The organism is Pleurocapsa sp. FMAR1, assembly GCF_963665995.1.
In the GTDB taxonomy this organism is placed as follows: Bacteria; Cyanobacteriota; Cyanobacteriia; order Cyanobacteriales; family Xenococcaceae; genus Waterburya.
The window spans coordinates 1,324,822-1,440,164 of record NZ_OY762512.1; the positions used below are offsets into that span (position 1 = coordinate 1,324,822).

Annotated in this window: 104 protein-coding genes and 3 pseudogenes (2 of these 107 only partly in view); 48 read left to right on the forward strand and 59 right to left on the reverse strand. The window is 39.9% G+C overall.

The annotated features are described in order from the left end of the window. Nucleotides 1-4,024: the 3' portion of a translocation/assembly module TamB domain-containing protein gene (locus SLP02_RS06470; protein ID WP_319419837.1), read on the forward strand. Its footprint begins 1,760 nt before the window's first position; 4,024 of the gene's 5,784 nt are visible here — the last part of the coding sequence; its start codon lies beyond the left edge, outside the window; its stop codon occupies nt 4,022-4,024. 136 nt (nt 4,025-4,160) lie between these two features. Continuing rightward, a complete protein-coding gene (locus SLP02_RS06475) occupies nt 4,161-4,865 on the forward strand; it encodes a hypothetical protein (RefSeq protein ID WP_319419838.1) in 705 nt (234 codons plus the stop codon). Between the two features lie 85 nt (nt 4,866-4,950). Here SLP02_RS06475 and SLP02_RS06480 read toward each other — a convergent pair. Further along, a pseudogene (locus SLP02_RS06480) lies at nt 4,951-5,094 on the reverse strand (transposase family protein); the annotation flags it as partial. 8 nt (nt 5,095-5,102) lie between these two features. Next, nucleotides 5,103-5,243: a hypothetical protein gene (locus tag SLP02_RS06485; RefSeq protein WP_319419839.1), complete on the reverse strand. Its 141-nt coding sequence runs from the start codon at nt 5,241-5,243 to the stop codon at nt 5,103-5,105. Nucleotides 5,244-5,349: 106 nt separating this feature from the next. Here SLP02_RS06485 and SLP02_RS06490 point away from each other — a divergent pair, with 106 nt between their 5' ends. Beyond that, nucleotides 5,350-6,933, forward strand: coding sequence for a DVUA0089 family protein (locus tag SLP02_RS06490; protein WP_319419840.1), 1,584 nt, complete (start codon nt 5,350-5,352; stop codon nt 6,931-6,933). 316 nt (nt 6,934-7,249) lie between these two features. Here SLP02_RS06490 and SLP02_RS06495 read toward each other — a convergent pair whose 3' ends face one another. The 4 genes from SLP02_RS06495 to SLP02_RS06510 all read right to left on the reverse strand — a co-directional run bounded on the left by SLP02_RS06495 (nt 7,250) and on the right by SLP02_RS06510 (nt 11,281). Then, nucleotides 7,250-8,593, reverse strand: coding sequence for a cytochrome P450 (locus SLP02_RS06495; RefSeq protein WP_319419841.1), 1,344 nt, complete (start codon nt 8,591-8,593; stop codon nt 7,250-7,252). Between the two features lie 152 nt (nt 8,594-8,745). Further along, complete coding sequence (locus SLP02_RS06500; RefSeq protein WP_319419842.1) at nt 8,746-9,807, reverse strand: methyltransferase; 1,062 nt, start codon at nt 9,805-9,807, stop codon at nt 8,746-8,748. Nucleotides 9,808-9,876: 69 nt separating this feature from the next. Further along, a complete protein-coding gene (locus tag SLP02_RS06505; RefSeq protein WP_319419843.1) occupies nt 9,877-10,935 on the reverse strand; it encodes a methyltransferase in 1,059 nt (352 codons plus the stop codon). A 1-nt stretch (nt 10,936) separates the two neighbouring features. Then, the gene (locus SLP02_RS06510; RefSeq protein WP_319419844.1) at nt 10,937-11,281 is read right to left on the reverse strand and encodes an antibiotic biosynthesis monooxygenase family protein; all 345 of its coding nucleotides are present in this window, start codon (nt 11,279-11,281) and stop codon (nt 10,937-10,939) included. Between the two features lie 891 nt (nt 11,282-12,172). Between SLP02_RS06510 and SLP02_RS06515 the strand changes: the two genes are divergently transcribed. Next, nucleotides 12,173-14,701 carry an NACHT domain-containing protein gene (locus SLP02_RS06515; RefSeq protein ID WP_319419845.1) on the forward strand — a complete coding sequence of 843 codons (2,529 nt, stop codon included), beginning with the start codon at nt 12,173-12,175 and terminating at the stop codon, nt 14,699-14,701. A 22-nt stretch (nt 14,702-14,723) separates the two neighbouring features. Next, entirely contained in the window at nt 14,724-15,122 is a 399-nt protein-coding gene (locus tag SLP02_RS06520) for a holo-ACP synthase (RefSeq protein ID WP_319419846.1), read from the forward strand. Between the two features lie 465 nt (nt 15,123-15,587). Here the strand turns inward: SLP02_RS06520 and SLP02_RS06525 are convergent, their stop codons facing one another. The 3 genes from SLP02_RS06525 to SLP02_RS06535 all read right to left on the reverse strand — a co-directional run bounded on the left by SLP02_RS06525 (nt 15,588) and on the right by SLP02_RS06535 (nt 18,475). Further along, on the reverse strand, nt 15,588-16,613 hold the full coding sequence (locus SLP02_RS06525; RefSeq protein ID WP_319419847.1) for a Rieske 2Fe-2S domain-containing protein: 1,026 nt from the start codon (nt 16,611-16,613) through the stop codon (nt 15,588-15,590). A 150-nt stretch (nt 16,614-16,763) separates the two neighbouring features. Continuing rightward, the gene (locus tag SLP02_RS06530; RefSeq protein ID WP_319419848.1) at nt 16,764-17,837 is read right to left on the reverse strand and encodes a methyltransferase; all 1,074 of its coding nucleotides are present in this window, start codon (nt 17,835-17,837) and stop codon (nt 16,764-16,766) included. Nucleotides 17,838-18,259: 422 nt separating this feature from the next. Next, entirely contained in the window at nt 18,260-18,475 is a 216-nt protein-coding gene (locus SLP02_RS06535) for a hypothetical protein (RefSeq protein WP_319419849.1), read from the reverse strand. Here SLP02_RS06535 and SLP02_RS06540 point away from each other — a divergent pair. From SLP02_RS06540 to SLP02_RS06570, 7 genes are all read left to right on the forward strand, one after another. After that, a complete protein-coding gene (locus SLP02_RS06540) occupies nt 18,474-20,060 on the forward strand; it encodes a calcium-binding protein (protein WP_319419850.1) in 1,587 nt (528 codons plus the stop codon). The genes SLP02_RS06535 and SLP02_RS06540 overlap by 2 nt on opposite strands. A 341-nt stretch (nt 20,061-20,401) precedes the next feature. Continuing rightward, on the forward strand, nt 20,402-21,583 hold the full coding sequence (locus SLP02_RS06545; RefSeq protein ID WP_319419851.1) for an MFS transporter: 1,182 nt from the start codon (nt 20,402-20,404) through the stop codon (nt 21,581-21,583). A gap of 10 nt (nt 21,584-21,593) precedes the next feature. Further along, nucleotides 21,594-22,007: a YjdF family protein gene (locus SLP02_RS06550; protein WP_319419852.1), complete on the forward strand. Its 414-nt coding sequence runs from the start codon at nt 21,594-21,596 to the stop codon at nt 22,005-22,007. 396 nt (nt 22,008-22,403) lie between these two features. Further along, on the forward strand, nt 22,404-23,591 hold the full coding sequence (locus tag SLP02_RS06555; RefSeq protein ID WP_319419853.1) for an ABC exporter membrane fusion protein: 1,188 nt from the start codon (nt 22,404-22,406) through the stop codon (nt 23,589-23,591). Between the two features lie 29 nt (nt 23,592-23,620). Continuing rightward, nucleotides 23,621-24,781, forward strand: a complete 1,161-nt coding sequence (devC, locus tag SLP02_RS06560; RefSeq protein ID WP_319419854.1) for an ABC transporter permease DevC — start codon at nt 23,621-23,623, stop codon at nt 24,779-24,781. A 4-nt stretch (nt 24,782-24,785) separates the two neighbouring features. Then, a complete protein-coding gene (locus SLP02_RS06565; RefSeq protein WP_319419855.1) occupies nt 24,786-25,472 on the forward strand; it encodes an ATP-binding cassette domain-containing protein in 687 nt (228 codons plus the stop codon). Between the two features lie 54 nt (nt 25,473-25,526). Continuing rightward, complete coding sequence (locus SLP02_RS06570) at nt 25,527-27,566, forward strand: TolC family protein (RefSeq protein ID WP_319419856.1); 2,040 nt, start codon at nt 25,527-25,529, stop codon at nt 27,564-27,566. 340 nt (nt 27,567-27,906) lie between these two features. On the opposite strand, the gene SLP02_RS06575 is transcribed toward SLP02_RS06570, so the two are convergent. Beyond that, nucleotides 27,907-28,155, reverse strand: coding sequence for a DUF2164 domain-containing protein (locus SLP02_RS06575; protein WP_319419857.1), 249 nt, complete (start codon nt 28,153-28,155; stop codon nt 27,907-27,909). 358 nt (nt 28,156-28,513) lie between these two features. Between SLP02_RS06575 and SLP02_RS06580 the strand changes: the two genes are divergently transcribed. Next, on the forward strand, nt 28,514-29,020 hold the full coding sequence (locus SLP02_RS06580; RefSeq protein ID WP_319419858.1) for a DUF4405 domain-containing protein: 507 nt from the start codon (nt 28,514-28,516) through the stop codon (nt 29,018-29,020). Beyond that, on the forward strand, nt 29,020-29,286 hold the full coding sequence (locus SLP02_RS06585; protein WP_319419859.1) for a hypothetical protein: 267 nt from the start codon (nt 29,020-29,022) through the stop codon (nt 29,284-29,286). The genes SLP02_RS06580 and SLP02_RS06585 overlap by 1 nt, the downstream gene beginning before the upstream one ends. Here the strand turns inward: SLP02_RS06585 and SLP02_RS06590 are convergent. The 17 genes from SLP02_RS06590 to SLP02_RS06670 all read right to left on the reverse strand — a co-directional run bounded on the left by SLP02_RS06590 (nt 29,283) and on the right by SLP02_RS06670 (nt 47,166). Beyond that, nucleotides 29,283-30,521, reverse strand: a complete 1,239-nt coding sequence (locus SLP02_RS06590) for an MFS transporter (RefSeq protein ID WP_319419860.1) — start codon at nt 30,519-30,521, stop codon at nt 29,283-29,285. The genes SLP02_RS06585 and SLP02_RS06590 overlap by 4 nt on opposite strands. Before the next feature lie 52 nt (nt 30,522-30,573). Further along, on the reverse strand, nt 30,574-31,473 hold the full coding sequence (locus tag SLP02_RS06595; RefSeq protein WP_319419861.1) for a tetratricopeptide repeat protein: 900 nt from the start codon (nt 31,471-31,473) through the stop codon (nt 30,574-30,576). A gap of 27 nt (nt 31,474-31,500) precedes the next feature. Further along, entirely contained in the window at nt 31,501-32,841 is a 1,341-nt protein-coding gene (locus SLP02_RS06600) for an AGE family epimerase/isomerase (RefSeq protein WP_319419862.1), read from the reverse strand. 298 nt (nt 32,842-33,139) lie between these two features. Beyond that, on the reverse strand, nt 33,140-35,314 hold the full coding sequence (locus SLP02_RS06605; protein ID WP_319419863.1) for a glycosyltransferase family 2 protein: 2,175 nt from the start codon (nt 35,312-35,314) through the stop codon (nt 33,140-33,142). After that, on the reverse strand, nt 35,304-36,653 hold the full coding sequence (locus SLP02_RS06610; RefSeq protein ID WP_319419864.1) for an HlyD family secretion protein: 1,350 nt from the start codon (nt 36,651-36,653) through the stop codon (nt 35,304-35,306). The genes SLP02_RS06605 and SLP02_RS06610 overlap by 11 nt, the downstream gene beginning before the upstream one ends. 45 nt (nt 36,654-36,698) lie before the next feature. Further along, entirely contained in the window at nt 36,699-37,691 is a 993-nt protein-coding gene (locus tag SLP02_RS06615) for a putative 2-dehydropantoate 2-reductase (protein WP_319419865.1), read from the reverse strand. 42 nt (nt 37,692-37,733) lie between these two features. After that, nucleotides 37,734-38,522: an alpha/beta fold hydrolase gene (locus SLP02_RS06620; protein ID WP_319419866.1), complete on the reverse strand. Its 789-nt coding sequence runs from the start codon at nt 38,520-38,522 to the stop codon at nt 37,734-37,736. A gap of 155 nt (nt 38,523-38,677) precedes the next feature. Then, complete coding sequence (locus tag SLP02_RS06625) at nt 38,678-40,009, reverse strand: salicylate synthase (protein WP_319419867.1); 1,332 nt, start codon at nt 40,007-40,009, stop codon at nt 38,678-38,680. A gap of 53 nt (nt 40,010-40,062) precedes the next feature. Further along, nucleotides 40,063-40,557 carry an SRPBCC family protein gene (locus tag SLP02_RS06630; protein WP_319419868.1) on the reverse strand — a complete coding sequence of 165 codons (495 nt, stop codon included), beginning with the start codon at nt 40,555-40,557 and terminating at the stop codon, nt 40,063-40,065. A 118-nt stretch (nt 40,558-40,675) separates the two neighbouring features. After that, nucleotides 40,676-41,461: a cyclase family protein gene (locus tag SLP02_RS06635; RefSeq protein WP_319419869.1), complete on the reverse strand. Its 786-nt coding sequence runs from the start codon at nt 41,459-41,461 to the stop codon at nt 40,676-40,678. After that, on the reverse strand, nt 41,442-41,777 hold the full coding sequence (locus SLP02_RS06640) for a carboxymuconolactone decarboxylase family protein (RefSeq protein WP_319419870.1): 336 nt from the start codon (nt 41,775-41,777) through the stop codon (nt 41,442-41,444). Before SLP02_RS06640 ends, SLP02_RS06635 begins: the two co-directional genes overlap by 20 nt. Then, complete coding sequence (locus SLP02_RS06645) at nt 41,778-42,179, reverse strand: cupin domain-containing protein (protein WP_319419871.1); 402 nt, start codon at nt 42,177-42,179, stop codon at nt 41,778-41,780. A gap of 49 nt (nt 42,180-42,228) precedes the next feature. Beyond that, nucleotides 42,229-43,800: a benzoate-CoA ligase family protein gene (locus SLP02_RS06650; protein ID WP_319419872.1), complete on the reverse strand. Its 1,572-nt coding sequence runs from the start codon at nt 43,798-43,800 to the stop codon at nt 42,229-42,231. 20 nt (nt 43,801-43,820) lie between these two features. Next, entirely contained in the window at nt 43,821-44,324 is a 504-nt protein-coding gene (locus SLP02_RS06655) for a holo-ACP synthase (RefSeq protein ID WP_319419873.1), read from the reverse strand. Continuing rightward, the gene (locus tag SLP02_RS06660; RefSeq protein ID WP_319419874.1) at nt 44,293-44,571 is read right to left on the reverse strand and encodes an acyl carrier protein; all 279 of its coding nucleotides are present in this window, start codon (nt 44,569-44,571) and stop codon (nt 44,293-44,295) included. Before SLP02_RS06660 ends, SLP02_RS06655 begins: the two co-directional genes overlap by 32 nt. 46 nt (nt 44,572-44,617) lie before the next feature. Then, a complete protein-coding gene (locus SLP02_RS06665; protein ID WP_319419875.1) occupies nt 44,618-45,829 on the reverse strand; it encodes a beta-ketoacyl-[acyl-carrier-protein] synthase family protein in 1,212 nt (403 codons plus the stop codon). Between the two features lie 29 nt (nt 45,830-45,858). After that, nucleotides 45,859-47,166 (reverse strand): beta-ketoacyl-[acyl-carrier-protein] synthase family protein, encoded by a 1,308-nt coding sequence (locus SLP02_RS06670; RefSeq protein WP_319419876.1) that lies wholly within the window; start codon nt 47,164-47,166, stop codon nt 45,859-45,861. A 670-nt stretch (nt 47,167-47,836) separates the two neighbouring features. Here SLP02_RS06670 and SLP02_RS06675 point away from each other — a divergent pair. Beyond that, a complete protein-coding gene (locus SLP02_RS06675; RefSeq protein WP_319419877.1) occupies nt 47,837-48,313 on the forward strand; it encodes a type ISP restriction/modification enzyme in 477 nt (158 codons plus the stop codon). Nucleotides 48,314-48,540: 227 nt separating this feature from the next. Further along, entirely contained in the window at nt 48,541-49,455 is a 915-nt protein-coding gene (gene fabD, locus SLP02_RS06680; protein WP_319419878.1) for an ACP S-malonyltransferase, read from the forward strand. A 26-nt stretch (nt 49,456-49,481) separates the two neighbouring features. Here the strand turns inward: fabD and SLP02_RS06685 are convergent, their stop codons facing one another. After that, a complete protein-coding gene (locus tag SLP02_RS06685; RefSeq protein WP_319419879.1) occupies nt 49,482-50,246 on the reverse strand; it encodes an aspartyl/asparaginyl beta-hydroxylase domain-containing protein in 765 nt (254 codons plus the stop codon). 175 nt (nt 50,247-50,421) lie between these two features. Further along, nucleotides 50,422-50,949 (reverse strand): gamma carbonic anhydrase family protein, encoded by a 528-nt coding sequence (locus tag SLP02_RS06690; protein ID WP_319419880.1) that lies wholly within the window; start codon nt 50,947-50,949, stop codon nt 50,422-50,424. Between the two features lie 90 nt (nt 50,950-51,039). Here SLP02_RS06690 and SLP02_RS06695 point away from each other — a divergent pair, with 90 nt between their 5' ends. The 3 genes from SLP02_RS06695 to SLP02_RS06705 all read left to right on the forward strand — a co-directional run bounded on the left by SLP02_RS06695 (nt 51,040) and on the right by SLP02_RS06705 (nt 52,522). Then, nucleotides 51,040-51,546, forward strand: a complete 507-nt coding sequence (locus SLP02_RS06695; RefSeq protein ID WP_319419881.1) for a TIGR02652 family protein — start codon at nt 51,040-51,042, stop codon at nt 51,544-51,546. A gap of 34 nt (nt 51,547-51,580) precedes the next feature. Then, nucleotides 51,581-52,015: a VOC family protein gene (locus SLP02_RS06700; protein WP_413467338.1), complete on the forward strand. Its 435-nt coding sequence runs from the start codon at nt 51,581-51,583 to the stop codon at nt 52,013-52,015. A gap of 333 nt (nt 52,016-52,348) precedes the next feature. Continuing rightward, entirely contained in the window at nt 52,349-52,522 is a 174-nt protein-coding gene (locus SLP02_RS06705) for a Uma2 family endonuclease (RefSeq protein ID WP_319419883.1), read from the forward strand. Between the two features lie 165 nt (nt 52,523-52,687). Here SLP02_RS06705 and SLP02_RS06710 read toward each other — a convergent pair. The 3 genes and pseudogenes from SLP02_RS06710 to SLP02_RS06725 form a co-directional block, all read right to left on the reverse strand. Next, nucleotides 52,688-53,615 (reverse strand): annotated as a pseudogene (locus tag SLP02_RS06710) (aldo/keto reductase). Between the two features lie 34 nt (nt 53,616-53,649). Beyond that, nucleotides 53,650-54,111, reverse strand: a complete 462-nt coding sequence (locus SLP02_RS06720; RefSeq protein WP_319419885.1) for a VOC family protein — start codon at nt 54,109-54,111, stop codon at nt 53,650-53,652. Between the two features lie 63 nt (nt 54,112-54,174). Then, a complete protein-coding gene (locus tag SLP02_RS06725; RefSeq protein ID WP_319419886.1) occupies nt 54,175-54,615 on the reverse strand; it encodes a YybH family protein in 441 nt (146 codons plus the stop codon). A 159-nt stretch (nt 54,616-54,774) separates the two neighbouring features. On the opposite strand from SLP02_RS06725, the gene SLP02_RS06730 reads away from it, so the two are divergent. The 3 genes from SLP02_RS06730 to SLP02_RS06740 all read left to right on the forward strand — a co-directional run bounded on the left by SLP02_RS06730 (nt 54,775) and on the right by SLP02_RS06740 (nt 57,807). Continuing rightward, nucleotides 54,775-55,389, forward strand: a complete 615-nt coding sequence (locus tag SLP02_RS06730) for a TetR/AcrR family transcriptional regulator (protein ID WP_319419887.1) — start codon at nt 54,775-54,777, stop codon at nt 55,387-55,389. A gap of 153 nt (nt 55,390-55,542) precedes the next feature. Then, nucleotides 55,543-56,331 (forward strand): glutathione S-transferase, encoded by a 789-nt coding sequence (locus SLP02_RS06735; protein ID WP_319419888.1) that lies wholly within the window; start codon nt 55,543-55,545, stop codon nt 56,329-56,331. 228 nt (nt 56,332-56,559) lie between these two features. Beyond that, nucleotides 56,560-57,807: a vWA domain-containing protein gene (locus SLP02_RS06740; RefSeq protein ID WP_319419889.1), complete on the forward strand. Its 1,248-nt coding sequence runs from the start codon at nt 56,560-56,562 to the stop codon at nt 57,805-57,807. Nucleotides 57,808-58,346: 539 nt separating this feature from the next. Here the strand turns inward: SLP02_RS06740 and SLP02_RS06745 are convergent. From SLP02_RS06745 to SLP02_RS06765, 5 genes and pseudogenes are all read right to left on the reverse strand, one after another. Then, complete coding sequence (locus SLP02_RS06745; protein ID WP_319419890.1) at nt 58,347-60,878, reverse strand: bifunctional YncE family protein/alkaline phosphatase family protein; 2,532 nt, start codon at nt 60,876-60,878, stop codon at nt 58,347-58,349. A 705-nt stretch (nt 60,879-61,583) separates the two neighbouring features. Beyond that, complete coding sequence (locus SLP02_RS06750; RefSeq protein WP_319419891.1) at nt 61,584-61,844, reverse strand: hypothetical protein; 261 nt, start codon at nt 61,842-61,844, stop codon at nt 61,584-61,586. Between the two features lie 341 nt (nt 61,845-62,185). Continuing rightward, a complete protein-coding gene (gntK, locus tag SLP02_RS06755; RefSeq protein WP_319419892.1) occupies nt 62,186-63,721 on the reverse strand; it encodes a gluconokinase in 1,536 nt (511 codons plus the stop codon). A gap of 23 nt (nt 63,722-63,744) precedes the next feature. Next, nucleotides 63,745-63,909 (reverse strand): annotated as a pseudogene (locus SLP02_RS06760) (hypothetical protein); the annotation flags it as partial. Between the two features lie 32 nt (nt 63,910-63,941). Then, the gene (locus SLP02_RS06765; protein ID WP_319419894.1) at nt 63,942-64,688 is read right to left on the reverse strand and encodes a TIGR00297 family protein; all 747 of its coding nucleotides are present in this window, start codon (nt 64,686-64,688) and stop codon (nt 63,942-63,944) included. Nucleotides 64,689-64,777: 89 nt separating this feature from the next. Between SLP02_RS06765 and SLP02_RS06770 the strand changes: the two genes are divergently transcribed. After that, complete coding sequence (locus tag SLP02_RS06770; RefSeq protein ID WP_319419895.1) at nt 64,778-64,999, forward strand: hypothetical protein; 222 nt, start codon at nt 64,778-64,780, stop codon at nt 64,997-64,999. Nucleotides 65,000-65,058: 59 nt separating this feature from the next. Next, complete coding sequence (locus SLP02_RS06775) at nt 65,059-65,277, forward strand: hypothetical protein (protein WP_319419896.1); 219 nt, start codon at nt 65,059-65,061, stop codon at nt 65,275-65,277. On the opposite strand, the gene SLP02_RS06780 is transcribed toward SLP02_RS06775, so the two are convergent. From SLP02_RS06780 to SLP02_RS06790, 3 genes are all read right to left on the reverse strand, one after another. Next, nucleotides 65,274-65,963: an IS1 family transposase gene (locus SLP02_RS06780; RefSeq protein WP_319419897.1), complete on the reverse strand. Its 690-nt coding sequence runs from the start codon at nt 65,961-65,963 to the stop codon at nt 65,274-65,276. The two genes, SLP02_RS06775 and SLP02_RS06780, sit on opposite strands and share 4 nt — an antisense overlap. Nucleotides 65,964-66,265: 302 nt before the next feature. Next, nucleotides 66,266-66,658, reverse strand: coding sequence for a ribosomal maturation YjgA family protein (locus tag SLP02_RS06785; protein ID WP_319419898.1), 393 nt, complete (start codon nt 66,656-66,658; stop codon nt 66,266-66,268). Nucleotides 66,659-66,861: 203 nt separating this feature from the next. Continuing rightward, on the reverse strand, nt 66,862-69,087 hold the full coding sequence (locus SLP02_RS06790; RefSeq protein ID WP_319419899.1) for a xanthine dehydrogenase family protein molybdopterin-binding subunit: 2,226 nt from the start codon (nt 69,085-69,087) through the stop codon (nt 66,862-66,864). Between the two features lie 207 nt (nt 69,088-69,294). On the opposite strand from SLP02_RS06790, the gene SLP02_RS06795 reads away from it, so the two are divergent. Both SLP02_RS06795 and SLP02_RS06800 read left to right on the forward strand, forming a co-directional pair. Next, nucleotides 69,295-69,985 (forward strand): IS1 family transposase gene (locus SLP02_RS06795; protein WP_319419900.1). Its coding sequence is split into 2 segments (ribosomal slippage): nt 69,295-69,831 and nt 69,833-69,985, totalling 690 coding nucleotides; the frame shifts between segments, so codons are not numbered across the junction. Nucleotides 69,986-70,010: 25 nt separating this feature from the next. Continuing rightward, a complete protein-coding gene (locus tag SLP02_RS06800; RefSeq protein WP_319419901.1) occupies nt 70,011-70,364 on the forward strand; it encodes a hypothetical protein in 354 nt (117 codons plus the stop codon). 55 nt (nt 70,365-70,419) lie between these two features. On the opposite strand, the gene pcrA is transcribed toward SLP02_RS06800, so the two are convergent. From pcrA to cobA, 3 genes are all read right to left on the reverse strand, one after another. Next, nucleotides 70,420-72,735, reverse strand: a complete 2,316-nt coding sequence (pcrA, locus tag SLP02_RS06805; protein ID WP_319419902.1) for a DNA helicase PcrA — start codon at nt 72,733-72,735, stop codon at nt 70,420-70,422. Between the two features lie 620 nt (nt 72,736-73,355). Beyond that, entirely contained in the window at nt 73,356-74,180 is an 825-nt protein-coding gene (locus SLP02_RS06810) for a carbon dioxide-concentrating mechanism protein (RefSeq protein ID WP_319419903.1), read from the reverse strand. Nucleotides 74,181-74,338: 158 nt separating this feature from the next. Next, nucleotides 74,339-75,853 carry a uroporphyrinogen-III C-methyltransferase gene (gene cobA / locus SLP02_RS06815; RefSeq protein WP_319419904.1) on the reverse strand — a complete coding sequence of 505 codons (1,515 nt, stop codon included), beginning with the start codon at nt 75,851-75,853 and terminating at the stop codon, nt 74,339-74,341. A 181-nt stretch (nt 75,854-76,034) separates the two neighbouring features. Here cobA and purN point away from each other — a divergent pair, with 181 nt between their 5' ends. Beyond that, a complete protein-coding gene (gene purN / locus SLP02_RS06820) occupies nt 76,035-76,706 on the forward strand; it encodes a phosphoribosylglycinamide formyltransferase (RefSeq protein ID WP_319419905.1) in 672 nt (223 codons plus the stop codon). Nucleotides 76,707-77,022: 316 nt separating this feature from the next. Then, nucleotides 77,023-78,228: a serine/threonine protein kinase gene (locus tag SLP02_RS06825; protein ID WP_319419906.1), complete on the forward strand. Its 1,206-nt coding sequence runs from the start codon at nt 77,023-77,025 to the stop codon at nt 78,226-78,228. A 33-nt stretch (nt 78,229-78,261) separates the two neighbouring features. Here SLP02_RS06825 and SLP02_RS06830 read toward each other — a convergent pair whose 3' ends face one another. Then, nucleotides 78,262-79,188 carry a Tll0287-like domain-containing protein gene (locus SLP02_RS06830; protein WP_319419907.1) on the reverse strand — a complete coding sequence of 309 codons (927 nt, stop codon included), beginning with the start codon at nt 79,186-79,188 and terminating at the stop codon, nt 78,262-78,264. Nucleotides 79,189-79,452: 264 nt separating this feature from the next. Here SLP02_RS06830 and SLP02_RS06835 point away from each other — a divergent pair, with 264 nt between their 5' ends. Next, nucleotides 79,453-80,325, forward strand: coding sequence for a phosphate/phosphite/phosphonate ABC transporter substrate-binding protein (locus SLP02_RS06835; RefSeq protein WP_319419908.1), 873 nt, complete (start codon nt 79,453-79,455; stop codon nt 80,323-80,325). A 119-nt stretch (nt 80,326-80,444) separates the two neighbouring features. Here SLP02_RS06835 and rpmB read toward each other — a convergent pair whose 3' ends face one another. Then, nucleotides 80,445-80,681, reverse strand: a complete 237-nt coding sequence (rpmB, locus tag SLP02_RS06840) for a 50S ribosomal protein L28 (protein ID WP_319419909.1) — start codon at nt 80,679-80,681, stop codon at nt 80,445-80,447. Between the two features lie 86 nt (nt 80,682-80,767). Here rpmB and SLP02_RS06845 point away from each other — a divergent pair, with 86 nt between their 5' ends. From SLP02_RS06845 to ftsH, 3 genes are all read left to right on the forward strand, one after another. Continuing rightward, the gene (locus SLP02_RS06845) at nt 80,768-81,214 is read left to right on the forward strand and encodes a protein tyrosine phosphatase family protein (RefSeq protein ID WP_319419910.1); all 447 of its coding nucleotides are present in this window, start codon (nt 80,768-80,770) and stop codon (nt 81,212-81,214) included. Nucleotides 81,215-81,276: 62 nt separating this feature from the next. After that, entirely contained in the window at nt 81,277-82,419 is a 1,143-nt protein-coding gene (locus SLP02_RS06850; RefSeq protein ID WP_319419911.1) for an aminotransferase class V-fold PLP-dependent enzyme, read from the forward strand. Between the two features lie 521 nt (nt 82,420-82,940). Continuing rightward, entirely contained in the window at nt 82,941-84,887 is a 1,947-nt protein-coding gene (ftsH, locus tag SLP02_RS06855; RefSeq protein ID WP_319419912.1) for an ATP-dependent zinc metalloprotease FtsH, read from the forward strand. Between the two features lie 350 nt (nt 84,888-85,237). On the opposite strand, the gene SLP02_RS06860 is transcribed toward ftsH, so the two are convergent. Beyond that, entirely contained in the window at nt 85,238-86,281 is a 1,044-nt protein-coding gene (locus SLP02_RS06860) for a glycoside hydrolase family 10 protein (protein ID WP_319419913.1), read from the reverse strand. 340 nt (nt 86,282-86,621) lie between these two features. Here SLP02_RS06860 and SLP02_RS06865 point away from each other — a divergent pair, with 340 nt between their 5' ends. The 3 genes from SLP02_RS06865 to rimM all read left to right on the forward strand — a co-directional run bounded on the left by SLP02_RS06865 (nt 86,622) and on the right by rimM (nt 92,866). Then, the gene (locus SLP02_RS06865) at nt 86,622-90,791 is read left to right on the forward strand and encodes a choice-of-anchor Q domain-containing protein (protein ID WP_319419914.1); all 4,170 of its coding nucleotides are present in this window, start codon (nt 86,622-86,624) and stop codon (nt 90,789-90,791) included. 135 nt (nt 90,792-90,926) lie between these two features. After that, on the forward strand, nt 90,927-92,204 hold the full coding sequence (locus SLP02_RS06870) for a valine--pyruvate transaminase (RefSeq protein WP_319419915.1): 1,278 nt from the start codon (nt 90,927-90,929) through the stop codon (nt 92,202-92,204). A 14-nt stretch (nt 92,205-92,218) separates the two neighbouring features. Continuing rightward, nucleotides 92,219-92,866 carry a ribosome maturation factor RimM gene (gene rimM, locus SLP02_RS06875; RefSeq protein WP_319419916.1) on the forward strand — a complete coding sequence of 216 codons (648 nt, stop codon included), beginning with the start codon at nt 92,219-92,221 and terminating at the stop codon, nt 92,864-92,866. A 257-nt stretch (nt 92,867-93,123) separates the two neighbouring features. Here rimM and SLP02_RS06880 read toward each other — a convergent pair whose 3' ends face one another. Continuing rightward, nucleotides 93,124-94,083, reverse strand: a complete 960-nt coding sequence (locus tag SLP02_RS06880; protein ID WP_319419917.1) for an SDR family NAD(P)-dependent oxidoreductase — start codon at nt 94,081-94,083, stop codon at nt 93,124-93,126. A 99-nt stretch (nt 94,084-94,182) separates the two neighbouring features. On the opposite strand from SLP02_RS06880, the gene SLP02_RS06885 reads away from it, so the two are divergent. Further along, the gene (locus SLP02_RS06885; RefSeq protein WP_319419918.1) at nt 94,183-94,530 is read left to right on the forward strand and encodes a MerR family transcriptional regulator; all 348 of its coding nucleotides are present in this window, start codon (nt 94,183-94,185) and stop codon (nt 94,528-94,530) included. Nucleotides 94,531-94,652: 122 nt separating this feature from the next. Here the strand turns inward: SLP02_RS06885 and SLP02_RS06890 are convergent, their stop codons facing one another. Next, complete coding sequence (locus SLP02_RS06890; protein ID WP_319419919.1) at nt 94,653-95,267, reverse strand: transglutaminase-like domain-containing protein; 615 nt, start codon at nt 95,265-95,267, stop codon at nt 94,653-94,655. Between the two features lie 161 nt (nt 95,268-95,428). Here SLP02_RS06890 and SLP02_RS06895 point away from each other — a divergent pair, with 161 nt between their 5' ends. After that, nucleotides 95,429-98,341, forward strand: coding sequence for a glycerol-3-phosphate acyltransferase (locus SLP02_RS06895; protein WP_319419920.1), 2,913 nt, complete (start codon nt 95,429-95,431; stop codon nt 98,339-98,341). Between the two features lie 37 nt (nt 98,342-98,378). On the opposite strand, the gene SLP02_RS06900 is transcribed toward SLP02_RS06895, so the two are convergent. From SLP02_RS06900 to SLP02_RS06915, 4 genes are all read right to left on the reverse strand, one after another. Further along, the gene (locus SLP02_RS06900) at nt 98,379-98,570 is read right to left on the reverse strand and encodes a PIN domain-containing protein (RefSeq protein WP_319419921.1); all 192 of its coding nucleotides are present in this window, start codon (nt 98,568-98,570) and stop codon (nt 98,379-98,381) included. 45 nt (nt 98,571-98,615) lie between these two features. After that, nucleotides 98,616-98,765, reverse strand: a complete 150-nt coding sequence (locus SLP02_RS06905; RefSeq protein ID WP_319419922.1) for a type II toxin-antitoxin system VapC family toxin — start codon at nt 98,763-98,765, stop codon at nt 98,616-98,618. Nucleotides 98,766-98,938: 173 nt separating this feature from the next. After that, nucleotides 98,939-99,133, reverse strand: coding sequence for a hypothetical protein (locus SLP02_RS06910; protein WP_319419923.1), 195 nt, complete (start codon nt 99,131-99,133; stop codon nt 98,939-98,941). A gap of 248 nt (nt 99,134-99,381) precedes the next feature. Continuing rightward, nucleotides 99,382-99,633: a hypothetical protein gene (locus SLP02_RS06915; protein ID WP_319419924.1), complete on the reverse strand. Its 252-nt coding sequence runs from the start codon at nt 99,631-99,633 to the stop codon at nt 99,382-99,384. A gap of 462 nt (nt 99,634-100,095) precedes the next feature. Between SLP02_RS06915 and SLP02_RS06920 the strand changes: the two genes are divergently transcribed. Beyond that, nucleotides 100,096-101,145 (forward strand): hemolysin family protein, encoded by a 1,050-nt coding sequence (locus SLP02_RS06920; RefSeq protein ID WP_319419925.1) that lies wholly within the window; start codon nt 100,096-100,098, stop codon nt 101,143-101,145. 112 nt (nt 101,146-101,257) lie between these two features. On the opposite strand, the gene SLP02_RS06925 is transcribed toward SLP02_RS06920, so the two are convergent. From SLP02_RS06925 to SLP02_RS06935, 4 genes are all read right to left on the reverse strand, one after another. Then, complete coding sequence (locus SLP02_RS06925; protein ID WP_319419926.1) at nt 101,258-101,422, reverse strand: hypothetical protein; 165 nt, start codon at nt 101,420-101,422, stop codon at nt 101,258-101,260. 227 nt (nt 101,423-101,649) lie between these two features. Continuing rightward, nucleotides 101,650-101,868 (reverse strand): Rab family GTPase, encoded by a 219-nt coding sequence (locus SLP02_RS26540; protein ID WP_413467339.1) that lies wholly within the window; start codon nt 101,866-101,868, stop codon nt 101,650-101,652. Then, nucleotides 101,804-102,412 carry a BON domain-containing protein gene (locus SLP02_RS06930; RefSeq protein WP_319419927.1) on the reverse strand — a complete coding sequence of 203 codons (609 nt, stop codon included), beginning with the start codon at nt 102,410-102,412 and terminating at the stop codon, nt 101,804-101,806. The genes SLP02_RS26540 and SLP02_RS06930 overlap by 65 nt, the downstream gene beginning before the upstream one ends. A gap of 264 nt (nt 102,413-102,676) precedes the next feature. Further along, nucleotides 102,677-102,883 (reverse strand): hypothetical protein, encoded by a 207-nt coding sequence (locus tag SLP02_RS06935; RefSeq protein WP_319419928.1) that lies wholly within the window; start codon nt 102,881-102,883, stop codon nt 102,677-102,679. A 478-nt stretch (nt 102,884-103,361) separates the two neighbouring features. Here SLP02_RS06935 and SLP02_RS06940 point away from each other — a divergent pair, with 478 nt between their 5' ends. From SLP02_RS06940 to SLP02_RS06955, 4 genes are all read left to right on the forward strand, one after another. After that, entirely contained in the window at nt 103,362-103,727 is a 366-nt protein-coding gene (locus SLP02_RS06940) for a DUF6825 family protein (RefSeq protein WP_319419929.1), read from the forward strand. Nucleotides 103,728-104,038: 311 nt separating this feature from the next. Further along, entirely contained in the window at nt 104,039-105,712 is a 1,674-nt protein-coding gene (locus tag SLP02_RS06945; RefSeq protein WP_413467340.1) for an ABC1 kinase family protein, read from the forward strand. 79 nt (nt 105,713-105,791) lie between these two features. Beyond that, on the forward strand, nt 105,792-106,517 hold the full coding sequence (locus SLP02_RS06950; protein WP_319419931.1) for a Stp1/IreP family PP2C-type Ser/Thr phosphatase: 726 nt from the start codon (nt 105,792-105,794) through the stop codon (nt 106,515-106,517). 29 nt (nt 106,518-106,546) lie between these two features. Then, nucleotides 106,547-107,728, forward strand: coding sequence for a M20 family metallopeptidase (locus SLP02_RS06955; protein WP_319419932.1), 1,182 nt, complete (start codon nt 106,547-106,549; stop codon nt 107,726-107,728). Nucleotides 107,729-108,078: 350 nt separating this feature from the next. On the opposite strand, the gene SLP02_RS06960 is transcribed toward SLP02_RS06955, so the two are convergent. Then, the gene (locus SLP02_RS06960) at nt 108,079-108,525 is read right to left on the reverse strand and encodes a tellurite resistance TerB family protein (RefSeq protein ID WP_319419933.1); all 447 of its coding nucleotides are present in this window, start codon (nt 108,523-108,525) and stop codon (nt 108,079-108,081) included. Nucleotides 108,526-108,765: 240 nt separating this feature from the next. Here SLP02_RS06960 and SLP02_RS06965 point away from each other — a divergent pair, with 240 nt between their 5' ends. From SLP02_RS06965 to SLP02_RS06975, 3 genes are all read left to right on the forward strand, one after another. After that, nucleotides 108,766-110,052 carry an ABC transporter ATP-binding protein gene (locus tag SLP02_RS06965; protein ID WP_319419934.1) on the forward strand — a complete coding sequence of 429 codons (1,287 nt, stop codon included), beginning with the start codon at nt 108,766-108,768 and terminating at the stop codon, nt 110,050-110,052. Nucleotides 110,053-110,122: 70 nt separating this feature from the next. Then, complete coding sequence (locus tag SLP02_RS06970) at nt 110,123-111,574, forward strand: glycoside hydrolase family 13 protein (RefSeq protein ID WP_319419935.1); 1,452 nt, start codon at nt 110,123-110,125, stop codon at nt 111,572-111,574. Between the two features lie 209 nt (nt 111,575-111,783). Continuing rightward, on the forward strand, nt 111,784-112,329 hold the full coding sequence (locus SLP02_RS06975) for a hypothetical protein (RefSeq protein WP_319419936.1): 546 nt from the start codon (nt 111,784-111,786) through the stop codon (nt 112,327-112,329). Here SLP02_RS06975 and SLP02_RS06980 read toward each other — a convergent pair. Beyond that, nucleotides 112,326-112,532, reverse strand: coding sequence for a hypothetical protein (locus SLP02_RS06980; protein ID WP_319419937.1), 207 nt, complete (start codon nt 112,530-112,532; stop codon nt 112,326-112,328). The genes SLP02_RS06975 and SLP02_RS06980 overlap by 4 nt on opposite strands. 516 nt (nt 112,533-113,048) lie before the next feature. Between SLP02_RS06980 and SLP02_RS06985 the strand changes: the two genes are divergently transcribed. Both SLP02_RS06985 and argB read left to right on the forward strand, forming a co-directional pair. Further along, nucleotides 113,049-113,582 (forward strand): shikimate kinase, encoded by a 534-nt coding sequence (locus tag SLP02_RS06985; RefSeq protein WP_319419938.1) that lies wholly within the window; start codon nt 113,049-113,051, stop codon nt 113,580-113,582. Nucleotides 113,583-113,684: 102 nt separating this feature from the next. After that, nucleotides 113,685-114,578, forward strand: a complete 894-nt coding sequence (gene argB, locus SLP02_RS06990; RefSeq protein WP_319419939.1) for an acetylglutamate kinase — start codon at nt 113,685-113,687, stop codon at nt 114,576-114,578. Nucleotides 114,579-114,603: 25 nt separating this feature from the next. On the opposite strand, the gene SLP02_RS06995 is transcribed toward argB, so the two are convergent. Continuing rightward, nucleotides 114,604-115,071 carry a hypothetical protein gene (locus SLP02_RS06995; protein WP_319419940.1) on the reverse strand — a complete coding sequence of 156 codons (468 nt, stop codon included), beginning with the start codon at nt 115,069-115,071 and terminating at the stop codon, nt 114,604-114,606. Between the two features lie 80 nt (nt 115,072-115,151). Here SLP02_RS06995 and SLP02_RS07000 point away from each other — a divergent pair, with 80 nt between their 5' ends. After that, nucleotides 115,152-115,343, forward strand: the 5' end (the start) of a protein-coding gene (locus SLP02_RS07000) for a tetratricopeptide repeat protein (protein ID WP_319419941.1). 315 nt of this gene lie beyond the right edge of the window; the window shows 192 of its 507 coding nt (coding positions 1-192); the start codon lies at nt 115,152-115,154; its stop codon lies beyond the right edge, outside the window.

Sequence of the window (115,343 nt, forward strand, 5' to 3'; positions counted from 1 at the left end):
CGCTAAAGCTAATTTTAATGGCAGATTAGATCGGCTTGATTTAGAGAAGATTAACGGTACGGCTGATTTAAACTTAAATGTTGACGGTGGCGATGTTGTAGTCAACAGTCAGCTAAATTCGGGTAATGTCAAAGCTAAGGCAGTTACTAATAATATCCAGCTAGATCGTTTTGTAACTAGTTTACCTGTTGCTGCCTCTGTGCAGTCAGGGACAGTAAATGCCTCTGGTAAATTGAAACAATTGCTGGCATTTAAAGATAACCCTAATTTAAGTAGTGTTAAAGCCGATGCAGATTTAAATTTAAGCGTTGATGGCGAAGCAGTAGCGGTTAATAGTCAGATAGATTCAGGTAGAGTTCTGGCAAATGCTAACACCAGTCAGATTAACTTAAACCGCATTGTCCCTAATTTACCAATTCCCGCCAACATAAGATCTAGTCAGGTGAGGGCTTCTGGGGAATTAAAACAGCTATTAACCTTTGCCAAAAACCCTGACTTAAGTACTGTAGATGCCCGTGTTAATGCGGATTTAGGTGTGGCTGACGGCACAGTAAAAGCGATCGCAAGTCTCCAAAACAACCAGTGGCAGGCAAACGTCAACGCGACGGATGTTAATTCTCAATTACTGATAAATAAGTTTGCCCCTAAAAAGTTTACTTCGGTAGAACTAGATAACGTAAATGCCCAGGCGGATTTGTCAGGAGACATCAAGCCTGTACTCAACAAAGATATTAATGTTCCTGTGGCGATAAACAACTTTACCGCTAATTCTGGCGCGCAAAATATTGATGCCAAGGGGAATTTAACCCTGTCCAACGTTACCAGTAATTTAGACATTGCCAAGACTAACCTTGATGTTCGGGCTAACCTCGACTTTGATCGGCTACCTATCGATCAGGTAATTGCTGCTGCTAGCCAAAATGATCAGTTGATTGCTGAAAACGTCAATGTTGCGGGAAAAGCCGCTTTTAACGGACAATTTCAAGGAAAACAGCTAATTTCTGCCCCTAGCGTTCCAGGCAATATTAATCTAACAGGAGATTTACAGTTACAGAATTTCGCCTTTAATGACATTGCCTTCGATCCTGTGATGGCGGGTAGAGTTAATGTCGAGACAGGTAAGGAAATCGCTCTTAATCTTAAAGGTGAACAGGATGTAATTGCTGCTAGTGCTGTTCCCTGTACCGCTAGTGACTGTAAACTGCCCTACTTACCTAATAGCTTAGAATTACGTCAGGGAGAAGATACAGATAACCCAGTAATCGCTACAGGCGATCGCAACGGTGATATATTTTCTCTAGATATTAATAATTTCCCCCTCGCCTTACTCAATCTTGCCCCCGCTAAAGCAGCAGGAATTGACGGGGCTTTGCAGGGTAAAACTTCAGGGAAAATTGCTCTCAATCTTTATACCTTAGCAACCAAAGGTAATATTGCAATTAATAAGCCAGGGGTAGGCTATATTCAGGCAAAACAGCTTGATGCTAATTTCGACTACGATCCAGCTAAAAATATTGCTAAGTTAACAAATTCTTCTCTGGAGTTAGGCAAAAGTCAATACAACCTCAACGCTGCTTTAAATCTAAAGTCGGGGGCAATTGACGGGAAGTTAGATATTCCCCAAGCTTACATTCAAGATGCTTTGACTACTCTGCGCTGGTTTACGATTGCAGACGTGACCGACTTATTTAATATTCCCGATTATGGTGAAGCTGCTGTGGTTAAACCTGCCCCAGATAAAGAAACCGTCGATCAATCAATCGCCCGTAAACTAAATCAGTTACGTAATGTAAATAAAAAAATTCAGGCAAATGCAGCCGCAAAAGAAACAGGCAATGTTCCTACAGAATTAAATATTGAGGGTAAATATGTGGGGCAAATAACTTTAGGCGGAACGATTCAAACACCTAAAGCAAACTTTAACGTAGAAGGAGATAACTGGCAGTGGCAAACCATTCCAGCCTATCCCAATATAGTTCCTCCTTTGGGTCTAGTGATCGAAGAGTCGCAAGCTATAGATATACCCAAACTGTCAGTCGCAGGAAATCTACTAGGAACAACGGTAGATTTAGATGAAGCAAAAATACAGGTGCAAGAAGCGGTTTTATCTTTAAAAGGTAAGCTATCTCCAGGACAAGAAGATGCTACATTTGCGGTCAACAATTTAACCGTAGATAATATTGGTAATTTTGTTAAGATTCCCGTGGATATAGCAGGAGAAATTAATGCCACAGGCACAATTAAAGGCACGCCTAAAAATCCTCAGCTAGCAGGAAAAGTTGCTTTTACAGATGGAGCGTTTAACGGCAACGTCTTACCTGAAAAGCTAGCGGGAGATTTTGACTACGACGGTAGCAAACTAGCATTTAATACTACTGCACCTGAATCAATTCGCGTAGAAGCCAGCGTCCCCTATCCGATTATCCCTGGTAAAAGCGATCGCCTTACAGCTAAAGCCGATGTAGACAAAGAAGCATTTGTCTTTTTAGGTGCCTTTAGCCAGAATTACTTAAACTGGATTGGTGGCGATGGAAATGCCAAATTAAATGCTAATGCCCGCCTAGACTTAAACAAAAAAGGCATCATTTATGATTTGGATGCCAAAGGAGTAGTTAACCTCAAAGATGCTAATGTCGCGGTAGAAACGCCTTTCTTTACTGAACCATTTGTCGGTACAGGTAAAATTACCATAAATAATCAGATAGTTAACGTTGAGAATTTAGACGCTACCTTTGCCCAAAAAGATTTATCCGTTACGGGTAAGCTACCGATTCTTACCGCAGTTAATAACTTAGACAAGCCCCTAACTATCAATCTTCCCGAAGGCGATATTGATATTAGAAAGTTATATAAAGGCGGAGTCGAAGGCAAAGTTACAGTTACAGGAGCATCTTTAGAACCTGTAATAGGCGGAAAAGTTACTTTAGAAGATGGTAAGGTATCTCTTCCTAAAACGGAAGCTCCTACCCAAGAGGAAACCGTTCAATTAACCAAAAGCAAGGTTAGCAATACGGTTTCAGGCGCAAAGGCACTGTCTACTCAAGGAAATAATCAACAACCCACTGCTGCTAAATCCTCTGGTTTTGTTACCGCCCTAAACAACCTCAAGGTCAACCTCAAAGACTTCAGCTTTGAACAAAATCCTGTATATGAATTCAAACTCGATGGTGGTTTAACTCTTAATGGTACGGTTGATAAACCGAGTAACATTATTCCCAAAGGAACTTTAACGTTGACTCGCGCCGACGTAAACTTATTTAGCAATAAATTTGATTTAGATCGTAGTCGAGAAAATACGATAATTTTTACCCCAGGTGCTGGAGTATTCGATCCTGCCCTTGATATTATTTTAGTAACCGAAGTTGAAGATATTAAGCAACAACAATTTAATAGTTTACGTTCAGTTGATGCTAACTCTAATGAAATAGACGATCCACTTTCACAAGGTAATGACAGCGAAACTATTAGAATTAGTTTGGTAATTGATGGCGAAACCGCAGAAATATTACCAAACTTGGCTGAGAACAGCACCGACTGTAGTACTAGTACTGTTCGTCCTAACGATGCTCCTTTAGTTGAAAACAAAAAATACTATAGTCAAACAGAACTAAATCAATTAACAAAATGTTTTAACAACGTGTCCCTAACGGGTGGCGATCGCAACTTAATTAATTCTCCAGCAGTACAATTGACGAGCATTCCTTCTCTGAGTCAAGGAGAAATTGTCAGTTTGTTGAGCGGTCGATTCATAGATTTTGCTAGCAATTTGGGTCAAGGCAACGATAGTCAATCGCAATTATTTAATATGGGAGTGAACACGTTTATAGTTACTCCTCTCTTAAACAACGTGTTATACAAAATAGATGATACAACAGTAAAATTGGGTAAAAAAATTGGTTTAGATTATTTAACTCTGTATCCCAATTTAGAAGGTATTTATAACATTAATCGAAATTCATCGCTGCGTTCTACCTACAATTACACATTTAACGAAGTCAGGGTGGAGTACCAAAAAAGTTTTTAATGACGTTGTTAATTTACAGTCCGAGACTACTGAAAATATTCGTGGCTTTTATATTCTTGCTTAGAGACTAAACCAATTTCGGAATCTAGTAGAGAGATAGTTTAATATCGATTTAATCCACTTTCAATATAGTCGAATGCAGATTAAACTTTCTCTTTCTCCTGGCGCAGTTGTTAGGTATTTAATGATCGCAGTTGTTTTCTTTACTGTTGTAAGCACGGGAATTCAAATTGCCAAGTATGTTTTCGACTATCGTCAGGATTGGATGAGTCTGTGGAATCTAGATAGAGAGTTAAATTTCCCAAGCTGGTTTTCTACTTTTATGATTGGCTTTTGCTCAATTTTGCTCAAGATTATTGCCACAGGCAAAAAAGAACAGGGCGATCGCTATACTAAAGACTGGCAGTTATTATCCTTAATTTTTTTCTGGATGGCGATCGATGAATTAGTGAGTATTCACGAGATTCTCATTATTCCTCAACTCAGCGATGATCTCCATCTTCCTTGGTTTCTTCATTCCCTATGGGTTATTCCTGGGATGGTTTTTGTTGCCTGGTTTGCCAGACGCTACATTAGATTCGTGCGCCATTTACCACCAAAAACTAAAAAACACTTTGTGTCCGCAGCCTGTGTCTATATTGGTGGTGCATTAGTTATGGAAATGGTGGGTAGTTATTTTGCTGAATTACAAGGACAACAACATTTGACCTATGCTTTAGTTGCTACGGTTGAGGAGTTGATGGAGATGGTTGGCATGGTGATGTTTATCTATGGTTTACTTTATTATCTGGGTGAATGGGCAAAAACCTTAGATCTGCGAATTGATATTTTGAATCTGTAGAGAACTATTAGACCTCTTACACGAATCAGAAATATTGGTTAAGAATGAGGTTTTTTGCCAGAGGTCAGAGGTCAGAAATTCAAATAATATGTTCAACGGCAATTCTTAATCGATTTAATTGACGATTATATTGTTTTTGTTCTTTGGTTATTTTTTTAACTTTTTGCTTCTTGATTGGAGTTTGGCTCAGAAGATAAATTTTAGCGATTCCTTAATATCCTTTGTCTGCTTAATTGACTACTCTTGGTATGGTTCAAACTGCGATTTTTCTGCACTAGCACTACATTGAGGACGTGACCAATCATCGGCAATATCGCGCTTTGGGCGTGCCAGGTTCGATTCCCGAGTCGGGATCGCAAATGTAATTGTAGTTGTCACAAAAATACTATAAAACTTAACCAATCTTTAGGATAAATTTTTCTAAGCTTTAGTAACATACTAATAACACCTCAATTTAAGTGCTTATAAAAAGGATTCAAAAAAGATGAAGGAAAATTTAGCAAATACTAACTTAACCGAGCTTTCAGTACCTGCAATCGACTTATTTGAAGACCTGCAAGAGGGGCTACTGACAAATGACATAATTTCTACTGACGAGGTTCGGCAAATAGAATCTGCTGTTGTAGACCTTACACCCCGTCCTAGCCCTGGTCGAATTGTTGGGACATTAGAGGACGATCTTCTCACTGGAACCCCCCAGAGCGACCAAATTTTTGCCCTGGATGGCAACGATATTGTGATTGCTCTGTCTGGCAGCGATCGCATTTTTGGCGGCTCTGGGGCTGACTTGATTGTGGCTGGAGGAGGAAACGACTTTATTGACGGTGAGGCGGGAAATGACCAAATCTTTGGTGACGCAGGCAACGACGACATCAAAGGTGGCGGTGGAGTTGACGTGATTAATGGTGGTGGCGGTAGCGATCTGATCAGCGGAAACCAAGGGGGCGATCGAATCTCTGGAGAAGCTGGCAATGACATCATCAATGGCAATGGCGGACAAGACATTCTCAACGGTGGAAATGACGCAGATATTATTTCTGGCGGCGGCGACAATGACCGCGCTTTTGGAGGTGCTGGCAACGATGACATATTTGGTGACGGTGGTAACGATGCCCTTAATGGTGATGCTGGAGACGATTTAGTTGAAGGCGGGGCTGGCAATGATACCGTCTTTGGCGGTACGAATAATGATACCGTAGCTGGAGGCAATGGTGCAGATGAAGTTATTGGTGGTGCAGGTGATGATTCGCTGTCTGGGGGGAGCGGAAACGATACGCTGATTGGTGTCGATCCTTTTGTTGGTGCTTTCGGGTTTGGTAGTGGCGAACTCGATACTCTAGACGGTGGTGCTGAAAATGACACTTTTGTTTTAGGAGAAGGCGATCGCGTCTATTACCTGGGCGAAGGAAATGATGACTTTGCTTTAATTACTGATTTTGAAAGCCAAGACACTATTCAACTTCCAGAAGCTTTCAACTCTACCAATAATGTGGCTACTGAAATTGATGATGCGGGTCAGAGTCTTGCTACTGCCCAAGTAATTTCTGGTGGAACTGAGGCGCTAGATAGAATTACAGGAACTATTGCTTCTGAAAATGATGTCGATCTGTTCCAAATCGACATAACTGGCGGGGGGAATTTTTCTGCTACTACCGTCGGTGGGGCTGATTTTGATACTCAGTTGTTTCTGTTTGATGGAGATGGCTTTTCGGTGCTGGAAAACGACGATGATGGAGGGCTTCAATCGACAATTTCAGATGATTTCGCTCCGCTAACTCCTGGCACTTACTTCTTAGCTATTTCTAGCTTTGATAACGATCCAACTGGCTCTCCTCTAGATGGTTTCACAGGCAATGGAGGTTCGACTGGAAATTATACCATCGACTTAACTGGAGTTGAAGCTGACTCTAGTGAAATAGAAGCGGTTTCTGCGTTTAGTTTGGGAGCGTCCCCTGCTGCACTTCCCCCAGGAACGGCAATAAGTTTTGAAGATGACCTAATTGCTATCGTGCAAGGGGTTTCACCTTCAGACTTAAGTTTAAACGGCGACGACTTTGCTTTTGCTTAAACACTTTTTTTCTGAGAATTTAAGCAACTTCCAATAGAACAGGATTTAGATACATAAATCTTGATGAGAGCGTTTCACGAAATGCCTCTACACACAATTCTTACTTATTAGAACTCTTGCAAAAGTTTTTTAGGATATGGTCGAGGGTTTATTTTTTTATATTAGACCTCCTGCAAAAATAAATTAGAAATCAAAATTAATCCTTTTTACCGAGTCCCTAAACTCGATCAAGGCTTATCGGACTTATGCAAGAGGTCTAGTATCTAATTGTAAGGCTTCTAAGATCTACTAATGCTGGATTTATTTACGCCCACGTCTACTGGTGTAGTTTTATTTCTAGCTGGTCTTGTATTTTGGAAGGTTCGTACACGGGCGCGATCGCACTTTTTTCAGGAGTTATTTGCCAGTCATAGTGACGCAGTAGCAAAGACATAAATATTTTCATTTCCATCTGGGCGAACTGATAACCCAGACACACATGAGAACCGCCTCCAAAACCAACTAGGGAAAAGGGATGCTGTTTGTCTTCTTCGCGGGGAGGGGCAAAACGATCTGGATCGAAAGAATCTGGGTTGGCATATATTTCTGGTAAGCGGTGAGTCAGCATGGGAGATACATCCACCATCCAGCCAGCAGGAATACGATAGCCATCGTACTCAATATCTTTGACTACACCGCGAGATATATTTTGTACTGGAGGATAAAGTCTTTCTACTTCTTTAAGAGCATAACCCAGGTTAGTAAACTGTTTTAAATGAGATAGATGCAAAGGTTCATCGCCGACAACCTCTTTTTGTTCGTTAAGCAAACGTTCTTTCCATTCGGGATTAGCATTTAGTTCCAACAGTAACCAAGAAATTAAGACGGCAGGGTTTTCGTGTCCTGCAAACAAAACCATCAATAACTGGTCGATAATTTCCGTATCGCTTAATGGATCGCCATCTTCGGTAACAGAAGCCAAGAATAAGCCTAAAAAGTCTTGAGACTCTTTGAGATCGCCATTTTGTCTGCGAGTGGCTATTTTTTGCTGTAAAAATGTTTTCAGTTTACGACGCGCTGACTGAGAACGCCCATAAATAGTAAAGGGTAAGTCCAGATGTAATTTTGCTCTACGCCCAACCAACATAGTTAGAAAGTATTGAAGAGATTCTGCAAACTCGGCTTTTGTTTCTGTACCCAAAACTAGCTGAAGTGCTACGGTTAGGGAAAATTCTGTAAAAGCGTCGATCGCGGGTAAAATTCCTTCAGTGGCTTTTTCTTGTAGGAAATTCTCGGCAAGCAGATGGATGGTATCAAAATAATTATTAAGTGCCTGTCCGTGCATTGCAGGATGGATCAGGCGACGAATGGCTTTATGTCTTTTGCCATCTTGAAGCAGTACCCCGCTACCAAAAATCGGTTTGAGAAATATCCAACCTTGTTCTGCCGACAGATGATCTGCTTGATCCATCAACACTAATTTATTGGCTTGGGTGCCGATCAAAAAAGCAAACTTTTTCCCAAATATGCGTGATTTGAAAACTGAACCATGACGCTGAAAACGCTGGCGATAAAACATTTCCTCTCCAGCAAAGAGTTCTTTGGTTTCGCCTTTAGAACCACCAAAACTTCCTGGCATTTCTTCGGCGGATTTTAGCTGCGATCTTTGTTGTAATACCATTTATAGTTGTATTTATTAATTTTTACACGAGCGGTAATAAAAGTTACCCTCATTCTTGGTTAAAAGCTACAAGCTAATAGCGGTGAGGCGACGCGGGGTCTCACCGCTATTAGCTTTATCAATACCGATTAATGTAAATTGAAGTAAATGTATCAAACAGGTACAGCTTCAATAATGCTGTTTGCTGTTTGGGTGGGAATGATTCGGGCAATTTTAAAACCTGCTTTGACTAACAAATCCCGATATTCATCTTCTTTGCGTTCGCGCCCCCCTGGAGTAGTCAGTAGAGATTCTAGATCGATTAATTTACCCACAAAAGGTTCATTACCTTCAGGCATAATCATTTCTACTAGTAAAAGCTTTCCTGTGTCTGTCATCGCTTCGCGACAGTTCTGAAGAATTTTTATTGCTTGTTCATCGTCCCAATTATGAATAACGAACATCAAAATGTAGGTGTCACCCCCACTAGGAACTGTCTCGACACAGTTGCCTGAAACTAGCTGACAGCGTTCTGTTAGCCCAGCTTGCTCGATCGCGGGTTGAGCAACAGCGATCGCACTTTCAAAGTCTAATAAGATTCCCTTCATTTCTGGATAAGCTTTGAGCAAGGGAATAATTGTACTTCCCGCACCGGCAAAGATTCCTAGTTCTACTAATGTAGATGTGCTAGAAAAATCGTAGTTATCCATTAAAGAATTAGAGGCGCGACTAGAAATACTAACTTTAGAATTGCTGGCAGTTTCGGCTGCTTCGGGATTTAAATAATATTCAAACAAACCCTGTCCAAAAAGGCGATCGAATGCTGGCTTTCCAGTCTTAATACTGTAGGGAAGTTCTCCCCATACCTGCCAATGCCAGTCTTGTCCGAGGAATTTAATCGCATCGCGAAGTGAACCTGGGGTGTCACCAGCTAAATATTCAGCAGAAGGAGTTAGTTTAAACTTACCGTCATCGTCTTGGGCAAATATGCCGACACTTGCAAGCGATCGCAATACTCGGTAAAGAGATGATTCGTGGGTTTGGGTAGCCTCTGCCAATTCTGCGCTGGTTTTTGCCCCATCGACCAATAAATCGGCAATGCCTAACTCGGCTACCACATAAATGATTCTGGCGATACGAAACCCGCCCAAAAAACGTAACATGGCGATCGCAGGTGGTACATGGGACAATGCGCTAGGCTGTCTTGCCTTGGGAGTACTAGTCGTAGTTGTCATGTTTTGCTCCAATTAAAATTATTTTTTATACACACACATCATTCTGTAAGGGCGGTTTCAAAACCGCCCCTACGGAATTGGTACAGCTTCAATAATGCTCATTGGCGACTTGGTGGGAATAATTCGCTTCACTTCAAAACCAGACTGGGCAAATAGTTCCTTGTATTCTTCGGCAGTGCGTTCGATCGCGCCTGGAGTCATAATCATTGCTTCCACGTCCAAGATTTTGGCTAAGGATGGTTCATTGCCTGGAGGTACAATCATCTCCACGACTAAAAGCTTACCGTCACTGGCTATGGCTTGATGTATGTTGCTCAAAATCTGACCAGCCTTGGCATCGTCATAATCGTGAATCAAATTTTTGACTAGATAGGCATCTGCTTGGTCAGGAACAGACTGCCAAAAGTCACCAGCTATTAGTTCGCAGCGATCGCCTAAAGAATTCTCTTCAGCTACCGCTTCGGCTTTAGATATGCGGGATGCAGTATCAAAATGAATCCCCTTCAAGTCCTGATTTTTACGCAGGATAGAGGCAATCAGTTCGCCATCTCCTTGACCACCTGTGGCAATATCCACCACCTGTTTAAAATTAGAAAAATCATAGCCTCCTAAGATAGAGCGATCGCTTAGAGTTAAAGCTCCCTTCATAGCTGCATCAAAGTCTTGGGCTACATCAGGATTTTGTTGATAATATTCTTCAAAATCCATGCCATGTATCTTTTCAAATGCCGAACCACCAGTTTTGACGCTGTGCAAAACATCTTGCCACATCTGCCAATGCCATGGAGTCCCCATGACTCTAGCATAGCCGTTTAGTGAACCAGGAGCATCAGACTTTAGTAAAGATGCTCTGGGGGTCAACTTAAAAGTGCGATCGTCTAATTCTTGAAAAATTTCAAAGCTAGCTAAGGTTCTTAATAGCCTATATAGGGATTGAGGATGGGTTGAAGTTTCTTCTGCTAATTCAGCGACGCTTTTGGGCTTATCTTTTAATAAATCGGCAATACCAAGCTGCGCTGCTACTGAAATGCTCTGGGAAAGACGGTAAGCATTCATCATTTGCAGAATCATGATCTGCGGTGGCATTCCCTTCTCTTTCGGTGGTTTGGTCTGTTGGTTTGTAGTCATATTATGCGTTTTTGGTGTAGCAAACTTCGTAGAGTACGGGAGAAGATTCAGCGATCGCACCTATCTTAGGCATATGTTCTCGAGCTTCGGGATTTTGGAAAATGCCACGGAAGTCTTCAACGCTTTTCCATTGGGCATAGTTTGTTACCCATTCCCCATCTAAGCTTTTATGAATGTTGGCACTTATAAACCCTGGTAGTTTCCCCATAGTTTCTTCAGTGGCATCGACTAGCATATCTACTAACTGCTGCTGATTCTCTGGCTTGACCTTGAAAACGTTAACTAAAGTAACTAAGTCTGCGTCTAGAGAAATTGTAGTTTTTGATTCTGATGAAATTACACTCATTATATTTTTTCGGATAACTAATAGATTTAGATCGAGGGACATTTTTTTGGTTCATAATCATTAGTCAATGATTTACTAATAAAATGCCCAGAAATTATTTAAATGTATTGACCAACTGTTTGAGAAGGAGGCGATGCTAGAGCGTGTATCTAGCACTTCAGCCGTCCATCAGGCTTCGTCCGTTTAAAGCGGAGTAATCTCTGACTTGAGTTTGGCATACAACAACTTTCATCATGTATAAATAATCGAGTCTTTATGTTTAAATTCTGTTTGAGTTTTGTTCAAAGACATAAATATAATATTTAAACCTGATATTTTATTGCTTACAAATTAGTAGCTTGTCAAAATACATTTGTATTTTTATGTACATGATAAAAGCGATCGCGATTTAAAAATCATAAGCTGGTAAAAAATGCAAGCCAACAGCCTATGAAGCTGGTAAAATTTGCAAGATAAAGGCTACAGGGAAAATAATAGATAAGATTAAATCGCTAAATACTGTTGCTAGCTTATGATAGTTAAATGTGATAATCTTAATTTAAGCTATTGGTAAACAGAGTTTTATGGCAAGATTTTCTTTATGTACGCAATAGGACATAGGCTTATGTACGTAATAGAACATAAATCTAAATTTGAAATAGAACCTAACTTTTTTCAGCAATAATTACTGTGTTTAAACAGACTGTTTAAGTATTTGTAGGTAACTATGATTCATGAAGGAGAAAGAAATCTCTTTGGTTAATTAAGCAGCATTTTTGATATATAAATTTAATAAAAATAAAATATATTACCTATGCTATTTTGTTGAATTTTAAACTGTAATAGTGTAATTATTAAGATAGATTAAGTAACCAAATAATTAAAGATAAATAGCTAACCACAGCAAAAAAGATGGTACATATTTCCAAGAGATCCTTAAAGGCTTCAAAAGAGGGAATTCAGTTGGCTAGTCGAGCAATACTTAGATTTCCTACAAAAATAGATTTTGCAGCAGAACTAGAAATTTCCCGTTCTACCGTACAGAACTTTTTTGCAGGTAAACCTGTGGGTAGAGAAAATTTCCATAAAATTTGTCAAGAACTCGATCTGCTTTGGCAAGAAGTGGCGGAACTTCCCCCAGAAGTAGCAAAATTACCAAAACCAACAGCAATAAGTAATGAAGTAACTGAAAATAACAAGATCGCTGTTAATATCGATCGACAGGGCGATGGCTTTAGTCCCATTCCATCATCCATGAGTGCAGATTTAAACGGCGCAGTTGAAACAATCTCTGACTCTGTAGTCGAGCAATTTCGGAATTTGGCTAGAGGTAGAATTTGGTCAATGTGTGGGACGATGCGAGTATTAGATATGTCTTATCCTAAACTTACTGAGGATATATATGTTGATACTAAGGTCTACTTAAAAATAAAAGGTAGGCGGAGGCTGAAAGTTGACGATCTCCATTTATCTCAGCTTGTTGTTAATCCTCAGTCTTGTGATTTTAAGTTCAATGACGAGCAGCCAAAACAGGTAGAAATACTTGGTGACAAAGCAGCAATATGCTATTCCAAGTTAATTGTTTTGGGTAAGCCTGGTTCTGGGAAAACCATGTTTTTAAAACATTTGACTTTACAATGTCTTGAAGGTGGATTTCAAAGCGATCGCATTCCTATATTTGTTCCCTTAAGAGATTTTGTAGCTTACACATCATCTTTAAATTTGGTTGACTATATATCTAGTCAGTTAGCTGAAGGTTGTCAAATAGAAATTAATTTGGTTAGACAGTTATTAAATCGAGGCAAATTTCTAATCGTTCTCGATGGACTAGATGAAGTCCAAATTTCCAATCGTAGTGTCGTTTGCCAGCATTTACGCAGATTTACGAAATGGTTTCCCCACAATTATTACATCATTAGCTGTCGTCACGGCGTACAGTGCTGCAATTTTGAACAGTTTACCGAAGTAGAAATTGCTGATTTTGAACCCAAGCAAATTCAAGATTTTGCCGTTAAATGGTTCGATCCTGAAGATACTCAACTAAGTTACGACTTTCTAGCCAAAGTAATCAAGAATAATTCAATTCAAGAGTTTGCGACTAACCCACTATTATTGGTTCTGTTGTGCATTGTGTTTGAAGAATCAGCCGATTTTCCCATTAGCCGTGCTGAAATATATGGGGAAGCTTTGGATATCATGCTCAGACAGTGGGATGCAGAGCGGGCGATAGAAAGGGAGCAAGCGGGGGGATTGACTATAGAACAAGAAAAAGAATTACTTTGTAAAGTTGCTCGCAGAACTTTTGAGCGCAAAGAATATTTCTTCAAAGAAATAGAGCTAAAATTTTATATTGCCGACTATGCAAGTAACCTGAGCCAATTAGATATATCCCGAATTGATGCCCAGAAAGTTCTCAAATCGATTGAAGCCAAACATGGTTTGTTAGTAGAACAAGCCAAAAAGGTTTATTCATTTTCTCATTTAGCATTTCAAGAATATTTAACAGCTAAAGAATTTGTTTCTCCCTGCGATTTAGCTGTATCTATAGCGATGTTAAATCATTTGGTTAGCCACCTAACAGACGAGAGATGGCGCGAAATCTTCTTGTTGGTGGCAGAAATGTCACCTCAAGCAGATCGATTATTTACCCTAATAAGTCAACAAATCGATGACTTTGGCGATCGCTGTCCCCAGATTGCAGCGTTTTTGGAATGGGTAAACTGTAAAGCTGAGTCGATAATTATTCCCAGATTAGAGCATTCTCAAGAGAGAGTCGATCTAGCCAAAGTTCCTGGCGGTTTAAAAGTAACTGGATGCCAAAAAGAAGTATTTCGAGCATTTTACTTTAGTTTGGGATTAGGTCAGATTTCAGATAGTATCGGCACTAACTTTTCTTTAATGTTAAAGCTCGATCCCCACTTTGGTGAGGGGATCGCTGTCAATGCAGACTTAGCGTTAGATTTGAGCTTATTTAATCTTTTGAACTTGATGCCCATTTTAGAATCAATACATAATCCCGCACTAATTTTGCAACGTTCGCTCAAGCGAGCAATTAGTCATGCTATAAAAATTGAGCCAGAGCTAACTAAAGAATTACAAAGAATGAAACAAAAAATTACTACTTCTCAAGAAAATGCAACTCAGTTTTGGCTGTGGTGGCATCAAGAGGGAAAAGCTTGGTTTAGCGATCTCAACTCCATGGCAATGAAGTATCGTAATATAGCTCATCAATGGAATTTTAATTCTCAGCAGCAACAAGTTCTCCAACAATATTTTCAGGCTAATATATTGTTATTGGATTGTCTCGATCACAGTAGCTATGTAAGTTCTGAAGTTAGAGACAGTATTGGGCATCAATTATTAAAGCCTCCTAAAAGCAAAACAAATAACCTGCAAGACACCCAACAAATGTTGCAACCAAACATGGCTTATATTGTCTAGCGATTTTATAAATTAAATATAAATGCACTTAGGCAAATTCTCACAATTAATTATTATTGAGCAGGAAATATATTTTATCGAAGAAATGCAGTTGCGATCGCTCCAAAATCGAACTGATATATTTTCTGCTTACGAACAAAATTATTGCCTCAACAAGCCAAGTCCTTTATTATCTGTTGCTGGTTTATGGTGCGCCAAACAAGCCTTCATCAAAGCTACCAATAGATTAAACTTAAACTTTCCCGATTTTAACTACCTGGACTTAGAAGTTAGACATCGTGATAGTGGTCAACCCAAAATGCTGCTTCAGAATAAATTAAGACAGCAGTTGGGAGAAAATATCAATGTAGAAATAGCGATCGCCCACGAGAAAACTTTAGCTGTAGCCAGCGTCGTTTTTTGGCGTAATGACAGAATTTAATTAATTTGCAAACGATACAAATGTAAAACCTTTAGTAAGGGCTGTTCGCCCTTACACAAACGAGCTGTTGCCTTTTTAATTTAAAATAGTACGTTTGATGTACATTGAATTTTTAAAAGTTTAATTCTTGAAAGTACTAATAATTCATGAGGGAAGAGAATTTTTTATAAAGCTCAACTCTAATAAATTTAATTTTCTATAGAACCCTTAGAAATTCTCTGAAAAAGAGGAAACCAGATTTTAAGTTTTACGTCAGACGGCACTTAAAGGGGCGAAGAGGTTCGCCCCTCGTGTCCTCCCCAATGGGACGGCGCTTATAAAGGGGCGAATGCATTCGCCCCACAGCACCTTGGGTCTGGGGAGTTAAGCCCCCAGTATTAGATTCTGGTTTTTACAGATATTTAGATAGAACGAGAAGATTAAACAGTTTTAATTCACACTAATAATGTTATATCTTCGCCTACATTAAACATTCGTGTGGGTTTTTTCAGCTATGCTTTTGTCAAAATGTTGAAAGGATGTACCAGAAGATTGAGCCGCAAATTCTCTTTCCAGGCGATCGTACCATTGACGGTAGCGTAGAGAAAGCAAATCTGCCTTAACAGTACATTTCCAGTCTCCATAACCTTTTTCGTGCCATTCCTGCTGCATCATCAAGATGGGAAAATCTTCTTCCAATATTTTGCTAGCTTTCTTCTTCAGTCCAAAGGTAACTAACGGATTCCAAACTAGCCAGTCGCGACACTCAAAGACAAATATTCTAGTTTTGTTTTCTGTCAGTGGAACAAAGTAATCATTAGCAATCAGCTTCCAACCTGGTTTTGGTTCAATCAAAACTTTAACTAAGCAGGGTGGCTCAAAAAAGTAGACAAAATCATTATATTCGCCGTCAGGATTTTTCACCTTCATATTCATCCCGTGTTCGTATTTCTCTAAACTAACGTCCAACGGGCGCAAATAATTTCGCTGCTCTTTCTTAGCAATGGTTTGGGTATGCAGGAAGGGAAAATGAGCAAAATCCAATGCTCCAGCAATCATGAGCTTATGGGAGGCATCTAATTCTTTAATAATTACTTCGTGTCTCCAACCCTCTTCGGTTGTCCCTTCTGGCAGACGTAAAGGTGTCATCGCAGCGCGATCGCCAGCAAATACCCATACTACCCCCAGCTTTTCTTCTGTAGGATAGGCAAAGTTACATTTAGCACCTTTGGGCATAGGAGCATCTTCTGCCATTGAGGGAATTTTTTTACATTCTCCTCCCTCGCCAAATTGCCAGCCGTGATAAGGGCATTCTACGTTGCCATTTTTAACTTGACCGCGAGATAGAGGAACACCTTGATGAGGGCAAGAGTCGTAAAGACAAATAACCTGATTATCTCCGTCTCGGAACAGCACCAATGGTTCATTCAATAGTGAAGTACTATAAGGCTTGTCGGCGGGTACTTCTGATGATAAAGCTAAAGGATACCAATAATTTTTGAGAAATTCCATAATTTACGTTCCAATATATATATTTGAGGATTTGGGGATTAGAAGACTCGTTATTCGCTTCCTACTTCTGTACGGACGATTCGTGAGACAGTTGCGGTGGGCGGTTTTACCGACATAAGCAAACTGTCGAACCCGAAGGGCGAATCGCCCCTACTTAACTCCTTCAATAATGCTGACGTTAGAGCGAGTAGGAATAATTTTATTTAAGCTAAAGCCAGATGCTTCTAGAAGCGATTGATATTCGGCTGCGGTACGTTCGCGACCGCCCAACGTTACCAACATATGTAAATCGATTAGTTTGCCCGAAAATGGCTCATTACCAGGAGGAATAACCTGTTCGACTATCAGCAGCTTACCGTTGGCTGGCATTGCTTGATAACAGTTGCGTAAAATAGCGATCGCCTGGTCGTCATCCCAATTGTGCAGTATGTATTTTAAAAAATAAGCATCGGCACCACTAGGTACAGACTCAAAAAAATCTCCTTCGACTGTTTCACAGCGATCTTGTATTTGATCGGCGTTTAAGAGTGACTCAGCAGTAGCGATCGCATCTGGCTGATCGAACAAAGTCCCTTGAAGATGAGGATTGGCTTTGAGTATAGCTGCAATTAGACTACCGTTACCACCACCAACATCTACCAAAGTTGTAATTTCTGAAAAGTCATAGCCATTGACAATAGCAGGTTTAATTGCTTCGGAGATATTGTCCATGGCGCGATCAAATACTTCCCCAGACTCGGCATTTTGACTGTAATAGTCAAATACGGGCATCCCATACTCTCGCTCAAATGCGTTTTCGCCTGTTTTTAAGCTATAAAGTAAATTACTCCAAGCGTGGTAGTATTCTTCTCCTCCTAATAGAATTGAGTCTCGCATCGATTCTGGAATATCACTACGAAGTCCTTGGGCGATCTCAGTTAGGGTAAAATTACCAGATTCCTCTTCGGCAAAAATGCCCACGCTTGCTAATGCCCGTAATAATCGATAGAGAGATTGAGAATCTGTATCTGTAATCTTGGCTAGTTGTTTGTAATTTTCCGCACCGTCTTTGAGTAAATCTGCAATTCCCAATTTGGCAACAGCATAAAGCGATTGTGAAATCCAGTAACCGCTTGACATTTGTAGCAATGCCATTTTTGCCTTGATGTCTAAACGAGGCTGTACATTCTTTTGCTGTAATTGCATGACCAGAACCACTTTATTTTTTTTAGTCGCTTTACCCATATTTAGCATTTGTGAATCAAAGTATGGGTATAACAAAAGCAGAAGATGTTAGCAACTTTTGTTCTTTTTATGTTGAAAAAAATTATGCTTGGGTATTGAGCTATACCAAAACTATTGGTAAATTATTTGTTATAAATCCGATTCGGCTTGTTAATTAATAGTATTTAAAATGGTTATTTTAAATGTTTATAGTACTTTTATAAATCTAGAATTATAAATTTCAGATATAGCTCAAAAAAAATTAGACGTTTGAATATAAATATTAGGTAAACCAGAGCAAAAACCTTGCTTATAAATGATAGATATGCGATGATTCAACGAAGCTTTAAATTAAAGCAGCTAAAATCAGTTTTAAATAGACTAAAGTTTTATCTAAAACTGGTATTAACCGCTCAATTTTTATTTATGGTTACCTACTGCATTTAGACATTTTGACGATCTTTAGTTTTAATTACCGATATTCTTGGCATAATTTGAGTTGCTCTAAATATTAGACATACTTTAATACCGTAAAAATTATTTGTTTGCCAAAGCTGTTCGAGATTTTTATTAGCTAAATAAACTGTCTTAAAGTCAAATTGTAATAGTGCTATAAAATAGCGTCGAATAATTGTCATATCTCTATCTTTATCAACCATGAATAGCTTTAACTTTACACAACTATCCGATACTATTGCACCGCCCTATACATCTTTTGCTAATCCTGCAATCAACGCAAAAGGTGATATTGCTTTTGAAGGTTTTCTCAGTTCAGATTTACCTCCAACTGGTATTTTCTATGCTAATAATTTTCAAGACAATTTTGAAAGTAGAACTGTTGTAGACAATAGCGAAATATTCCTAGATACGGGAGCTTTTCAGCCTGTTTTTGACCCATCAATTAACGACTGGGGGCAAGTTGCTTTTATTCAGAATGAAACGAGCATTTTAACTGATGAAAATGGCGCACCGATTTTTGATGAGAATGGCGCACCAATAATACAGTTGGATAGAGCTTCGATTCAAGTTGGCAACGGCGAACAAGAACCATCTACCTTGATTGAAAGTACCGAACCATTTAATTCTTTTGCTGGTGCTAATTTAAACAATCGCGGTACGGTTGTCTACGTTGCAGGGAATCTATTAGATGTACCAGTGGATTTTCCAGTCACAAGCACAATCTCTACCGTGAGCGATGGACAGATCGCAGAAATTGCTTCGACTGACGGTATTTTTAGTGGCTTTAATGTAAGTTTAGATACGATTGGTGGTGATGGGCCAATAACAGCTTTAGACATATCGCCCTCGATTAATGAGAATGACGAGGTAGCATTTAATGCAGGTTTAGATGCAGGGGGACGAGGTATTTTTGTCGGTGATGGGGAAACAATTACCGAAGTTGCCAACAGTAAGGGAAAGTTCGATCTATTTAGCAACCCAAATATCAATGATGAAGGTGCAACGGCATTTTTAACCCAGCGAGATGATGGTAGTCGTGGTATTTATCTCAATGGTTATGGGGAAACTGAATTACTAGTAGATGATGGTGGGCGTTTTAGCTTTTTTAATTCTGAACCTGCTCTTAACAACAATGGAGAGGTAGCTTTCTACGCTGAATTAGACGACGGCAGTGCAGGTATTTATGTTGCCTCGGAGTTGGGAAGCAGTCTAGTTGCTTCTGTAGGAGATGAAGTCGCTGGAGTCAAAATCGAAGAATTAGTGATTGTTCAAGATGGACTGAACGATTCAGGTCAAGTTGCTTTTCAAGCTCAACTCGAAGATGGTACTTTCGCTATTCTCCGCGCCGATCCTATTTCCAATCCTACCCATAATAACGATCGCCTGTACGGCGATGTCGGGAATAACTATATTGATGGTTGTACTGGAAACGACCTAATTGTAGGCGGGAAAGGAAACGACACCCTATTGGGTGGAAAAGGAAATGATATTCTGCGAGGTGGAGAAGGATATGACATTCTCACTGGTGGAGCAGGTCATGATACCTTGGTTGGTGGCGATAATGCCGATATATTTGAGCTTGCGTCTGATAGTGGAATAGACCAAATTCTTGATTACTCTGATGGAATAGATAAGTTTTCTTTAGATAGTCATTTACAATTTGATTGTTTAGTAGTGTCGCAGCAAGATAACAATACCGAAATTAGTTTGTCTTCCACAGGAGATGTACTGGCTTCACTGTACGATATAGATGCCCAGGAGATCGACATATTAGATTTTGTCTAGTTTTGAATTTTAATTAGGAATAATTTTGCTCTTTGAGAAAAGGTTCTAGTACACGCTAGAACCTTTTTTTTAAATACCAAATAGAAAATAGAATGCGACACATCTTGTCAGGGCGAACAACCCTTCGGGTGAGGTAGCCCCTACCCAAAAATTATTTGTTGCCAACTTTATTTGACTTAATATAACTACAAACCTTTCTTCAACATTACTCGTACATAATCTGTACCCATAGCTTTAATTTCAAAGATAGAATTTAAAAATTGCGATCGGCTATGTACAGCTTATAGTTCCGCGCTAAAAGCATTCAACAAAGATCGACCATTTGTCCCAAACTAAAATTAATGAAGCGACACAACCCTGATTCATTTTTGATCAAAGCGACTCTGTTGCTAATTAGTACCTTAACTGTGATGGCTGGCGCAGCGATCGCACCATCCTTACCAGCAATGGAAAAGCATTTTGCCGATGTGGAGAATGCCGAATATTTAGTCAAATTGGCTTTAACTATCCCCGCTTTGTTTATTGCTCTTTTTAGCTTCATAGTCGGAATGTCAATCAACCGCATTGGACGTAAGCGATTGCTGTTGTTTTCAACTCTGCTTTTTGCCTGTGCGGGGAGTGCGGGTTTTATTTTAAATTCCTTATGGGCTATTATCTTGAGCCGAGCCTTACTTGGTATGTCGGCAGCAGGTACAATGACTGGGGTAATGACAATTATTAGCGACTACTATCCAGGTCAAAAGCGTGCCAGCTTTATGGGTCTACAAGCTGCTGCAATGGGTTTGGGAGGGATGGTATTTGCTGCTGTAGGGGGAATAAGTGCCGATTTTAACTGGCGTTTTCCTTTTTTAATTTATATATTGGCTTTTTTCGTTTTTATTTTAACGGCGATCGCTCTATACGAACCCGAAGAAGATAAGCATGAGAATAATAAAAAGCTGGCTTTTGTATTGCCTAAAGAATCAATCGGCATAATCTATGGTTTGGGACTGATTTATATGGTTGCGTACTACTTAATTTTTGTACAGCTACCGTTTTATCTGCTAGAAATTAGTAATGCCAGCGCAGCCCAAAGCGGTATCGCCCTAGCGGTTTCTACTCTAGCAGGGGCGATCGCTTCTTCTCAATATGGTGCAATTAAAAAACGTCTCGATTTCAGCATCATCATAATTATTGCCTTTGCATTGACGGCAGTTGGTCAATTTATTATGGGTTTTGGAGACAGCTATCGAGTAGAGTTGTGCGGTTTGATTATCGCAGGAGTGGGATTTGGTCTAGTTATGCCCAACTTTAGCAACTGGCTAGCGACTATTGTACCTAATCATTTTCGTGGTCGAGTTTTGGGCGGATTAACTACTTTCTTATTTCTAGGTCAGTTTATTTCACCAATTATCAGTCAACCGATCGTCAACGTTGTCGGCTTTAGTAATACCTATAGTTTGAGTGCTATTTTACTGCTACAGCTAGCCATAACTCTTTTGGTAGTCAAAATTTCCACGGCATTTATCGCCGAGAAAATTTGAAATCAGAGACATGAAACTCTCAATTTTATTTGAATCTCCTTTTTGGATTGCCTTACTCGAAAAAGAAAGTGACGGCTTATTATATGCAGCGCGTCATGTTTTTGGTTCCGAACCAAGTTCAGAAAACGTTTATGAATTTATTTTGAGTGGGGAATATAAAAATTTAGTTGAGGGTATGACTGTAGGCTTACTGAATAAGCGATCGCGCCAACGCAGTATCAATCCCAAACGTCTGCAACGTCAAATTAGACAAGAAAAAGAGCGATCGGGTATTTCTAATCAATCGCGAGAAGTTATGCGACTTCAGCAAGAGCAAAATAAAAAAGAGCGTGCTTCAACATCTAAAGAAGAACGAGAAAGGAAACGCAACTATAAACGTGAATTAGCCACAAACAAAAGAAAACAGAAACATCGTGGCAGATAATATCGCAGTACGTTAATTGGTTAGGAAAGAATTAACTGCCCGTGAGTAGTGAGTAGTAAGTAGTGAATAATTAAGTATCTGAATACAATCACCTATTGCTTATTTGGATAGAAGCGAATGGCTATTCGTCCTTGCAGAATATACTATTCTACGATCAACAAAAAACAGACATAAATTAAGCAGTTTTGAAACCTTTCCTCGTCTCGTTTATAGCTTTTAAATGCCATACTAAAAGCTAGAATGCTTTAATCGTTCGTGCCGACAGCAATTATTCCCATTTGAATAAAGAATTTTATATTTCTAATTTGAGCTTGGACAAACTACGTTGAGCGAACAAAACTATTTTAGCAAAAGTCCTCTATATAATAATTCTGTTGAACGGAGCAATCAAATAATATGACAGGACAAACTGTAAACAAAGGTCGCATAGCGGTCTCTCTGGCTGCATTAGCTTCGTTGATCCCAGGTCTAGCTGCACTATATTTTTGGCGACTTCAGGCTAACCCGCCCGTGGCAACTACCGCTCCTGAAGCTGTTCCTGTTCCTCAAGTACCAGTTGCCAGAAACGTAACTTCTTTGGGTCGTGTTGAACCAAAGGGGGAAGTTATTACAGTTAGCGGGACTGTTGGTAGTCGCATTAGCCAATTGTTGGTCGATGAAGGTGAGCAGTTAGAAAAAGGGCAGGAGATCGCTTATTTAGAAGATCATGACGAAAAACAAGCTGAGAAGAACCTAGCTGCTAGTAAGTTAGCAGAAGCTCGTACGCGTTATGATAGCGTCACAAAATTTACCAATGCTCAAATTGAAGAAGCGATGACTCGTATCGAGCAGATCAAAACACCTCAATCTTTTGAAGTTGCTGCTCAAAAAGCTACAGTCAAGCAATTATCAGCCGAGTCAGAGATTGCCCAGAAAAATTATCAACGCAACCAGTATTTAGTCAAAGAAGGGGCAGTTTCTCAAGAAATTTTGGATGAAAAAGCAGTCGATTACTTTAGTAAAAAAGGTGAACTAGAAAATGCTAAAGCGCAGTTATCACAGTTCACTGATACACGCCAAAGAGATTTAAGCAATGCTGAAGCCCAATTACAGTCTGCCAAAGCTTCTCAAGCTCAAGCTCAAAGTGAAATCGAAGTTCAGTCTTCACAAAGTAATTTGGAACTAGCAGAAGCAAGTTTAGAGCGTACCATAATTCGCGCACCGCGATCGGGTGAAGTTTTGGACGTAGTGACTCGTTCAGGGGAGGTTATTGCCGACAAAGGCATTTTGCAGCTTGGTGATGTCGATCAAATGTATGTGGTTGCAGAAATTTATGAAAGCGATATTGGCAAGATTAAACTAGGTCAACAAGCAATTATTAGCGATCCAAGTTTGCCCAGAAAGCTTACAGGTACAGTAGAGCGAATTAGTTCGCAGATCAATAAAAAAGACATTTTAGATACCGATCCTGCTGCCGATATAGATTCGAGGATAATTGAAGCCAAAATTCGTTTAAACCCTAAAGATAGTTCTGTAGTCTCAGGTTTAATTAATTTACAGGTTGATGTAGAAATCAAATCAGCCGATGTTGCCATAAAGTCTTAATCCATTCCAGCTTTTGGCTGAATTTTAATATGCGTAGTCTAATTCCACCCTTGGCATGGTTGCAATTAACTAGAGAGAAAACTCGTTTGTTAGTGGCATTAGCAGGTATTGCCTTTGCAGTAATTTTGATGCTGATGCAGCTAGGTTTTCGCGATGCTCTTTTTGATAGTGCAGTCAGAATACATCATCAGTTAAAGAGCGATATATTTATTCTCAACTCCGAGTCCCTTTCTCTGATTGAATTAAAAGAGTTTTCTCAAAGACGCTTATATCAAACTCTAGGGATACCTGGAGTTGAGTCTGTTAGTCCCATATATATTGGTTACGGTTCTTGGAAAAATCCCCAAACGGGAGGAAAACGTAGTCTGATGACTATTGGGATCGATCTTGAGCATAATGTCTTGGACTTGCCCGCAGTTAAGCGAAATTTGCCTGCACTCAGAGAAGACGACTCAGTTTTATTCGATAGCGAATCGCGACCAGAATTTGGCGATATTGCTAAGCTATTGAAGCAAAAATCTAGGGTCACGGTTGAATTGGAAGACCGCCGTGTTACCGTAAAAGGTTTGTTTAATCTTGGAGCTTCTTTTGGTTCTGATGGTACTGCGATCACTAGCGATCTTAACTTTATTCGTATTTTTAATCAACAACGCTCAAAGGGTTTAATCGATATAGGTGCAATATCGCTCAAAAAAGGTGCATCAACCGCCCAAACTATTCAAGAAATACAAAAGAGTTTACCCCAGGACATTCAAGTATTGTCAAAAGCTCAGTTTATCGAGTTAGAGAAAAGTTACTGGCGAGGCAGTACTGCTATTGGCTTTATCTTTACCATAGGCGCAATACTGGGTTTTGTCGTGGGTACGGTAATTGTCTATCAAATTCTTTATGCTGATGTTACCGACCAACTAGTTGAGTATGCCACTCTCAAGGCAATAGGCTATAGCAACTTTTATTTATCTAAACTTGTATTTCAAGAAGCAGTACTGCTCTCTATTCTAGGATTTATTCCTGGATTCGCTATATGCTTACAGCTTTACCAAGGTGCTAGGGAAGGGTCTGGTCTACCTCTGGAAATGACTTTAAAACGAAGCCTAACGGTTTTTTTCCTGACTATATTAATGTGTGCCATTTCAGGATTAATTGCTATGCGTAAAACTCGCTCTGCCGATCCTGCCGATATTTTTTAAAACCATGAAATCATCAAAGACAGTTGTGGCGATCGAGCGGCTTAACTATCATCTCGGTAAGGGGAAGCTACGTAAGCAAATTTTGTTTGATATCGATGCCAAGATTGAGCCAGGCGAAATTGTTTTTCTGACTGGCCCTTCAGGTTCTGGTAAAACTACCTTGCTGACCTTAATTGGGGGACTGCGATCGCCCCAGTCGGGAAGTCTTCAAGTTTTAGGAGAAGAGCTAACCCAGGCATCGTCCAAGCAGCTAAGATATCTACGGCGCGATATCGGCTATATTTTTCAAAGCCACAACTTACTCAATTCTCTGACTGCTCGACAAAACGTACAAATGGCAATGGGTTTGCACTCAGATATTTCTCGCCGTGAAGGAATTAAAAGAGCCGAAGAAATTTTAACTAAAGTTGGTTTGGGTGAGCTTATTAACGCCTACCCCAATAAGCTTTCGGTTGGTCAACAACAGCGTGTGGCGATCGCTCGCGCCTTGGCTTCTCATCCTAAAATTGTTCTAGCCGACGAACCTACCGCATCTCTTGATAAAAAATCGGGTTTGGAGGTGATTGAGTTGATGCAGGATTTAGCCAAAAAGCAAAGCTGCACCGTAGTCTTGGTAACCCATGACGTACGCATCTTCGATTATGCAGACCGCCGACTTAATCTCGAAGATGGGCGTTTATCACAACAATAGATTGATTATTGGTCACATATTCAAAGCTACAAAAATTACTACAGAAAATTAATCATGAATTATAAAGAAAAATTCCTCTGCGCCTTTGGTGTCTATTCGGCAATCCTATTTGGTAATAATACTTCAGCTACGGCAGAAAATATACCTACTAACATTAAAGTCAAGCAGCCAGAGCGATCGCATTCGGGCGTAACAAGATTGAAAACCAACCTCACCACGCCCTTGCTGCCGAATTCGCAGCAGTTTGCCACAGGCGATACTCAACGATTTTTAACTGCTAGCCAATGGGATTTTTTACTGAATAACAAATTATCTCAGTCAACTCAATTGCCCGAGCAAAAAGATTCAGAACCTATGCCATCAATTTTGAATCAGGGCGAATTTAGTACTAATGCCGACGATCTTCGACTAGCTCCTACCCAACCCAACCAAGTAACTACCGATTTAGGACAACTTATTACAATTGAACAAGATGCGACGATTACTACAGCAGAAAATATACCTACTGACACTGAAGCCAAGCAGCCAGAGCGATCGCCTTCTAATGAGAAAGGATTGAAAACCGCCCTTGCCACGCCCTTTCTGCCAAATTCACAGCAGTTTGCTATAAACGATCCTCAACGATTTTTAACTGCTACCCAATGGGATTTTTTACCTGCGAATAATAAATTATCTCAGTTAACTCCACTATCCGAGCAAGGAGACTCAAAATCTAACCTGCCAGCAATGTTGAATTTGGGAGCATTTGGTGATAGTAGCGACAATCCCCTACTACTTCCTACTCAACCCAAGCAAGTAACTATCGATCTAGAAAAACCGATTACGATTAAACAAGCCGTATCGGTAGCTATAAACCGCAATCAAGATATCGAGATATCTCGATTAAATGTCAATACTGCTTTAGAACAGCTACAGGAAGCTAAGGCAGCACGATTCCCTACTCTAAGCGCATCAACTGGTTTTGACAATGTACGACCTGCTGCTGCAATCGGAGGTGCTAGTACAGTCGGAGGTACTGGTACACTTGGAAGCACAGGTGTAATTAATCAGTCACAAGCATCTGATATTTCCACCACGACCAACACATTTAGTAGTTCATTATCTCTTAATTACGATATTTATACAGGCGGAAGTATTGGAGCGACTATTGGTAGTGCCGAAAAACAAGTCCGCGTCAACCAGCTAGCTTTACAGCAGACTATTGAAGAGACTACTTTACTGGTTGCTACTAACTACTATGATTTACAGGCTGCTAATGCCCAGGTAGATATCGAAAAAGCTGCCGTAGAAGATGCTCAACAAACCTTAAACGATGCCGATGTTCTCCAACGTGCGGGAACAGGCACAAAATTTGAGGTGTTGCAGGCTAAGGTGGCGTTAGCTGATGCCAAACAACTATTAAATATCGAACAGGCTAATCAAGTTATTGCCCAAAGAACTCTAGCAGATACCCTAAATATAGGGCAAAGAGTCGAGCTAAAGACTGCTGATGCAATTGAGGTTGCTGGTTCGTGGAAACCTTCTTTGCCAAAAACTATTGTTATGGCGTATAAAAATCGCGCCGAACTAAAACAATTTTTGCTAGATAGAGAAATTAACCGCGATCTGCGTCAAGTTGCTTTGGCTGAAAATCGACCTCAAGTCAGCTTGGTTGCTAGTTACGATCTTCAAGATCAGTTAGATGATAATACAGATCTTGCCGATGGCTATTCTGTTGGCGCAAGCGTACTATGGAATTTCTTTGATGGTGGCGCAGCACGCTCTAGAGCCAGACAGGCAGCTACAGATATTGAGATTAACAATGCAGAATTTGCCAATCAACGGGATGCAGTTCGTTTAGAAGTAGAGAATGCCTATTATACCCTCAATGCCAACCAAGAAAACATCGGTACAGCAGGTCAATCCGTTGAGCTAGCTACAGAAAGTCTAAGGTTAGCTAGGTTGAGATTTCAGGCAGGAGCTGGCACGCAAACTGAAGTAATTGATGCTCAAGCAAGTTTGACTACTGCTCGTGGCAATTTGCTAACCGCCATTATTGACTACAATCAGTCTTATGCCCAACTTCAGCGAGCCGTTAGTAATTTACCTACTTAATTCAACCGATTTTCCAGAAATTAAGAAAAAGAGTTAAATAAAGAATAGTTATTAGTCCCTGCGAGAAAAGTGTACTCACCGCATCTATTACCACGCTTGCTGGTTATTTAGTCATTAAAAGGGTTTTGCTAAACTAAAAACTAACGACACACGCTGCGGAGCGCGAAAAAGCGTTGCGGGGGTTCCCCCCGTTGAGCTTATTGAGCAAGAATGCAGCGAAGTCGTACATGCGGACAAGTCCTTTGTCCAAGGGGCGACGAACTGGGCGCTTCGCCCTGTTACTAACGACTAAAAACTTTTTGATAAACAGAACTTAAATCTAAAACCTTGACAATTCAAATTACTTTTTCCAATAGCCAAATTCTGGTTCATAGCAAGTACCATCGAGATCGTTAACCCAATCGTTTATATAAGATTTTGCATCAATAATTGCTTGGTTGTAGACACTAGGACAAATTTCTTGCAAGCAAAAGTTTAGAAGCAGTGAAGCTTTTAGATCGCCGATTTCTTCGCCCATTTCTGCTTCAAAATATCGTTTGATTGATTCGATTGACTTTTGTTTTGCTTCTTTTGATAGTTTGATCGTCATAATTATTTGTTATTTGGCTTACTTTTTTTCGCATTTCGATCCAGACTGATTAGCTAGTTTTCTTGGTATAGCAATACGTACTTATATTAGGACATCTGCTACTCTGATTCGAGCATTCCCTTGCGCCAAGCTCTGGAGAGCTTCGACTCGCTTTGAGCGAGGCGGCAGACTCCAGTCTGCGCGACGCGGGCAGATGCGGGGGGTACCCCTTTCTCGAATCTACTTGTTACTTGTTACTTACGAGCAGTTCATTTTTCTGTCCTAACCAATCAACGTACTGCGATATGTCCAATACTGTAGCCGATTGCCCCAAAATGTTAGCTTCGCGATCGCGATTGTTCAATTATTCCTGATGTAAATGGCAAAAAACACTTCTGGTTCAACCTCAATTCGGAGTGAGGCGAGACTGCTATCAGGCGATCGCCTCAATCTTTACCTCGATCTCGGTATCTTTTTACTTTCTATCGTCTTGTCAGCACCCTTGGTTACGGGCATTGCTGCTCACGAATGGTTGAGCATTATTTTTATCATACCGATTGTGACCCATCTATTGCTCCACTGGCGTTGGATTGTTAATGTTACCCGTCGGTTTTTCCTAACCCTACCAAGAGAAACCCGTTTTAATCATTTTTGGGACGTACTGCTATTTGTGGTAATGACTTTGATTATTTTTTCTGGACTGCTTGTTTCTCAAGAAGCACTGCCGTTTCTAGGCATTTCTATTAAAGTCGATCCGTTTTGGCAAGCCATTCACAATATTACTGCCAATCTTTTCTTAATCCTGCTAGGGATTCATATCGCCATGCACTGGAACTGGCTATTGCGGGTATTACGTTTGAGAAAGGCTAGTGAGGGCGAACGATAATGAAGACGATCGAGACGATCAAGCGAACTGGTGTAATTTTTTCGGCAGCAGGGATGATAATTTTAGTCGCCTTGCCCTTAGCTAAAACCAATTGGGCAGAAGCTATCCGCACTGGATTTGCCGAACACCATCAACCAGAACTGAAAACAAACGATACTGGTTCGTTTAAGGCGATCGCACCTTCACTACTGAAAGCGACGATGTTAATCGGTGTTCCTGGAGCGATCGCGATATTTGCTCGAAAAGTTAAACGTAAATCCCGTTAACTGCTTAATACTCGCTGAATAGTTTTAAGCTGTCGAATAAAGAGCATCGAACCACCCAAACAAACTAAACCATTAAAAACAAAGGTGTTAGTTACTCCAATCTGACTGGCTAACCAACCAGAAAATAAATTGCCAAAAGGAACTACACCCATAAAGGCCATAGAAACCAGGCTCATTAATCTGCCCATTTTGTCATCATCGACTATGGTTTGCAGCACTGTATTAGTGGAAGCTAGCTGTAAAATGACGCTAAAGCCAATCAGCACCATAACTGGGAGAGAAAACAATAAAACATTAGATAAAGAAAAAATAATAAAGCCAGTTCCCAGTAGCATAGGCGCGATCGCGATCGCCTTTTCTAAACCATATATATTCGACCTGGAACTAAGATAAACGCTGGCAAATAAAGCCCCCAGTGCCGAAGCACCCATTAGTAATCCTAAAGTTTGGGAACCTCCTTTAAGAATATCAGCAGCAAAAATAGGAATCAAAATTACATAAGGTAAGCCGAAAAATCCTAGCAAGGATAGCAATAGCAGCATCGAACGAATTGCCGAATTGTCATAAGCATAGTCAAATCCTTCTTTCAGCTTTTGGATGGTGGAGGTAGTGCTGGGGACGATTTTAGTCGCGGGAACTTTCATCACCAAAAAAGCAGCAATTACCGCTATATAACTAAGACCGTCGAGCAAAAAGCAAATCCCCGCACCCACGCTAGCGACTAAAAAACCAGCTACCGCAGGGCCAATTAATCTAGCGCTACTAATCAAAGAAGAATTAAGGGCGATCGCATTTCCTAAATCTTCTGGCTGTTCGATAATTTCCTTAACAAAAGCCTGGAGTGTCGGCATATACAAAGCATTAACTATACCTTGGAACAGCCCCAAAACGATAATTTGCCAAACGTTAATTATGCCCGTCAAAGCCAATACTGCTAAGAGTAAGGACTGCACCATCGATAAAATCTGAGTGATAATTACAATTCGATGGCGCGAACCGCGATCGGCAATTACCCCAGCTATGGGAGAAATAAATAAAGTAGGAATACGACTGGCAAACCCGACTACACCCAGTAACCAAGCTGATTCGGTTAATTGATAAACTAACCAACTAGTAGCCAGAATAGTACTCCAGTTGCCAATCTGGGAAATCCCTTGACCAACAAAATAAAGACAAAAATTTCGATAGCGAAAGGCACGTAAAATTGGGAGTTTTTTTTTGATTTTTAGCTTCAAAAGTTGTATTCCAATTGGTTAATTAATTGCAGAAGCGGATCGTGAACCGCCCTTACAGCATTAGAAATGCAATTAATCGCTGCCATTCAGTAAGATCGCCTTTTTTATCAGCCAGAATTTGATTTAGATCGTCGAAATCTCGGTGGATACTATCTTTTAACTGGCTAGTCTTCTGTTCATAAGCTTGAACCTGCTGAATATTTGACTCTTTCCGCAGTAGATATCGCCTGAAATAATCAAACAGATCTACTAATACTCGAAAAGGAAAAGGTGCATTGTCATAATCTAGACTAGCTAAATATGCTTCATATTCGCTATCCATCCCCCGAATGATTAGATACTCTAGATAGTTGAGTTTGACAAAAGGGCTTTTAGGGAATTGCGAGAGTGGAGTCTGCATCATCTTTAAAGATTTCTCTGTTTGCCCTTGTTTGAGCAGAAATAGAGCATAGCGTTTAATCGCCCAAGTGTAAGCAGAATTGAGTTCTAAAACCCGTTCGTAACAACTTTGTGCTGCCTCTGTCCGTTCGTATTTTTCCAGAAAATAGGCGTAGTGAGAAAGAGTCCAAAGATCTTTATCGTATCCGTTGTTCAATGCTCGTTCGTACCATTTAGCAGCACGCTCCATCTGGAAATTTCTTTCGAGAATATAGGCATAATAATTTGCTCCCGAACGATCTTCTTGTAGCTTAAAGGCTTTATCTAAGTGCCACAGAGCCAGACTGTAATTATAAATTTTGCCGTGACACTGACCGATTCCAAAATGGTAATCAGAGACTTCTTTCTCTCTGAGTAAATAGCGATACAAAGACATTGCCACATTGTAAACATCTTCTTCTCTGAGAAAATCTGCTACTTCGGTTACGGTTTCCAAAGGATAGTGCTGATGATTATCGAGAATTTGCTGATATTTTTTCTCGCGTGCTAATTCCAGTAATTTATTGTTAGTCATTAGTTATTAGTTATTAGTTATTAGTTATTAGTTGTTATCTTCCCTACTTCCTAGCCAAAAAGGATTAACTCCCCGCTCGGCTAATACTGCCCAGGCGGTTGCACCAACATGGAGACTGCGAAAGTAAAGCCAAGGATTGCCGTCAGGCTGAATAAAACCCGTAGTCAAGGTAGTTTTATCGGTAGTGGGCATTCCTCCTGATGGCTCTTGTCCAGCTTCAAGCATTGCCAAGACAGCCTCAGCTTTTCGGGGTTGATTTATTGCCTGATATGCCAATGCCATTTGTGCCGTACCTTCATACCAAATACCGTCTCTGTCTTGGTTGAAATCAAAACCCCCTGCAACTTTTTGATGCTGTTCGGCATATTTAAGACATTGCCAATAGGGTTTAGAGGCTGCTTTTAAAGCTAAAGGTGTCCAGGCTTGGGCATCTAAAGGAATAACTTCTCGGTAAATAGTTGCTCCATCATCTTCTGTTCCCGTCCAAAAGTTACCCCCATCGCTATTCCACATAGCAAAGACAAACTGTTGAGCATAATTGGCTCGTTCTTGCCAAGCGGGTTCTTTAGTAAGCAGATAAAGCCGTGTAAAAGCTGCATAAAGATCGAGATTATGTTCGGTAGACTTGTAGCTTAACTTTGTCTGTTGTGCTTCCCAACCTGTGTAGCCCCCTGTATATCCTCCCGCACCCCTTGCATCACGACAGTTCTGTTCGATCCACTGCCCAAGTGCGATCGCCGATTCTAAATATTCTTCTCCTCCATAGCTTTGGTAATATCCCAGTAATGCCAGCATTGCCCAGGCAACATTACCCGTATGAGTACTGACGTTAAATTCGCTTTCTTGCCAGCTTTTGGTAGACTCGTCATATCTGCCAGGAAGTAAAAAATAAGTTGAGTCAGGATCGAATTTGCCAGCTTTGTAGGCATTACGAATTCGTCCATCCTGAAAAAAGCGATCGCCTTTTTGGGCTGCGACTAGAGTATCGACTATTTGTTTGGCTCGTTCTTGGTCATCTGAGGCGATAAAAGCCAAAGCAGCGACGGCGTTATCATAGGTAAAAGCTACCTTCTCGGAGATTGAATCGAATTCAGGACTATTATCAATTGCTGCATAGCTAACCATAAAACCAAGGTCGTTTTTGCTGCTTTGTTTACTGCTATTCTTATCAGTTTGGGTTGTTGCCAAAGAGCGATCAAATACTTCTGCTAGATAGCTATAGCTGCTGTTTTTCACTGTGGAATTAACATAAACATTATTGAAAGCTATCAAAACAGTAATCGTAATTAAAACCAGACAAGAAAATTGAATAAACAAGCGCGATCGCCTGTAGGTAGCTTTCTTAGAATTATTAGTTAATAAAAACATTATTATCAATTGTCCATTGATAAAAGGTGACAAACTATGTAGGGCGTGTCATCAACATGGCGATTGCACAAGCTGCTTGCGAAGCAGCGTGCCTCGCCATCAATTAGAAAAAAGCACTTTTTTCGCCATTTTAACGACCTACTGCGTCGAAAAATAACGGGCGACACAAGGTCTTGAAATGAATTCAAGACACGCGCCCTCACCTCCGTAGCCCTGCTATGCAGAACATTTTTCTCCTTGTATCTCGCTAAAATTAGCTTCAAAAGCATTCTTCCCTCCAAATGATGACACGCCCTAGCTAATTATTAAAATTTCTAGTTAAAGGATAAATACGAAAGATTGAGCTAATCAAAGACCAGACAGATTTAACTTCACTGATTGATTGTTTTTGCCATCGATTTGGTTGACCAAAAATAAAGCTGACTAATTTTCTTTGTCTGAGCAGATCTAATTCAATAAAATCGATTTCTGCTAATAAGTTGCTTTGTCGATCTAAATTAACTTTCTCGATTAAAACAGGAGCATTAAATAAGCCAATCTCAGGAATGTCTAAAATAGCAATTCGCTCTACAGCACTCAAAGAAGTGAGATTATTAAGATCAAAAGAAGTTGTTGCGCCATGCTCAGATAAGCTCTGGGTAGTGCCGTCAAGTATTCTATCCTCAAACATTAGTTGACAATTTAGCTGACAGGGAAAGCGAATTGCTAAAACTTTTTGGGGTACGTCGATCGCAATCAAGATTGCAATAAATAAAATGGCGGTGTTATAAATAGCCCAAAACAAACCAATACCAATTGAATCTGAATCTTGTTGCCATTGCCAGTTAAGAAACTGAGTGCCAATAGTTACTAAATAAAGCAGAAACAAGATTATTAAAGGGCTGGCAGCTTGCCAATTTAAGACGGCTTTTTTTGATAATACTCCTTTAGGAGTGACTTTAAAACCTTTACCAAAAGGATTAATTAAAGTATTGATCACCATAAAAGCGATGGGAAAGGCAATAATTGCTCCGTATACTTCCGCCCAAAAAAACGAACGTCTGCTACCATTTAGCCAAGCGAAAACTACGGCAAAAGTAAAGTAATAAGGCATGAAAAAGAACACCAGTTCGCTAAAGCTAGCTCGAATAGGTGCAATTCCCCACCAAAAGTACGCTAGAGGTAAACACAGAAAAAGGACATAGGCAGCAGATTGAAACCAGTAGAGAATGCCCAAGCCGTGAATAAAACGCTGTAACCAGTTTAAACCAGGTAAGGTAAAAGGATTAGCTCGACAAAATAAAGTTTGAATCGTTCCCTGTCCCCAACGTAAACGCTGGTCAATATAGCCACCAATATTTTCCGCTGCTAGTCCTGCTGAGAGAGATTCATTTAGATAAATAACGCGATCGCCTATTGCCTGAATTTTGAGAGAGGTTACAAAGTCTTCAGTTAGGGTTTCGGTAGGAATACCGCCGATCTTGTCTAAAACTTGACGACGCACCACAAAAGAAGAACCACAGCAGATAACTGAATTAGCCGCATCACGACCTGAAAGAATCGCCCCAAAAAAGATATCTTCGTCGTTGGTAATAACGCTTTGTAAGCCCAAATTGTGTCGGATGGGGTCGCTATTATAATAAGCTTTATTAGTTTGTACTAGAGCAATATCTGACTGTTGAAAAAAGCCAATGGTGCGGGTCAGAAAATTGCGTGTAGGTACAAAATCGCAGTCAAACACAGCTACTAATTCGCTCTGAATTTGTCCTAGAGCGTGATTAATATTACCTGCTTTAGCGTGACGGTTATCGGGACGAGTAATATAATAACAGCCCAATTCTTGAGCCAAATCTCTCATTTCCCTTCGGCGGAGGTCATCGAGGAGATAAATTCGCTTATGAGCATAGTCCATTCCCTGACAGCCAATAATTGTTCGGCGCAGCATAGCAGCAGGCTCGTTATAGGTAGGAACGAGAACATCTACCCAGGGTGTATATTCCCCTTGCAATACTGCTTGAGACCTAAAATCTGCCTCAATAGTGCGATCGCGTTCAAAAACAGCCAGCAACAGCGAAGAAATGCCCAAAATCCAGCCAAAAATCTCTAAGACCAAGAGCAAAATACTGAGGGTGCCGTTGAGCAAGTTATCTAAATTGAGGGTGGCAAACAGTCGCCATAAGAAATAGCGTCCAAGTAACAATAGCAAAATGCCCATTACCAGCAATCGCAACCATTTTGGCGGATTGACTGGATATAGCTGAATAATGAGAAAAGTAACTGCAATCCCAACCAAACTAGGTAAAAGCAAAGAACTGGTTTCAGGTGCAACGCTGCCAAAAGTTAGCTGATTACCCTGCCAAAAACTAGACAGTTCGGCAGTTGTTCCCCACCAATTTATTTTTGTCAACAGCAGAAACAAAATTCCTCCTGTCGCCATAACTATTATTCCCTGTTCGATCAATGTCCACCAACTAGCTTTTAGTTTATTTGTCACCGAACAACCCCCCTCTCATGTCACGCTTAAAAACTACTTCCGCACTACGTCCTACGTCACAGAACTGTGTCGAATTAACCTCAAGCGGTCGATCTAGCTTGACTCTTACTGCTACCTGACGGCGGAGGCTATCTGGTGGCGGTACGGCAATATCTCCTCCTGTTTGCACTCGTCCCGAACCTGCCCGAACCGACTCAACTTTTCCACTGACCAAATCACCATTTTCTGCACCCAATAAACGCACCTTGACAGGTTTACCTGGATAAATTTTTCCTGCATCCCGTTCGGAGAAAAAGGCTTCTACCCAAAGGTTTTGACAGTTTAATACCTCCAAAATGGGAACACTCGCTTCAGCGTATTCGCCCGATTTCGATTCCACCGACCAAATAGGACCACTAGTGGGACTAGGAATCTTAGCCTGTTGATTGAGTGATAACTGGCGATCGATCTTGACTAATTCGGCTTCAGTAGTTTGCTGGCGCACCTTTGCTTCGGCAAGTTGCTGCTGCATATCATTGATGTCTGTACTAAGTTCTCGCTGGCGAATCTCTGAATATCCTAGAGTACGAGAACCATCCAACTGTAATCCTGCTTGGGCAGCTTTTACCTTTTGTTCGGCTTGATTTACCTGCGATCGCGCATTTTTTACTTCGTTTTGGGCGCGATTAAAACTCAACTGCGATCTTTCTAACTTATCTTGAGAAATCACTCCCTGTTTAGCTAAATTAGCGATCCGTTCTAGCTCTTTTTTGGCAGTTTTGGCAGCAAATAAAGTTTGATCTAGCTGATTTTTAGCAATATCTATTTGTTGACCTTCATAATCCACTCCCAAGTCTTTTTGACTATTAGCTTCCTGGTTTAATTTAGCGATGGATTGACGGCGATCGCCAATTTGTGCCTCAACACCGAGTACAGTTTGTTTTGCCTGTTCGATCTGGGAAATAAGATTTTGCTTGTTTACTTCAAGTTCACTGCTTTGACGTAAATTTTTTACCGTACCGATGTTTTCCCCGACAGAAATAGACTGACCTGGTTGGAGATTTTTTAGCTGTAAATCACCAGCCAGAGGATTACGAACTTTGACAATTTCGGCATTAATAAATGCCTGACGACTACGCACATTTGAATAGTGCTGTTGTAGCATAAGTCCAACTGCTGTGGCTACACCCAATGCCATCACTAAACGTAAAGCTCGAAATGCTTTTACCTGAACGGGAACTGATGTAGGTGGTAAAGGTTGGTATGCAACCAGAGGTAGTTCCTCTAATCTGGCTAGAGATCTCTTAGACTCTGATTCGGGCAATTCGGGTAATTTCTTGGATGATTTACGATCTGACAAACTTTCTTTTCTCCACAAATAATTCAAAAAAAATTCCAGTCAGCGTTACACTGCCGTAAAACGACGGTGTCTGCGCTGACTGCCTTCCTCGGACAAACAATAATGTGCATCAAAAAACTTTAGTTGTCGATAGAGCATTGATACCTGGGGCATCTGTACCCCTGCCTGCCAAGCGGTTCGTAGGGGGTTGCCAAAAATAGCCTCTACCTCTAGCGATCGCCCTTGATTGAAATCGATTTTCATGCTGGTTTCGTAGTCTTTCATGGCAGCACTTTGCTTGATTCGTTTTTGAACAAACAGTTCGGGAATATAGCGACCATAAGCCTTGGCTGCGATAACTATTTCCTGCATTAACTGTTCGATAGAAGTACGAACGTGAGCATCATCAAACATTTCTTGATTGGTAGAATTTAGAACTACCGAAAGACCATTAACAGGGATATTGCAGATTAACTTTTGCCAACGAGCCAAAAATAAGTCTTCATGTAGCTGAATCATCACGCCAGCAAGAGCAAAGTCGGCTGCAATCTGAGACATTCTAATACTGACTCCCGCAGCACGATAGCCAGTCACATAATCTGCTAAAGTAATCAAACCGTAGTCAAGGTGGCGAATATGTCCCGCACCTAGCTTATAATTCAAGGTAAAACAAACGCCACCCATCACGCGATCGCTACCTACAATCTCAGCAATCTCCTCTTCCATACCCCAACCATTTTGCAGCACTAGCACCACGCCGTTATCTTTAAGAACTTGAGGCAAGATTTGGGGCAATAAATGATTACTGGTAGTTTTGAGAGCAACAATAACTACATCGCACGGAGGCATCTGGCTAGCTTCGTTGTAAGCTTTGACAGAGGGTAAAGCGAAATCGCCGTCGGGAGATTCAATAATCAATCCGTGTTGACAAACGTGGTCAAAATCACGATTTAACAGAAAATGTACGTCAAAGCCCGCTCTTTGTAAGCAAGCACCGTAGAAAGCGCCGATCGCCCCAGCACCAATAATGGCGTAGCTACGTCTAAAGTCATTTATCATTGAACATTTACCATTGATCATTGAGCATCTAACGCTTATTCCCTACTTTTTACTTCCCAATGACACGCCCAAGCAAAATTCTTCAATCTCTCGCGCTACTTTAGCTGGTTGTTCTACGTGTAAATAGTGACCTGCATCGGCAATATTTACCAAATGGGCATTAGGCATCTGTTTGGCTAACAATTTTCCCTTGCGGGGAGAAATTATTACATCATCACCGCCAGTTAAAATTAAGGTAGGGATTTGCACAGAAGCGATCGCACTACCTAAATCGATTTCACTAATACCCATAAAGTCATTTGCATCCTGGCTCAAACGAGTGTGTTTAAACTCATTTAAAACCAAATTTTTAACCTCTTCTGGTATTTTGGGGGCAAAACTTTGCCCTAGGGTTGCCAAATCCCATTCTCCACTAGTTGCCGCTGCCCAAAAGTCGGGATGAAGCTGAATCTTGGCTGCTGTGGTCATCAAGATTAGTCGTTTAACCTGCTGAGGATAAGACAAGGCAAACTGTAGCCCGATCAAACCGCCCAATGATTGACCCACATAGCAAATTGGCTGTTCGATATTTATTGCCGTCAAGAAAGCTGCTAAAAAATCGGCAACTTCTGTCAGGGAATTAGGAACTGTTCCAGATGTGTCTCCATGTCCTGGCAAGTCTACGGCTATAGAACAAATACTACTATCTAATTGAGACATCATTGGCAACCAATGACGGCTACTGCCCCCTGCCCCGTGTACCAGCAACATCAAAGATTTTGTATCAGGACTAGGAAATCCTTGAGGAATTTGATAATTGACGTTGTAATCTGCAACTTTAATTATTGGCATAACAATGAAAGGATGAGGGATAAAGGACAAAGGCGCACTTCCGTATGTATAAGGAAAGAAGTGCAGCTATGGCAAGAAAGCTAAGAAAACTACCCACTACTCCCGTACGGGCGAACGGCCGTTCGCCCCTAATTTATCTTCTGACTCCCTACTCACTACTTCTCTTCAGATTCCATCACGATGTTAGACAAGATAGTGTTCATTTTGTTGACTGATTCAATGTATTCTTTTTCGGGAACAGATTCACCGACGATACCCGCCCCAGCATTTAGATACACGCTGTCACCATATTGATAAGCAGAGCGAATGGCGATCGCAATATCTGCTGTACCGTCGCTATCTACCCAGCCAATACCACCTGCATAGATTCCTCTAGGTCGATCTTCAAGGCGATCAATCCACTCTAAAGCCAGTTTTTTATTAATTCCTGAAACGGTAATCCCAGGAAATAGCACCTTCAAAGCATCCCACAGAGATTTGTCAGTTTTAAGCTGTCCGCCAACCCGCGAGGAAAGATGTTGAACGGTACGATATTTTTTAACTTCCATGAAGTCAAATACCTGTACGGTTTCTGGTTGACAAACTTGCGCTACCTCGTTTTGGGCTAGCCAAACAGATAAGGCGTGTTCTTTAACTTCTTTAGCATCGGTAAACAGTTCATCATGCAGCAAAGCATCTTTGGCAGGATCGGCCTCGCGATGTCTGGTTCCCGCTAAAGGATTAGTAATTACAAATCCGCTAGCATTGACCTCCATCAAAATCTCAGGACTAAAACCAACCGAACGCACATCTCCTAACTTAAAACAGTAAGAACGAGCCGAGTTGTTGATCGCAGCACCGACATTATAAGTACCTAGTACATCTAAGTTACCTTTGACCTCTACCGAACGAGAAATAATAGCTTTGTGTAATTCGCCCCGTTGAATTGCCGAAACTAGATCGCCGACTCTTGATTCATATTCGTGGTTGTCCCCTGGTTCTACCTTTGGAGGGGTTACTTTGTATTCTGGCTGTTGAACTTCAACAGATATTGCCTCTAATAATTTCGAGGGAGATTTGATGCTACGAATATGTACTCCTTTATCTGTAATTCGTAGCTCAATTTCTGGCACAAAAAAGTACAGCATTGGCTGCTTGATCGCCTTTGAATATGCCGAATAGAACCGAGCAATATCAAAACCGACATAGCCATAGGCAGTCCAATTTTCTATGGGTAGATGACTCAACACCGACTCTACCTGCTTGAGCGGATCGCTTACTGTTTCAGAATAAGTTTCACCTAAATAGGTACTGTAGATTGTGTCCGTTCCTACTGCCACATCAGCTAAGGGATTGGCAACAATACGCACCTCGCTTTCCTGCTCATACAGCATATAGTCAGTAAATATACCAGCTGCGATCGCATTTCTAAGCAGCATTTGGGGGTCAGTTTTACCTGGAACAAAGACTTCGTGATAGGTCTGTAAATTATCGGCTAGTAAATACATGGTTGGTTGGTTAGTTGTTAGTTGTTAGTCGTTAATTAAGGAAAAAAATATTATTAAACGGCAACTGTTTCTGGTTTTGATTCTTCGACACTCCAAGCTTCAACTGCTTCTTTAATTGCCTGCATCTGAACTTTGGTGTTGCGATTAAGGAATGACTCCATTTTTTCTACTGGCCATGCACCTTCTGCTGGCGCGAATTTCTGCTCCCAGGTCATAACTGTACCGACGTTTTGTGGTAGCTCCTCATAAGTCCAGTGGATCTTCATCATCTCAAATGGAAAAGCCTGCTTGACTCGTTGCGCTTCGGCTTTTTTGCCTGGTTTATCGATGATGCGGGTGGAAACCCACGTGCGAGAAGGATGATCTTCTTCTGGAAAAGTAGTTAGCTGAAATGTTACTTTGTTGCCGTCTCTTTCTAAAACTTTGGCTTCTTCATACTCAGTAAATAGCTGAGGCCATAGTTCTATATTATTAGTCAAATCAAAAACAGTATCAAAGTCTTTGAGGATGACAATGGTATTGTGAGTGTATCCTGGTAATTCTGACATTATATTAATTACTCCAGTTTAAAATTTATTAATTGAAAAAAAGCAGAGGTTTGGGGGACTTAGGAAATGGGGTAGGGGTAAAGGTAAAACTTCCTACTTTCTACTCCCTACTCCCTACTTAGGGAACTATTCCTACCGCCCGAACCCAGCTAGCGTCTAGGTCTTTGATCTTCAAGGGAAAACAGGATACTTGAAAGCCAGTAGAGGGCAAACTATCTAGATTTGCCAAGCGTTCGATCTGGATGTATTCCCGTTCTCGTCCGTAAAAGTGAGCGGGCCAAAGGTTAGAGCGATCGCCTGTTTTCCAGAAGTCTTCAAGCATGGTTACAAAGGGGCGATCAAACCCATAGGTGTCGATGCCGATCACTTTGATTTCTTGTTTTACCAGCCACTCGGTAGCCTCACGGCTCATCCCAGGAGCGTCGCTAAAGTATTCTCGTTTGCCCCACAGCTTATCTGTTCCCGTCCAAAGTAAAACTATATCTAAGGGTTTTAGTTCGTGCTGGGCTTGCTGGAGAGCCTTTTGAATATCCTCAACGGTGATAAATTCTCCCGCTTTTTTGTGAGTCAGATCCAAACGGACTCCAGGACGATAAAACCAATCTAGCGGTAACAGGTCTACGCTGCGGGCGGGTTGACCTTCACTCTCCACACCATAGTGAATTGGTGCATCGATATGAGTACCCATATGGGTGGGCAAGGTTACCGTATCGAGGGTAATAAAAGCGCGATCAGGAAAATCTTCTACCTCTAGGCGACGAGGATCGGATTTGGCTTGGTTACGAGCCTCTACCTTGCCGCAAAACTCCTTTGCCCCTCGATAATGATCGAGTCGTTCTACCTTTATCTCTAAAGGTTCAGAAACCGAATTTTCGACTAAAACACTAAGATCGACTAGCTGCACTTTCGGTTTGCTCCTGTTTCTGCATATAAGCATCAATGTGGATCATTGCTTCATCGAGAGCCAAGTTAGTATCGGTAATGCCGACGATTGGTAATGCTAGTAAGATAGCTGCAATGATTTCTTCTTTAGTCGCCCCTTCTTCCATGGCTCGTTCGACGTGAGTATTAATGCCTCGCAGACCACGATGAGCAGCAAAAATGCCTAAGATAATTAATTCATTGGTTTTCATTCCCAAGGGTGAATATTCTCTGGCAGATTTAGCTAGGTCAAAAAAGCTTTGAGCCACTTCGGGGGCTTCTTTCATCATGTTTTTCATTTAATTTTCTCCTTGTTCTAAAATAATGTGTCCTTCTTTGGGTGATGGTGCTAAAGGGCCAGAGGCAAAAACCACCACAATTTCTTGCTCGCCAACGTTGTAAATAGAGTGAGCCTTTCCTTGGGGAGTCAGCACTGCCTGACCCGCCTGAAAATTCACGTCTCCCACGCCTTCAACCACGATTTTTCCTTGACCTTGCAAGACATAAAAGCATTCTTCACTGTGAGGATGGGCATGGTTTAAAACTTTCCCCCCTACTGGGACGGTTGCTGTCCCCATAATCATTTTGGTTGAGCCAACGCTGGTAGGAGAAATCAGAACATGAATCTGACCGCCTCGGTCTTCGATAGTAGCAACGTCTTCTGGACCCATTGCTAGCTTTTGGTTTTGAACTGTAGTCATAATTGGGTAGGAGCAAACGACCGTTTGTCCGTACATAAATAATTGGTGATTAATTCTTTTGCACTAGCTGACGGGCTTTGAGTAAAGATTTACGATGAATCTTTCCCGTTGAGGTGCGGGGTAGCTGACCCAAAAAGTAAATTGCTTTTGGAGCTTTAAAGTTAGGTAAATTAGCACGAAGCAATTTACGCAAACTGTCTTTTAATTGCCCTGACTCTTCAAAATCAGATTTGAGACTGATATATGCCACTGCCTGAGTTAAATTCTGTCCGCCATCAGATTCAGGAACAACAGCTGCATCTAAAACCGCTTCGTGCTGAAGTAAGATATCTTCAATTTCAAAGGGAGATACCCACTGACCGCTGACTTTAAACAAATCATCCTTGCGTCCCATGAAGAAGAAATAACCATCTTCATCGCAGATATATTTGTCTCCAGTCCGCATCGTATTACCGTAGATAACCTCTCGCGTTTCCTGGTGGCGATTCCAGTATTGCAGCATCAGACTTGCTCCCCCGACCTGGAGATTGCCAATTTCACCTTTAGATAGGTCAAAACCGCGATCGTCTACAATCCTTACATCATAACCAGGAACAGGCTTACCGCAGCTACCAGGACGACATTCTCCTACACGATTAGATAAAAAGATGTGCAGAAATTCACTCGTGCCAATACCTTCGCAGATCTCCAGATTAAAGCGATCGCGCCATTTATGCCAGATACTTCTGGGTAGCTGTTCTGCTGCTGAAAGACACATCCTCAAAGAACTAGTATCTAAAGGAGCAATTTCCTGTACCGCCCAAATTCCTGAATAAATTGCAGGAATGGCAAACAAAACCGTCGGTCGATAGCGATTAATATCGGCAATGATATCAAAAACATTATTGGCATCAGTCAGTACCGCAGCCGCCCCAATTGCCATTGGCATATAGAGAGTGTTGCCCAAACCATAGGCAAAGGGCATTTTAGCTACCGAATAGACAATATCGTCTCGATTTAGTCCGATAGTTGCCCGTGCATACTCTTCGACACACATTGCCATACTGCGATGCAGATGAACTACCCCTTTTGGTTTGCCCGTACTGCCAGAAGTATAGAGCCAGAATGCTGGCTCGTCCCTAGATGTGGGGGCTGGGGTAGGTACACTATCTATCTGACTTAGTTGTTCGCTCAAGGAATTTTCACCATCAGTGAGAATAACCTGACGCAAGAACTCAAGCTTGCTTGTGGGAATACCAGCAGGAAAAAGCTTTTGTTGCCATTCTTGGTTAGTAATTAAAAATTTAGCTCGACAATCTTGCAAAATATATTGAATATCTTCAATTTCACAAGCAGTGTTAATGGGAACGGGAATTGCACCCATCCAGATTGCTCCCCAAAAAGCAAAAACAAACTCAGGACTATCGGGTAGTAAAATGGCAATGCGGTTTTCGCGTTCTAAACCTAGATTAGATAATAAAGCTGCTGTGTGACAGACTTCCTCATTAACTTTGCGATAGCTATAAACTTCATCTCGATAGTAAAAAGCTATTCTTTCGCCATTTTCTCGATCGAGTTTGCTTTTAAGAAAGTAAGCCGCAATATTAAAAACTTCAGGCAGTTGTTTATAGGATAGATTCATTGCTTGTTCTCTATAAATGTTCAGTTAGCCAGGACGTGAACTAGCACATATTCATTACAGCTTGACCAGCTAGCAATCCAATGGGTGTAACCTAGTTTTGCTGCCTGCAATTTAGCCTTACCATAAAGCTTGATGCTTAACTGAAAGTCGGAGACGATCGCTTCTATTTCGTGCCAGTCAATACCTGCTAATCCAGTTCCTAAAGCTTTGCCTACTGCTTCTTTGGTAGCAAAACAGACAGCGAAGTTTTGATAAGGTTGTTTAGCTGACTGACAGCGATCGATTTCGTCTAGGGTAAATAGCAAATTTAAGGTTTCTCGGTCATAGCGATCGATTAACTGTTCAATTCTTTCAACAGAAGCAATGTCAACGCCAATTCCCATACCCATATTTTTAGTGGAAGTTGTTGAGGAAGTTTGACGAGTCGATAACTTAACTACTCGGTTTCCAACAAATTTGGGGGAACTATTTCGGTTGAACAGGGTGCGCGGTTTAAGACTTGGCTGATACTGTATTTTCAACATAATTACTGTCTGAAGAACTAGACTGGTCAACGGCTTGAGCGATTTTTTCACTGATCTGCGCCAGAGTTATATCCTGACGGGATTCTAGCTTGATGTTGATTCCCAAACGGCGTTTTAGTCCGAGAGAAATATCAACGGTTTCGGTAGAATCTAACTGTAGATCTTGGCGAATCGAAGCTGTATCGGTAAGTTCTGCTTCTTCAAAACCTAAATCGATCAGAACATCTTTGAGTGCTGGATTTATCATTGATTGACTTTACAAATGGTATTTATATTGTTTTAGTTAGGATTAGCTACTTACTAATTACAAAGGAAGCATTAACCCCTTCGCGGGCGCGGGAGTTAACCAGAGTTCGGGCAACTGGAATCGATTGAGCTTGGGTAACAAAATTTAGCTGGCAATCGTCCTCGGCATTGACTGACTGCATAACGGGTAGTTTGCCCGTTTCCATCGCCATTAGGCTACAGGCGACTTCAGTGGTACAGCTAGCACCGTAAAGATGACCAAACAGAGATTTAGGTACGGTAACGGGAACATCTGGAGCATCAGCAAATGCTCCTTTAATGGCTTCTGCTTCTATACGATCGCCTGTTTTGGTACCGCAACCTTCGGCAAACACAACATCAATATCTTGAGCAGATAGATTGGCATCTTTTAGGGCTTTATTCATTGCCCGTTTGAATTGAACTCCTTGTGTAGGATCAGTATCAGTAGTCATGCTACCCGAAGTAACTTCGCCATAAATTTTTGCCCCTCGTGCTAGGGCGTGTTCTTCTGACTCTAGAACTAAAACCGTACTGCCTTCCCCTAGAACAATGCCCGATCGGTCTTTGTCAAACGGTTGATATGCCGTACTTGGATCTGCTGCACCACTAATTTCCCCTGTTTCGTAATAGCAAACCATGCCAAAGCGAGTAATAGGAGCTTCCGAGCCGCCTGTAAGCACAACATCGTTATGCCCATTCTGGATCGACTTAACGCCAAAGTACAGACCACTAGCACCGCTAGCGCGATCGCAAACAAAGCTTTTACTATAGCCTCGAATACCATAGCGAATGGTGACGTAACCCTGGGCAGCAGTCGGAAACCAAGCAGTAGCCTGCCAGGGATTAACCATAGTTGCGCCGTCGTTATATAGCTCCTTGAAACCCCGTTCACAGATATCCCAACCACCAGCGTTGTTGCCAAACCAAACCCCAACCCGATAAGAATCTTCTGTTTCTAGATCTAAATTGGCATCTGTTAAAGCCAGATCGCTAGCTGCTAGAGCATAGTGAGTAAAGCGATCGGTTTTGACCACTAGACGGCGAGGAATAAAATCATCGGGCTTAAAATCGTGAATTGTTCCTGCTACCTTAGTCGGGAAGTTGGTCGGATCGAAGCGATCTATTTCGCCAATTGCCGACTTACCCGCGGTCATATTTTGCCAGAATTGCTCTTTGCCAATGCCCGATGGATTGACAATGCCAATTCCCGTCACGACTACTCGTTTTTTATCCGTCATTTTTTTTCTCAGTAATATTGAACCTGTAACTAGACTGCGATCGCCGACGTTTCGGTCGAAGACACTGCCAATTCTTCAGGTTTGAGCTTGCGTAAAATTGCAGCAGAGTGAATACCGCCAAAACCAGAGGCTGTTAACATAGCGGTATTTACTTCCTGTTCTCTAGCAACGTTGGGAACATAATCCAAATCGCATACAGGATCGGGAAATTCGTAGTTAGCAGTAGGATGAATTGTCGAAAGCTCGATCGCCCCCAAGGTGGCAACTACGCCAACTAAACTAGCCGAAGAAAGAGAATGTCCGATCATCGATTTAGTAGAACTAATCGGCACTCGGTACGCTTGCTCTCCCAACACTGTCTTATAGGCATTGGTTTCAAAAACGTCATTCTGTGGGGTAGAACTACCATGAGCGTTGATGTAGTCGAGTTCTTCTGGAGCAACTTTACCCGACTCTAAAACCTTCCTTACCACAGCAGCCATGGGAATACCGTGATCGGGTAGGTCGGTCATGTGAAAAGCGTTGCTGACGCTAGAGTAGCTAACTACCTCTGCATATATATGCGCTCCTCTGGCTTGAGCGTGTTCCAACTCTTCTAATATCAAAACCGCAGCAGCTTCGCCAATTACAAAGCCAGCTCGCTTGACATCAAAAGGACGAGAAGCTTTTTCGGGTTCGCAGTCGGCTACGGACAGAGAGCCGATTACGTCTAAAGTAGCATAGGTCAGGCTAGTTAAAGGTGCTTCGGTTGCTCCTGCCATCATTATTTCCATTTCGCCAGATTGAATTAGTTCAAAACTCAATCCCAAGGCATCTAAACCCGCAGTGCAGCCAGTAGAAAGAGAGGTACAGTGACCCTGTAAATTATACTTGCGTGCCAGTAAAGCAGCAGAATAATTGAACATACCTGCGTTATAGAAATTTTCTCCCGTTTCCACGTAGCTAATTTCTTCCGTGCCTCTATTGGTACACTGCTCGTAAACCTTTTGAATATAAGGAGTTCCACCAATTGCCGAAGAAAATATCGTTCCCAACATTTCTGGGTCTTCTTGGTTGATATCGATACCTGAATCTTCCCAAGCCATCGTTCCCGAACATACGCCAAACTGAACCACTCGATCTTGTTCTAAAAGGTGTTCAAATTCAGCCCCCGAACAATGGTTCGACAGATCAAAATCTAAAACTCTGCACACAACATTACTTTTAATGCCCATCGCCTCCATTTCAGAATCGGCGGTCAAAAAGGATTCTCCCCTAATTGCGTTTTTCCAAAACTGTTCTTTGCCAATTCCTAATGGAGCGATCGTTCCAATGCCTGTAATTACAACTCGTTTCATATTTTTTGGCGATAAAAATAACTAGATTGAAGCTAAAAAGCAAGTTTACTTAGAATCGATTAAGCTATCTCAAGCAGCGAATTACAATGACGCAGATACGTTAGTTCAGCAGATAAAATTGAACAATTAGCCACCAACAAGGTTTGTAGAAGAAATAAAGCAGTCATGAAAATCTAGAAATCTATTAGTTCAGTGGTTGCAGTAATTCGATACCTAAATCTAAATGTTGAATCTTCATTTCTTTCTGTCATTTCTTCTTGTAAGCTATTGTTTGCTTTCGCTTACTAGTAACATTAGTTCGTTCTTTTTAGTCGTGGGTAGAAATAAAGTACGAACTTTGTTGAATCTGTGTTTAATTTTTGTCTGTGTTGTTCTGTTCAGTCTAAAAAATTTTTAGTCACTCAAAAGATATTTAAACTAAAATTACCTTTTTTGAATTAAATAAAACAAAAAACAAGCTTAAAATAAGCATAAAAAAGCTATATTCTACTCTTTTTATCAACGACAACTATATTCTATGGTGCTAAATTAGAAATTCAGGTAAAAATTCAAGCTAGAAGTAAATAGCTCTGATAATTGGTTGTTAGACAACTTAGCTGCAACTCTATTGTTCTTCCAATAGCTATTATCTTTGTTCAGTAATCTGCAACACTCGTTTACTACTACTACTATGAGAATATCGTTTAAAAATTCCCAGATAGAAATTAGAAAACATCATCAACGCTCGCCAGAGATCGCTAAATCACCCAGACAAATTGCCACACTTCAAAGAAATGAAATAGTCAGACCCAAATTTTCAGAAGCCAGTTCAGCTATCAAAAAATTCTCTAAGCATTCGGCATCAACAGTCGTTACTTATCCAGTTCCAGGAAAAAACGCCGTCGAGCAAATATCTTATGCAGAACCTCTTCAAGATAATGGCAAAGGTCTAGTTTGGATTAATTCAGCACAGTATTTTGAAAATGTACCGCCTAGTGTTTGGAACTTTGGCGTAGGTAATTATTGTATATGTCAAAAATGGCTCAAGCTGAGAGAAGGAACTACTTTAAATCGTCAAAATGTTCAAGATTATCAACGCTTGGTCATGCTGATTAGCGAAACCATCAATTTAATGAATAACGTTAATTCTCAGCTAATGCACGAGTAGATAATATCGCAGTACGCTAATTGGTTGGGACAGAAAAAAACGAGCGACCCCGCGTCGCCGTCAGGCGCAAGGGAACGCGCGAGTATTGGCTCGTAAGTAATGAGTAATGAGTAATAAGTGTCCTAAAAAATAGTACGTATTGCTGTATCAGCGTAAATCATATTAGCTATCAATCTTCTATTGCTTTTTTGTATCGAGTTAACACATTACATCCAAAGAATTTAACTATGACTAAGACAGCGTGGGTGTTTCCAGGACAAGGATCGCAAGAATCGGGCATGGGAACTGATTTAGTTAGTATACCCTTGGCTAAAGCCAGGTTTAAACAGGCTCAAAATATTTTGGATTGGGACGTAACTAAAGTATGTCTCAATGAAAATTTAGAGCTATCTCAAACACTTTATACACAACCTTGCCTTTATGTTATCTCAGCTATTTTGGCTGATTTGATGAAAGATGCAGGTTTCAAACCTTCTATAGTTGCAGGTCATAGTTTAGGAGAATATGCTGCTCTTTATGCAGCAGAAGTTATTAGTTTTGAGGTTGGATTGCAATTAGTTAAGCTTAGAGCCGAATTAATGAATAATACTCCTCCAGGGGTGATGACTGCTCTAATTGGATTTGATCGCGATCGCCTTGAAGAACAGGTTGCTCTAACTCCCGATGTAGTTATAGCCAATGATAATCACAATAGTCAGATCGTAATTTCTGGTACGTCCGCAGGAGTTGAAACACTATTAAAAAAAATTAAATATAGACGCGTTGTACCCCTTGATGTTAGCGGAGCTTTTCATTCACCGTTAATGGCGGATATATCCTTGGAATTTAATCGAACTTTGCAAACCGTAGCTTTTCAACCAGCTAAAGTGCCTGTAATATCTAATGTCGAACCATCTCCATCTAGCGAAGCATCAGTTTTAAAAAACCGTTTGATGGAGCAAATGACTGGTCGAGTACGCTGGCGAGAAATTGTAAATAGCCTAGATCAAAATGATGTCAAGAAAATAATTGAAATAGGACCTGGTGATGTTTTGACTAATACGATTTTTAAAATCCTGCCTAGCATAGAATTAGAAAATGTCAGTAGCAATACAAACATAGCAACAACAAACAAGCAAGTTAGATTGCTAGAATCCATTTGAAAACTTTAAATTAAATTGGCGATCGCTTAACGCTTGAATACTTGAGCAAAAGCTTTATCCCATTGTTGCTGGTTTTTGTGGGCATCGCGAATATAAGGCGACCAACGAATTAAATTAATTAGCAGGTGGTTAAGTATAGAGGCAGGAAACTTCATCGGTCGAACTATATCTAAGAATAAAACTACTCTAACCTCATCCGATTGATTCCAAGCTTCATGGAGATAGGAATCATCAAAAATTAGAGTTTTTCCTGCTTCCCAATGGCGTACCTGATCATTGACTTTAATACCGCACTGCTCTTTATTCTGAGGAACTTTAAGAGCTAAATGGCAGCGTAAAACTCCTTTATAAGGGCCTCTATGCTCAGGAATATGTTTTCCTGGCAGTAAAATTGAGAAAAAGGCGGTTTTAAGCCCAGGAATTTGTTCAATGATCCGAGTTGTTTGAGGACAATAACCACAATTTTGTGCCATTTTCACTCCATAGCCATATAGGAAAAAAGTTTTCCAAAGATTGTCTTGACTGATATGGCGACCTTGTTCGGTGGAAATATCTTGAAAACGGGGCAGGCTATCGCTGTATTGCAAAATTGCATCTAACTCTTGCCTAATCTCTTGCCAGTTGTTTTCTAATGTAGACACCCACTCAAATTGCTCAGGCTCAAAAAAGGGAGTCTTGTCTACCAAAGAATAACGAGTAATAAACTTTTCCAACTGCCAAAGCAGATTTCTGCCAAGTTTATTGACTATTAACTTTTTAATTAGAGGTTGAGAAACTTCAGTATTTTTCATAGCTTAATGAAATTTCAATTTGCTGACTTTACATTTTAAATATTATAAAAATTTTTTCAGTCATTTTTTGCCAAATTTGCTAAATTATTTACCCTAACGTTAAAATCGGTGGGTAAATTCCCAGAACTGGATAATAATATTCAATTAAATGATTTTTGCCCACCCTACTTACAATCTATTCAAATCCTATATCTGTTCCTGTCCCTGCATGAACTTGGGCTAATTTTTCGTAGTTACGAGCGTGTTCAATCAGTTCTGCTGCTTGAGTATCGCTAATATCTTTAATTTTGCGGGCAGGGACACCGAGAAAAAGCGATCGCGAAGGTATATTTTTAGTTACAACGCTTCCTGCGCCCACAATGCTTCCCGCACCAACTCTAACTCCATCGAGAATAATTGCCCCAATACCAATTAAACAACCAGTTTCTATATAAGCCGAGTGAATTACCGCCCGATGACCAACGGTAACATAATCTTCTAAAACAGTCGGCTTACCAGGATCGCCATGTAAAACCGCTCCATCTTGAATATTTGTATACTCGCCGATGATAATTTGTTCCACATCGCCCCTAACCACTGCGCCATACCAAACGCTAGCTCCTTTGGCTAAAGATACATTGCCCATTACCGTAGCGTTAGAGGCAATAAAAGCTGCTGGAGATACATCGGGCGCAGACCAATAAGAGCTTTGATGTTGGATCATGATCTAAAATAAACTATCTAACGATATCAAAATAATTCAGCTTAATCTTATTCAGCCATGCTATAAGGTATAAAACAGAATTTTTAATATATGGATTTAGTTTTACAATACCCTGTTTTTGGTCCTGAGATTTCTTGTCCTTATTGTCGACAGACAATTCCTGCTCTCACCCTCACAGATACCTATCTCTGTAACCGTCATGGTGCTTTTGAAGCAGAGCCTAAAATAGAAGAACTGGTTCATTTATCTTCGGGTAGATGTTGGCGAAGATGGGAAGATCAATGGTATCGTCAATACACTCATCCTGACGGTATTCGCTTTGAAATTCACGAAGCTTTAGACGTGCTTTATACCGAAGGTTATCGAGCTACTAGAGTCATTATTGCCAATCGTTATCGAGACTTAGTTAGTTCTTATTTAGGACGCGCTCATCCCTGGCGGGAAGATCCTGAGTTTAGATCGCCAAAGCTTTATGGATTACCTATCAGCTTTAGTCCCGAAGAAAATGCCGAACCTTGCTGGGAAATAATCAACTTTACTTTAGAAAAAGAACCAGGAGTTCCTCGTCATTATCCTTATCGTTTTCTGTTTGAGTAAATTAAACTAAATCATCTTCTGTTACTTTGCCATGCTGCACCATGCCTCAATTCGTACAGCAAATATCCATAAGGCGATCGCTTTTTATGAACATCTAGGCTTTACTGTCCAAGAACGTTTTACCACTGGATATACCTTGGCTTGCTGGATGACTGGACTAGGAGGCAGAATTGAACTGATCCAAATTCCTGAACCAAAACCTGCACCTGATGCCTTTAATGATGAGCATTATGTTGGTTATTATCATTTATCTTTTGATCTGACTAAGTTAACTACGGATTTGTCTAGCTGGCTCAAAGATTTAGAAGCTAAAATCGCGATCGCCAGAGAAAATAACTCTGAGCTATTGCCTCTCAAAGTACTACTAAAACCAGAACAGCAGATGATTGGCGATCGCATTTACGAAGTTGCCTTTGTTGCTGATACTGATGGTTTACCTTTGGAGTTTATTCGTGTTTTAGATAAATAGCTTTAAGCTTTTGAATGGGAGTTTAAATCTCTCTCATAAAAAATAAACAATCTATAACAATTGACAAATTAGTTATTAGCAAGCTGTTTTTTCATAATCACACAAGCCATCTGTTCGCCTGTAGCTAAAATATGAGTTCCCTTTTTTTCCTTCTGTATTTTTTCTTCCAGAAAAATTAAGAATATTTTCTATAATTAACTTTCTAGCCAATGATATGGAACTTGAATGAACTGTCGAGGGCGGGGGTCTCCCCCATGAGCGACACAGAGGCTTACGCCTCAAAGTCCCTTCGGGACGATGGCGCGTAAGCGCCGTTCAAGGAGCGTAGTGAGTATGTATGCAGCCAGAGGAATTGTCGAATATTGGATTGTCGATCCGATTCAACAACAGGTAACGATCCTAGAATTGGTTGAAGGTTTTTATGAAGAAAAAGTTTATCAAGGTAGCGAGCGCCTTGACTCCCCTTTATTAACACAAATCGATTTGACAGTCGAGCAAGTATTATAAGGAGGCTAAGAAATTGACTCTTTGCATAGTAATATCCCGCACTTGCTGGAAACATAAAGTCATCTGGTGAGCTTAGTCCTATATGGGGAGCAAATTTCATGTTATTTCTGGTTTATTAGTTAAAAAGTGTTGATGGTTGGAGTTACGAGTGAGAATTAAATTAATTCAAAGCCGATCTAACATTCCCATTTCATCTTTAGTAAGACCGATTGAACTAGCAGCCATGTTTTCTTCTAAATGAGCAATAGTGGTAGTTCCTGGAATTAGGATAATATTGGGTGCGTGGTGTAGCAGCCATGCCAAAGCAATTTGATTGGGTTTTACGCCTTTTTTAGTGGCGATGTCTGCGATCGCTCCTTCTGCACTAGCTAGAGGTGCGCCTCTTTTCAAGGGGTTTGCACCAAGTGAACCATGAGGGATAAAGGCTAGATCATTTTCAGTGCAGTAGTTTAAAACATCTTCTCTAGAGCGATCGCTGATGCTAAATTTATTCTGCACTGATACAATTGGCACGATTTGACGTGCTTCTTCAATCTGTCCTACAGTCACGTTGGATAGACCAAGATGGCGAATTTTGCCTTCATCTCTTAGTTCTTTTAATGCGCCGATAGACTCAGCAAAGGGAACTTTAGGATCGGGACGATGTAATTGATATAAATCTATTTGCTCTAGTCTTAGTCTTTGCAAGCTTCCTTCTACGCCACTCCTTAAAAATGCTGATGAAGCATCGGCTAAAATTTGGTCTGGTGCGGGTTTATTAATTCCGCCTTTGGTAGCAATGACTAAGTCTTGTTTGTATGGATGTAAAGCCGAAGCGATTATTTCTTCATTAAAACCTGCACCATAAGCTTCTGCGGTATCGATGAAGTTTACCCCAAGCTCAACTGCACGGTGTAAAAGCTGTTCTCCACCTTCCCAATCTGGATATGCGCCGCCCGATGCGCCTTCCCTTGCGCCTTACGTCGACGCGGGGTCGCATCGAAAAATTTCCTGGTTGTCCTGAAAGACGCATTGCACCATAGCCGAGGCGGTTAACTGTTAAATCTCCGCCTAACTTGAAAGTATGCTCAATAGAAATAGTATTGTTAGTCATCTTTTTCCTTACTGATAAATTGCTTTGTTTTTATTTATTGTTTTGCTGAGTTCATTGAACCTGAGAACTCAATTACATTACCGTTGTTATCTTTGACGAAGCCCACTCTTACGCCAATGTTAGGATAATCTGCTGCTTCTACAAATGTCGGTACGCCTCTTTTATTTAATTCGGCGATCGCATCATCAACACTATCTACTCGAAAACAAAAATGTCCGATTCCAGTTGTTCGTAATGCTTCTCCAAAGTTATTGAAGTTAGGCATTCCCAAACGTGCTTGAGTAGTTCCAACTACCTCAATCCTAAAGCCAGAAACATTTAGATAAGCTAGCTGCAAATCGGGTAATTCATCCACAGTCCATTCTTTTTCAATAGTTGCGTTGAGTTTAGATTGATACCACTGAAGAGTATCTTGATAGTTGGGAACACTAATCATTAGGTGGTCGATCTGCATTGAATTAAGTCCTGTTTTGGTTTCTGTGCTGAGATTTGACATTTGTTTTACTCCAAATTTATTTTGTTAAGCTTCGATCAATCTGTTTTGATTTTTTTCTGAGATCTAACCAACGGTTAAATGTTCGTGTACCAGTCGCCATTTATTGTTAAGACATTTCCAGGTGTGTGTACCATACTGTCTGGCTTTTACTTCTTGTCCATCTTTAGTTTTTCCGCCACCAACCCAAGAAAAGGTAGTTACGGCTAAATCTCCTTCAACTGAAATGTCTAAATTGTCTTCAAGCTTAATTTCCCAATAGCTAAAATTCTTCATCATAGGTATCCAAGTATCGAGATATTCCTGTAGGCTGTGCAGTACCACAACACCGTTATTAATATTGTCGAAAACTAAGATTTCGTTTTCTTCTGTAGCAAAGATGTCTTCAAAACCTTTTTCTGTAAACGGTTGGTCTTTAGGACTCCATAGCGATCGCCATTGTTCTGTAAGTTGACGAATTTCAGTTTTATCTGTTTTTATTTGGGCTTGTTGTGTAGTTGTATTCATTTATTCTCTTACTCATGAAATTAATAACGATACGGCACGTAATACATTAAGCTAAAAAAAGCTTATTCTATGTTGTTGTGCCATAAGCAGTAATTTAATATGAATCATCTTTTTATTAACGTTACGCCACGTAATTAATACAACGAAGACTAAACTAATATGTCAACCTCTAAAACAAAAAAAGCTCAAACCGTTGCTAAATCTGGACGTGGACGACCGCGATCGCCTGAAATCAGAGCCAAAATTCTCAAAGCAGCCTATGAAATGCTCAACGAAGTCGGATTTATGGACTTGACCATTGAAGGAGTCGCAGCGAGGGCGGAAGTAGGTAAACCGACTATCTATCGTCGTTGGAAAACTAAAGCAGCATTAGCGATGGATGCCTTTTTAGAAGCTGTAAATCCAGAAATTGCTTTTCCTGATACTGGTGTAGCGAAAGAGGATTTCAGAGAGCAAATGTACAAGATAGTTAAACTAATGAACAGTTCTAGAGGTGAAGTTTTAGCTAATGTAATTGGTTGCGGACAAGCAGATGAAGAATTAATAGCAGCCTTTAGGGAAAATTGGCTTACTCCTAGAAGGAAAGATGCAATCCAAATATTTCAGAGGGGAGTAGATAGAGGAGAATTGAGAGAAGGTATAGATGCTGAGGTTGCGATCGATGCTTTATACAGTCCGTTATTCTATCGTTTGTTACTAAAACATCAACCTTTAACTGATAAATTTGTTGATGAATTGGTTGATTTGGTAATGAAAGGGCTTTGCTGCCTATAATCGTAATCTATTTGTCTAACTACTTATAAAGAGAATTAAAGGATTTACTATCTATGGCAATTGATATACCTAGACTGAGGAAAGATGTGTTTAATTGTTAATACAGGCTACATTAACAATCGTTAGAGTCAATCAGATAATTAAGGAGTTTTAATGCTAGAACTATATCAATTTGAATTATCTCAATACTCGGAGAAAGTTCGCTTCATTCTCGATTACAAGCAGTTGGAGTATCGCAAAATCGAGGTTACTCCAGGAGTCGGACAAGTAGAATTAATGCAAAAGTCTGGTAGTCGCCAAGTGCCTGTATTAAAAGATGGCAGTACTTACGTGAGCGATTCTACTGAAATTGCTTTGTATCTCGAACGCAAATATCCTGAACGCCCAATTATACCTAGTGATTCTCTTGCCAAGGGACAGTGTTTGCTGATCGAAGAGTGGGCAGATGCGTCCATAGGCTTGAAAGGCAGAAAAGCTCTTATCGGTGCCTTAAATCAGAATCAAAATTTTCGGACTTCTATACTGCCTTCCAACACACCAGATCTGCTTAAAACAGCGATTGGAGCAATTCCTGGAGAACTTTTAGATGTTTTAGGTAGTGGAATTGGTTTTGGCGGTGATGCGGTAAAAGAAGCTAAAAATAGCCTGAAACAAGATTTAGAAGCCTTGTGCTTAATTTTGCAAAATCAGCCCTATTTAACAGGAGATACTCCTACTCTAGCCGATCTATCGGTAGCAGGATTAAGCATTTTGCTGAAATTTCCCGCAGGTAATTATCTAGATATTCCCGATCCACTAAAAGGTAAAGGTATTCCAGGATTAGCAGATAATATCACCTTTGAACCATTTTTTGCTTGGCGCGATCGCCTGTATGCAGATTTTCGCAAAGGTTCTAGTATGCCTAGTAGTGGTTCTTCTCCTACAACTATCAGTATTGATTAATCAGGATTACATTAGAGCTAGTTGTAACAAGCAAATTTTGAACCTGGAGGCATTTATAATTAATGCCTCTTTTTTGATCTTAGCAATGGTATCTAAATTTAGACAACAATTAATTAGACAGCTAAACAGTTACAAAGTTAAAAACCAGAAGCTAAAATCCACAGTTTAGACCTAAACGATATATAACCAATATCATAGAGTGATAAATTTAATTTTTTCTTGGCGACTATGAAAGTTGGTTTACAATCGTGTCTAAGTAATAAGAATATTGATGCCCAAATAAATAGCAGTCAGCGTCAGCTTTCTTTGGCGATATCTGCCGTTGCTGAGATTCCCAATCAAGCTAGATTACCCCTCAATCTTTGTCTAGTGCTTGACCATAGTGGCTCAATGTCTAATAAACCTCTAGAAATGGTCAAAAGTGCAGCCATAGCTATTGTCGAAAAACTGAAGTCAGAAGATCGTATTAGTATTGTGACTTTCGATCATCGAGCAAAAGTAATTGTTCCTAACCAGCTAGTTACCGACATTGAATCGATTAAACAAAGAATTAGGCTGATGGTCGCCGATGGCGGTACTTCGATTGATGAGGGCTTGCGTCTGGGTATTAAAGAAGTGGCAGCCAGCAATCAACACTATGTGTCTCGTATCTTTTTGCTGACTGATGGTGAAAATGAACATGGTGATAATACTCGCTGCCTCAAGTTAGCAAAGTTAGCAGCCGAATATAATATTACGATTGATGCTTTAGGATTTGGAGAACACTGGAATCAAGATATTTTAGAGCAAATTGCCGATTCGGCACAGGGAGTTTTGGCTTATATAGAACAGCCAGAACAGGCAGCTTCAGAATTTGAGAGACTCTATACACGCGCTCAGTCTGTAGGTTTAACTAATAGCAATCTCACAGTGGAGTTGATGCCTAAAACGCGACTAGCAGAATTAAAACCTGTTGCTCAGGTAGCACCTGAAACTATTGAACTGCCGATTAAACTGGAGGGAAATTATTTTACCGTTCGTTTGGGAGATTTGATGGTAAATCGACCTCGAATTATCTTAATTAACTTTTATGTTAATCAGCTACCCCCAGGTAAACACAAAATTGCGGCTGTTCAGTTACGTTACGATGATCCAGTCACAAATCAGGAGAACTTACATTCTGATATTGTGACTATTGAACTGGAGTCTCAGGCGCAGTATCAACCTCAACCAAATCAAATGGTTCAAAACCCTATATTAACCCTGGCAAAATATCGTCAAACCCAAATTGCCGAAGCTAAATTACAAAATGGCGATCGCACTGGCGCAGCTACCATGTTGCAAACTGCTGCTAAAACTGCCCTGCAACTAGGGGATAAAGAAGGGGCAACGGTTCTGCAAACTAATGCTACCCGTTTACAAATTGGCAAAGAATTATCAGAAGGCGATCGCAAGAAAACTCGCTTAGTATCCAAAACTATACTTCAATCAAAATAGCTACTTAAGATTTTTAATCTAGCTAAATATATTAAAAACGCCTGAATTAAATTCAGGCGTTACAGACCTAAAAATGTTAATTAAAACATTATAAGTATCGAAGGTATAGTTTGCCAAGCATTAAATCGGCTAGTATTTAGACGATAAAATACTTACAATTGACCGCTGGCAAATGACATTAAAAGAATTACGCTCGTACTAGTAGCAGCTAAAAGTATAGCTAGTGTAATCGATTGTCCTAAATTTGAAGAAGCTTTCATAATCTTATTCCTTACATCAGTTTATTTGTGCGTAGTTATAAAACCAAAATGGGGAACTAATTTGATTAGTCAAACCTTTTAGGGATCGAGTAAAAAATACAAACCGTAGCTTTTTTATTGGTTTGATAACTATGTTTTAATAATATCTAAAGTTTTCTCAGTTTTATTAGAAAAAGTAATCTTTGTTTATATAAGTTATTTTATCTACATATTTTTCTGAGCGACGAGTATGAGCGATCGCTCGGTTGCCTAAAGTTTTATTAGAAGCTAACAATTCAATTAACGTTTAAATTTGGCATATCGCTGTTTATCGGCATCGATTAGATAGCTTGAAGGTGCAGGGGGGACATAGGCTTTATTATTGGGTTGGTTGTCAAAAATGCCAAACATTGGTGCTGCTAAACCATCATTCATGTTGATTGGATCGAGTCCCAGAATTAGTTCTATAGTGCGGAGTAAACTGAGTTGGTCGTAGCGATCGCTGACTACTCCCCGTTTAACATAAGGACTAGCGGCTAAAGCCACGGTGCGGGTAGCATCCACATGATCTGGTCCATCTTGAGCATCATCTTCAACTACCAAAATTAAGCTATCTTTCCAAATCGGGCTGTTGGCAACGGTTTCGACAATCTTACCCAAAGCTGCGTCATTTTGAGCAACTAGCTCGTAAGGATTGGGATATTCATTATTTTCACCAGCCGTATGGTCGTTAGGTAGCCAGATATAATTTAATTGAGCTACTGAGCCAGATTTGAGTTGTCGATCAAAATCTGTTTTCCAGTCCTCAAAGCGTTGTAGGTCGGAATAATGCAAATCATAATAATGATAGTTGAAGGGATAGTGAGCCAAAAAATCGGCAAACTTGCGTCGGAAAGTCGGATTTGTTGGCAATGCTTGGGCAAGGCGATCGCCATTGGTAAATGCTAAAGACAGAGAAGTGGCAAACTTAGGATTTTCTAGCAAACGTAGTGCCTGAGAAGGAGTGTCTGCTTGACCATAATATGGTTTAAAAACTTCACTTACTGCTTGTCCGCGATCTACACTAGCAGACAAATTCATACTCTGAGCGTAAAAATCTTGAGCCAGTTCACTATTAGCCCCAAAAGTTTCGACAATCAATTGGTAAGACCTGGTGAAAAGATAGTAAGGTTCGCCATAGATACGATAATCTACGTTTTTTGCTTCCAGGGCATTCCACAGGTATGCTGGAGAAAAAGTAGCTGGCACCGTGCCGAAGGGATAACCGTTATAACGCTCGGAGTAACGCATATTTCCCAGCCATTCTAAAAAAGGACTCGCATAACCGCTGGTAGTAAAGCTGTGACCTAAAACACTGATCTCACCGTTGACAAAGAAATTGTCCAAAGTCACAAAATCCTCAGCTAACTTATGGTGATTGGGAGTAATATCTCGCCCGAATAGAGTCAGAGAAGCGTCCCCATTCCCTCGTCCCAAATCACCGAGAATCTGGTCGTAGGTACGATTTTCCTTGACGATGTAAAAAATATGGCGGATGGGCAACTTCATACCATCTTTAGCACTATAAAGGGGCGAACCCTCGGTAACTTCTTTAGTCCAGGTAGAAAGTTGGTCAGCGATTGTTGACTGGGGAATAATCGAAACTGCACCCTTGAGCAAACTGAGTACGTAATCCTGACCACCCTTTTCCTCGATCGGTTGTGGACCATTTGGGTTGGGACGACGTTTATGGATGCCTTTGGCACTCAATACCATCATTTGTCCTTGGTTGAAAAGCACTTTGGTGGGATACCAGCCAGTTGGAATAAATCCCTGTAACTGCTGGTTGTTTTTATCGATTACCGCTACGGCATTGGTTTGTGCTTGGGTGACATAAAGACGATTTCCCTTCACCGCACAGGAAGTAGGGGAACTACCAAACTTGAATCCATGAGGATGGAGATTGATAGTTTTAACTACTGCATTTTTGCTATTTATAACTGAGATATTATCTGAAGTAGAGTTAACGACATATAGCTGGCGATCGCCAGTGCAGAAATTTTGGGGAGTGCGTCCCACGGCAAGATTTTGTAGAGGTTTGAGTGAGCGAGCGTATACTAAAACTTTGTTTTCTCCCAACAGAGTCAGATAAAGCTTTTGATGCCAAAATTGCACTGCATAAGGAAAATATCCCACCGTCACAACTCGTTCCACCTTTCCAGTTTCAGTGTTGAGAATTGCCAGCTTTCCTTTGCCGTAATCTTTGTTTTCGTTTTCTGCGACCATATACGCTACCGCTATATGCTTGGCATCTATAGGGGTAATTCCTGCTGCGTAACCTTCTACCGAATATTCGCGCACGGGTTCAAATTGTTTATTAAGGCGATAAATTTTTTGCTCAAAACCGCCACTAATATATAAATCGCCGTCTAATCCTGCCTTGGCACTGGGGAAAAGCGATTTATACTCTAAAGTTTTGACTACCTTATGATTTTTAGGGTCTACTACCGACACAGTTTGAGGGTCTTTCCCATACCATCCTGTATTTAATACTACTAATTTTCCTGCGTAAGCAACTGCTTCGTAGGGAAGTTTCCCTACTTCTACTTGAGACCCTGCTGGGGTGATTTTCCAGCCGTTGGGTAGCCGCATTGCTGCCTCTGCATCTTTTTGAGTTACAGTCCCTGGATAAGGAGTTTTTTTAGCAAAATTCCATAACTCCCGGTTAAGATTTTCATCTTCTCCTGGTTGATCGGGGGCAGATTCTCTGCTAGCTACCGTTTGTTGGCGACAAGCCTGTAGCGCGAAGAACACAAGTACAATACTAAACAAACTAATCCATCTAAGTTTCATTTGACATACTCCAGGAGTTGGGAAACTATGCTTTTAAAACAAGGGGCAATATCAGCATCTAAGGAATATTTTATTCTTAGAGGATAGAGAAATTCTACGCTAGTGGTCAAGTTCCTTGTATTCTGGCGATAATGTAGGTAAAAGAGGCAGATAATCTATTTGATTAACAGTTGGCACAATCCCTAGTGCGATCGCTTGGATGTAGAGTAGGCAAATTCAAGAAAATATTTCAATTCAAAACTATAGTTGTTTGCCTAGATAATTAATGGCGATCTCATCAAGATTAAAATGCTAATTAAATAGAAAATAATTATATGTCTGCTTCAATTGCGTAGTGAAGCCATGCTGTAGGCTTATCGCTTAAGATATCGAGCTAAATCCGCAGCATATATAACTTGCATTAAAAACTTTAGAATGAGTTCAATCTCTAGTATTCGATCTAGATGCACCATTATCTGACGAGGATGAATAACTTTGTCAGAAAGTAAGCCTCTAATCATTAACGGATGGTGTATTTTTGCTCACCCATTGTTGATCAGTTTCATTCTGGAAAAATATTACACCCTAAAATAATCAGACAAGTTATTGATGCTATTGAAAAAGATTAAAACAGGTTTAAATATAGAACAAGCGCAACACTTCCAGAAAAAGCGATCGCAAATCAAATCTTTCTTCTCAAGGACTTCTATCCTAAGCGCAACAGCACTAGCCTCTAGTAATGTTAATGTGGCTCATAATTCTACTTTTGCGTTCTTGCTGATTAACAGAATTAAGATTGTAATTACCTTTGCTGCGCTCTATATGTTCTTTTCGACTTTTCTTACTACTAGATAAGGTGGCAGATTTATCGTCAGGATTATAATTTTGAGGAGAACGCTGAAAATCGACTTCGCCACCAAAACTTTTTGCTAAATGCTCTCTAATCCGCTTTTTGCGGTCTGTCGAGAATGATTGATCCCTTGCCATAATTTATTTAATGTATCAAATGTTTCCAACTATATTGTGACTCAATTTGTTGCACTATCAAAAAAACAAATTACTAGTTCGATTAACCAATGAGGACGTAATGCCAATAAAATAAGTCATCCCAGCTTTTGTAGGGGCGATTTATCTGGTAGTTCGTTGTATTAATCTGATTACAAGCTCTGGTTCTAAATGTGCGATCGCTCTTGAAAGAGAAAAATTGATATTCTGTTCTCTGGCTACTGCTGCAAAGCTTCCCTATCTCATGACTTCAATAAATATATTTGACTCTTCCATTTTAATACCCTGTATTTATCCCTCTAGCTGCGAATCTAATGTTAATCCTATTGCTGTAAATCTTTTTGTAGTTGAGCGATCGCAGCATATTCGGTTTTAAAGCTATCTAAAAGACGACAATAAAGGGGCAAAATCTTTTGATAGTTGGCTACATTACTAGCAATTGGTTGATGCTGATGAATCTCGCCATTTGTGAGCTGGGATTCCCTCAAATCAGCGATTTCTCCTATAGCATACAGTCCTAAAATTGCTGCTCCCAAACTAGAACTTTCATAACTTTCGGGGATGCTTACTTGCCGATTAAAAACATCAGCCAACATCTGTCGCCATAGGGGAGAGCGAGCAAAACCCCCTGCTGCTTTAATTGTTTTTACTTCGCCAGTAATGGATTCTAAAGCTTGAAAAACTAAATACAGATTGTAGACTACTCCTTCTAATACCGACCGAATCAGATGAGCTTTATTATGATGCAGTGCTAAACCAAAGAAGCTCCCTCTGGCGTTAGCATCCCATAATGGCGATCGCTCTCCTGATAAATAAGGGTGAAAGATCAAGCCTTCTGAGCCTGCGGGAATAGTTTGAGCGATCGCCGTCAACATATCATAGGGGTCTTGTTTGAGTAACTTAGCGGTATCAATTTCCGCATCGGCTAAATGGTCACGCACCCAGCGCAAAGTGATTCCCCCGTTATTGACCGCACCGCCGATAACCCAGTAATCTTCGGTTAGAGGATAGCAAAATAAACGTTGTTGGGGATCGGTTTGGGGTTTACGGACGGTTGTCCGAACTGCGCCACTTGAACCAACTGTCACTGTTGCAATGCCAGGAGCGATCGCACCTACCCCTAAATTGGCTAAAACTCCATCATTTGCACCAACAACCACAGGAGTATCTGCTGCAATACCCATTTCATCTGCATATTCTGTCTTTAGCGATCGCAAAATATGGGTAGTAGGTACAAGTTGAGATAGTTGAGACGCTTTGATTCCTGCCAGATCGAGTGCTTGGGTATCCCAAGTTAAGCTATTGAAATTAAATAAGCCCGTCGCTGAAGCGATGGAATAATCGACGATATATTCTCGAAATAGCTGCCAGAAAATATACTCTTTGATGGAAATAAATTTTGCTGCTTGTTGCCAAAGTTCAGGCTTACTTTCCCGTAACCACATTAACTTAACCAGTGGTGACATTGGGTGAATTGGCGTTCCCGTACGGGTATATATTTCATGTCCTCCGCACTCTTTTAGCTTATCTGCCCAGTCAGCACTACGGTTATCTGCCCAAGTCAAAATTGGTGTCAAAGGTTTTCCCTCACCATCGACCACAATCAAGCTGTGCATCGCTGCACTGAAAGATAGACAGAGAATCTCAGACTGATTTACGCCACTGTTTTCAACTATCCGCTTTACAGTTGTGACTACCGCTTGAAAAATTTGCTCTGGGTTTTGTACGGCTGCCCCTAGAGTAGGTGCATTCAAAGGATACCCGACTGCGTGTTTTTCAATCAGCCTGCCGCGATCGCTATACAATACTGATTTAGTGCTAGTCGTACCAATATCAACACCAATTACATATTTACTCATTCTTTCTTTTAAATCCCAGAAAACTAAATAAAGAAGCTAATGAAAAAGCCCACACATCCTACTATAGTTTCCATTACCGTCCAAGAGCGCAAGGTTTGCTGTTCGTCCATCCCTAGAAAACGTCCTACCAGCCAAAAACCAGAATCATTAACGTGATACCAAATCCGATTAGCAAAGGTAATTATCAACTTCCTGACCTGTGACCTGTGACTAATGGCGGCTAAAAAATATATGCCAATAATATGGCGGCGATCGCACCGATAACAGTATTAATAAAATTAACAATATCGTTGGTTAACCAAGTAAGGCGAGATTCTAAAGTTGCGCCAATTAGACTTTCGACAGTGGTAGCAATAAAGGCTGCAATTACGCACCAGATAATTCCTATTGCGCTAATCATGCCAATAGCCCAAGCAATGACGGCTAAAATCACCGAAGCGATCGCGCCTGCTAGTGTTCCTTCTAAACTTACCGCTCCCTCTGTCCCTCTAGGTACTGACTTCAAGGTAGTAATTAAATAAGTTGTTTTGCCGTAGGCTTTGCCCACTTCACTGGCAGTAGTATCAGAAAGCTTGGTACAAAAACTAGCTACATAACCGAGAACAAATAGCTCTTTGATTGGGGATGGGAAAAACAGAGTTGCGATCGCACATATAGTTGCAGTTAATGCCGAACTCCAGACATTTCCTGCACCTCTCATTCCCGAACGTTCTTCTGCTATACCTTCAGCTTCTTTTTGCTCCATAGCAACGAAGGTCAAGCCCGAACCGACTAAGAAATAGAATAAAACTACCACATAGCCACGCCAGCCCAAAGTTCCCCAGACTAATACTCCTAAGATAAGAGCGTTGAGATAACCAAGAGGAGTCAGCAGCTTTTTCGGCAAAAACCAGGCAATTCCTAATAAAACTGTATTTACGGCGATGGCGATCGTCCAAGAATTAGACCAGCTAAGAGTATCAAGCATTTATAAAGTTGGTAAAATATACTGTATTTTAAGCTTATCAACCGAAGATGCTTAATAATAAAAGATTGATAATTTAATAAAAACTAATCATGTCCCTTTCCAAAACCGAAGCAAAGCAAATACTAGAGCGAATGATCTTTGACGATCAGCCAGCTAAACAATGGGTAGAAGATATTTGGGGTCTTACTCCCATGCTAGGAGATAGCGCAGCCAAACTATACGAAGCTTTTGAAGCCCTGATAGAATGTTGTCCTGAAGATAAGCTAGACAGTTTGTTGCAGACTTATTTACAAGAGCAAATGGATAGTTGAGGATTTTAATTTGTTTTTGATTTGATAATCATAAAAGACGCAAAGGAGTATTAAATAATATGTTCTGGGGTATGGAACTAACTTTTGCAGAGTCAGAAATTCTTCGTAAATATTTTCCAATTCTCAAAAAATATGGAGTTTATCTTGATGAAGAAATCTGTGATTTGATTGAAAACTGTAATAATAATTTAGAAAGCAAAATACAGGCTTTTATCGGCTGGTTTCTTAGCTTAGAGCATTCTGCTTTGATAGGCGTTGGTGAGTGCATAATGCTCTAGAGAGAAAATTGCACAGTATCAAATCTCAAATAGTGCAGCAGCAAACGGATAGAATATTTGAGAAGAAGAGTTGATTTAGAATAACAAAGAGTTTTTCGATGTAGTCGAGCTAGATAATGTCTTAAACGAGTGTTTTCTCCTTCAACTCGGGTCATATATGTTTTACAGACGAGGTGGTCTTCAGGCTCAATATACATTGGATAAACTTTCCAGCCATCGGTCACGTACCAAAAGCTCTGCCAACATTTGATAACTTGCCAAATTGGTTCAAAGGTTTCATGAGAGCGATCGCCAATATTCCCAAGCAAAATACCCTTTTGTTTATGGTTTACAACTGTCCAAATCCAGAGTTTATTGTTTTTGTTACCCACAAAAGTTTGCAGCTCGTCTATTTCAGTGATTTCAGGTATCTCATCCTCTTGTAGTTCGTCTGATAAGGACTCTCCCACTTCTTTGACCCAATTGATAATAGTTGTATGGTCGATGTCTGTTACTCTCGCGATCGCCCTGAACCCCATTCCATTGAGATACATCTTGAGGCAAAGTCGTTTAACTTCTACTGGATATTTCCTAGAAATAGGATTCTCTACGTATTGGTAGCCACAATTTTTGCATTTATATGATTGTTTTCCACCTCGAAAACCGTTTTTCTTGTTATGGGGAGATTTACACTGAGGACAATACATTATTAAACCAGGTAAATTGACTATTTCATTTTAAGCTTTTTAGCATTATGTATTCACCAACGCCCTTTTTTTTAGTTCAACAGTATTTAGGTGAGAAGCTAAATAAGCTTTTTTCGGCATTGATAGTATTAGCTATTTTTTCCTACTTATTTTAAGCTACTTTTATCAACAGGATTTGGTATTATATGTTATTTTGCCGTCTAGACTAATAATCTTTTAGTGTCATGCTTTTAGCGCGGGTTGGTAAATGCCTGTTACTTATAAAAAGCGAATATTGTCGAGACAAGACCATACCTTTGTACTTATGTTTTGTAACTAAAATAATAAATTCTATCCAAGATTAACCAACCCAACAAACAGCCGATCGCGTAATGGGGAAAATCCCACCAGACAAAGGTAGATCCTAACAATAACTTCCAAATAATTGTCTCACGTAGAGCGATCGGTACGTGGGTAAAAAATAGCTGCGATATTTCAATTAGGCTAGTAACAATAAACACCCAAACAGGAATTATTACAGTAGCTCTTTTACTAGGAAAAAACCAGGAAAATACCAAACACCAAAGTATTTCGTATAGAATATCTCCCGAATAATCATGCACCCAAGCTTGACCGATTCCTGTATATGCTTTAGAAAATAAACCTAAAGGAACGATAATTAGGATTAAAATAAAAATAGCAACATTACGATTCACGAAATAGAAATAACAAAAATACGATGGCATCTCCTATATAATAAAAATGCCATTTTGTTTGCTTGCTTGTATTTTTTTAGAGCATAGCAAATTCAATAATAGCTAATTATTTTACGAACGTCATGGGAACGATTGATATAGCTATTACATATTGTTTGGGTTAAAGTTACAGCAAATACAATACTAAAGAAGAGATAAGTAACCTAAAGCAGCTTATCTAGCGTAATTGGCAAATCGCGAACTCGCTTTCCAGTGGCGTGGTAAACTGCATTAGCGATCGCAGCAGCGACACCAACGATACTAATTTCACCAAGACCCCGCGAACCCATGGGATTAATATAGGGATCGGGGCGATCGATAAAAGAGATATCAAAGTTGTCGATATCGGCGTTAACGGGTACGAGATATTCACTAAGATTGGGATTGACATAACGTCCATAGCGATAGTCGGTAATAGTATGTTCCATCAATGCCATACCTATCCCCATTACCATGCCGCCAACTGCCTGACTGCGGGCGGTCTGAGGATTGAGAATGCGACCGACATCGTACACGCCGACAATTCGAGAGACTCGTACTTGACCGAACGGATCGATTTTGACCTCGGCAAAGTGTGTACCGAAAGAAAAGAAAGCAAACTTTTCGCGTTCATCACCTGGCTCGGTTTTTACTTCTGCTTCAACTGCATCGGTGTTGGCACGACTGAGAATTTCAGCATAGGTTTCGTCTACCGATGGTCGATCTTTGAGGAATAATCGCCCATCACTAATAGCAATTTGGTCTTGAGAACTTCCAAAAAGTGGAGAAGTGCGATCGCCTAAAGCCAGAGTTAGCACCTTATCTTTTACTGCTTCTGTAGCGGCAACTACAGCCGAACCAACGCTAGCAGTAGTCCAAGAGCCTCCCGTCACAGGTGCTTTGGGAAACTGCGACTCACCCAACTCAAATTTGACTCGCTCTAAAGGTAAGCCCAAAGAATCGGCAGCAAGTTGACTCATAACCGTGTAGACCCCGCTACCTTGCTCGTGGGTCGCACTGGAAACAACAGCGTTACCGTTAGCAAAAATAGTGGCTTTTGCCGAGGCTGGTTGGCGCATTCCCGGATAGGTAGTAGTTGCCATGCCCCAACCGATAAGCGTGTCATCATCGCCCATTGATCGCAGTAAAGGGTTGCGTTGCTGCCAGCCAAAACGCTCGATTCCCCGTTCGTAGCACTCTTTAAGATGCTTGCTCGACCAAGGTTTTTGCTCTTGTGGTTCTACTTCAGCATAATTTCTCAGTCGCAACTCGACGGGATCGATATTTAGCATATAGGCAAGCTCATCCATTGCCGATTCTAAAGCAAACATACCCGAAGCCTGACCTGGTGCTCGCATCACTGTAGGTGTCGGAGCATTTAGACGCGCTAGCTTGTGAGATATTTCTAGGTTGGGACAGGCATAAAGACTTTTGGTCATTAAACCAGCAGACTCTGTGTACTGAGCTATTGGCGATGTATGTGTCAAAGTTGCATGTTTAATCCCTATTAGCTTGCCTTCTTTTGTAGCTGCCAAAGTAAGTGATTGAATAGTTCGAGGTCGATGTCCTGCTAAGGTAAACATCTGCTGGCGCGAAAGCTCGATTCTCACTGGACGACCTGTTTGTTTTGCCGCCAGTGCCGCAAGGACTACATGACCCCACTGAAACCCTTTAGAGCCAAATGAACCGCCTATATAATGACAGACAACACGCACTTTTGCTTGCGGCATACCGAACGACTGTGCCAATACTTGCTGTACGCCTTTGATAAATCTTGTCGTATCGTATACTGTCAGGCGCTCGCCCGACCATTCTGCTACTGTAGCGGAGGTTTCGATGGGATTGTGATGTTCGACTGGCGTTGTATAGGTTTGCTCTAGTTTGATTGCGGCTGAGTTGAGTGCTTGCGTTACGTCTCCCCGACTAATTTGCAGTTTTTCTCTACCGACAAAAAGTTCTGGTTCAAACACCGAGGAACTTGTTTGTTCTAATCGAACTAGCGGTTCTTGCCAATCGTAAGTCACTTTTACTAACTCGGCAGCGCGTTCGGCTCTTACTTGCGTATCGGCAATAACTACTGCTATATGCTGTCCTGCATAATGCACTATGTTGTCCTGCAAGGGTTGCCGCGACTCACCAAGTCCATTGTCACCAATAAACTCTTCTGGAGGTGAGTTTAATCTAGGTGTGTTTTGGTGGGTCAGGATAGCAATTACGCCTGGAGCTTTTTGAGCCGCCTCGGTATCGATCTTTTTTATTCTTCCTTTAGCAATTTTGCTGGGAACTATTGCACCATAGGCAAGGTTGGGAGGCGCAAACTCTGCCGAATAACGAGCTTCACCAGTTACTTTAAGTTTTCCCTCTACTCGGTTTTTCGGCTGGTTAATTGTTTTGTTTGCTTCTTGGCTCATAAATCAATTTCTTATAAATACTGTTGCAGCAACGCATATAAATTATAAGCAAAAATAGGCTAGTTTTTGCCTCTGTCTTGAAAAATAAACGATCGCTCAACGAGCCATATATTTACATAATTTAATAATATATCTGACAAAAAGGGCGTTGGTGAGTGCGTAATGCTAAAGGAATTAAAATGAAATAGTCAAATCACCTATTGAGCAATGAATTGTCCTCAGTGTAAATCTTCTAATAAGAAGAAAAATGGCTTTCGCCGTGGAAAACAATGCTACAAATGCAAAGACTGTGGCTGCCAATATGTCGAAAACCCCAAACCGAGATCTTATCCAAATGAAGTCAAACAACTATGTTTAAAAATGTATCTTAACGGCATGGGATTTAGAGCGATCGCGAGAGTTACTGATATAGATCATGCCACAATTATTAACTGGGTAAAAGAAAAAGGAGAAACACTATCTGACAAGCCTCAAGATGAAGAAATTCCTGAAATAACTGAAATTGATGAGTTGCCAACTTTTGTGGGCTGTAAAAAGAATAAATTTTGGCTTTGGACGGTAGTAAATCATTGGAATCAGGGAATCTTACTCTGGACAATAGGAGACCGTTCTCACCAAACTTTTGAACAGATTTGGCAGATTATTAAATGCTGGAACAGCTTTTGGTATGTCACCGATGGCTGGAAAGTTTATCCGATGTACATCCAACCTGAAGATCATCTTGTTTGCAAAACATACATGACGCTTAGTTGAGGGAGAAAACACCAGACTTAGACATTATTTGGCTCGTTTGCATCGCAAGACACTTTGTTACTCCAAATCTCTAGATATGCTGAAATATTCTATTCGCCTGTTGTTGTTTTATTTGAGGTTCAAAACTATACCTGCTTCCCTCTAAAACATTACGCATTCACCAACGCCCTTTGATAAAAAATGAAGAATTAACTCTTCCTGATGCTAATGAAATTTTATTTAGAGCTTTAAAAGAAGGCTGGAATCCTACCGATTTTCAAAAAGAAAGGTTAATGGAAGCTGGTTTGTATTCTTTTGACGCTGCGATACGAGAAAAATTAGCAGAAATCAATTTCTTTAAGAGGATTACTTACAATATTCCCAGAAACTCAAATAGAATTCAGTTCTTTAACCGTGGTGAAATGATCTGGGAAGAACAGATAGCCGAGCTTTTGAAAGTTTCTAATCGAGGATTGATAGAAATGTATAAGTTTAAAGTTAGGCAATATCAAGAAAATCTGAAACAATTAGGATTAATTTCCTAAATAGTTAAAGTGCGATCGCCTTACACTTTTTAAAAAACTTATTTCAATTAAAATCTTATTCCACTTTTTCCATAGGAGCGATTTTGGGAATGATTTTAGTTACTCCCATGCTCAGAAATTTAACTGCTAGGGTTGCCTTTTTGCCACTGCCCAAAATATGAGTAACTTCGCCGTCTCCAAACTCATGGTGTAAAACGCGATCGCCTACACTCCAGTCAATATCAATGGCTTGCGAGGTTCTTTCGGCGCGGGTACGGCGACGATAAGTAGTTGCCAAATTAATATTACTACTAATTAACTCTCCTGGAAGTTCCTGCAAAAACTGGGAGGATACCGCAGGTTCTCTTGTTCCCCAAAGACGGCGTTCTCTGGCGTAGGTAAGAAATAGCTGTTCTTGAGCGCGAGTTACCCCTACATAACATAAACGACGCTCTTCTTCTATTTCCAGAGGGTCATTTAAAGTTCGATTGTGGGGTAACAAACCTTGTTCCATGCCAACTAAAAAAACCACAGGAAATTCTAATCCTTTAGCTGAATGTAAGGTCATCATCGAGACTTTTTGCTGTTCTTCATTTAAATTATCTAAATCTGAGGAGAGAGATGCACTAGCCAGAAATGCTTCTAAGCTATTTTCTTCATTGTCTTCCTGAAACTGCTGCACCGCGTTATATAACTCGTAAATGTTAGCTATACGGTTATCGGCTTCGTCTGTACCTTGTTGCTGTAGTTCTGTGACGTATCCCGTCTGCTCAATAATATGACTTAAAACTTCTGCTGCCGTGAGGTTTTCAAGCTGATCCTTAGTTGCCTGAATCATTCGGGCAAACTCATTCAAAGATTTTGCTGCTCGTCCTCCCATAGTATTAACAGAGGTTTCGTCGTTCACAATTTCCCACAGAGGTATGCCCATTTGCCCAGAAGCATCCATTAATCTATCCATGGTTGTTTTACCGATACCACGACGGGGAGTATTGATAATTCGCAGCAGGCTAACGGTATCTTCTGGATTAACTATAATGCGTAAATAGGCGATCGCATCTTTAACTTCTTTGCGGTCGTAAAACTTTAAACCGCCGACAATATTATAAGGAATATTATTGTGTAGCAGTAAATCCTCAAAGGGACGAGACTGAGCATTAGTGCGATACAAAATAGAAAAATCACCCCAGTCTATTTCAGGATGATTTTCTTTAATCTGCTTTATTTGCTGCACTACAAACCGCGCTTCTTCCTGCTCTTCATCGGCTTTGTGAAGATAGATTTGTTCTCCCACGCCTCTTGTCGGCTTAAGAACTTTATCAATCCGTTGGCTATTATGAGCAATAAGATGATTCGCTGCCTGTAATATATTCTCGCGGGAACGATAATTCTCTTCCAGCTTAATCATAGTGCGGGTGTCTTCATCGGCTAGACCATCACCAAAATCTTTTTGAAAATTTAGCAGAATCGTAAAGTCAGCTAAACGGAAAGAATAAATTGACTGATCCGCATCTCCTACCACAAAGAGCGATCGCCTGTTCCAATTCCATTCACTTTTATTTGTCTCTCCATTAGTTGCCAATAAGCGAATCAAGTCATACTGAATACGGTTGGTATCCTGATATTCATCAACTAAAATATGCTGAAATTGCGTATGCCAATAGCCTAAAATTGATTCATTTTGCTGAAAAAGCTTAACAGGGACCCAGATTAAATCATCAAAATCCAAGGCATTGTTTGCTGCCAGCCGAGACTGATATTCGTTATAAATTTCTGAGATAACTCGACCACGATAACCAGGCTCATGTTTAGCAAAGTCATCAGGAGTCAAACCCTGATTTTTGGCATTACTAACGGTATATCTAATCTTTTTAGGATCGAACTTTTTGTTATCTAAATTTAATTCTTTAGTAACAATATTCTTAAATAGACTTTGAACATCCGACTCATCAAAAATCGAAAAATTGCGTTTCCAAGTGCGCCCTCGTTCATCTTGGTATTTATTAATATCAAAGCGCAGTAGCTTGGCAAATAAACTATGAAAAGTTCCAATCCACAGCTTTTTAGTTGTTCTTTTATACACCCTTGATTTTAGAGCCTTTTGCTCATACTCTGTCAAAAACTCCAGCCGTTGACCATGGTGTTCTAAAGCTAACTCCGTGGCAAAGATATATTCAATCCTTTCCCGCATCTCCCGCGCAGCCTTATTCGTAAAGGTAACTGCCAAAATATGCTCTGGATCTACCTTTTGGTTACGAATCAAATTAGCAATGCGATAGGTCAACGCCCTGGTTTTACCCGAACCTGCCCCCGCAACTACCAACATTGGTCCACAGTAATGCTCTACAGCAAGGCGTTGTGAAGGATTCAGTTGGCTCAGAAAGTCGGACATTTTGCAAGGATGAGAAACTCTAAAGGGATGAGGACGGAAGTATAAAGGATGAAATAAATAACTCCTGGTTGTTTATGTTATCAAGATTTTGATCTTAAAGCTCAATGTATCTTACGCTTAATGCGAATTAAAAATGTTTAATCTAGTTTTTATATGTAGTTGATCTTTGAAAACCATATTTATTCCTGGGGGAACTTTCCCCCAGACCCCGCTCTCGCGCATTCCCTTGCTAGCGGGTGTGGAACAAGGCTCTTGAACAGAGCCGTTTCCACCCGCTCTGACGGCGACGCGGTGAGACAGTTGCGGTGGACGGTTTCACCGGCATAAGCAAACTGTTGAACCCTTTAGGGGGTCGCTCGCCTGCTGGGGACGTTACGACCCTCCCCAGACCCCTTCCGTATAAGAGTATAGCTACAATATTTGTTTCACTGACTGATTTATTGCTCTAAATTTACAGAGTGACAATTATTACCTAAATCAAATTCTTGAAACTCTTTTAAGATAAAGTTTTTCACTGATTAATAGCGGTAGACCTAATTCACATCAGACGTATATTATATCAAGCAACTGAACCATAAAATTTATTACAGTGGTAGCGCAAGCAAGTAGCTAGAATAAACTTACAGTTCCTCGATTTCCATTTTTCTTTTGAGAGGTAATGACATCGGCTTAGTATCAGCTTGGGGTAGTTCTATCAGTTCTTTTTCCTTCTGTTTAACTTCTTTTGGTAACAAGATTGGCATAGGCTCTTGTTCGTCTACCCAATAGTTAGCTACAGGCAATGTATGCTCTAAATCTTCTAGCAGTCGAGGAATTACCATTACTGCGTGTAGTTCGCCTATTCTTTCCGCTTCCTGCATTCCTGCATCAATAGCTATTGCCACATTAGCAATTGAACCACGAATAATTGCCGTACACAAACCATCCCCGATTTTCTCGTAGGAAGCTAGCTGCACGTCAGCAGATTTGAGCATAGCATCTGCACCACCCACCATGGCGGGAAAACCTCTGGTTTCTAACAAGCCAATAGCACGATTGCTTAAGCGACTATAGCCTCTTCTTTTGTTAGTCAGTTCAATTAAATGACTACCAATCGGGAAAATTGCCTCTAAATTCGGCATAGGGCGGGCAATTACTAACTTAGACACTAGCTGACCAAACTTTTCGGCGGTTTTTGCTCCTTCTTCTACTGCTAACCGCACATCAGCAATGTTGCCTCTAACTACAGCAGTACAGTATCCACTGCCAATTTTTTCATAACCCACCATGGTCACTTCTGCTGACTTGAGCATCATGTCTGCCGTACCAACAATTGCAGGAAAACTTTTGGTAGAAACTAAACCTAGAGCGCTGTCTTTGAAAGGATGCTCGCTGGTATAGCTTGGCTCGCTTGGCTCTCTACTTACCCTACTTATGGGTGTCTTTCTATATTCTAAATTAGACATTAAGTATTTCTTTCCTCTACAAATGTGCCACGACTAGCAGGTATTTATTTCTTCATATCCAGTGTAGTCAGAAAAATGAATCGTAAGCTTGCTTATAGTTTAACTGATTAACCCTAATACAAGTTGGATATTAATAGTTGAATACATGATATTCAACATTAAATTAGTTTATAATTGGCGATCGCTGTAGTCAATCCTTCTAAGGTAAATTCTTCAGCTTCTAGATCAAATCTACCAAATAGTTCGCCACAAGTTTTTGATGTTTGTGGTCCAATTGAAGCAATGCAAACATCTTTTAAGATAGACTGGATATCAGGTTCAGATTTGACTTGTTTTAATAACTGATAAAAGTTGGTTACTGTTTTTGAGCTTGCAAAGGTTAGCACATCAACTTGATGCTGTTGTAAAGCCTGCAATGCAGTTTGGTCTATTTGAGCAGGGCATTGAGACTGATAGGCAGCAACTTCAGTTACGATTGCACCTTGATTAGTTAATTCCTGAACCAATATTTCCCTACCGCCTGTTTCAACGCGAGGAAAGAGAATCTTTTGACTAGCTAAATCTTCAGGAAAATGAGCAACTAAAGAATCAGCTATATAGTCTGGAGGAATAAAGTCAGGTTGAAGATGTTTTGTTTGTAATACTGATGCGGTTTTACGACCAACAACAGCAATCTTAATTCCTGCCAAAGCACGAGCATCGTAACCCAAACTATTTAAGCGATCGCAAAAGTAGTTGACTCCATTAGCAGAAGTTAAAATAAGCCATTGAAACTGATTGATATTAGCGATCGCCCGATCCAAGTCTGTCCAGCTAGAAGGAGGGGTAATTGTTAAGGCCGGCATTTCAATGACCTTTGCTCCTTGTTGTTCTAATAAAGTTGTAAATTTACTCGATTGTGATGCAGCGCGAGTAACTAATATAGTTTTATTTACCAAAGGCAGAGAAGATAGGGCGGGGGAATTTTGATTAAGTTTCACAACTTTTCCAATGACGATAACTGCGGGAGAAAGAGATACTCCAGTGGTTATTTCTACTATATCGGTTAAAGACCCCTGAAAAATTTCCTGTTTAGCTCGTCCACAGTGGCGAATAATAGCAATAGGTTCGTCAGGCGATCGCCCATTATCAATTAAATTCTTAATAATTTGACCGAGAGAACGTCCTCCCATTAAGATTACCAAGGTATCAATGCTAGCTAAAGCTGACCAATCTAGGATATCTGGCTCATGTCCGCTAACCACTGCAAAGCAGCGACTTAGATCTTTATCTGTGAGCGGAATTCCTGCTAATAATGGCGCAGCCAATACCGAAGAAATACCAGGAATAAATTCAAAGCTGCAACCTGCTGTCTTTAGTGCTGCAACCTCCTCGTTAGCGCGTCCAAAAATCAAGGGATCGCCACTTTTTAATCTGACTATTTGTTTACCCTGAAGACAATGTTCTATCAATAGCTGATTGATTTTTGCTTGGGGAGTGCTGGCTTTTCCTCCTCGTTTACCAACGCTGATTTTAAGACAATTTTCAGGAGCTAAATTCAACAATGACTTATCTACCAAAGCATCATAAATTAATACATTAGCAATAGTAAGTAGTTTTTTAGCTTTAACAGTTAAATATTCTTCCTTACCTACTCCTGCACCGACTAAGTAAACCTTACCACCAGAGAACATAGACTGATATTTACCTTCAAAGCATCCAAATTTAAGATAACTCTATTTGCGATTGTAAAATCAATAAAATAAAAATCGCGCTCGCGATCAAACAACATTACCGCTGGCTACAAAATCATGCTAATAATTTTAAAGGCAAGAATAAATATGTTTGTAGATCTAGGCTATCACGACAAAACTAATGACCGAATCACCTATCGAGCATAACCATTTAGATTCTGAACAAGTATTAATCTCTCCTGATTTATTATCTTTACCAGATCGACTTCAGGTTGAATCTTCGCCTCTACAGTTAGGAATCATGGCTTCGGGTAGTGGCACAAATTTTGAAGCTATAGCCAAAGCGATCGCTGATGGTAAACTTAACGCAGAGATTCAAGTCTTAATTTACAATAACCCCCAAGCCAAAGTTAAAGAACGTGCAGAGAAATATAATATCCCCACGGTATTAATTGACCATCGACAGTATCAAAAGCGAGAAAATTTCGATCACGAGATAGTTGCCGTCCTAAAAGCTTATGGCGCAAACTGGGTGGTCATGGCGGGATGGATGCGAATCATTACTCAGATTTTACTTGATGGCTACCCCAACCGTGTAATTAATATTCATCCAAGTTTGTTGCCTAGTTTTAAAGGTATTGGGGCAGTAGAACAGGCATTAGCTGCTAAGGTCAAAATAACGGGCTGTACCGTCCATTTGGTTAGTTTAGAGGTCGATAGTGGTGAAATAATCATGCAGGCTGCTGTACCTGTATTGCCTAGTGATAATTTTCAAACTTTGCACTCTAGGATACAGACACAAGAACATAATATACTGCCCCAGGCGATCGCCTTAGCTGCATCAAAGTTTTAAACAACATACATCTAAATAAATTCTATAGGCTTGATTCATTATCAATTATCCTCGTTTTGCCCGTCAATAACTCCTGCATCATACTCTGCTTGATGGCTTTGTATTTGTCTAGCTTTTTTCTAAGCCTTCTATCTCTGTATCTATGATTACCTAATCTAGAATGCGATCGCGCTGGATTAATATTAAACCTCTAGCTTAGTTAGACAAAAGTGTGGAAACTGCAATTTATCCTATTAATATTATTATTATTATCCATAAAAAACTATTTATAGTCCTTATAGCAACTACGAACTAATTTTTACTAATATTTTTTTCCATGAGTTTATGCATAAATCTCCAATGCAAAAAAGCAAAAAATTCTGATACACTACTTTTTTGTGAAAGCTGTGGCTCAGAGCTTTTAATAGATGGGCGATATCGAGTACAGCGTCTACTAGGACAAGGAGGATTTGGTCATACTTATGAAGTATTAGACCTCAATTCTAGACCAAAAGTACTAAAAGTATTGATGGACAATCATCCTAAATATGTAGAGCTATTCCAGCAAGAAGCTCGCGTATTAGAAATCATGAATCATCCTGGTATTCCCAAACTTGATTTAGATGGTTACTTCACCTACTATCCCCAAAGTTGTCAAGAGCCTTTGCACTGTATTGTAATGGAAAAGATTGAAGGCTTAGATTTAGAAGAATACCTTGCTAAAAGAGGCAACAAACCAATATCTTATAAACGGGCTTTACGTTGGTTAGCGGAACTAAGTTTAATTCTAGAACAGGTACACAATCTAGATTTTTTTCATCGTGATATTAAGCCTAGTAATATCATGTTACAAGCAAATGGTTGTCTAGTTTTAATCGATTTTGGCACAGCGAGGCATCTTTCTGACAGTTATATTCAAAAATTCTCGGCAGGTCAAATTACTGGGGTAATATCTAGCGGATATACTCCTATAGAACAAATGAGAGGTAAAGCTGTTAAGCAGTCAGATTTTTATGCTTTAGGAGGTACGATGATCTATCTTCTCACTGCCTTGAATCCTCTGACATTTTATAATTCTCATCGAGACAAAATAGAATGGTTTAAAGCGGTTGAAAATGTTCCACCCGAACTGATTAATCTCATTGATTCGATGATATCTTCTCTTCCTGCAAACAGACCAACAAGTGCTAGAGCTATTTTTCAAGAAATTGTTAAGATTGATTCTAGTTTGCAAAGCGTAGAAAACTACTGGTTGAAGCCATCAAGTATTTCATCTTTTCAGTCAGTTGAAGCTCGCAGTCAAACAGCTTTTTACAGTAATAGTTCGATACAACCAATTGAATTTCATCAACAAGTATCCTCTCAATTTATCGATCTGTGTTCTCACAATTTAGCAGAGTTTATTGGACCGATGGCAACAATTATTTGCACCCAAACCTTAGCTGCTAACCCTTATTTGTCGACTGAGGAGTTTGTGCAAGCCTTGGCAAAAAAAATTCCCAATGCCCAAGATGCCCAACAATTTAAACAGCGTTTGCTGTAGACAAGCTATTATAATTTAAGATATACATCTAATTTATTTTGGTGATTGGTTTTCAATCATTTCCATTGCCATTTTAAGACTCACCTTGAGACGATTTAAAGAACGAGCCAAAATGCCAATTTCATCGTTGTTTTTGTGCTTAAACTCGACACTAAAATCTCCCGTACTTAATTTTTTAGACAGGGAAGACATCTTATTAATCGGGTCAGTAATGGTAAATTTAAGAAATATATTTAATAAGACGATTCCTAACATTAAAAAGATAGACACTCTGCCCAGAACTTGCCAGCGCAAGTTTTGGGCTTGTTTTACTACTTGACTTGCAGGAACAGAAATAATCTGCGCTCCTACAATTTCATTCATTTTCCAGCCAAAACCATTATCTTTGCCATAGGTAGCAATCTGGCTAGCAGGAGCGTTTTTAGGGATACTGTGACATCTTAAGCAACTCTCTTGCTTAATTGCCAAAGGACGAGCTATATAAAATAATTCCCCTCCTGGTATGGTATGAAAACCATGCTGTTGTAAATCTACCATTTTCAGGTCGGCAGAATTAGGGTTGTCTCGAAAAGACTTTATAATTTCAGTTTCAAACTTATCTGCTTTATCTCGCAAGTTGGTGGGATTAAGAGTAGCTTCTTTATAAAAAAACTGGCTGTATTTTTCGTTGCTTCTAAGATTTTCAAAAACTTCTCGCGCTGAGTAAGCAGGTACAGTTTGGGGTATAAAAAACTTTTCTGTTTCTAAACTTGATGCTAGTTCGGGATTAACTTGAGTGCTAGTATATTGACGTACAGAGTTCATAGTTTCGATTAGCAACGATGCTCGGTCAGCAACAATCTGTTCTGCATAGTTTTGCAATATTCTAGATAGTATCAAGCTGATAGTTAAGGTTAAAACTAAAAAAATTATGCCTAAAAGAAGATTTAGCTTTATACCCAAATTAATATTTTTAAACATAGAAATTTTTACTTTAAAATGAAGCAAGTAATATTATAATTAATACACAATTCTAAATGTACTAATTATAACTTCAACAATATATAAGAAATCAAGGGCTATTTTCTTGGCGATTAATTAAGTTTAATAAATAATATTAAACTTGACGTTAGCGATTTTACCAAAAGTCGTATGTTTGCTTGTAATAAAAATAACTTAGTTTGTTGACTGTAAATATTAAATATTTTTGAAGACTTTTAGCCAAAATTATAGGAATAAATAACTATGTGGTTGCCTCGTTTTTTGGTAATAATACTCATTTTTTGCACAGTAACAGCCTGCAATCAAGTAGAATCAGGGGTGTCTCAACAACTAGTTGTAGGTGTGGTAGGTTATGGAGAAGGCGATAGCTCTTTAAGTCGATACTCCGACTTACAAACCTATTTAGGTATTCAACTAAAAAGCATTATAGAATTAGAGCCGGTTTATAACGAGATTCAAGCTTTAGATAAACTTGCCCAGCAAAAATGGGATTTAGCTTTTACTCCTCCAGGCTTAACGGCGATCGCAATTAATCGACATCAATATAAGGCGATAATTCCCCTAGAAGGAGTTGAAGAACTACGCTCGGCAATCGTCGTTAATCAAGATAGTAGTTTGCAGAATATTAAAGATCTTGCGGGTAAAACTATTGCTTTGGGACAAGAAGGTTCAGCAACTAGTTATTATTTGCCTATTTACAATCTTTACGGTTTAGCTTTAAAAAAAGTGCGTTTTTCTTCCACTCCCCAAATTAGCTTAAAATGGCTCGAACAAAGAGAAGTCGATGCTACTGCTTTATCTTTGCAAGAATTTAATCAATATCGCCCAGATTTCCCACCAAAGCAATTTCGCATCATTGATGTTGATGCTCACACTATTCCATCTGGTGCAATTGTCATTGCTGACAAAATCAAGCCAGAGCAAGCCCAAGTAATCCAAAATGTTTTGGCTCAAGCCCCCTCTAATATTGCTGCTTCTGCAAATTTCTTACCTACCGAACCCGTTCCTCGGTATGAATATTTAACCAAGGTGATTGAAAGGGTGATACCCATTAGCAAAAGAATCAAAGAGCAGCCAGCTTTATTTTATGACTCCCACAAAAGTTTGGCTAAGTGAACAGTTATCTCAGCCAACAAAACTTGGTAAACATAAGACCTCTTGCAAAAGTATTAATCAATCGACAATCGGCTAAGTCAGCGTTCTATGACGTAGCAATGAACGTCTGATACACTACTTTAGTATTGGTTAAGGTTAATGCCCGCTTCTTTCGCCATTGTGCCAATACCTTTTTTCTCTAAAGTTTTGATCGCTTTAGTAGATAAGCGCAATCTTACCCAGCGGTTACCTTCTGCCCACCAAACTCTTTTCCACTGCAAATTTACACCCTGCAATTTTTTGGTGCGACGATGAGAGTGTGAAACTGCCATTGCATTATTGGCTTTTTTCCCTGTTATCTGACATTTACGAGCCATAATTAGCCTCTGATTATATATTACAATCCATTATTATAGCCAAAGTTAGACTCAGACCTGAATTTTATTTTTGGTATTGATTGATAATGATGAACAATATCCAAGACTATTATCAAATAAGCGATCGCCTGGCAACTTCAGGACAACCCACCCAGGAACAATTTGAGCTAATTGCTAATTCAGGATACCAAATCATAATTAATTTAGCCATGTCCACTTCGACTAATGCTCTAGCTAACGAAGGCGTAATTGTTACTGACTTAGGGATGGTTTATATTCAGATTCCTGTAGTCTGGGAAAATCCTCAGATCAAAGATGTACAGATTTTTTTCAAGACTATGCAATCTTTTGAGGATGACCGAGTTTGGGTACACTGCGCCAAAAATATGCGAGTTTCCTGCTTTGTTTATCTCTGGCAAAAATATGTTTTGCAACTATCTGAAGCTGAAGCTCGATCTACTATGGATCAAATTTGGCAACCTACAGGAGTTTGGCAAAAACTGATTGAGCAAGCCAAAACTAATTTTAGTTAAATATGCTAAACACCAAGAAATCTTAGGAATGGTGAACAGTTGTATCTCATCAGCGAAAACCTATGAACATATCCGACCGAGCTTTGTTTGATATTCCCAGGGAGATTGTCTATCTAAACTCTGCCAGTATTGCTCCTAGACTTAAACAAGTGTCTAAAGCTGGACATCAAGGCATCGATATTTTTTCTAGCCCTTGGTCAATTACTTCTGATGATAGGTTTCGCAATCCAGAAATACTCCGTGAAGAATTTGCCCGTTTTATTGAAGTAGATGCCGACACTGTTGCCTTAGTTCCCTCTGCAAGCTATGGCATCGCAGTAGCAGCAAAAAACATTCCCATAGAAGCAAACGCAAATATTGTAGTTCTCGAAGACCAATACCCTTCAAACATCTACGCTTGGAGAAGACGAGCCGACGAATCGAGAGCAATGATCCGAGTTGCTCAACGAAGGACAAATAATTCTCTGACTGAATCAGTGTTAAACCTTATTGATTCAAATACCGCCGTAGTTACAATTCCTAACTGCCACTGGACGGATGGTGAACTGCTTGACCTGGTTGCTGTTGGTGAAGCAGCTAGAACTGCGGGTGCTGCATTAGTTGTTGATGCTAGCCAATCTTTAGGGGCTTTGCCCATCAATTTTGATGTAGTTCAACCTGATTTTGTCGTTTCAGTTGGTCATAAGTGGCTACTGGGTTCTTATGGACTAGGATATTTATACGTTGACAAGAAATGGCATAGTTGCGGAATTCCCATAGAAGAATCTTCGCTTACCCGTCGTGGAAGCGAGGACTCCTCGCAACTAGCTAACTATGTTGATGAATACCGCCCAGGCGCACGCCGATTTGACTTTGGGGAGTTTACTCAATTTATTTCAATACCTATGGCTATAGCTGCCATTTCACAACTAAACAGATGGGGTAGCTTATATGTCCAGAAAGAACTCTTCAGCAGAACACAACACATTCGTGCGATATGCAATCGGCTTGGTATTGAAACGCTTCCTACTGAGCGAAGTGCTGGACATATTGTCGGCATAAAATTAAACGCAGAGCAACAACCCATGAAGCTTGCAGCCGTTCTCAAATCAGCCAATATTTATATTAGCGTTCGCAGTGAAACGATCAGGGTTGCACCCCATCTTCACACCGATGAGCAAGATATCAAAAGGTTTGGCTCTGTGCTGAAGGAATATCTTGTTTAGAAAGGCGTAAAATAAAATGTGTTCGATAGGATTGAAATTAAATAGTGCCAGTTTATGTAGACTAAATGTTTAATCCTAAAGACTTATCTGTCGAATTAATTTTGATTAGGCTTGTCTATAAATAAAGCAACTCTATCTGCTTCTCGACTATATATCTACGCTTCGATCTAATTTTAAAGCTCGATCAAAGGCTGCGATCGCTCTTTAAACTAGATAGCCGAAAAAGCTATCTATGATTTGTGCCAAGATAACTTTCTCTAATCTCGATATAATACAATATAAAATACACCGTAAAACTTTGAACTATAATTGAAGACCTTGTGATTAACTTCTAAATTTCTCAATCAGTATAATTTCTGATTGGACATCGCTGCTTGCAATAGCGATTTGCAAAAATCAAACTCAAGCACAGTATTCAGTTTAATAAACTAAGTGTGGCAAAAAATCATTTTTTTTAGTTAGGCTAGAGTTATTCTTAAATCTTATATATGTATCTAGTAAACAAATAGCTATATATAACTATGAACAACTTTCAGACAAAAGTAGAAAAGCAATTAGCAAATTCTACTGTTTCAAAACTCAGCAACCGCAAGAAAAACAGTAAAATAAGCACTTCAGTAAGAAAGTTAGCTGCGGGATGGATAATTTTTCAGACCCTTTTTCTGGCAACTCCCATTTTGGCACAGCAGAAATCCAACAATAATCTTAATTACGGTGAGTTTTTAAAAAAATTAGCAGATAACCAAGTTGCAAAAGTAGAAATTGATGAAACTACTAATCTTGCCAACGTGACCTTGAAGGGACAAGAAAAAGGCTCTCCTCCCCATGAAGTAGTTTTATTTGAGCAAAATCAAGATCTGATTCCGAAGATACGGGCTCAAAACGTCGATTTTGCCATCAAAACTTCCGTAGATCGCTCAACAACTGTAGGCATTTTGTTGAATCTACTGATCTTTTTTGTTTTAATATTGGGGCTGATTATGATTGTGCGTCGCTCTGCTAATGCTTCTGGTCAAGCTATGAGTTTTGGGAAATCCAAAGCCAAGTTTCAGATGGAGGCAAAAACGGGGATTCAGTTTAATGATGTAGCAGGAATCGAAGAAGCCAAAGAAGAGTTACAAGAAGTCGTAACCTTTCTCAAAGAACCAGAAAGATTTACGGCAATTGGTGCCAAAATTCCTAGGGGAGTATTATTAATTGGTCCTCCTGGGACAGGTAAAACCCTCTTAGCAAAAGCGATCGCTGGAGAAGCTGGAGTGCCATTTTTTAGCATCTCTGGTTCTGAGTTTGTCGAGATGTTTGTTGGTGTAGGTGCATCCCGCGTTCGCGATTTATTTAAAAAAGCCAAAGAAAATGCCCCCTGCATTATTTTTATTGATGAAATAGATGCCGTTGGTCGCCAAAGGGGTGCAGGGATTGGCGGAGGCAACGATGAGCGAGAACAAACTCTTAATCAACTGCTGACGGAGATGGACGGTTTTGAAGGCAATAGTGGCGTTATCGTTATTGCTGCTACCAATCGTCCTGATGTTCTAGATCAGGCTTTGCTGCGTCCTGGTCGTTTTGATCGTCAGGTAATGGTGGACTATCCTGATTTGCAGGGTAGACTAGGTATTCTAGAAGTTCATGCCCGTGGCAAGAAAATTGCCCCTGAAGTATCTTTAGATGCGATCGCTCGTCGTACTCCTGGATTTAGCGGTGCAGATTTAGCGAACCTCTTGAATGAAGCTGCAATTTTGACCGCCAGAAGACATAAAGAGGCGGTAACAATGTTAGAGGTAAATGATGCCGTAGATCGTATTGTAGCGGGAATGGAAGGCATTCCTTTAATAGATAGTAAGTTCAAAAGACTAATTGCCTATCATGAAGTTGGTCATGCGATCGTTGCTAGTATGATTCCTGGACACGATCCCGTAGAGAAGGTTACTATCATTCCCAGAGGAGGCGCAGGAGGTTTGACTTGGTTTACTCCAGAAGAAGAAATGGGGTTAGAAACCAAATCAAAAATTCTGGCAAAAATTACTTCGCTTTTAGGCGGTAGAGCAGCCGAAGAAATAATATTTGGCACAGATGAGATAACTCAAGGTGCAGGTCAAGATATTCAAATGCTGACTTCTTTAGCGCGCAAAATGGTAACTAAATTTGGAATGTCAGATTTAGGAGCATTAGCCTTGGAGGGTCAAGAACAACCCGTATTCTTGGGGGGTGATTCTGGGACGAGAAACGAATATTCAGAAGAAGTTGCTGCCCAAATTGATGTGCGTATCCGCAATATTGCTCTGGAGTGCCATAACAAAGCTAAAAAGATAATTGGTGAGAATCGTTTAGCTGTCGATCGAATTGTAGATATTTTGATTGAAAAAGAAACAATTGAGGGTAAAGAGTTTCGCAAGTACCTCGCTCGATTTTCTCCTAATTATCAATCTGAAGAAACAAGAGATAGAACCCTTAGTCTGACTAAAAAGTAGTAACTAGTTAAAGCATTCTAAAGCAATCGCCTGTACTTAATCTAAGTACAGGCGATTGTTACGTGCGACTGGATAGCTTTTTATCTTTTAACTTACGTCCCTTATCCGAACAGATAACTAAAAACTCGTAACCCTATATTTATCCTACACTCCATACCCCACACACAACCCAAGTCTCTCGCTATATTCGAGAATTGGTATAAGCTTATTCTACGCACTTCAAAGTAGATGCGGTTTATACCGAGTTGCATTCAAACCTGTAATTTTACTCTTTGCGTCTTTGCGTCTTGGCGCGAGATAATCTTATCTCTTTGAAAGCGACTTGGTATTGGTACCCACTTCGTTAGCATCTAAATTGCCTTGAGAAAGTTTTCTTTTTGCTGACGATTACTCCAACGCAATAAGCCAAATGATGCTTCCCAGGAAAAAATTGCGTAGCCATAGCCATATTGTTTAACTGTATTCATTTGTTGTTGGATCTCAGCTAAAGGCTTTTGTTTTGTAAAACCACCTGCATAAATACCAACTGCTACATCTACATAGTTTTTTACTTCAGGTAAAATAGAGTTATCGATTGACAGTGCGACTTCTTGGCTAGTCTGACGATAAAGCTGCATCACTAATTCATCGATTAGTCCCGCTTTAATCCAAGCTAGCCAATCTTGTGAGTATCTATTTAGGGAAAATCTTAAAGGATGAGGAGAAAGAGAAATAACTAAGTCTGGTCTAATTTTTCTGATGGCTTTTACTACCTTGCGGGTTAACTGTGTCATCTCAACAGTTTTATTGCCAAACTGAATTGGTATACCCCAATGATCGTCAATTTGAATACCGTAAAGATCGAGATAGGACGCTGCAACTTCAGTAAATAAATTTACCAAGTATTGCTGTACCTCTGGGTTAGCTGGATCTAGCCACCAATGACGATCGATTAACTTTTCGCCTTGATTAGTGGCTAAAATCCAATCTGGATGTTGTTGAGCTAACTCTGAATTAGGAAAAGTCATCATTCCATGTTCATACCAAGCATATACTTTTAAACCTTGGTGTTTTCCTTGTTTAATAGCAGTTTTCAAAGGATTGGTAAAAGGCAAAGATACGAGATAGTTTCTGGGAGCATACTTGCTAGAATAAGCTGTTCCGTTATTGTAGACATCAACATAAACCCGATTGTAATTAAGACGAGATAGTTGATAAAAAGCATTGTCTGTCAGGTTTGTATAAGTTAGAAAAGCATTGCCAAAATGACTTAGCCAGATGCCTTTGAGCGACTCAGATTTTTGTGGCGTATGGCTTGGTACAGTAGTCAAAAGACTTAGAAAAAAGAAGATAGTAACACTAATAGCGAATAGAAAAATTAACTTTTTAACTCGAATAATCAACTTTAAAATCACTGTTTTTTGCTTTCCAAGTATCGCTATGACGATAGTGTAGTTTGTCTTGGCTTACTTGTCCCCAGCTGTAAGGCGATCGCAAATATCTACTAAATCACTGAGTGCGATCGCCAAGTTGAGATTTTAGTTTAGCCACAAATTAAAACATACATATATCTTAATAATGCTCCTAAAACAAGACCTGTCATGCAGGACATTAAAATTCTGCGCTTAAAAAAATTTTACTGCGAATAACATAGACAAGTACAAATGCTGATTGAAATCGCGATCGGCTTACGACATAGCTTGGCTACGCAATTTTGCAACTAATGTAATTTCAAGTTCCTAAAGCTTAAAAATTATGGAAAATTTCCCAGAAAATCTAAGTCTAAATAATCCTATTGTCACGATTTTAGATGACGAAGATGATGGAAACTTAGCTCCTAATGATATCTCCCTGCGAGAGGCAATTGTCCATAGCCAAGATGGAAGTAAAGTTAGCTTCGACAACAGCCTGAAGAATAAGACTATTTTGTTGACTCGTGGCGAACTAAGTATTGATAAAAATCTAACTATTCAAGGTTTTGATAATGGTCAAGTGACAATAAATGGCAATAATAAAAGTCGAGTTTTTGATATTAATAATAATCTCGATAAATTTGCAGATGTCACTATAGATAATTTAACTATTACTGGTGGTAATGCTGGCAATCAAAATGGTGGTGGTATCTTAAACACGGAAAAGTTAACTATCAATAACAGTATTATTACCGATAATTCTACAAATGGAGTTGGCGGTGGTATATCCAGTGATTTGGGATATACAGACGATAAAAATTCTGCAACAGTAATTAACAACAGCGTTATTAGTAATAATTCGGCAGGAGAAGGTGCTGGTATTTACCATGACGCAGGTATTACAGTTAATGACTATCCTTTCTCTCTATTTTTAAATGCCACTAGTGTTACTAGCAAATCCACTGATGGCTCTGGGGGTGGAATTGACAACAATTATGGTCGAATAAAGATTGATGATAGTACTATCGATCAAAATACGGCAGTAGGCAGAGGCGGTGGTATTATCTCCAGCAGTAAAGTCGAAGCAGTTGACAGTACCATTAGCAATAATCGAGCAGATTCTGGAGGAGGCATCAATATTGCTGGATTTGATGGCGGTGGCATCTTGATCGACAGCACTATTAGTGGCAATACTGCCAAGACATTTGGTGGTGGTATTTTATTTGGTTCTACCTATGGTTCTCAAAGTGTTACCAACAGCACCATTACTAATAATTCCGCTCCAGAGGGTGGGGGAATACAGCAAGGTAACGAAGGTAGGATAAATATCACCAGCAGCATCATTGCAGGTAACGTTGACAACAATGATGCAAATGGTGCAGGTATTATCTCTGGAGGTAATAACTTAATTGGCAATGGAAATGGTGCGCCAGATTTTGTCAATCTATTTAATGACGATCTCGTCGGTACTGCTAATAAGCCAATAGATCCTCAACTAGGTGAGTTAAAAGATAATGGTGGAGCTACTTTTACTCATGCTCTGTTGCCTGAAAGTATAGCGATTAATACAGGTAGCAACCCTGAAAAATTAACTACCGATCAACGAGGGAAAGGGTTTGAGCGCGTTCTGTTTGATGCTACGGATATTGGTGCTTTTGAAGCGGATACCGACTCGATTTACGATCTGCCATTTCTGCCACCAGAGCCAACATCAAGAATAGTAACGACTCTAAATGATGAAGATGATGGTGATTTGAGTGCCGATGATATTTCCCTACGAGAAGCAATTCTAGAGAGCAATTCTGGAGATAGTATTACTTTCGATCCTAGTCTTAGTGGTGGAAAGATTACTCTGACTCTAGGAGAGTTAACTGTAGACAAAAGCTTAAGCATTCTTGGTTTGGGTGCAGATAAGTTAACCATAGATGCAGATAATAAAAGTCGGGTATTTAATGTTGATAATGGTTCTGATACTCGTCTTGATGTGGCGATCGCCAAACTAACTATTACTGGCGGAAATGCTGCTGAAGAAGGAGGTGGAGGGATTAATAATCAGGAAAATCTGACAGTTAATCAATCAATTATTAGAGGTAATTCAGCTAAGAGTGGGGGTGGTGTATCGACGAACAAATTTGCCACAACAACTGTTAATAATTCCACTATTAGCGAAAATTTAGCTGAGTTTGGCGGTGGTGTGTACAATTCTGACTCTAATACTACTATCAATAACTCTACGATTAGCAACAACAATTCGACGGAATATGGAGGCGGTGGTATTTTTGACTCAACTTATGAGGGTGGCTCAACCATAGTTAATAATAGTACGATTAGTGGTAATACTGCTCAGGGTCAAGGTGGTGGTATTGATGCTAATGCTTTTTTTCGTTTAGAAGTTAATAATAGTACGATCACTGATAATACTGCTAAGAATAGCCTTAATGTTGCTGGAGGTAATGGTAGTGGAGTCTATTCTTTTAGTGGAGTCAGTACTTTTACTAGCAGTATTATTGCTGGCAATGCCAAAAATGATGATTTTGCAGGCGATGGCAAAAGTGGTGGTAATAACTTTATTGGTAAGGTCAATAGTACAGTTTTCGTTAACGGCATTAAGCAAGATATTGTCGGCACTAATAAAGCTCCTATCGATCCTCAACTAGGTGAGTTGCAAGACAATGGCGGTTTGACTTTTACTCACGCTCTACTTCCCGACTCCCCAGCAATTAATACAGGTAGTAACACAAACAAACTAACTACCGATCAACGGGGAAAAGGTTTTGAGCGAACTTTGTTTGATGCTACGGATATTGGTGCTTTTGAAGCGGATACCGATTCAATTTATGCTCCTTTAGTTCTACCACCAGACCCCACTGTAACCATTTTAGATGACGAAGACGATCGCAATCTAAGTGCAGATGATATCTCGTTGCGAGAGGCAATTTTATACAGTGATAGTGGCGATACAATTACCTTTGACCCTAATCTTAAAGGTGGGACTATTACTCTTGAATTAGGACAATTAATCATTGACAAAGACCTAACCATTAAAGGCTTGGGAGCAAATAATTTAACTATTGATGCCAATAATAATAGTCGCGTTTTAAAGATCGATGATGCCATAGAAGACTCAAATTACGATGAAGTAGATGACTCAATTATGAATGTTACTCTTGATGGCTTAACTATTACGGGAGGTTCTGCCAAAGACTCTACCCCAGACTTTCATGACCGACTTGGAGGAGGAATCTATAATCGGGAAAATTTAGTAATAACCAACAGCATCATTGCTAAAAATGTCTCTAAAGGTGGTGGTGGGGGAATTTATAATCAAGGTACTATCAAAATTAATTCTAGTACTATTGCCGATAATTCTGCCGAGTCATATTATCAGAATAATGCTGATGGTGGTGGTATTTTGAACTCTGACGAAGCTGATGATGGTTCTATAACTATGAAAATCAGCAATAGTACCATTTCTGCTAACACGGCTCAAGGTAATGGTGGGGGCATTTCTAATAGCGGGAGTTATCATGACAATTCTAGTCAAACCATAATTAGTAATAGCACCATCTCTGGTAATACGACTCAAGGCAATGGTGGCGGTGTTGATAGTTTTGCTCGCCATACCAAAATACAAAACAGCACTATTTTCAATAATTCTGGATCTTTAGGTAGTGGTGTTTATCACAAAGAAGCAGATGAGCCTAATTTAAATGGTTCTACTACCTTAGAAAGTACTATTGTTGCAGGAAATGTTGGCGATCGCGATATTGATGATAAAAGTATAGTAATCAGCGATGGTCATAACCTGATTGGCAATGGGGATAAGACTGATTTTGCTGATGGTGTCAACGGCGATCTGGTCGGTACATTAGCTAACCCTCTAGAGCCAAAACTAGGAGAGTTACGGGATAATGGCGGTCTAACTTTTACTCATGCTTTACTTCCTGACTCCCCAGCAATTAATGTAGGTAGCAACCCCAACAAACTAACCACCGATCAGCGACGATTGAAACGATCTATTCAGCAAACCGATATCGGTGCTTATGAAGTCCAATCAGAACCAATAAATTCCCCGATTAATACAATTATCAATGGTGAGGCTGGTAACGATACTCTAAAGGGTAGTGCTGGTGACGATATTATTAGCGGTGATGAGGGTAGGGATATTCTTAACGGTGAGGCTGGTAATGACACTCTCAAAGGTGGTCAACAGTTTGATCGCCTCAATGGTGGCAAGGGAAATGACGTTTTGATAGGTGGTGGTGATATTGATGTTTTAACTGGGGACGCGGGACAGGATCTGTTTTATTTAGAGAATATAAAAGGAGGTCTGGAATGGATTCGTGATTTTGAACTTAATCAAGATCGCCTTGGTTTGGCTGATGATATTACCTACGATGAACTGGAAATTACTGGTAGAGTTAATAGCTTTATTAGTTATCAAGGAGAATTGGCGGTAGTGCTAGGTGTTAGTCCAAGCCAACTGACCATCGACCAGTTTCAAGAGATATAGACTAAAAAGCTTATTGTGATTAGACTTACTAAATAATACTAAAGAGCGATCGCTCTTTTCTTTTCTGAATCTAGCAAGCAAACTCAAGTTAAAATAAGCCGTAAAGCTATTTTTTTTGCTCTTAGGTAATTACCAATGAATCCTGCTCTATCTCAATTTGGTTCGCAGATGTCTCAACTAACAGGAGTTAGAGCCATCATGAAAGACATTATTGAAACCTTGAGCAATAGTGCTGGCAGAGAATTCATCAATCTCAGTGCAGGTAATCCTGTAATTTTGCCTGAAGTTGAACAGCTATGGCGCGACTGCACACAAGAATTGTTGGATAGTGATGAATACGGCGAAGTGGTTTGTCGTTATGGTTCATCTCAAGGCTATGCACCTTTGATAGAGGCTGTAATTAACGATTTTAACGCTCGTTATGATTTGAACTTGAGCGATCGCAATATTCTGATTACAGGTGGTTCTCAGGCTCTATATCTCTATGCTGCTAATGCTTTTGGTGGCTATACTGCATCAGGAGAACTGAAACAGGTTGTTTTACCTCTTAGTCCCGACTATACAGGCTATGGTGGCGTTAGTTTAACCCCAGAGGCATTACTGGCATATAAACCCACTTTAGAAATCGACGAAGACAAACATCGGTTTAAATATCGCCCTGATTTTAGCCAACTGCAAATAAATGAGCAAACTGGCTGTGTAATTTTTTCTCGTCCCTGCAACCCGACAGGAAATGTAATCAGCGATGAAGAAGTAGCTAAAATAGCTGCCTTGGCTGCCAAGCAAGATGTTCCTGTATTTATCGACTCTGCTTACGCACCGCCTTTTCCAGCATTAAACTTTACAGAGATGACTCCCCAGTTTGGCGAGAATATTATTCACTGTATGAGCTTATCCAAAGCAGGATTACCAGGGGAGAGAATTGGTATTGCTATTGGCGATCCTCAACTGATTCAAATATTAGAATCTTTTCAAACAAATGCCTGTATACATTCTTCCCGCTATGGACAGGCGATCGCCGCTAGAGCGATCGCCTCTGGTAAACTAGCTAATATTGCCACAAATGTTATTCGTCCCCACTATCAGCGCAAAATCAAAGTTTTAGCCAATACTCTCGATGCAGCTATGCCACAAGACATTCCTTGGTATCTCCATCAGGGGGAAGGAGCAATTTTTGCCTGGCTATGGCTTAAGGATTTGCCGATGACAGACTGGGAATTTTATCAACAATTAAAAGCGGTGGGAGTGATTGCTGTACCTGGAAGTAGCTTTTTTCCTGGCTTAAAAGAAGATTGGCAACATAAACAGCAGTGTTTACGCATTAGCTTGACTGCAACCGAAACCGAAATAGCCGAAGCAATGCAGCGTTTAGCCAAAGTTGCCAGAAATGTTTATCAAACAACAACAGTTTAAATTAAGTATCAATAATGAACAATCCCGAATTAACCATCAACCAAGAAGAATGGTTAGAAGTAGGAACTATCACCTCGCCTCAAGGTTTAAAAGGAGAATTACGAGTATATCCAGACTCCGATTTTCCTGAACGTTTTACTAAAGCAGGTACTCGTTGGCTCAAACATCCTCAGACTTCGGCAATTACAGAAGTCCAGTTGCGAGGAGGCAGATACATTGCGGGCAAAAACCTGTATGTAATTAAATTAGAGGGAATAGAAGATCGTAGCCAAGCTGATGAACTACGTGACTATAAACTGCTGGTGGATAAAAGCGATCGCCCAAAACTAAAAACAGATGAGTATCATGTTGCTGATTTAGTAGGCTTAGAAGTCTATCACCAAGAAACAGGGGAAAATATAGGAGTAGTTGTCGAGCTATATACAGCAGGGAATGATTTATTAGAAATCAGGCTGCACCAACAGCCAGATATAGAAGCTAAAAGCGATCGGGATTTGTCTGAGATTAGCCGACGCAGCAAACGCAAAAAATACAGACCAAAATCGTCAAAACCTTTTACTGTTTTTGTTCCCTTTGTCAAAGAAATAGTTCCCGTAGTCGATATTGCTAATCAACGTTTAGAAATAACTCCTCCGAATGGCTTGTTAAATATCCATGAATAAGTTTAGGCTAATTGGGGCTAAACAATTCTTCTAAATTATACATAGGGCAGATATTTTGTCTACTCCAATCTTGAGGAATATCGCGATCGCAATTCGGCAGTACAGTTAGTTAAGGTGCAGCCAGGGAATCGTTCATCCTATGGTTATGATTTTGTACCTGTAGATTAACTTTATTCAATTTCTTTCGCCTATTTATTATTCTATATAAAGAGAAGCATTAGTGATGACTATCGCTCCTCAATTTCAGACGAACTGGCTTAATTCAGAAGAGTTGCTTCTTTGGGTGAAAGTTCGATTAACCTCGCACTAGATTCCCAAAGTTCGGATGCTTTCTTCTCATCGTAGGATTCAGCAGAAGATTGAATTTCCTCCAGTCCATCAAAATATTTACCTGTAACCTGATTCAGTGAGGAATCGAGAATAAGTCTGGCAAGAGCGCTGCCCATTGCTTTAGAGTCTCTAGCATTCTCCATAACAGACTGTGAAGTGGTTGTAATTAAAGCAGAGAGTTCTGCTTCGCTATAGTCTCTAGCCAACTTTGTGTCGAGCATTAAACCTGGGTTGAAAGCATTCACCGTAATATTTGACTGTTGCTTTTGCAAGCGACGTGAAAGCTCGTAAGTACAGAGAATGTTGCAGAGTTTAGAAGTGGTATAGCGTCCTCGCCCCGTGTTCCCAATATCTGTGTCATTGTCATTATTGTCAGGGAATGCAAGAAGTTTCGCATCTTGGTATTGCGGGTTTGGCATTCCCGTGTTTGCGTCTGGATTATGTACGTCGCTGCTGACGAATACAATACGAGAGCGATCGCTCATCTGTGGCAAAAGCAGATTGACGAGTAGAAAGTGTCCTAGATGGTTCACACCAAATGTCATCTCAAACCCATCTTCTGTGTAGCGCGTGTCTGAAACGATTTGAATTCCTGCATTACAAACGATCGCCTGTAAAGGGGGTCGTTCTCCAGTTATGAAATCCTGTGCGAACTGACGCACTGATGCCAGCGATGCCAAATCGAGAGCCATTCCCTCAATATTTGAGTATTCAGTTTCAGCCATTAAGGTACGAACAGCTTCTTCAACTCTGGACAGATTGTGACTAGCGATGATGATGTGCCAGTCTTGCCCAGATCTGGCGATCGCTTCAGCGCAGTAATAGCCTAAACCACTGGTTGAGCCTGTAATGATAACAGTTTTGCTTGCTTGGGTTGGATCTTGCATAGTGTCTAGCCTGTAAATTTAAGAACTATGTCAAACTTAAAGTATGGAGTATACTCCAATGTCAAGTACCAATTCTAAACTTCCTAACCTCAGTGTTTTATGTTGATTAGCGAACTCTCCCAGAAAACAGGATTCTCGAAAGATACAATTCGTTTCTACGAGAAGTCTGGACTCCTCAACTCAAACAACAAGCGTGCCGAAAATAACTATCGTCACTACGATAATGAAGCTGTGTCGCGTTTAGAGTTTATCAAGCATGGAAAAGCTTTTGGATTTACGCTCAGGGAATTAAAGCAATTGATGGATGAGTGGGACAGGCTTTCAATCGAAGATAGAGCGCGGATTACTCGCAACAAAATTGCCGAAATGGATGAGAAGATTATTCAACTTCAAGAGTTTAGGTGCCATCTTGTCGATAAGCTAAAGTGGTTGGAAAGCAAAGGCTAAGAAATAGTTAGTAGATATAGTTGACTTTGAGAAAGGGCGATCGCAATTTGGCAGTACAGTTAGTTAAGGTGCAGCCTGGAAATCGCTCATCCTATGGTTATGATTTTGTACCTGTAGACTAACTAGGCACTTTCAAGCTTTGTCGCCGTCGCCTCAAATGCAGCTAAATAATTTCGCTCAACATCAGGTAAATTATGTAACATCCCATTCCAAGTAGTATGGCTTTGTAATGCTTTAACTACTTCTGGCAGAGGTTCGGCAAATATATGGTGGCAGTCGATTTCTTCAGGAAAATTAATTCCAAAGGCTAATTGTTCCTGGGGTGGTGTGAATTGAGCATTTACTCCTATTTTGTTACCCCGTGCATCTAAGCGATACCAGCTATATTCAGGCAGATAAACAGCATTAAACCCATGTAAGGAATAGGGCGTACCATCATCAAAAACGCTCAGTCTTTGATAACAGAAGCCTGTGGGAATAGAGTTAGCCCTCAGCAATGCAGCCAACAGATGACTCTTAGCATAGCAATAGCCAGTTTTATACTTTAATACCTCTGATGCCTTACAGGTTAGAGGGTTCATTTTGTAGTCACTACTATGATAAATATTATCTCGAACCCATTCAAAACAGCTTTTAGCAGTTGTATTTGTATTTGATGTTGCCAATTGTCGGGCTAATTGTAAAACATTGGGTTGCTGCCAATCTATTATGATTGTTGAAGTTAAGTATTCTTGCATTTCAAAAAGTAAAATTTACAGATAAAAAATTTGGCAGAATATTGCTAATTTTATTGACTATTATCCTTGATCAATTACAAATAGATACAATAAGGCAATACAATCATGGGCATAGTAAATTGAGAAGAAGATTTGATTATCGAGAATATTGATTTAGAACCATGAACTTGTCACCCATTTGGGGTTGCCTTACCATTTTTATTGTCTGTCCTTTATTGGGTGGAATTCCTTTGATCGACTGGATTACATATGCAATAACTGGTCGTCAGCTAAGAAAACTGGGAACTGGTAATATTTCAGTATCAGCAGCTTTTTATCATGGCGGTAAACTAGCAGGAATCTTGGCTGTACTCTCCGAAGCAGCAAAAGGAATTATTGCGGTATTGTTAGCCAGAATTTTTTTTCCAGTTGGTTCAGTGTGGGAGATTGTGGCGATAATTGCTTTAGTGATGGGGCGTTACTGGATCGGCAAGAGCGCGGGAACAACTAATGCAGTCTGGGGAATTGTGGCACACGACCCAATTGCTGCGGGGCTAACATGGTTGATTAGTTTAGTTAGCTTTACCATAATTCGCGATCGCACTACGGGTAAATATGGTGCGTTAGTTTTACTGGTGGTAATTATTGGCTTACGTAATCCAGATCACCTAGAATATGCGGTTGCTACTTTCGCTTTGGCTAGTTTACTGGCTTGGATTTATCAAAACATACCAGATGACCTCGATTTGACCGACAATACCACACAAGCTAGCACTAATAAAATGTTTCGTTTTTTTCAGGGAGACACCAGTATTATTAATCTCAATAGCCGATTGAATGCCAATCAAGTAGGTGCAAAAGCAGCTAATCTTTCCTGGCTTAAAAGAAAAGGATATCCAGTAGTAGAAGGCTGGATATTGCGCCCAGGAGATAATCTAGAAGCCTTGATAGCTGCCCTTGAACCATCGCCCCAATCTCCTTTAATCGTGCGTTCTTCAGCGGTGGGGGAAGACTCGGCAACCGCTTCGGCTGCGGGACAGTATTTAAGTATTTTAGATGTTACTAGTAAAGAAAAACTACGTTCGGCTATAATTAGCTGTCAAACTTCTTATTCCCATAGCAATGCTGTCGAGTATCGTCGCCATAATCGACAATCAAACGAGTCAATAGCGGTTTTAATTCAAAAGCAGATTGAAGGAATATATAGCGGGGTGGCTTTTAGTCGCGATCCTGTAGAGCGGCTAAATGATACCGTAGCAGTAGAAGCTCTACCTGGTAAAGCAACCAAAATTGTTTCAGGCAGGTTTACTCCCCAAAGATATCGAGTAGCAATTCCTGACGCTTCTTTGAGCGATGCAACTATAAGCGTAACCGCAGAAAATGCTCAGGATGATCAGATAGTTATTCCCGCAGATATTATTGAATCAGCAGCACTTCTGGCAAGAGAAATGGAAGACCTTTTTGAAGGCATTCCCCAAGATCTTGAATGGACTTACGACGGTAATAAGCTATGGCTGTTACAGGTGCGTCCAATTACCACCCTCCAGCCGATTTGGACAAGACGAATCGCCGCCGAAGTTATTCCTGGCAAGATTCGCCCGCTTACTTGGTCAATCAACCAACCCCTAACCTGTGGCGTGTGGGGGAAACTGTTTACGATTGTTTTAGGCGATCGCGCTAGAGATTTAAACTTTGAAGAGACTGCAACTCTGCATTTTGCCAGTGCCTATTTTAATGTAACCCTATTAGGAACTATCTTTCGTCGCATGGGTTTACCTCCAGAAAGTTTAGAATTTCTCACCAGAGGCGCAGCATTCACCAAGCCGCCCTTGATAACTACAATCAAGAATCTGTCTGGGCTGTGGCGATTATTTAAGCGAGAGTGGAGTTTAGGTAAAAGCTTTGAAGGCGATCGCCTTAAGTTTGAACCGATTTTATCCGTGATGGTCGAACAATCAGCCAATGAGTTATCTCCAGCCGAACTTATTGACCGAATCAACACTATTTTAGGGTTACTGGATAAAGTTACCTATTACAACATTCTTGCACCTTTGAGTTTGGCAATACGTCAAGCAATTTTTAAAGTAAATGAAGCCGAATTAGATCATAGTCAAACACCAGAAGTCAGAGCCGTCAAAACTTTGGCAGAGGTTGCTACCCAAACTCGCAAATTGTTAACCGCAGAAAAAATTACTTTTGACTCTAGCGCGTCTCTTTTTGCCCATATTGCTGAAAATCCAGAGGGAACAAGCATTATAGAGCGATTTAATCTTTGGCTCTCGGAATATGGCTATCTTAGTGAAGTAGCGACAGATATCGCCGTCCCTCGTTGGCGAGATAAGCCCAGTATTCCCAGGCAAATGTTTACGCGATTTTTCTTTGATGCTCAAGGAGCAAAACAGGCTCAATCATCAGTGATTCTTCAGCAGTCTTGGAAAGCTAAGTTAATCCAAAAAAGATTAGATCTTAAAGCCGTAGTTGGCGAGACATATAACAGGCTGTTGGCAAATCTACGCTGGAGCTTTTTAGCACTAGAGCAGCAGTGGTTAGATCGAGGTTTGATTGACAATTCAGGAGATATATTTTTACTCAAGCTGGAAGAGATTGTTTCTTTAGTTGAACAAGATGCTCCGACAATTGGGCAGTTATCTCAGTTAATTAAACAGAGAAAACAACAGTGGCAGCAAGACAAAAAATTAACTTCCATGCCCAAGCTTATCTATGGTAAGCCTGAAGCCTCAGCTTTAATTACACCAGCAGTATCTAATTCTCAACGAAAGTTTCAGGGAATAGGTACTGGTGTTGGTCAGGTAGAAGGAGTAATTAAAATTGTATACAGTCTTGAGCAAATGACCAAGATTGACAGCCAGACTATTTTGGTTGTTCCCTATACTGATGCTGGTTGGTCGCCAATTTTAGCCCGTGCAGGGGGACTAATTTCAGAAGTTGGTGGTCGTTTATCTCATGGGGCAATTGTTGCTAGGGAATACAAGATTCCAGCGGTGATGGATCTTACTAATGCTACTAATTTACTTCAGGACGGTCAGAGGGTAAGAATAAATGGTCAGACAGGAATTGTGGAAATTTTGGATTAGATTTGTTTTTGCTCGCCTTGGAAATAATTTTCAAACTTCATAAAAACTTAATTTTTGGATAAGCTAATATTGCTTTATCTTCAGACATTATTACCAATTCATGATGTAAGGCTTGAGAAATTATTAGGCGGTCGAATGGGTCGCGATGCAATAAAGGAAGATTGATTAATTGAGCAATACTATCTTCTTCAACAGTCAATATTTTAATTAGGTGTTTTCTTCTTTCCATTGGCAAATAAGTTTCTGGAGAACTCGGAAAATCGAGCTTGCCTATCTAATATTTGATTACACATTCCCAGATAGAGACGACGCTTAAAAATTTCTGATTGCTGGGGTTTTGAATTATTTGACGATGTTTGTCTGATAATCGTTTACTGTCATCAATAAGCCAAAGAAAAATATGGGTATCTAACAGTATTCTCATTGAGGATTATTGAATAAATCTAGAATTTCATCTGGTAAAGGATCGTTGAAGTCATCAGGAACAATAAATTTTCCTTTAGCTAAACCAATTGGTAGCAGTTTTTTCTGTTGTCGATAATATTCAACTACTCTGTCAATATCTTCATTGGTTATGGGAATCTGATTTAATTTAAACTATTTATCTATTAAATTGGTTTGTCTCATTTCTATTATTTCTTTATTTCTTTTGATAATAAAAGGGTTATTTTCTATTTCATATCTAATTCTTTTGGCAGTAGGTAATAATGATGCTAGATACGCGAAAACAAATAACATTGCTCCCAAACCTATTATTAATATTAAAAGAGCGATTTTTAGCTTAATAGACATTTAAAAATATATAAAAACGAACAAAAATAAAGAAAAAATCACAAAAAAACAAAAATATAATGCGATCTAAAATACATAAAACCACTTTTCGTACCGATATGACTCTCTAATTTTTAAAATGTCGTTATTGTCTATTTCTAAGAATGTAACAGCTCTTTTAAAATCAGAATACATAAGCCTACCTTTGGCAAGTTTGTAGTATTGTATTGCTTGTTCGTGCAAATAAATATTATTTAGCTTAATTCCTGTTATTTTTGATAAGCTATTAAATTTAGCTTATTTCGTAATATTATTTTTGCATTTTCTGAAATATTTTCATCAGCGAGCAATTCTTTTAATCTCAAAAAGTCTCGTTTATTGAATTCATCCGTAAAATCGTAGATAATATTAGCTCGTGATAAAGTCCAAATACAAAAAGGAAAAAATGAAAATAAAATAATAGTTTTTGGGTCTAAATTTTCTTGTATCAAATTGCTAATATGGCTTATAATTTCTTGCATAATATTTTTTTCGATACATTTAGTTTAAGGAGAGTGCAACAATAAATTATTATTAAGTCGTATAGATCGTTTGATTATTCTCTTTGTGTTAATTATAAACCTGCTGATATGTATGCCTTGCTTATAGTAATTTTTACCCTTTTTTCGACTTTTTCCCGTCTCTCTGTTTAATCATTAAATAAACCGCAGGAACACAATAGAAAGCGAATATGGAAGAACCACTTACAATATCTGCGATCGCAATAGCCAAAGATCGCCAGAAAAGACCTCCGTTAACTAACAGGGGAATAAAGCCCGCGATGGTAGTCACGGTAGTGGTAACAACATGACGAGTAGCCTTGACTACTACGTTTTCAACCGTAGAGAGACCGCCTTCTCTGATTGATTGATTTAATAACCTGAAGACAATTCACAGTAAGCGTGTTTTTGAATTATATTTAGAATTAACAATTACTTTTTTATATGCTTGCTCTGATTATTGTCGTCGCCATAGTTATACTTGGTTCGGCTATTTGTTCGGGAACGGAAACGGCACTACTAACCATTTCCCCCATTAAAGTTAGACAACTGGCTCAAACTAAGAAGCCCGCAGCCTTAGCCTTGGCAAGCATTCGTCTCAAGATAAATCGACCGATCGCCACAGTTGTAATTCTCAACAATATTTTTAATATCGTCGGCAGTATTTTTATTGGTAATCTGACTACTAAGGTTCTGGGGGATGCTTGGTTAGGTATTTTTTCAGGGGTTTTAACTTTTTTGATTATAGTTTTTGGCGAAATCGCACCTAAAACAATCTGTCAACGCTACGCTGAACCAATTTGTTTATTTGTGGCAATTCCTGTTAAATATTTAACGGTAATTTTTACCCCCATAGTTTTGTTAGTAGAATACGCTACTACACCATTTACCCAGGGAAAAATTCTTCCTACTACCGATGAAGCAGAAATTAAATTTTTGACTAATATTGGCTATCAAGAAGGAGTAATTGAAGACGACGAAGCGGAGATGATTCAAAGGGTATTTCAGCTAAACGACCTTAATGCCTCAGATTTGATGACTCCCCGAATTATTATTACTTACCTAAAAGGCGAGCAAACTTTGGATGAATCCCAGCAAGATATTATTAAATCTCAGCATACTCGCATCTTAGTCATTGATGACACGATTGATAATGTCACAGGCTTGGTGCTAAAAGACGAATTATTAACCGCTATGATTACAGGAAATAGCGATCGCCTTATTAATACCCTCAAGCGTCCTGTTCATTTTGTCCCCGAAACTAATCGCGCCGACAAACTTCTCAAAGTATTCCAGGAAAATCGCGAACACTTGGCGGTGGTATTAGACGAATATGGTGGTGTGGCAGGAGTAGTTACCCTAGAAGATGTTTTAGAAGTTCTCACAGGAGAAATTGTCGATGAAACCGATCGCAATGTAGACTTACAGGAAATTGCCCGTAAAAAGCGTTTGCGCCTTCTTCGGTCTAGAGGAATCAATAATGAAAATGAATAGTTATTGTTTAAAAATCACAATCAAAACGTCTGACGTGAATTGAAAAAGGAAGCTCGGTGAGGTTTCCGCACCTTGAGCAAGCCTTCCTTGTTTGTCTGGGCGTTGATTGTGCCTATCCCAAATACTCAGCAATTTGTTGAACTTTTAATCCCTTCGCCTTCTGGCGTAATGCTATTGCCCTTTGTTTGGTGCGTCGAGGTATTGTTTGTACTACTTCAAACTCTTGTAATGTTTGATTTTCCTCTTTCGTTAAAATTACTTTGAATGCTGTTGGCATTCTTTAATATGATGCGGTTTTGGCGACCTTTTTATTTTATGCTTTTTTAGGTGGAGCTACTTATTGCCATTGACCGCTTTGCTTTACCTGCCTGCTTCTGCTTAAACCGAACTCACGTTAAGTAGGTAGGCGTAAATAATTGTTAGACTCGAAAAACAAAATCTAGTTTTAATTCGTTATTCTGCCTTATTACTTATTCGAACCATTTTTCAACTAATTTGACATATCTACTTATATAATGCGATCGCTTGAGCTATTTTATCAAACATATTTGTTACGTCCTGTCCTGTCTTTGCCGAAGTTATATAGGTGGCAATTACTTGTTCAGAATCAAAATTGTATGCTTCACTAAGTTTGTTTAGCTTTTCTTGGGCGACTAAATCAGCCTTGTTTAAACTTATTACTATTGTGCTTTTTGGTTTTAATAAAGTTATTTGGCTGTTGATTAAATAAGCGAGTCAATCTTTGAACTTCACCATTGACTAAATTAGGACTGGGAGCAATCTTCAGTTCGATAACCAAGTTATCGAACTGAAGATTATTTAGACTAGCAATTTTTTGTGTAATTGCCCCTGCTTGATTTTTGAGATATTCGCTAGGAACTCTGCCACTAATTGTTAGTATTCCTTGATTTACATAGGGTTCTAAGCGATAAATAGATAGTTCTGGTGCAGCATCTAGTTTTGCTGCTGTTATTTGTTCAATATTGTGAGCTACATTGCTACGGTAGCTGATAATTCCCCAAGGAATCAGAACTAAACCCAGAATAAATGCTATTAGCCACAACAACGTCGACGGAGAAGACTTAAGTTTAGACGGCTGGGGATCTTCTTGGTAGATTAGCTTTTCTAATGCGACTCTAATTTGCGGAGGATTGGTTGTCATGTCTCCCTGATAATTGGCGATCGCCCTACCATGCTTGAGTACGATTTCCCCTAAAAACCGTCGAATTCTGACTCGGAATTCTTTTGTCGGTTCTCCCTTAACCACTACAGCTAGATAATAATAGCCAGCTACCTCAATGGGAATCTGCCAATCACCATAATCGATTGCGTCTAATTCTGAACCAGAGGTAATGTAGCTCTACCATCAAAGGAATTAGAGTGTTTACTAAATAAACAACATCTAACTCTTTAGCAACAGGCTTGATGGCTTCATCAAGCCTGTTGCTTCTTAAGATGATGGTAGATCTGGTTCTGAATCAGATGTTGATTGCTGTTGAGGTTCTACAGTTTGTCGGAGAAATCCTTGATATTAAACGGCTTCTTGGAGAGTAAGATTTTCTATTTCGCTTTCTACATCTATATCTCCTACCTCTGCCGTTTCTGCTTGGGGTAAGCCATTTGCTGATGACTTTTCATCCAATAAGAGATCAAGTAGATTGTCGAACGGCTCAAGCTCTAGTTTTATTGCTTGAGAATTATTATCTTGGGGAGGTAAATTTTCAGGTGAAGAATTCATAAGCAGTTCTACAGTATCTGAAGCTTAGAATCATCTCTAAGCTTCAGATACTGTAGAGAATAAAATTAAAGAGATGACATCACAGATCATTATTTGTAGGGGCGAACAGCGGTTCGCCCTTACGAGATATCAGGAGTAAATACCATTTAATTTGGAGAATATAAATATTTTTTAGCCTGTTTAAATTAATAATTTCGGTTTAGCTTGATAGATTTTAAAAATAGTTAATTATCTATTCTTCTGCCCTCATATCTCCTTCAACTAATCAATAATATCTTTATTTATTAAAGTAATATTGGTTATCTTGGTAATTTCTAGAGAATCGCTTATTTATCAGCTAAATTATTTGTATAGTAGTATTTCAACATGGCGATCGCCTTAATTATAAGACTATATAAATTGATTAGTAGGTAAAATCTCTAATAACTCATAAAATAGGGATATAATTTATAGGAAAGCTTTATCTAAACTTTGTTTTATGAGCAACACCAATCCTGTAACCAACGCCTTTTTTTTTGGCAGAGCTTTAGCCGAAGTCTTTAGCGAAAAGATGGAAGAATCGTTTACCAACGCCATGAGCGATCTAGGCAAGTTTGATGCTGAACAAAGAGAAAATGTAAGACAATTTATGGAGGAAGTCCAGTTAAGAGCCGAACAAGCAGTAGGTAGCACCTATTATCCAAATAGCACTACTACTACGACTACTAGCCGTCCTAACACTGTCTCCAACTCGGTCAATATTGATATCAATACTACCAATTCAAGCGATCTACAGGCAATGCTCGATCAGTTAAGAGCCGAAATTGCTACTTTAAGATCGGAGTTAAAAAAATATCGTGACTAATTAAATGGCGCTCGACTAAATTTTCTATTCTTGTAGGTAGCTTGACGCTTTGGTTTTAATCGACCAGATTCTCAAGCAAATAGTAGAGTATTTTCGTACTCACGCTGTTTTTTTGGCAATAAGTCGCTACTATTTAGATTAGTTAATCTTAATTTAATCAAACAACATCACAGTTAAACTTCTGTAAAAATTTAGTGTCTTCTGCTATTCCCGATCAAAAACCAATAGATGACCGGTCTAACCAGTCTGATTCAGCCAAAACCGTCGAAGAAGTTGGAGCAGCAGCCCCTCATAGTCAAAAAGCAGGAGTGATGGTAGCTGCTAAGTCCTACCGTTGGAATCGTGCCAAATATTCACGCAATCGTCGGCGGCTCGATATCTGGCGTTTTGTGTTTACGTTTCTATTTAGAAATTGGTGGGACAAGCGCAAGTGGACTTATTCAGGGGGAATGACCCCAGAGAAACAGGCTCTGAGACGAAGAGAGCAAGCTGTTTGGATTCGAGAAAACTTTCTAGAGTTGGGACCTACCTTTATTAAAGTTGGTCAACTGTTCTCTACCCGTGGGGATTTGTTTCCCATAGAGTATGTTGAAGAACTTTCTAAGCTGCAAGATAGAGTTCCTGCCTTTCCCTACGAGCAGGTTGAAGAGACTATCAAATCAGATTTTGGCAAGTCAATAAATCAGTTATTCTCTAGCTTTGAGCCTACTCCCTTGGCAGCAGCAAGTTTAGGGCAGGTACACAAAGCTAAACTTCACAGTGGCGAAGAGGTAGTAGTCAAGGTTCAACGACCTGGTTTAAAGCAGCTATTTACCGTAGATTTAGTAATTTTGCGCCAAATTGCTCGTTACTTTCAAAATCACCGTGAATGGGGTCAAAATCGAGATTGGCTAGGAATTTACGAAGAATGCTGTCGCATTTTGTGGGAAGAAACTGATTACCTCCATGAAGGACGGAACGCAGATACTTTTCGCCGTAATTTTCGAGCAGAGAACTGGGTGCGTGTTCCCCGTGTCTACTGGAAATACGCTTCTCCCAAAGTATTGACCTTAGAATATATGCCAGGAATAAAAATCAGCCACTATGAAGCCATTGAAGCTGCTGGTTTAGACCGCAAATTATTAGCTAGATTGGGAGCAAAAGCATATCTTCAGCAGATTTTGAACGGAGGGTTTTTTCATGCAGATCCTCACCCAGGTAACATTGCTGTAGCTACAGACGGGTCTTTAATCTTCTATGATTTTGGCATGATGGGGCAAATTGAAAGTAACATCCGCGAAGGTTTGATGGATACTTTAGTAGGTATTGCCCAGAAAAACAGCAAAATGGTAGTCAACTCTCTGATTAATTTGGGAGCTTTAGTTCCTACAGGAGATATGACTTCGGTACGGCGTTCAATTCAGTTTATGCTGGATAATTTTATGGACAAACCTTTTGAGGAACAGTCCGTAGATGCGATTAGCGAAGATCTGTATGACATAGCCTATGGTCAACCATTCCGTTTTCCCGCAACGTTTACCTTTGTGATGCGGGCTTTTTCTACCTTAGAAGGAGTAGGCAAAGGTTTAGACCCTGAATTTAATTTCATGGAAGTAGCTCAACCATACGCAATGAAGCTTATGACTAATACAAGTTCCAACGGCAGCACTATTTTTGATGAATTAGGTAGACAAGCGGCACAGGTAGGCACAACTGCCCTGGGGCTACCCAGACGAATCGACGATACAATAGATAAATTAGAAAGAGGGGATTTACGGGTTCGTGTTCGTTCAATTGAATCAGAGCGAGTCATACGCCGATTGAGTGCAGTTCAGCTAGCTACGAACTATACTGTGTTATTTAGTGCTTTACTTATTTGTGCTACTCTCCTTTTAGTTGGTAGCTACGAGACAATAGCAGCGATCGCTGCTATCATTGCTTTAGTCCCTGGTTGGGCATTATTGCGGTTGCTAAGGCGTCTCGATCGCATTGACCGTATGTTCTAAACGAAGATATTATGTTTCAATCACCAAGCGCGGTATTGACTACATCTTTGGTTTTTATCAGTTTATTGACTAATCTTTTATGAAGCGTCACTTTATAGGTCTTACGGATACAGGGGTTGTAAGAACAGCCAACCAAGATAATTACTTTGTTGACGATGAATTGGGGCGTTTTTTCATTGTTGCCGACGGTATGGGAGGACACGCTGGGGGACAAGAAGCCAGTAGAATTGCCACAGAGGTAATTCACTCTTACCTAGCAGAAAATTGGGATGCTCCTCTCTCTTCAGAGGCATTGCTCAAAGAAGCGGTAGAAAAAGCTAATTTCAGCATCATTGAAGACCAGCAGACTCATCCCGAACGTCGCGATATGGGAACGACAGTAGTAGTGCTAATTTTCCGCGCAGATAAGCCTTGGTGCGCTCATGTAGGAGATTCCCGTTTGTATCGCCTCAGAAGTTCTCAACTAGAGCAAATTACAGAAGATCATACCTGGGTGGGTATGGCTCTGAAAAAAGGTGAAATCAATGCTGAACAGGCGAAATTTCATCCCTGGAGACACGTTTTATCTCAATGTTTGGGTCGTGAAGATCTTCAACATATTGATATTCAAGAATTTGAAATTAAGCCTGGAGATCGATTATTAATTTGTAGCGATGGCTTGACAGAAGAAGTAAGCGACGAACAAATTCAAACTTCGTTAGCTAATTTAAAATCTTGCCAGACAACTGCTCAGGATTTGATTGATACTGCTAAGACCGCAGGAGGCTCTGATAATATTACCGTAGTTATTGTCAATCAAGAATGAAGCTATATTTGTATATTTATTTATAATTAATGCTCTCAGAAATAAAAAATATCGCTCAAGATTTTGCGCCACGACTAATTGAAATTCGTCGTCATATTCATTCTCATCCCGAATTAAGCGGAGAAGAATATCAAACCTCGGCCTATGTTGCCGGGGTGTTGTCCTCTTGTGGTTTAAACGTGCAGGAATCTGTGGGTAAAACTGGAGTTGTGGGGGAGCTAATCGGTTCAGGAAGCGATCGCCGTACTTTGGCAATTCGTACCGATATGGATGCTCTGCCGATTCAAGAGCATCCCAAATTTGATTTTGCTTCTCGCAAACAAGGAATTATGCACGCCTGCGGACACGATGTTCATTCTACCTTGGGCTTAGGTACAGCCATGGTCTTATCCCAGCTAGTCGATAAGTTGCCTGGCAATGTGCGCTTTTTGTTTCAACCTGCCGAAGAAATCGCCCAAGGTGCAAAATGGATGGTCAAAGACGGAGCAATTGAGGGAGTAAATGCAATTTATGGGGTTCATGTATTTCCCTCAATTCCCGTTCGTCAGGTAGGGATTCGTTATGGAGCGTTAACTTCGGCTGCGGATGAATTAGAAATAGTCATTCTAGGAGAGTCGGGACATGGCGCGCGTCCTCATCAGGCGATCGATGCTATTTGGATTGCTGCTCAGGTCATCACTACTCTGCAACAGGCAATCAGTCGGACACAAAACCCACTACATCCGATTGTGCTGTCTATTGGTCAAATAGAAGGGGGTAGAGGGCATAACATAATTGCCGATCGCGTGAGAATGGTCGGCACAGTGCGATCGCTTCATGCCGATAGCCACGCTAACTTACCTCAGTGGATTGAAAACATTGTTCGAGGAGTCTGTCAAACTTTTGGTGCAAAGTGTCAAGTAGATTACCGCAGAGGAGTTCCTTCGGTATACAATGACCAAACTTTGACTCAGATAGTTGAATCAGCCACTCGTGAAGCCTGGGGTGATGCAAGCGTCAAAATTTTGCCTGAGCCTTCTTTGGGAGCGGAAGATTTTTCTGTGTATCTAGATCGAGTTCCTGGATGTATGTTCCGTCTAGGAGTAGGAAATGAAAATGATGGGGTAACCAACTATCCTCTCCATCATCCTAAATTTGAAGTGGATGAAGCGGCAATCATCACAGGAGTGGTAACTATGGCTTACACTGCTTATAAATATTGGCAACATTGAGAGAAAATCAGGGTAAACTAGGGCGATCGCAATCCCGTAGTTAGAAATATTTTTTTTACCTAAAACTTTAATTTTTTGCCCCCCAAAAAGACGATACCTGATTTACTCTTGCTGATAGTCTTATTTCGTTCAAACCCAAGTTCTGTTCCGCGCCCAATAGATTAAGTTATAGTGTCACAAAGTCTCTTAAATTTTTCCGATATCCTGACACTTTTATTGACATCTTATGCCAAATTGTCAGCAAAACAAGACTTTTTTGGGGCATCTTATGTTGTCAGATAGGTTAAGTGACATATATATATCTTTAACCCATCACAACTAATCTCATTCGTAATTTTCGGTACTTAAACTTACCCTTTATTTTTAATAATTGTGACTTCAATTATTTTGTTTATCTGATCTTTGGAAATTGATAGATAACCACATAGCTTTTGTAATATATGTTCTTCTTCTTCAGAAACTTCACCATCAGAAAGTATTAAATCAGTTGCTACAGCAAAAACAGTTTCATGCAAATATTCTGGAAGACACTGAACAGCAACATTTAGTAATGTATCTGCACCTCTAGTTTGAATAATTTTTGCCAATTTATCAATCATTCTGGAAACATGATCATTTGGATAACTTTGAAATAATTTCATTCTGTATAAAGTTGACATCAAGCTTTGCGTTTCTTCTCTAGCTAGATAACCATCAGCAGCAATAGTAGCCAACATAATTCCTGCAAAAGATTCAGCTGGACTCAAATCAGTAGTTTTACCTGTTCTGACATTAGAAAAATTATCAAACAAACTCATAATAAACCTCTGAGAAATTTTGTGGTTTTCTCTTTTATATTTCCCAATTTTTCGCAATCGAACATCATTTTGCGTTTTAACGGAAAAAACTTTTATAAATAAACGTAGATAAATTGATTGCCTAACCGCAAAGCTAAATAATTTCTGACTAAAACTTTCTACTTGTTATTCAGATACAGAAATACTAGTGCTAACATTACTAAGCAAAGTTCATAATGTCTACTTTATTTAGGTTGAATAGTGGCACAGGTAGTAGTAGAAAGCGTTTATAAAAGCTACTCTCGCGGAAAAGCAGATCAAAATAGTAGATCTGAACCAGCAGATATTCAAGAGAAGGGTAATTTATCAGCTAAAGCGAAACAAGTTAGTGTGCTGCGGGACATCAACTTTACAGTAGAAGATGGTGAGTTTTTAGTTTTAGTTGGCCCTTCTGGCTGTGGCAAAAGTACACTGCTAAGATTGCTAGCAGGATTAGAAGAATTAACGGGAGGAAATATTAAAATTGGCGATCGCCTAGTAAACAATCTCCCACCCAAAGCTAGAGACATTGCCATGGTGTTTCAAAATTATGCTCTTTATCCCCATCTAAATATTTACGACAACATCGCCTTTGGTTTACGACGCAATTTTGGGACTGGAAAACTGGGAGACTGGGAGACTGGGAAGAAAGAGCAAGTTAAATCTATTTTGTTCGATGATATTCTGACGGGGACAACTAAATATTTACCTCGCAGTATGCGGTATATCTCGGCAAAAGAAAAAGTGATCAAGCATAGAGTTAGATATGTGTCGAGTTTATTGCAGATAGATTCTTTGCTTTATCGTTTACCTAAAGAATTGTCGGGAGGACAAAAACAAAGGGTAGCATTAGGCCGAGCGATCGCTCGTAATCCTCAAGTTTTTTTGATGGATGAGCCATTATCTAACCTGGATGCCAAACTCCGCACCCAAACCCGCGCCCAAATTGTCCAACTGCAACGACAGCTAAAGACAACTACCATATATGTAACCCACGATCAAATTGAAGCAATGACTATGGGCGATCGCATTGCGGTCATGAACAACGGTAAAATACAGCAAATTGCCTCGCCTTTGGAGATATACGAAAATCCTGCAAATCGCTTTGTGGCTGAATTTATTGGTTCACCACCAATGAATTTTCTACCTGTAGATTTAGTTTCTCCTTTGAAGTTAGTACACCGATATTTTAAGCTTGATTTACCTGATGTCTGGACTCAATCTCTTCAGTCTGTGTCATCAAAATCACTTATTTTAGGTATTCGTCCTCAGCATTTATCAATGGACGATCAAAAGGAATCTAGCCTACAGGTTACGGTAGATTTGGTCGAGGCATTAGGTAGCGAAACTTATATCTCTGCCCATTTAACCGCAGATGCTAAAACACAACTAACCGTATCTTTACCTCCAGATCGGCAGATTGCGATCGGTGATTCTATTTGGTTAGCTATAGATACCAGTAAAATCCATCTTTTTACAGTTGATGATGGACGGACAATAGTTATTTAATAACTGTAGAGATAAGTATTTATCAACTACTTACAACTAATTATTAACTGTTAACGAGCAACTATTTACAATGACTAAAACGCCAGATTGGGTCAAAAACGCCGTTTTTTACCAAATATTTCCTGACCGCTTCGCCAAAAGCCCAGCGGCTATTAAAAGTCACTGGGAAGCTTCTGCTTACGAAGGTTGGGATGCCACCCCCACACTTCAAGGATATAAAGGCGGTAATCTTTGGGGAGTAATCGATAAGCTAGACTATCTCAAGGATTTGGGCATCAATGCAATTTACTTTACTCCTATCTTTCAGTCTACTTCCAACCACCGCTACCACACCCACGACTACTATGAGGTAGACCCAATGTTGGGAGGTAATATAGCCTTTGATGCCCTGCTCAAAGCTGCTCATGAACATGATATTAAGGTGGTGCTAGATGGAGTGTTTAATCATGCCAGTCGCGGTTTTTTCTTCTTTAACGATATTTTAGAAAATGGCCCTCATTCCCCTTGGCTAGACTGGTTTAAGATCCATGACTGGCCTTTGTCTGCTTATGATGGCGATAAACCTGCTAATTATGAAGGGTGGATTGGTAATCGTGCTTTGCCTGAATTTAACACCGATAATCCCCAGGTAAAAGAATACATTATGCAGATTGCTGAATATTGGGTGCATCAGGGCATTGATGGTTGGCGATTAGATGTGCCTAATGAAATCGATACTCCTGGCTTTTGGCAAGAATTTCGCGATCGCGTTAAAGCCATAAACCCTGAAGCTTATATTGTCGGCGAGATTTGGGGAGACGCTAGCTATTGGTTAGACGGTACGCAGTTTGATGGCGTGATGAACTATCGCTTTACTGAACCCACTATTGCTTTTGTTGGGGGCGAAAAATACGATCCTGAATATTGTCAGGGAGAATTAAAACCCTATCCACCTATTTCTGCCGCAGAATATGCTGCCAGAATCGATGCTCTACTTAAGCTATACGACTGGGAAATACAGCAAACACAGCTAAACCTATTAGATAGTCATGATACCCCTAGAATGCTGACTACGGTAGGAGAAGATAAAAGCATTTTTATGCTGGCTACAGTGCTGTTGATGACTTTTCCTGGCGCGCCCAGCATTTTTTATGGGGATGAAGTTGCTTTACCTGGAGGAAAAGATCCTGATAGCCGTCGTGTTTTTCCCAAACCTGAAAATTGGGATGTAGAAATACTAAAATCTCACAAGCAGCTAATTGCTTTGCGTCACCAATATCCTGCTTTGCGCACTGGGACATACAAAACTCTTTTTGCCGATCAAAGTGTCTATGTCTTTGCTCGTGTTCTGGATGAAGAAGAAATCGTAGTTGCTATTAATGTTGGCGATGAACCAGCTACGGCTATTTTCTTAGCTACAGAATTAAAGTTTAAAACCCAAGACTTAGTATATGGCTCAGGAAGATTAGTTTGGCACGATACTCTAGAAGGACGAAAGCTGGAAATTAGTCTACCTGCTAAAAGCAGCATCATAGTTGCCTAATATCAAATCCGCTGCTGAAAACCCCAAACAAATATTCGTTGTAAACAGATGTATCATGATATGTCTGTTTACAATTTATCTTGTCCTAAACGTCGATCGGTCAGATAATACTAAATACAGTTTGCTAAAACAACACAGTAAAATGACAGCATAATTTGTTTGACCAAACAATTTCAAATTTAAGTTTGTAATCTTACTGAAAAGAATTTATGAGTCGCCTAAAATTATTACTGTTTATAATACTCATCGGCGTATTGATGATTGTATTTATTCAAAACAGAGAACCTATAGCTCTTAAACTGCTTTGTGACGACGTTAATAATCAATATTGCCTTTATCAAACTCCTCAATTACCGCTTGCGGTTTGGATTGGCTTATTTGCTTTGGGAGGAATGCTAACAAGCTTATTAAGTCAAGTTTTTAGTCGTTTTAGCTATTCGGGTTCAGGTAAATCAAGAAAAACTGCCAACGATCTCTATCCCGAAAGACAAGGTTGGGTCGATCAAGATGGCAAAGAACAATATGCTGTTGATTCGACTCAGATTCAAGATAGCCAAAATAGAATTACTGACGTTAAGACCTATGAAGCTTCTCAGAAACCACAAAGCGTAGAGCGATCGGGGTCTAATTATTCTTACAAATATCGTCCAGCAGATAAATCTGACAATAAGCAAAATAATTTTAAAAACAACTCAATTGATTTAGACAAAAACACTAACATTACTCCCGATCAGGATGATGAAGACTGGATCTAAGAATATTTGACCAGAGTGGCAAATAGCTCCCTAGATTCTTGTTTAACTACTCCCAGCATAGTAGCTTGCTGCAAATCTATAAATGCTTCTAAATCTTCTAGTTCGTATTTGTTTCTCAGCATCAGCTTGAGGTTTTCTTCTGCTTCTACCGTCAAGTAACCTGTATTCAAAGCCTGTTCTGCAATTTTACTGATCATCCCCATGACTAGTTTTTAACTCCTAATTAATATTGATTTTATTTAAAAATTACTAAGATATTTTTTGTAAAAAGTATTGTGATTGTTTTAGGTTTATACCTTGTTATTTAATAACTTTATTGATTCATCATTAAATTTTAATTAAACTTGAGTGTTTATTCTGTAATCTCGATCACGTTCATCTAAACACTTATGTGGCAAATATAATAATTTTGTAAAGCAATCAAGTATTTGATGAAGTAGAGAAGAAATACAAGTTAATTATAGCTTTTTTATTAATTGATAATTATTGTTTGGTCATAAATCAAGGTCGTTTTTAAAATTTAAGACGAAAACTGCGCTTATATTAAGTGAGTATAAACGCTTGTTATATTATCTTTATCGGTAATTCTACTTACTATTATGACCTTAAAGTTATGAAAAGGAAAAATTAATACATAAAAGATAGTAAAAATCACTGAATCATTGATAATCTGGTTCACGATTAGAAATTAATTAGTAAAAACACTCTTATGGGCAAAAATGAGTAATTTGTTACAGGGTTTAAATGTTTATCTAATAGGCATGATGGGTTCAGGGAAAACAACTATTGGTAAATGTTTAGCCAAAGATCTTAAGTATCGTTTCGTAGATACAGACCAAACCATAGAAGCGATCGCCAAAAAGCCAATTTCGGCAATTTTTCAACAGTCAGGAGAACCCTATTTTCGTGAGCTTGAGATGAAGGTTTTAGCCGAATATTCTGTCTATACACGCACTGTTGTATCCACTGGAGGAGGAATTATTCAACAACAGCTTAACTGGAGTTATCTACGTCATGGTTTGATTATTTGGTTGGACGTAGATGTAGAAATACTAAAAAAAAGATTAGCCAAAGATGAAACTAGACCACTGGCTGACAAACTAGAATCATTGCTAGAGACTCGTCGTCCTCTCTATGCCCAAGCAGACATTCAAATTGCGATCGCACAAGAGCAGTCCCCCTCAGAAATAGCGGCTCAAATTATGGAAACTATTCCTACTGCTTTAAAGCCAGTCAGAGAGATCCAGCTTTAAGACGACGGGGTTTCATCTAACTTCGTAAAAAATGTCACTTTGTAAGTGTTGATTAGCCAGTAGCATAACTAAATATCTTTAATCTCGAACAAGTAAAACTATATGGTCTACGAAAAGGAATATTTGCAAGAAGCAGCAGCTAACCGTGTTCGTATTCTCAGTGAAGCTCTACCTTATATTCAAAAATTTGCCAATCGCACTATCGTCATTAAATACGGTGGTGCAGCCATGAAAGATAGTAGCTTAAAGGCTCAAGTTATCGGTGACATAGTTTTTCTTGCCTGTGTCGGAGTGCGTCCTGTGGTGATACATGGAGGAGGGCCTGAAATTAATACTTGGCTCCAAAAATTAAACATAGCACCAGCTTTTAAAGATGGATTGCGCATTACCGATGCGGCGACAATGGATGTGGTAGAGATGGTCTTGGCAGGTAGAGTTAATAAAGAACTGGTATCTTTAATCAGCCGTGCAGGAGCGTTAGCGGTTGGTTTATGTGGTAAAGATGGCAACCTGATTCAAGCTCGTCATGTAGGTAAAGAAGGAGTAGGGTTTGTGGGGGAAGTGACCAACATTAATATAGGCTTAGTTGAATCCTTGGTTGATAATGGTTATGTCCCTGTAATTTCTAGCGTTGCCGCTGACGAAAATGGACAGGCGTATAACATTAATGCTGATACGGTAGCAGGGGAAATAGCAGCAGCTTTAGATGCTGAAAAACTAATTTTGTTAACCGATACTCCAGGCATTTTGTACGATTATCACGATCCTTCTACCCTAATCAAAATACTGGATATCCAAAAAGCCAGAAATTTAATTGACCAAGAAGTTGTTTCAGGAGGAATGATTCCTAAAGTCAATTGCTGTGTGCGATCGCTTGCTCAAGGGGTTCGTGCTGCCCATATTTTAGATGGTCGTTTACCCCACTCACTATTATTAGAGATTTTGACCGATGAAGGTACTGGCTCAATGATTGTTGCCTCAGAATTATTAGGGTAGCTAACCTTTGACTAACGGTCACAGATTACTTCCTAATAACTCGGATGTAGCTGTTATTACTATAGCTACTCTCAGTAGCTGGATTAATGATAATTACAGTCCCACCTCGGTTGTGGTTTCTCTCATAAGTATCATAATCGCGGTGATAATTATAGTTTCGTCCTCTATAATCATTTTCTCTTCTACGATCATTTCTATAGTCTTCATAGCGAATATAGTCTCGTGATGAACCTCTTTGAGCGCCATAATAATCCCGATTGTTGTAATTGCTTTGGGGAAGAGGAATATGAGTCCCTGGGGGAGGAGTTATATTTAAAGGAGTTGGCGCATTAATTTGGCTACGTACCCCAACCTGAGCTATTTCAAAGCTACCTCGAAAGTCATGAGGGTTGGCAACGGCGGGAGATTCAGCGATGCTCATAGCTCCCAAGGCGATCGCCATAGCACCTAAAGCCTGCTGCCAATAAAATTTATGCTGAAGTTGTTTATTCATAATTCGTTGCCATCTTGAATAGTAGGGGTAAATTATTTAATAATAAATCTAAGTAATTTCCACAATATATTTATTTTAAAGTGACGGTATATAATCCAGAAAAGTTTCATCAAGAATACGAAGCAGGAAAACTAGCTCTAGAAAGAGGACAATATCGCCTCAGTATCGGACATTTAGAAGCTGCACAAGAATTAGTCTCAGGCAATTCTCGTCAAGGTGGACAAGCTCAAATTTGGTTGGTCACTGCTTATCAAGCTGCTAATCAAATTAGT

Bases quoted from the DNA above. Each gene is read 5' to 3' on its own strand.
- SLP02_RS06475 (WP_319419838.1), top strand. From the start codon at position 4,161: ATGCAGATTAAACTTTCTCTTTCTCCTGGCGCAGTTGTTAGGTATTTA.
- SLP02_RS06490 (WP_319419840.1), top strand. From the start codon at position 5,350: ATGAAGGAAAATTTAGCAAATACTAACTTAACCGAGCTTTCAGTACCT.
- SLP02_RS06495 (WP_319419841.1), bottom strand. From the start codon at position 8,593: ATGGTATTACAACAAAGATCGCAGCTAAAATCCGCCGAAGAAATGCCA.
- SLP02_RS06500 (WP_319419842.1), bottom strand. From the start codon at position 9,807: ATGACAACTACGACTAGTACTCCCAAGGCAAGACAGCCTAGCGCATTG.
- SLP02_RS06505 (WP_319419843.1), bottom strand. From the start codon at position 10,935: ATGACTACAAACCAACAGACCAAACCACCGAAAGAGAAGGGAATGCCA.
- SLP02_RS06510 (WP_319419844.1), bottom strand. From the start codon at position 11,281: ATGAGTGTAATTTCATCAGAATCAAAAACTACAATTTCTCTAGACGCA.
- SLP02_RS06515 (WP_319419845.1), top strand. From the start codon at position 12,173: ATGGTACATATTTCCAAGAGATCCTTAAAGGCTTCAAAAGAGGGAATT.
- SLP02_RS06520 (WP_319419846.1), top strand. From the start codon at position 14,724: ATGCACTTAGGCAAATTCTCACAATTAATTATTATTGAGCAGGAAATA.
- SLP02_RS06525 (WP_319419847.1), bottom strand. From the start codon at position 16,613: ATGGAATTTCTCAAAAATTATTGGTATCCTTTAGCTTTATCATCAGAA.
- SLP02_RS06530 (WP_319419848.1), bottom strand. From the start codon at position 17,837: ATGGGTAAAGCGACTAAAAAAAATAAAGTGGTTCTGGTCATGCAATTA.
- SLP02_RS06540 (WP_319419850.1), top strand. From the start codon at position 18,474: ATGAATAGCTTTAACTTTACACAACTATCCGATACTATTGCACCGCCC.
- SLP02_RS06535 (WP_319419849.1), bottom strand. From the start codon at position 18,475: ATGGTTGATAAAGATAGAGATATGACAATTATTCGACGCTATTTTATA.
- SLP02_RS06545 (WP_319419851.1), top strand. From the start codon at position 20,402: ATGAAGCGACACAACCCTGATTCATTTTTGATCAAAGCGACTCTGTTG.
- SLP02_RS06550 (WP_319419852.1), top strand. From the start codon at position 21,594: ATGAAACTCTCAATTTTATTTGAATCTCCTTTTTGGATTGCCTTACTC.
- SLP02_RS06555 (WP_319419853.1), top strand. From the start codon at position 22,404: ATGACAGGACAAACTGTAAACAAAGGTCGCATAGCGGTCTCTCTGGCT.
- devC (WP_319419854.1), top strand. From the start codon at position 23,621: ATGCGTAGTCTAATTCCACCCTTGGCATGGTTGCAATTAACTAGAGAG.
- SLP02_RS06565 (WP_319419855.1), top strand. From the start codon at position 24,786: ATGAAATCATCAAAGACAGTTGTGGCGATCGAGCGGCTTAACTATCAT.
- SLP02_RS06570 (WP_319419856.1), top strand. From the start codon at position 25,527: ATGAATTATAAAGAAAAATTCCTCTGCGCCTTTGGTGTCTATTCGGCA.
- SLP02_RS06575 (WP_319419857.1), bottom strand. From the start codon at position 28,155: ATGACGATCAAACTATCAAAAGAAGCAAAACAAAAGTCAATCGAATCA.
- SLP02_RS06580 (WP_319419858.1), top strand. From the start codon at position 28,514: ATGGCAAAAAACACTTCTGGTTCAACCTCAATTCGGAGTGAGGCGAGA.
- SLP02_RS06585 (WP_319419859.1), top strand. From the start codon at position 29,020: ATGAAGACGATCGAGACGATCAAGCGAACTGGTGTAATTTTTTCGGCA.
- SLP02_RS06595 (WP_319419861.1), bottom strand. From the start codon at position 31,473: ATGACTAACAATAAATTACTGGAATTAGCACGCGAGAAAAAATATCAG.
- SLP02_RS06600 (WP_319419862.1), bottom strand. From the start codon at position 32,841: ATGTTTTTATTAACTAATAATTCTAAGAAAGCTACCTACAGGCGATCG.
- SLP02_RS06615 (WP_319419865.1), bottom strand. From the start codon at position 37,691: ATGATAAATGACTTTAGACGTAGCTACGCCATTATTGGTGCTGGGGCG.
- SLP02_RS06620 (WP_319419866.1), bottom strand. From the start codon at position 38,522: ATGCCAATAATTAAAGTTGCAGATTACAACGTCAATTATCAAATTCCT.
- SLP02_RS06625 (WP_319419867.1), bottom strand. From the start codon at position 40,009: ATGTATTTACTAGCCGATAATTTACAGACCTATCACGAAGTCTTTGTT.
- SLP02_RS06630 (WP_319419868.1), bottom strand. From the start codon at position 40,557: ATGTCAGAATTACCAGGATACACTCACAATACCATTGTCATCCTCAAA.
- SLP02_RS06640 (WP_319419870.1), bottom strand. From the start codon at position 41,777: ATGAAAAACATGATGAAAGAAGCCCCCGAAGTGGCTCAAAGCTTTTTT.
- SLP02_RS06645 (WP_319419871.1), bottom strand. From the start codon at position 42,179: ATGACTACAGTTCAAAACCAAAAGCTAGCAATGGGTCCAGAAGACGTT.
- SLP02_RS06650 (WP_319419872.1), bottom strand. From the start codon at position 43,800: ATGAATCTATCCTATAAACAACTGCCTGAAGTTTTTAATATTGCGGCT.
- SLP02_RS06655 (WP_319419873.1), bottom strand. From the start codon at position 44,324: ATGTTGAAAATACAGTATCAGCCAAGTCTTAAACCGCGCACCCTGTTC.
- SLP02_RS06660 (WP_319419874.1), bottom strand. From the start codon at position 44,571: ATGATAAATCCAGCACTCAAAGATGTTCTGATCGATTTAGGTTTTGAA.
- SLP02_RS06665 (WP_319419875.1), bottom strand. From the start codon at position 45,829: ATGACGGATAAAAAACGAGTAGTCGTGACGGGAATTGGCATTGTCAAT.
- SLP02_RS06670 (WP_319419876.1), bottom strand. From the start codon at position 47,166: ATGAAACGAGTTGTAATTACAGGCATTGGAACGATCGCTCCATTAGGA.
- SLP02_RS06675 (WP_319419877.1), top strand. From the start codon at position 47,837: ATGAGAATATCGTTTAAAAATTCCCAGATAGAAATTAGAAAACATCAT.
- fabD (WP_319419878.1), top strand. From the start codon at position 48,541: ATGACTAAGACAGCGTGGGTGTTTCCAGGACAAGGATCGCAAGAATCG.
- SLP02_RS06685 (WP_319419879.1), bottom strand. From the start codon at position 50,246: ATGAAAAATACTGAAGTTTCTCAACCTCTAATTAAAAAGTTAATAGTC.
- SLP02_RS06690 (WP_319419880.1), bottom strand. From the start codon at position 50,949: ATGATCCAACATCAAAGCTCTTATTGGTCTGCGCCCGATGTATCTCCA.
- SLP02_RS06695 (WP_319419881.1), top strand. From the start codon at position 51,040: ATGGATTTAGTTTTACAATACCCTGTTTTTGGTCCTGAGATTTCTTGT.
- SLP02_RS06705 (WP_319419883.1), top strand. From the start codon at position 52,349: ATGTATGCAGCCAGAGGAATTGTCGAATATTGGATTGTCGATCCGATT.
- SLP02_RS06720 (WP_319419885.1), bottom strand. From the start codon at position 54,111: ATGTCAAATCTCAGCACAGAAACCAAAACAGGACTTAATTCAATGCAG.
- SLP02_RS06725 (WP_319419886.1), bottom strand. From the start codon at position 54,615: ATGAATACAACTACACAACAAGCCCAAATAAAAACAGATAAAACTGAA.
- SLP02_RS06730 (WP_319419887.1), top strand. From the start codon at position 54,775: ATGTCAACCTCTAAAACAAAAAAAGCTCAAACCGTTGCTAAATCTGGA.
- SLP02_RS06735 (WP_319419888.1), top strand. From the start codon at position 55,543: ATGCTAGAACTATATCAATTTGAATTATCTCAATACTCGGAGAAAGTT.
- SLP02_RS06740 (WP_319419889.1), top strand. From the start codon at position 56,560: ATGAAAGTTGGTTTACAATCGTGTCTAAGTAATAAGAATATTGATGCC.
- SLP02_RS06745 (WP_319419890.1), bottom strand. From the start codon at position 60,878: ATGAAACTTAGATGGATTAGTTTGTTTAGTATTGTACTTGTGTTCTTC.
- SLP02_RS06750 (WP_319419891.1), bottom strand. From the start codon at position 61,844: ATGGCAAGGGATCAATCATTCTCGACAGACCGCAAAAAGCGGATTAGA.
- gntK (WP_319419892.1), bottom strand. From the start codon at position 63,721: ATGAGTAAATATGTAATTGGTGTTGATATTGGTACGACTAGCACTAAA.
- SLP02_RS06765 (WP_319419894.1), bottom strand. From the start codon at position 64,688: ATGCTTGATACTCTTAGCTGGTCTAATTCTTGGACGATCGCCATCGCC.
- SLP02_RS06770 (WP_319419895.1), top strand. From the start codon at position 64,778: ATGTCCCTTTCCAAAACCGAAGCAAAGCAAATACTAGAGCGAATGATC.
- SLP02_RS06775 (WP_319419896.1), top strand. From the start codon at position 65,059: ATGTTCTGGGGTATGGAACTAACTTTTGCAGAGTCAGAAATTCTTCGT.
- SLP02_RS06780 (WP_319419897.1), bottom strand. From the start codon at position 65,963: ATGTATTGTCCTCAGTGTAAATCTCCCCATAACAAGAAAAACGGTTTT.
- SLP02_RS06790 (WP_319419899.1), bottom strand. From the start codon at position 69,087: ATGAGCCAAGAAGCAAACAAAACAATTAACCAGCCGAAAAACCGAGTA.
- pcrA (WP_319419902.1), bottom strand. From the start codon at position 72,735: ATGTCCGACTTTCTGAGCCAACTGAATCCTTCACAACGCCTTGCTGTA.
- SLP02_RS06810 (WP_319419903.1), bottom strand. From the start codon at position 74,180: ATGTCTAATTTAGAATATAGAAAGACACCCATAAGTAGGGTAAGTAGA.
- cobA (WP_319419904.1), bottom strand. From the start codon at position 75,853: ATGTTCTCTGGTGGTAAGGTTTACTTAGTCGGTGCAGGAGTAGGTAAG.
- purN (WP_319419905.1), top strand. From the start codon at position 76,035: ATGACCGAATCACCTATCGAGCATAACCATTTAGATTCTGAACAAGTA.
- SLP02_RS06825 (WP_319419906.1), top strand. From the start codon at position 77,023: ATGAGTTTATGCATAAATCTCCAATGCAAAAAAGCAAAAAATTCTGAT.
- SLP02_RS06830 (WP_319419907.1), bottom strand. From the start codon at position 79,188: ATGTTTAAAAATATTAATTTGGGTATAAAGCTAAATCTTCTTTTAGGC.
- SLP02_RS06835 (WP_319419908.1), top strand. From the start codon at position 79,453: ATGTGGTTGCCTCGTTTTTTGGTAATAATACTCATTTTTTGCACAGTA.
- rpmB (WP_319419909.1), bottom strand. From the start codon at position 80,681: ATGGCTCGTAAATGTCAGATAACAGGGAAAAAAGCCAATAATGCAATG.
- SLP02_RS06845 (WP_319419910.1), top strand. From the start codon at position 80,768: ATGATGAACAATATCCAAGACTATTATCAAATAAGCGATCGCCTGGCA.
- SLP02_RS06850 (WP_319419911.1), top strand. From the start codon at position 81,277: ATGAACATATCCGACCGAGCTTTGTTTGATATTCCCAGGGAGATTGTC.
- ftsH (WP_319419912.1), top strand. From the start codon at position 82,941: ATGAACAACTTTCAGACAAAAGTAGAAAAGCAATTAGCAAATTCTACT.
- SLP02_RS06865 (WP_319419914.1), top strand. From the start codon at position 86,622: ATGGAAAATTTCCCAGAAAATCTAAGTCTAAATAATCCTATTGTCACG.
- SLP02_RS06870 (WP_319419915.1), top strand. From the start codon at position 90,927: ATGAATCCTGCTCTATCTCAATTTGGTTCGCAGATGTCTCAACTAACA.
- rimM (WP_319419916.1), top strand. From the start codon at position 92,219: ATGAACAATCCCGAATTAACCATCAACCAAGAAGAATGGTTAGAAGTA.
- SLP02_RS06880 (WP_319419917.1), bottom strand. From the start codon at position 94,083: ATGCAAGATCCAACCCAAGCAAGCAAAACTGTTATCATTACAGGCTCA.
- SLP02_RS06885 (WP_319419918.1), top strand. From the start codon at position 94,183: ATGTTGATTAGCGAACTCTCCCAGAAAACAGGATTCTCGAAAGATACA.
- SLP02_RS06890 (WP_319419919.1), bottom strand. From the start codon at position 95,267: ATGCAAGAATACTTAACTTCAACAATCATAATAGATTGGCAGCAACCC.
- SLP02_RS06895 (WP_319419920.1), top strand. From the start codon at position 95,429: ATGAACTTGTCACCCATTTGGGGTTGCCTTACCATTTTTATTGTCTGT.
- SLP02_RS06900 (WP_319419921.1), bottom strand. From the start codon at position 98,570: ATGGAAAGAAGAAAACACCTAATTAAAATATTGACTGTTGAAGAAGAT.
- SLP02_RS06905 (WP_319419922.1), bottom strand. From the start codon at position 98,765: ATGAGAATACTGTTAGATACCCATATTTTTCTTTGGCTTATTGATGAC.
- SLP02_RS06910 (WP_319419923.1), bottom strand. From the start codon at position 99,133: ATGTCTATTAAGCTAAAAATCGCTCTTTTAATATTAATAATAGGTTTG.
- SLP02_RS06915 (WP_319419924.1), bottom strand. From the start codon at position 99,633: ATGCAAGAAATTATAAGCCATATTAGCAATTTGATACAAGAAAATTTA.
- SLP02_RS06920 (WP_319419925.1), top strand. From the start codon at position 100,096: ATGCTTGCTCTGATTATTGTCGTCGCCATAGTTATACTTGGTTCGGCT.
- SLP02_RS06925 (WP_319419926.1), bottom strand. From the start codon at position 101,422: ATGCCAACAGCATTCAAAGTAATTTTAACGAAAGAGGAAAATCAAACA.
- SLP02_RS06935 (WP_319419928.1), bottom strand. From the start codon at position 102,883: ATGAATTCTTCACCTGAAAATTTACCTCCCCAAGATAATAATTCTCAA.
- SLP02_RS06940 (WP_319419929.1), top strand. From the start codon at position 103,362: ATGAGCAACACCAATCCTGTAACCAACGCCTTTTTTTTTGGCAGAGCT.
- SLP02_RS06945 (WP_413467340.1), top strand. From the start codon at position 104,039: ATGGTAGCTGCTAAGTCCTACCGTTGGAATCGTGCCAAATATTCACGC.
- SLP02_RS06950 (WP_319419931.1), top strand. From the start codon at position 105,792: ATGAAGCGTCACTTTATAGGTCTTACGGATACAGGGGTTGTAAGAACA.
- SLP02_RS06955 (WP_319419932.1), top strand. From the start codon at position 106,547: ATGCTCTCAGAAATAAAAAATATCGCTCAAGATTTTGCGCCACGACTA.
- SLP02_RS06960 (WP_319419933.1), bottom strand. From the start codon at position 108,525: ATGAGTTTGTTTGATAATTTTTCTAATGTCAGAACAGGTAAAACTACT.
- SLP02_RS06970 (WP_319419935.1), top strand. From the start codon at position 110,123: ATGACTAAAACGCCAGATTGGGTCAAAAACGCCGTTTTTTACCAAATA.
- SLP02_RS06975 (WP_319419936.1), top strand. From the start codon at position 111,784: ATGAGTCGCCTAAAATTATTACTGTTTATAATACTCATCGGCGTATTG.
- SLP02_RS06980 (WP_319419937.1), bottom strand. From the start codon at position 112,532: ATGGGGATGATCAGTAAAATTGCAGAACAGGCTTTGAATACAGGTTAC.
- SLP02_RS06985 (WP_319419938.1), top strand. From the start codon at position 113,049: ATGAGTAATTTGTTACAGGGTTTAAATGTTTATCTAATAGGCATGATG.
- argB (WP_319419939.1), top strand. From the start codon at position 113,685: ATGGTCTACGAAAAGGAATATTTGCAAGAAGCAGCAGCTAACCGTGTT.
- SLP02_RS06995 (WP_319419940.1), bottom strand. From the start codon at position 115,071: ATGAATAAACAACTTCAGCATAAATTTTATTGGCAGCAGGCTTTAGGT.